General features: G+C 72.2%; 104 protein-coding genes and 5 pseudogenes (2 of these 109 only partly in view). 65 read left to right on the plus strand and 44 right to left on the minus strand.

Going from position 1 to position 112,682, the window contains the following annotated elements; all coding sequences use genetic code 11:
• The 8 genes from HNQ79_RS04760 to HNQ79_RS04795 form a co-directional block, all read left to right on the plus strand.
• A protein-coding gene (locus HNQ79_RS04760) for a helix-turn-helix domain-containing protein (protein WP_229923203.1) crosses the window boundary here: on the plus strand, positions 1-363 show its 3' portion. Its footprint begins 15 nt before the window's first position; only the last 363 of its 378 coding nucleotides appear in the window; the start codon falls outside the window, past its left edge; it ends in the stop codon at positions 361-363.
• Between the two features lie 178 nt (positions 364-541).
• On the plus strand, positions 542-1,069 hold the full coding sequence (gene uraD, locus HNQ79_RS04765; protein WP_185027200.1) for a 2-oxo-4-hydroxy-4-carboxy-5-ureidoimidazoline decarboxylase: 528 nt from the start codon (positions 542-544) through the stop codon (positions 1,067-1,069).
• On the plus strand, positions 1,069-1,482 hold the full coding sequence (gene uraH, locus HNQ79_RS04770) for a hydroxyisourate hydrolase (RefSeq protein ID WP_185027202.1): 414 nt from the start codon (positions 1,069-1,071) through the stop codon (positions 1,480-1,482). The genes uraD and uraH overlap by 1 nt, the downstream gene beginning before the upstream one ends.
• Positions 1,483-1,487: 5 nt before the next feature.
• Complete coding sequence (gene pucL, locus HNQ79_RS04775) at positions 1,488-2,411, plus strand: factor-independent urate hydroxylase (RefSeq protein ID WP_185027204.1); 924 nt, start codon at positions 1,488-1,490, stop codon at positions 2,409-2,411.
• A gap of 71 nt (positions 2,412-2,482) precedes the next feature.
• A complete protein-coding gene (locus tag HNQ79_RS04780) occupies positions 2,483-3,979 on the plus strand; it encodes a nucleobase:cation symporter-2 family protein (protein ID WP_260421497.1) in 1,497 nt (498 codons plus the stop codon).
• A gap of 45 nt (positions 3,980-4,024) precedes the next feature.
• Positions 4,025-5,434: an 8-oxoguanine deaminase gene (locus HNQ79_RS04785; protein ID WP_185027206.1), complete on the plus strand. Its 1,410-nt coding sequence runs from the start codon at positions 4,025-4,027 to the stop codon at positions 5,432-5,434.
• 400 nt (positions 5,435-5,834) lie between these two features.
• The gene (locus tag HNQ79_RS04790; RefSeq protein WP_185027667.1) at positions 5,835-7,199 is read left to right on the plus strand and encodes a nucleobase:cation symporter-2 family protein; all 1,365 of its coding nucleotides are present in this window, start codon (positions 5,835-5,837) and stop codon (positions 7,197-7,199) included.
• A 295-nt stretch (positions 7,200-7,494) separates the two neighbouring features.
• Entirely contained in the window at positions 7,495-8,175 is a 681-nt protein-coding gene (locus tag HNQ79_RS04795; RefSeq protein ID WP_185027209.1) for an alpha/beta fold hydrolase, read from the plus strand.
• On the opposite strand, the gene HNQ79_RS04800 is transcribed toward HNQ79_RS04795, so the two are convergent.
• Positions 8,165-8,998 carry a MerR family transcriptional regulator gene (locus HNQ79_RS04800; protein ID WP_229923202.1) on the minus strand — a complete coding sequence of 278 codons (834 nt, stop codon included), beginning with the start codon at positions 8,996-8,998 and terminating at the stop codon, positions 8,165-8,167. The two genes, HNQ79_RS04795 and HNQ79_RS04800, sit on opposite strands and share 11 nt — an antisense overlap.
• A gap of 40 nt (positions 8,999-9,038) precedes the next feature.
• Between HNQ79_RS04800 and HNQ79_RS04805 the strand changes: the two genes are divergently transcribed.
• The 3 genes from HNQ79_RS04805 to HNQ79_RS04815 all read left to right on the plus strand — a co-directional run bounded on the left by HNQ79_RS04805 (position 9,039) and on the right by HNQ79_RS04815 (position 11,264).
• Positions 9,039-9,521: a DUF6194 family protein gene (locus HNQ79_RS04805; protein ID WP_221507331.1), complete on the plus strand. Its 483-nt coding sequence runs from the start codon at positions 9,039-9,041 to the stop codon at positions 9,519-9,521.
• 182 nt (positions 9,522-9,703) lie between these two features.
• Positions 9,704-10,711 carry a fibronectin type III domain-containing protein gene (locus tag HNQ79_RS04810; RefSeq protein ID WP_185027213.1) on the plus strand — a complete coding sequence of 336 codons (1,008 nt, stop codon included), beginning with the start codon at positions 9,704-9,706 and terminating at the stop codon, positions 10,709-10,711.
• A 163-nt stretch (positions 10,712-10,874) separates the two neighbouring features.
• A complete protein-coding gene (locus tag HNQ79_RS04815) occupies positions 10,875-11,264 on the plus strand; it encodes a hypothetical protein (protein ID WP_185027215.1) in 390 nt (129 codons plus the stop codon).
• A gap of 148 nt (positions 11,265-11,412) precedes the next feature.
• Here the strand turns inward: HNQ79_RS04815 and HNQ79_RS04820 are convergent, their stop codons facing one another.
• The 9 genes from HNQ79_RS04820 to pgfA all read right to left on the minus strand — a co-directional run bounded on the left by HNQ79_RS04820 (position 11,413) and on the right by pgfA (position 23,010).
• Positions 11,413-11,964: a hypothetical protein gene (locus HNQ79_RS04820; RefSeq protein ID WP_185027217.1), complete on the minus strand. Its 552-nt coding sequence runs from the start codon at positions 11,962-11,964 to the stop codon at positions 11,413-11,415.
• Between the two features lie 81 nt (positions 11,965-12,045).
• Positions 12,046-12,249: a Trm112 family protein gene (locus tag HNQ79_RS04825; protein WP_185027219.1), complete on the minus strand. Its 204-nt coding sequence runs from the start codon at positions 12,247-12,249 to the stop codon at positions 12,046-12,048.
• Positions 12,246-13,274 carry a hypothetical protein gene (locus HNQ79_RS04830; RefSeq protein ID WP_229923201.1) on the minus strand — a complete coding sequence of 343 codons (1,029 nt, stop codon included), beginning with the start codon at positions 13,272-13,274 and terminating at the stop codon, positions 12,246-12,248. Before HNQ79_RS04830 ends, HNQ79_RS04825 begins: the two co-directional genes overlap by 4 nt.
• Complete coding sequence (locus tag HNQ79_RS04835) at positions 13,274-14,113, minus strand: class I SAM-dependent methyltransferase (protein ID WP_185027221.1); 840 nt, start codon at positions 14,111-14,113, stop codon at positions 13,274-13,276. Before HNQ79_RS04835 ends, HNQ79_RS04830 begins: the two co-directional genes overlap by 1 nt.
• On the minus strand, positions 14,110-15,405 hold the full coding sequence (locus tag HNQ79_RS04840; RefSeq protein WP_185027223.1) for a condensation protein: 1,296 nt from the start codon (positions 15,403-15,405) through the stop codon (positions 14,110-14,112). The genes HNQ79_RS04835 and HNQ79_RS04840 overlap by 4 nt, the downstream gene beginning before the upstream one ends.
• 312 nt (positions 15,406-15,717) lie before the next feature.
• Positions 15,718-19,878, minus strand: coding sequence for an alpha-(1->3)-arabinofuranosyltransferase domain-containing protein (locus HNQ79_RS04845; RefSeq protein ID WP_185027225.1), 4,161 nt, complete (start codon positions 19,876-19,878; stop codon positions 15,718-15,720).
• Positions 19,875-20,636 (minus strand): class I SAM-dependent methyltransferase, encoded by a 762-nt coding sequence (locus HNQ79_RS04850; RefSeq protein ID WP_185027228.1) that lies wholly within the window; start codon positions 20,634-20,636, stop codon positions 19,875-19,877. Before HNQ79_RS04850 ends, HNQ79_RS04845 begins: the two co-directional genes overlap by 4 nt.
• Complete coding sequence (locus HNQ79_RS04855; protein WP_185027230.1) at positions 20,633-21,868, minus strand: glycosyltransferase family 4 protein; 1,236 nt, start codon at positions 21,866-21,868, stop codon at positions 20,633-20,635. Before HNQ79_RS04855 ends, HNQ79_RS04850 begins: the two co-directional genes overlap by 4 nt.
• Before the next feature lie 188 nt (positions 21,869-22,056).
• Complete coding sequence (gene pgfA, locus HNQ79_RS04860) at positions 22,057-23,010, minus strand: cell envelope lipid trafficking protein PgfA (RefSeq protein ID WP_185027232.1); 954 nt, start codon at positions 23,008-23,010, stop codon at positions 22,057-22,059.
• Positions 23,011-23,194: 184 nt separating this feature from the next.
• Between pgfA and HNQ79_RS04865 the strand changes: the two genes are divergently transcribed.
• Together HNQ79_RS04865 and HNQ79_RS04870 are read left to right on the plus strand one after the other, a co-directional pair.
• On the plus strand, positions 23,195-23,335 hold the full coding sequence (locus tag HNQ79_RS04865) for a hypothetical protein (RefSeq protein ID WP_185027729.1): 141 nt from the start codon (positions 23,195-23,197) through the stop codon (positions 23,333-23,335).
• The gene (locus HNQ79_RS04870) at positions 23,332-24,612 is read left to right on the plus strand and encodes a PucR family transcriptional regulator (protein WP_185027234.1); all 1,281 of its coding nucleotides are present in this window, start codon (positions 23,332-23,334) and stop codon (positions 24,610-24,612) included. The genes HNQ79_RS04865 and HNQ79_RS04870 overlap by 4 nt, the downstream gene beginning before the upstream one ends.
• Before the next feature lie 346 nt (positions 24,613-24,958).
• Here HNQ79_RS04870 and aceB read toward each other — a convergent pair whose 3' ends face one another.
• The 3 genes from aceB to HNQ79_RS04885 form a co-directional block, all read right to left on the minus strand.
• Positions 24,959-26,584, minus strand: coding sequence for a malate synthase A (gene aceB / locus HNQ79_RS04875; RefSeq protein ID WP_185027236.1), 1,626 nt, complete (start codon positions 26,582-26,584; stop codon positions 24,959-24,961).
• Between the two features lie 233 nt (positions 26,585-26,817).
• Complete coding sequence (locus HNQ79_RS04880) at positions 26,818-27,498, minus strand: nucleotidyltransferase family protein (protein ID WP_185027238.1); 681 nt, start codon at positions 27,496-27,498, stop codon at positions 26,818-26,820.
• A 105-nt stretch (positions 27,499-27,603) separates the two neighbouring features.
• Complete coding sequence (locus HNQ79_RS04885; protein WP_185027240.1) at positions 27,604-27,789, minus strand: hypothetical protein; 186 nt, start codon at positions 27,787-27,789, stop codon at positions 27,604-27,606.
• A 279-nt stretch (positions 27,790-28,068) separates the two neighbouring features.
• On the opposite strand from HNQ79_RS04885, the gene HNQ79_RS04890 reads away from it, so the two are divergent.
• Positions 28,069-28,470 carry a DUF5955 family protein gene (locus tag HNQ79_RS04890; RefSeq protein WP_185027242.1) on the plus strand — a complete coding sequence of 134 codons (402 nt, stop codon included), beginning with the start codon at positions 28,069-28,071 and terminating at the stop codon, positions 28,468-28,470.
• Here HNQ79_RS04890 and HNQ79_RS04895 read toward each other — a convergent pair.
• Genes HNQ79_RS04895 through HNQ79_RS04905 form a run of 3 tightly spaced genes read right to left on the minus strand, consistent with a single transcriptional unit; the run spans position 28,467 to position 30,689 of the window.
• Positions 28,467-28,781, minus strand: coding sequence for a hypothetical protein (locus HNQ79_RS04895; protein WP_185027244.1), 315 nt, complete (start codon positions 28,779-28,781; stop codon positions 28,467-28,469). The two genes, HNQ79_RS04890 and HNQ79_RS04895, sit on opposite strands and share 4 nt — an antisense overlap.
• A 16-nt stretch (positions 28,782-28,797) precedes the next feature.
• Positions 28,798-29,436: a response regulator gene (locus HNQ79_RS04900; protein ID WP_185027245.1), complete on the minus strand. Its 639-nt coding sequence runs from the start codon at positions 29,434-29,436 to the stop codon at positions 28,798-28,800.
• Entirely contained in the window at positions 29,433-30,689 is a 1,257-nt protein-coding gene (locus HNQ79_RS04905) for a sensor histidine kinase (protein ID WP_185027247.1), read from the minus strand. The genes HNQ79_RS04900 and HNQ79_RS04905 overlap by 4 nt, the downstream gene beginning before the upstream one ends.
• A gap of 112 nt (positions 30,690-30,801) precedes the next feature.
• Between HNQ79_RS04905 and HNQ79_RS04910 the strand changes: the two genes are divergently transcribed.
• On the plus strand, positions 30,802-31,884 hold the full coding sequence (locus tag HNQ79_RS04910; protein ID WP_185027249.1) for an ABC transporter permease: 1,083 nt from the start codon (positions 30,802-30,804) through the stop codon (positions 31,882-31,884).
• Entirely contained in the window at positions 31,881-32,552 is a 672-nt protein-coding gene (locus tag HNQ79_RS04915) for an ABC transporter ATP-binding protein (protein WP_185027251.1), read from the plus strand. The genes HNQ79_RS04910 and HNQ79_RS04915 overlap by 4 nt, the downstream gene beginning before the upstream one ends.
• Before the next feature lie 276 nt (positions 32,553-32,828).
• Here HNQ79_RS04915 and HNQ79_RS04920 read toward each other — a convergent pair whose 3' ends face one another.
• Entirely contained in the window at positions 32,829-33,632 is an 804-nt protein-coding gene (locus HNQ79_RS04920; RefSeq protein ID WP_185027253.1) for an IclR family transcriptional regulator, read from the minus strand.
• Between the two features lie 216 nt (positions 33,633-33,848).
• Here HNQ79_RS04920 and allB point away from each other — a divergent pair, with 216 nt between their 5' ends.
• Positions 33,849-35,219: an allantoinase AllB gene (allB, locus tag HNQ79_RS04925; protein WP_185027670.1), complete on the plus strand. Its 1,371-nt coding sequence runs from the start codon at positions 33,849-33,851 to the stop codon at positions 35,217-35,219.
• A 5-nt stretch (positions 35,220-35,224) separates the two neighbouring features.
• Positions 35,225-36,340 (plus strand): allantoicase, encoded by a 1,116-nt coding sequence (gene alc, locus HNQ79_RS04930; RefSeq protein WP_185027255.1) that lies wholly within the window; start codon positions 35,225-35,227, stop codon positions 36,338-36,340.
• Positions 36,341-36,495: 155 nt separating this feature from the next.
• Here alc and HNQ79_RS04935 read toward each other — a convergent pair whose 3' ends face one another.
• Positions 36,496-37,671 carry a PP2C family protein-serine/threonine phosphatase gene (locus HNQ79_RS04935; protein WP_185027257.1) on the minus strand — a complete coding sequence of 392 codons (1,176 nt, stop codon included), beginning with the start codon at positions 37,669-37,671 and terminating at the stop codon, positions 36,496-36,498.
• Positions 37,672-37,718: 47 nt separating this feature from the next.
• Here HNQ79_RS04935 and HNQ79_RS04940 point away from each other — a divergent pair, with 47 nt between their 5' ends.
• Positions 37,719-38,321, plus strand: a complete 603-nt coding sequence (locus tag HNQ79_RS04940; RefSeq protein WP_373312462.1) for a MarR family winged helix-turn-helix transcriptional regulator — start codon at positions 37,719-37,721, stop codon at positions 38,319-38,321.
• A gap of 425 nt (positions 38,322-38,746) precedes the next feature.
• Complete coding sequence (locus HNQ79_RS04945; protein ID WP_229923200.1) at positions 38,747-40,375, plus strand: PP2C family protein-serine/threonine phosphatase; 1,629 nt, start codon at positions 38,747-38,749, stop codon at positions 40,373-40,375.
• 53 nt (positions 40,376-40,428) lie between these two features.
• Here the strand turns inward: HNQ79_RS04945 and HNQ79_RS04950 are convergent.
• A pseudogene (locus HNQ79_RS04950) lies at positions 40,429-40,776 on the minus strand (SDR family NAD(P)-dependent oxidoreductase); the annotation flags it as partial.
• Between the two features lie 89 nt (positions 40,777-40,865).
• Here HNQ79_RS04950 and HNQ79_RS04955 point away from each other — a divergent pair.
• A complete protein-coding gene (locus tag HNQ79_RS04955) occupies positions 40,866-41,807 on the plus strand; it encodes a DMT family transporter (RefSeq protein WP_185027259.1) in 942 nt (313 codons plus the stop codon).
• A 15-nt stretch (positions 41,808-41,822) separates the two neighbouring features.
• Here the strand turns inward: HNQ79_RS04955 and HNQ79_RS33460 are convergent, their stop codons facing one another.
• The gene (locus HNQ79_RS33460; protein WP_260421498.1) at positions 41,823-41,948 is read right to left on the minus strand and encodes a hypothetical protein; all 126 of its coding nucleotides are present in this window, start codon (positions 41,946-41,948) and stop codon (positions 41,823-41,825) included.
• 38 nt (positions 41,949-41,986) lie between these two features.
• On the opposite strand from HNQ79_RS33460, the pseudogene HNQ79_RS33465 reads away from it, so the two are divergent.
• The 3 genes and pseudogenes from HNQ79_RS33465 to HNQ79_RS04965 form a co-directional block, all read left to right on the plus strand.
• Positions 41,987-42,085, plus strand: a pseudogene (locus HNQ79_RS33465) (DNA-binding response regulator); the annotation flags it as partial.
• Between the two features lie 28 nt (positions 42,086-42,113).
• Positions 42,114-43,301, plus strand: a complete 1,188-nt coding sequence (locus HNQ79_RS04960; RefSeq protein WP_185027261.1) for a cytochrome P450 family protein — start codon at positions 42,114-42,116, stop codon at positions 43,299-43,301.
• A 4-nt stretch (positions 43,302-43,305) separates the two neighbouring features.
• Positions 43,306-43,725, plus strand: a complete 420-nt coding sequence (locus tag HNQ79_RS04965) for a PaaI family thioesterase (protein ID WP_185027262.1) — start codon at positions 43,306-43,308, stop codon at positions 43,723-43,725.
• Here the strand turns inward: HNQ79_RS04965 and HNQ79_RS04970 are convergent.
• Positions 43,709-44,638 carry a helix-turn-helix domain-containing protein gene (locus HNQ79_RS04970; RefSeq protein ID WP_373312473.1) on the minus strand — a complete coding sequence of 310 codons (930 nt, stop codon included), beginning with the start codon at positions 44,636-44,638 and terminating at the stop codon, positions 43,709-43,711. The genes HNQ79_RS04965 and HNQ79_RS04970 overlap by 17 nt on opposite strands.
• Positions 44,639-44,764: 126 nt before the next feature.
• Here HNQ79_RS04970 and HNQ79_RS04975 point away from each other — a divergent pair, with 126 nt between their 5' ends.
• Positions 44,765-45,418 (plus strand): NAD(P)-dependent oxidoreductase, encoded by a 654-nt coding sequence (locus HNQ79_RS04975; protein WP_185027266.1) that lies wholly within the window; start codon positions 44,765-44,767, stop codon positions 45,416-45,418.
• 107 nt (positions 45,419-45,525) lie between these two features.
• On the opposite strand, the gene HNQ79_RS04980 is transcribed toward HNQ79_RS04975, so the two are convergent.
• Positions 45,526-46,527 (minus strand): Gfo/Idh/MocA family protein, encoded by a 1,002-nt coding sequence (locus tag HNQ79_RS04980; protein ID WP_185027268.1) that lies wholly within the window; start codon positions 46,525-46,527, stop codon positions 45,526-45,528.
• A 202-nt stretch (positions 46,528-46,729) separates the two neighbouring features.
• Here HNQ79_RS04980 and HNQ79_RS04985 point away from each other — a divergent pair, with 202 nt between their 5' ends.
• The 7 genes and pseudogenes from HNQ79_RS04985 to HNQ79_RS05015 all read left to right on the plus strand — a co-directional run bounded on the left by HNQ79_RS04985 (position 46,730) and on the right by HNQ79_RS05015 (position 53,989).
• Positions 46,730-47,494 carry a GntR family transcriptional regulator gene (locus tag HNQ79_RS04985; RefSeq protein ID WP_229923199.1) on the plus strand — a complete coding sequence of 255 codons (765 nt, stop codon included), beginning with the start codon at positions 46,730-46,732 and terminating at the stop codon, positions 47,492-47,494.
• 130 nt (positions 47,495-47,624) lie between these two features.
• Positions 47,625-48,647 carry a sugar ABC transporter substrate-binding protein gene (locus HNQ79_RS04990; RefSeq protein ID WP_185027270.1) on the plus strand — a complete coding sequence of 341 codons (1,023 nt, stop codon included), beginning with the start codon at positions 47,625-47,627 and terminating at the stop codon, positions 48,645-48,647.
• 134 nt (positions 48,648-48,781) lie between these two features.
• Positions 48,782-49,795: a sugar ABC transporter substrate-binding protein gene (locus HNQ79_RS04995; protein ID WP_185027272.1), complete on the plus strand. Its 1,014-nt coding sequence runs from the start codon at positions 48,782-48,784 to the stop codon at positions 49,793-49,795.
• Positions 49,792-50,856 carry an ABC transporter permease gene (locus tag HNQ79_RS05000; RefSeq protein ID WP_185027274.1) on the plus strand — a complete coding sequence of 355 codons (1,065 nt, stop codon included), beginning with the start codon at positions 49,792-49,794 and terminating at the stop codon, positions 50,854-50,856. The genes HNQ79_RS04995 and HNQ79_RS05000 overlap by 4 nt, the downstream gene beginning before the upstream one ends.
• Positions 50,853-51,719, plus strand: coding sequence for an ATP-binding cassette domain-containing protein (locus HNQ79_RS05005; RefSeq protein WP_185027276.1), 867 nt, complete (start codon positions 50,853-50,855; stop codon positions 51,717-51,719). The genes HNQ79_RS05000 and HNQ79_RS05005 overlap by 4 nt, the downstream gene beginning before the upstream one ends.
• A 273-nt stretch (positions 51,720-51,992) precedes the next feature.
• Positions 51,993-53,126: pseudogene (locus HNQ79_RS05010) on the plus strand (ROK family glucokinase); the annotation flags it as partial.
• Between the two features lie 278 nt (positions 53,127-53,404).
• Positions 53,405-53,989, plus strand: coding sequence for a hypothetical protein (locus tag HNQ79_RS05015; protein WP_185027278.1), 585 nt, complete (start codon positions 53,405-53,407; stop codon positions 53,987-53,989).
• 16 nt (positions 53,990-54,005) lie between these two features.
• Here the strand turns inward: HNQ79_RS05015 and HNQ79_RS05020 are convergent, their stop codons facing one another.
• The 5 genes from HNQ79_RS05020 to HNQ79_RS05040 form a co-directional block, all read right to left on the minus strand.
• Positions 54,006-55,538: a UDP-N-acetylmuramoyl-L-alanyl-D-glutamate--2,6-diaminopimelate ligase gene (locus HNQ79_RS05020; protein ID WP_185027280.1), complete on the minus strand. Its 1,533-nt coding sequence runs from the start codon at positions 55,536-55,538 to the stop codon at positions 54,006-54,008.
• Between the two features lie 317 nt (positions 55,539-55,855).
• Complete coding sequence (locus HNQ79_RS05025; protein WP_185027282.1) at positions 55,856-56,785, minus strand: glycosyltransferase family 2 protein; 930 nt, start codon at positions 56,783-56,785, stop codon at positions 55,856-55,858.
• Positions 56,782-57,813, minus strand: coding sequence for a glycosyltransferase (locus HNQ79_RS05030; protein WP_185027284.1), 1,032 nt, complete (start codon positions 57,811-57,813; stop codon positions 56,782-56,784). Before HNQ79_RS05030 ends, HNQ79_RS05025 begins: the two co-directional genes overlap by 4 nt.
• On the minus strand, positions 57,810-58,895 hold the full coding sequence (locus HNQ79_RS05035) for a glycosyltransferase (RefSeq protein ID WP_185027286.1): 1,086 nt from the start codon (positions 58,893-58,895) through the stop codon (positions 57,810-57,812). The genes HNQ79_RS05030 and HNQ79_RS05035 overlap by 4 nt, the downstream gene beginning before the upstream one ends.
• The gene (locus tag HNQ79_RS05040; RefSeq protein ID WP_229923198.1) at positions 58,892-60,013 is read right to left on the minus strand and encodes a glycosyltransferase family protein; all 1,122 of its coding nucleotides are present in this window, start codon (positions 60,011-60,013) and stop codon (positions 58,892-58,894) included. The genes HNQ79_RS05035 and HNQ79_RS05040 overlap by 4 nt, the downstream gene beginning before the upstream one ends.
• Before the next feature lie 558 nt (positions 60,014-60,571).
• Between HNQ79_RS05040 and HNQ79_RS05045 the strand changes: the two genes are divergently transcribed.
• Complete coding sequence (locus tag HNQ79_RS05045) at positions 60,572-61,675, plus strand: carboxylate-amine ligase (protein ID WP_185027288.1); 1,104 nt, start codon at positions 60,572-60,574, stop codon at positions 61,673-61,675.
• 39 nt (positions 61,676-61,714) lie between these two features.
• On the opposite strand, the gene HNQ79_RS05050 is transcribed toward HNQ79_RS05045, so the two are convergent.
• The 4 genes from HNQ79_RS05050 to HNQ79_RS05065 form a co-directional block, all read right to left on the minus strand.
• Positions 61,715-63,322 carry a phytoene desaturase family protein gene (locus HNQ79_RS05050; protein WP_185027290.1) on the minus strand — a complete coding sequence of 536 codons (1,608 nt, stop codon included), beginning with the start codon at positions 63,320-63,322 and terminating at the stop codon, positions 61,715-61,717.
• Positions 63,315-63,782 carry an SRPBCC family protein gene (locus tag HNQ79_RS05055; protein ID WP_185027292.1) on the minus strand — a complete coding sequence of 156 codons (468 nt, stop codon included), beginning with the start codon at positions 63,780-63,782 and terminating at the stop codon, positions 63,315-63,317. Before HNQ79_RS05055 ends, HNQ79_RS05050 begins: the two co-directional genes overlap by 8 nt.
• A 194-nt stretch (positions 63,783-63,976) precedes the next feature.
• Entirely contained in the window at positions 63,977-64,303 is a 327-nt protein-coding gene (locus HNQ79_RS05060; protein WP_185027294.1) for a plasmid stabilization protein, read from the minus strand.
• Positions 64,304-64,567: 264 nt separating this feature from the next.
• Complete coding sequence (locus HNQ79_RS05065) at positions 64,568-65,764, minus strand: PP2C family protein-serine/threonine phosphatase (protein ID WP_185027296.1); 1,197 nt, start codon at positions 65,762-65,764, stop codon at positions 64,568-64,570.
• A gap of 280 nt (positions 65,765-66,044) precedes the next feature.
• On the opposite strand from HNQ79_RS05065, the gene HNQ79_RS05070 reads away from it, so the two are divergent.
• Positions 66,045-66,749, plus strand: a complete 705-nt coding sequence (locus tag HNQ79_RS05070) for a catalase family protein (RefSeq protein WP_185027298.1) — start codon at positions 66,045-66,047, stop codon at positions 66,747-66,749.
• Between the two features lie 55 nt (positions 66,750-66,804).
• Here HNQ79_RS05070 and HNQ79_RS05075 read toward each other — a convergent pair whose 3' ends face one another.
• The 3 genes from HNQ79_RS05075 to HNQ79_RS05085 all read right to left on the minus strand — a co-directional run bounded on the left by HNQ79_RS05075 (position 66,805) and on the right by HNQ79_RS05085 (position 68,606).
• Positions 66,805-67,350: a DUF1360 domain-containing protein gene (locus tag HNQ79_RS05075; protein ID WP_185027300.1), complete on the minus strand. Its 546-nt coding sequence runs from the start codon at positions 67,348-67,350 to the stop codon at positions 66,805-66,807.
• Positions 67,351-67,460: 110 nt separating this feature from the next.
• Entirely contained in the window at positions 67,461-67,700 is a 240-nt protein-coding gene (locus HNQ79_RS05080; protein ID WP_185027302.1) for a DUF5133 domain-containing protein, read from the minus strand.
• Positions 67,701-67,901: 201 nt separating this feature from the next.
• The gene (locus tag HNQ79_RS05085; protein ID WP_185027682.1) at positions 67,902-68,606 is read right to left on the minus strand and encodes a HemK2/MTQ2 family protein methyltransferase; all 705 of its coding nucleotides are present in this window, start codon (positions 68,604-68,606) and stop codon (positions 67,902-67,904) included.
• Between the two features lie 324 nt (positions 68,607-68,930).
• Between HNQ79_RS05085 and HNQ79_RS05090 the strand changes: the two genes are divergently transcribed.
• A complete protein-coding gene (locus tag HNQ79_RS05090) occupies positions 68,931-69,380 on the plus strand; it encodes an SRPBCC family protein (protein ID WP_185027684.1) in 450 nt (149 codons plus the stop codon).
• Between the two features lie 122 nt (positions 69,381-69,502).
• On the opposite strand, the gene HNQ79_RS05095 is transcribed toward HNQ79_RS05090, so the two are convergent.
• A complete protein-coding gene (locus HNQ79_RS05095; protein ID WP_185027304.1) occupies positions 69,503-70,102 on the minus strand; it encodes a flavodoxin family protein in 600 nt (199 codons plus the stop codon).
• A gap of 312 nt (positions 70,103-70,414) precedes the next feature.
• Here HNQ79_RS05095 and HNQ79_RS05100 point away from each other — a divergent pair, with 312 nt between their 5' ends.
• Positions 70,415-71,254 carry an EamA family transporter gene (locus HNQ79_RS05100; RefSeq protein WP_185027306.1) on the plus strand — a complete coding sequence of 280 codons (840 nt, stop codon included), beginning with the start codon at positions 70,415-70,417 and terminating at the stop codon, positions 71,252-71,254.
• 220 nt (positions 71,255-71,474) lie between these two features.
• Here HNQ79_RS05100 and HNQ79_RS05105 read toward each other — a convergent pair whose 3' ends face one another.
• Positions 71,475-72,770: a cytochrome P450 gene (locus HNQ79_RS05105; protein WP_185027308.1), complete on the minus strand. Its 1,296-nt coding sequence runs from the start codon at positions 72,768-72,770 to the stop codon at positions 71,475-71,477.
• 384 nt (positions 72,771-73,154) lie between these two features.
• Here HNQ79_RS05105 and HNQ79_RS05110 point away from each other — a divergent pair, with 384 nt between their 5' ends.
• Positions 73,155-74,159: an SDR family NAD(P)-dependent oxidoreductase gene (locus HNQ79_RS05110; RefSeq protein ID WP_185027310.1), complete on the plus strand. Its 1,005-nt coding sequence runs from the start codon at positions 73,155-73,157 to the stop codon at positions 74,157-74,159.
• A gap of 143 nt (positions 74,160-74,302) precedes the next feature.
• Here HNQ79_RS05110 and HNQ79_RS05115 read toward each other — a convergent pair whose 3' ends face one another.
• Positions 74,303-75,502 carry a YncE family protein gene (locus HNQ79_RS05115; protein WP_185027312.1) on the minus strand — a complete coding sequence of 400 codons (1,200 nt, stop codon included), beginning with the start codon at positions 75,500-75,502 and terminating at the stop codon, positions 74,303-74,305.
• Positions 75,503-75,588: 86 nt separating this feature from the next.
• On the opposite strand from HNQ79_RS05115, the gene HNQ79_RS05120 reads away from it, so the two are divergent.
• The 17 genes and pseudogenes from HNQ79_RS05120 to HNQ79_RS05195 form a co-directional block, all read left to right on the plus strand.
• Complete coding sequence (locus HNQ79_RS05120; protein ID WP_185027314.1) at positions 75,589-76,566, plus strand: ABC transporter substrate-binding protein; 978 nt, start codon at positions 75,589-75,591, stop codon at positions 76,564-76,566.
• 59 nt (positions 76,567-76,625) lie between these two features.
• Complete coding sequence (locus HNQ79_RS05125; RefSeq protein WP_373312472.1) at positions 76,626-77,693, plus strand: FecCD family ABC transporter permease; 1,068 nt, start codon at positions 76,626-76,628, stop codon at positions 77,691-77,693.
• Complete coding sequence (locus HNQ79_RS05130; RefSeq protein ID WP_185027316.1) at positions 77,690-78,697, plus strand: FecCD family ABC transporter permease; 1,008 nt, start codon at positions 77,690-77,692, stop codon at positions 78,695-78,697. Before HNQ79_RS05125 ends, HNQ79_RS05130 begins: the two co-directional genes overlap by 4 nt.
• Before the next feature lie 19 nt (positions 78,698-78,716).
• The gene (locus tag HNQ79_RS05135) at positions 78,717-79,544 is read left to right on the plus strand and encodes an ABC transporter ATP-binding protein (RefSeq protein WP_185027318.1); all 828 of its coding nucleotides are present in this window, start codon (positions 78,717-78,719) and stop codon (positions 79,542-79,544) included.
• A gap of 56 nt (positions 79,545-79,600) precedes the next feature.
• Positions 79,601-79,714: a streptamidine family RiPP gene (gene amiA, locus HNQ79_RS33470; RefSeq protein WP_260421499.1), complete on the plus strand. Its 114-nt coding sequence runs from the start codon at positions 79,601-79,603 to the stop codon at positions 79,712-79,714.
• 91 nt (positions 79,715-79,805) lie between these two features.
• Complete coding sequence (locus tag HNQ79_RS05140) at positions 79,806-80,675, plus strand: hypothetical protein (RefSeq protein WP_185027320.1); 870 nt, start codon at positions 79,806-79,808, stop codon at positions 80,673-80,675.
• Complete coding sequence (locus HNQ79_RS05145) at positions 80,672-82,156, plus strand: CocE/NonD family hydrolase (protein WP_185027322.1); 1,485 nt, start codon at positions 80,672-80,674, stop codon at positions 82,154-82,156. The genes HNQ79_RS05140 and HNQ79_RS05145 overlap by 4 nt, the downstream gene beginning before the upstream one ends.
• The gene (locus tag HNQ79_RS05150; RefSeq protein WP_185027324.1) at positions 82,153-83,532 is read left to right on the plus strand and encodes a YcaO-like family protein; all 1,380 of its coding nucleotides are present in this window, start codon (positions 82,153-82,155) and stop codon (positions 83,530-83,532) included. The genes HNQ79_RS05145 and HNQ79_RS05150 overlap by 4 nt, the downstream gene beginning before the upstream one ends.
• A gap of 8 nt (positions 83,533-83,540) precedes the next feature.
• A complete protein-coding gene (locus HNQ79_RS05155; protein WP_185027326.1) occupies positions 83,541-84,677 on the plus strand; it encodes a nitroreductase family protein in 1,137 nt (378 codons plus the stop codon).
• A complete protein-coding gene (locus HNQ79_RS05160; RefSeq protein WP_185027328.1) occupies positions 84,674-86,413 on the plus strand; it encodes an ABC transporter ATP-binding protein/permease in 1,740 nt (579 codons plus the stop codon). The genes HNQ79_RS05155 and HNQ79_RS05160 overlap by 4 nt, the downstream gene beginning before the upstream one ends.
• Positions 86,410-88,167 carry an ABC transporter ATP-binding protein gene (locus tag HNQ79_RS05165; RefSeq protein WP_185027330.1) on the plus strand — a complete coding sequence of 586 codons (1,758 nt, stop codon included), beginning with the start codon at positions 86,410-86,412 and terminating at the stop codon, positions 88,165-88,167. The genes HNQ79_RS05160 and HNQ79_RS05165 overlap by 4 nt, the downstream gene beginning before the upstream one ends.
• 106 nt (positions 88,168-88,273) lie before the next feature.
• Positions 88,274-89,560, plus strand: a complete 1,287-nt coding sequence (pcaDC, locus tag HNQ79_RS05170; RefSeq protein WP_185027332.1) for a bifunctional 3-oxoadipate enol-lactonase/4-carboxymuconolactone decarboxylase PcaDC — start codon at positions 88,274-88,276, stop codon at positions 89,558-89,560.
• 13 nt (positions 89,561-89,573) lie between these two features.
• Entirely contained in the window at positions 89,574-90,230 is a 657-nt protein-coding gene (locus tag HNQ79_RS05175) for an MBL fold metallo-hydrolase (protein ID WP_185027334.1), read from the plus strand.
• Between the two features lie 68 nt (positions 90,231-90,298).
• Positions 90,299-91,078, plus strand: a complete 780-nt coding sequence (locus HNQ79_RS05180) for an exodeoxyribonuclease III (RefSeq protein ID WP_185027336.1) — start codon at positions 90,299-90,301, stop codon at positions 91,076-91,078.
• Positions 91,079-91,180: 102 nt separating this feature from the next.
• Entirely contained in the window at positions 91,181-91,615 is a 435-nt protein-coding gene (locus HNQ79_RS05185) for a DUF6278 family protein (RefSeq protein WP_185027338.1), read from the plus strand.
• Between the two features lie 161 nt (positions 91,616-91,776).
• Positions 91,777-91,881: pseudogene (locus tag HNQ79_RS05190) on the plus strand (amino acid ABC transporter ATP-binding protein); the annotation flags it as partial.
• A 127-nt stretch (positions 91,882-92,008) separates the two neighbouring features.
• Positions 92,009-92,269 (plus strand): annotated as a pseudogene (locus HNQ79_RS05195) (amino acid ABC transporter permease); the annotation flags it as partial.
• Positions 92,270-92,327: 58 nt separating this feature from the next.
• On the opposite strand, the gene HNQ79_RS05200 reads toward HNQ79_RS05195, so the two are convergent.
• From HNQ79_RS05200 to HNQ79_RS05210, 3 genes are all read right to left on the minus strand, one after another.
• On the minus strand, positions 92,328-93,950 hold the full coding sequence (locus HNQ79_RS05200) for a CocE/NonD family hydrolase (protein WP_185027340.1): 1,623 nt from the start codon (positions 93,948-93,950) through the stop codon (positions 92,328-92,330).
• A 149-nt stretch (positions 93,951-94,099) separates the two neighbouring features.
• Positions 94,100-95,302 (minus strand): L,D-transpeptidase, encoded by a 1,203-nt coding sequence (locus HNQ79_RS05205; protein ID WP_185027342.1) that lies wholly within the window; start codon positions 95,300-95,302, stop codon positions 94,100-94,102.
• Between the two features lie 237 nt (positions 95,303-95,539).
• Complete coding sequence (locus tag HNQ79_RS05210; RefSeq protein ID WP_229923196.1) at positions 95,540-96,934, minus strand: hypothetical protein; 1,395 nt, start codon at positions 96,932-96,934, stop codon at positions 95,540-95,542.
• Positions 96,935-97,591: 657 nt separating this feature from the next.
• On the opposite strand from HNQ79_RS05210, the gene HNQ79_RS05215 reads away from it, so the two are divergent.
• The 3 genes from HNQ79_RS05215 (at position 97,592) to ggt (ending at position 101,790) form a co-directional block, all read left to right on the plus strand.
• Positions 97,592-98,368: an alpha/beta fold hydrolase gene (locus HNQ79_RS05215; RefSeq protein WP_185027344.1), complete on the plus strand. Its 777-nt coding sequence runs from the start codon at positions 97,592-97,594 to the stop codon at positions 98,366-98,368.
• 47 nt (positions 98,369-98,415) lie between these two features.
• The gene (locus HNQ79_RS05220) at positions 98,416-99,681 is read left to right on the plus strand and encodes a cytochrome P450 (RefSeq protein ID WP_185027690.1); all 1,266 of its coding nucleotides are present in this window, start codon (positions 98,416-98,418) and stop codon (positions 99,679-99,681) included.
• 270 nt (positions 99,682-99,951) lie between these two features.
• Positions 99,952-101,790 carry a gamma-glutamyltransferase gene (ggt, locus tag HNQ79_RS05225; RefSeq protein WP_185027346.1) on the plus strand — a complete coding sequence of 613 codons (1,839 nt, stop codon included), beginning with the start codon at positions 99,952-99,954 and terminating at the stop codon, positions 101,788-101,790.
• Positions 101,791-102,063: 273 nt separating this feature from the next.
• Here ggt and map read toward each other — a convergent pair whose 3' ends face one another.
• Complete coding sequence (gene map, locus HNQ79_RS05230) at positions 102,064-102,837, minus strand: type I methionyl aminopeptidase (RefSeq protein WP_185027348.1); 774 nt, start codon at positions 102,835-102,837, stop codon at positions 102,064-102,066.
• A 41-nt stretch (positions 102,838-102,878) separates the two neighbouring features.
• Between map and HNQ79_RS05235 the strand changes: the two genes are divergently transcribed.
• From HNQ79_RS05235 to HNQ79_RS05260, 6 genes are all read left to right on the plus strand, one after another.
• A complete protein-coding gene (locus HNQ79_RS05235) occupies positions 102,879-103,148 on the plus strand; it encodes a helix-turn-helix domain-containing protein (protein ID WP_185027350.1) in 270 nt (89 codons plus the stop codon).
• 9 nt (positions 103,149-103,157) lie between these two features.
• On the plus strand, positions 103,158-103,553 hold the full coding sequence (locus tag HNQ79_RS05240; RefSeq protein ID WP_185027352.1) for a PPOX class F420-dependent oxidoreductase: 396 nt from the start codon (positions 103,158-103,160) through the stop codon (positions 103,551-103,553).
• A gap of 250 nt (positions 103,554-103,803) precedes the next feature.
• Positions 103,804-104,646, plus strand: a complete 843-nt coding sequence (locus tag HNQ79_RS05245; protein WP_185027354.1) for a nitrilase-related carbon-nitrogen hydrolase — start codon at positions 103,804-103,806, stop codon at positions 104,644-104,646.
• Entirely contained in the window at positions 104,643-105,926 is a 1,284-nt protein-coding gene (locus tag HNQ79_RS05250) for an aspartate aminotransferase family protein (protein WP_185027355.1), read from the plus strand. The genes HNQ79_RS05245 and HNQ79_RS05250 overlap by 4 nt, the downstream gene beginning before the upstream one ends.
• Positions 105,927-106,013: 87 nt before the next feature.
• Complete coding sequence (hydA, locus tag HNQ79_RS05255; RefSeq protein WP_185027357.1) at positions 106,014-107,405, plus strand: dihydropyrimidinase; 1,392 nt, start codon at positions 106,014-106,016, stop codon at positions 107,403-107,405.
• 117 nt (positions 107,406-107,522) lie between these two features.
• Positions 107,523-108,524 carry a TIGR03842 family LLM class F420-dependent oxidoreductase gene (locus HNQ79_RS05260; RefSeq protein WP_185027692.1) on the plus strand — a complete coding sequence of 334 codons (1,002 nt, stop codon included), beginning with the start codon at positions 107,523-107,525 and terminating at the stop codon, positions 108,522-108,524.
• Positions 108,525-108,552: 28 nt separating this feature from the next.
• Here the strand turns inward: HNQ79_RS05260 and HNQ79_RS05265 are convergent, their stop codons facing one another.
• Positions 108,553-109,050, minus strand: coding sequence for an SRPBCC family protein (locus HNQ79_RS05265; protein ID WP_185027359.1), 498 nt, complete (start codon positions 109,048-109,050; stop codon positions 108,553-108,555).
• A 98-nt stretch (positions 109,051-109,148) separates the two neighbouring features.
• Positions 109,149-110,564 (minus strand): phytoene desaturase family protein, encoded by a 1,416-nt coding sequence (locus HNQ79_RS05270; protein ID WP_221507335.1) that lies wholly within the window; start codon positions 110,562-110,564, stop codon positions 109,149-109,151.
• 114 nt (positions 110,565-110,678) lie between these two features.
• Here HNQ79_RS05270 and HNQ79_RS05275 point away from each other — a divergent pair, with 114 nt between their 5' ends.
• Complete coding sequence (locus tag HNQ79_RS05275) at positions 110,679-111,461, plus strand: nucleotidyltransferase domain-containing protein (RefSeq protein ID WP_185027694.1); 783 nt, start codon at positions 110,679-110,681, stop codon at positions 111,459-111,461.
• Positions 111,462-111,471: 10 nt separating this feature from the next.
• Here HNQ79_RS05275 and HNQ79_RS05280 read toward each other — a convergent pair whose 3' ends face one another.
• On the minus strand, positions 111,472-112,290 hold the full coding sequence (locus tag HNQ79_RS05280) for an inositol monophosphatase family protein (protein ID WP_185027363.1): 819 nt from the start codon (positions 112,288-112,290) through the stop codon (positions 111,472-111,474).
• Between the two features lie 147 nt (positions 112,291-112,437).
• On the opposite strand from HNQ79_RS05280, the gene lplAB reads away from it, so the two are divergent.
• Positions 112,438-112,682: the beginning of a lipoate-protein ligase LplAB gene (gene lplAB, locus HNQ79_RS05285; RefSeq protein ID WP_185027365.1), read on the plus strand. Its footprint extends 832 nt past the window's final position; only the first 245 of its 1,077 coding nucleotides appear in the window; its start codon is at positions 112,438-112,440; its stop codon lies beyond the right edge, outside the window.

Raw genomic sequence — 112,682 nt, forward strand, 5'->3', positions numbered from 1 at the left:
GACCACCCGTTGGTCACGGCGGTCAAGCCGCTCGTCGACGCCATGGGCGCCGAGCTGATGGAGCCGGGCAGGGCCGGCCGCGACGACGTGGTGCTCGCCTGGGAGGGCGAGGACGTTGTCGCCGTACGGCTGCCGCAGCTCTCGGACTCCCTCGACCACATCCTGGCCGCGCTGGAACGCGGGCACGGAATGCCACTTTCCGAGCTGGACCGCAAGACCAAACAGTCGGTCGTCCGGACCCTGGAGGCACGCGGTGCCTTCTCCGTGCGGCACGGTGTGGAGACCGTGGCGGGCGCGTTGGGCGTGTCCCGCTTCACCGTCTACAACTACCTGAACAGGGAAAACACCGCCAAGGGGGACTAGTCGGCCCGCCGCGCGGGGGTGCGCCGCCCGTTTTTGATCGATCATTTTGCCCTGCCGTCGCCCGCACCCAGCGGGTGGCGGCTTTTGTCTTCGCGAACTTTCAACAAACTGTTGACGTCCAGTTGTTCAGGGCGTTAGCTATGCGCAGCCCGTCCAGCACAAGGCCACGGAGGTTCCCGTGACTTCGGTCCAGACACCGGGCCTTTCCCGGTTCAACACCCTCCCCGAGAGCGCGGCCCGCGCCGAGCTCCACGAGGTGTGTGCCAGTTCGGCGTGGGGGAGCAAGCTCGTCGCCCAGCGCCCGTACGCAGACGCGGAAGAACTGTTTCTCGCCAGTGACGCCGCCCTCGCGGAACTCACCGCCGAGGACCTTTCCGAAGCGATGGCGGGACACCCGCCCATCGGCCGCCCGAAGCCCGGAGACCCGACCTCCTCCCGCGAGCAGCGCGGAATGGCCGGCGCCTCCGAGGAACTCAAGGCCGAGATGCTCGAACTGAACCTGGCGTACCAGGAGCGGTTCGGACACGTCTTCCTGATCTGCGCCACCGGCGCCACCGGTGAGCAGATGCGCGACGCGGTGCGTACCCGGATCGAGAACTCGCCCGAGGCGGAGCGGGAGATCGTCCGCACCGAACTGGGCAAGATCAACCGTATCCGGCTGACCCGTCTCGTGGAGTCACCCGTGGAACAGGAAGAGAAGCACTGATGAGCACCGCAACCACCGCCTCGGTGTCCACCCACATCCTGGACACCAGCGTCGGCCGCCCCGCCGAGGGCGTCGCCATCACGCTCACCGCCCGCAGCGGCGGCGACGCCGAGTGGGTGACGCTCGGCGGTTCGAAGACCGACGCGGACGGGCGCTGCAAGGACCTCCCGGCCCTGTCGGAAGGGACGACCCACGTCCGGCTCGACTTCGAGACCGAGACCTACTTCTCGAACAAGCAGAGCGCACACACGAGCAAGACCGAAGCCGAGGCTCAGCAGGACGCCCCCCGCGTAAGGGACAGCGGCGCGTTCTTCCCGGAAGTGGCGATCACCTTCGCCGTCGTCCCGGGCGAACACTTCCACGTACCGCTGCTGCTCAACCCGTTCGGCTACTCCGTATACCGAGGGAGCTAGCACCGATGCCCACCATTCTCGGCCAGAACCAGTACGGCAAAGCCGAAAACCGCGTCGTCAAGATCACGCGGGACGGCGACACCCACCACATCAAGGACCTGAACGTCTCCGTCGCCCTCTCCGGCGACATGGAGGACGTCCACTACTCCGGCTCGAACGCCAACGTCCTGCCGACGGACACCACCAAGAACACGGTGTACGCGTTCGCCAAGGAGTACGGCATCGAGTCCGCCGAGCAGTTCGGCATCCACCTCGCCCGCCACTTCGTGACGTCGCAGGAGCCGATCAAGCGCGCCCGGATCCGGATCGAGGAGTTCGCCTGGGAGCGCATCGCGACCTCGGACAACAACTCCAAGTTCATCGGGTCCGACGAGGTCAACCACTCCTTCGCCCGCAAGGGCCAGGAACTGCGCATCACGCAGGTCACCTTCGACGGTGAGAAGTGGGAGATCATCTCGGGCCTGAAGGACCTCACGGTCATGAACTCCACCAACTCGGAGTTCTGGGGCTACGTCAAGGACAAGTACACGACGCTCAAGGAGGCGTACGACCGCATCCTGTGCACCGACGTCTCCGCGGCCTGGCGCTACAGCTGGACGAGCGACGACGAGCGGATGCCCAACTGGGAGAAGTCGTACGAGCAGGCCAGGAAGCACATCCTGCAGGCCTTCGCCGAGACGTACTCCCTCTCGCTCCAGCAGACGCTCTACCAAATGGGCGCCCGGGTAATCAACAGCCGGAGCGAGATCGACGAGATCCGCTTCTCGCTGCCCAACAATCACCACTTCCTGGTCGACCTCGAACCGTTCGGTCTGAAGAACGACAACGAGGTCTACTTCGCCGCCGACCGCCCGTACGGCCTCATCGAGGCCACCATCCTGCGGGACGGAGTCGAGCCGCAGATCCCGGTCGACATGACCAACCTCTGACGCGGTCGCGTCCGGGCCGTGCTTTACGGCGGTAAAGCACGGCCCGGACGGACCGGAGGGAACGAACACCCATGGCACAGCCTGCAAAGGGGCCGGCAACAGAAGGCCTGCGTTCCACCCAGAAGTCCCCCGCGGAGCCCTCCGCGAAGAAGTCCGGGAAGTCCTCCGGAGCGTCCCGTGCGAAGTCCTCGCCGCCGGCGCAGCCGGCCGACCTGCTCGACCCCGTGCACCCGGTGGACGAAAAGCTCCCCGCCAAGCGGCTCGTCCCCGCCGCGCTCCAGCACATCGCCGCCATGTACGCGGGCGTCGTCACCCCTCCGCTCATCATCGGCCAGGCCTGCGGTCTCGACGCCGCCGGCATGACCCGGCTGATCGCCGCGAGCCTGCTGATCGCCGGACTCGCCACGATCCTCCAGACCATCGGCCTCACGAAGTTCGCCGGAAACCGGCTCCCCTTCGTCAACGCCGCTTCCTCCGCGGGCATCGCCCCGATGCTCGCCATCGCGGAGACCAGCGCCCCCGGCCGTCAACTCCCCGCCATCTACGGCGCGGTGATGGTCGCCGGAGTGTTCTGCCTGGCTGTCGGTCCCTTCTTCGGCAGGCTGCTGCGCTTCTTCCCGCCGCTGGTCACCGGTGTGGTCATCACCCTGATCGGCGTCACCCTGATGCCGGTCCCGGTCGCCTGGGCGCAGGGCGGCGACAAGGAGGCCGCCGACTTCGGCGACATGAAGTACCTCGCGCTCGCCGCCTTCACGCTCCTCGTGATCCTGCTCATCCAGCGGTTCGGCAGGGGATTCGTCAAACAGGTCGCCCTGCTCTTCGGCATGCTGATCGGCACGCTCGCCGCGATCCCTTTCGGCCTGGCCGACTTCAGCGGGCTCAAGGACGCGCCGGTCGCCGCGCTGCCCACCCCCTTCGCCTTCGGTGCCCCCGAGTTCCAGCCCGCCGCGATCCTCTCGCTGTGCATCGTGATGCTCGTCCTGATGACCGAGTCCTCGGCCGGAATGCTCGCGCTCGGCAAAATCTGCGAACGCGACTGCGACGGAAGGACGATCACCAGGGGCCTGCGTACCGACGGCATCGCGACCCTCGTGGGCCCGGTCTTCGGCGGCTTCCCGACCAGCGCCTTCGCACAGAACGTCGGCGTCGTCACACTGACGCGCGTGCGCAGCCGGTACGTCGTCGCGGTCGCCGGCGGGGCCCTGCTCTTCCTCGGGGTGTTCCCGGTACTGGGGGCGGTCGTCTCCATGGTGCCGATGCCGGTCCTGGGCGGTGCGGGAATCGTCCTCTTCGGCTCGATCGCGGTGAGCGGCATCCGTACCCTCTCCGAGGCCGGACTCGACGACAGCTCGAACATCATCCTCGTCGCGGTGGCGCTCGGCGCGGGCATCATCCCGCTCGCCGCGCCCACCTTCTACGCGGACTTCCCCGCCTGGGCGCAGACCGTCCTCGGTTCCGGCATCAGCGCCGGCGCGCTGGTCGCGGTCCTGCTCAACCTGTTCTTCCACCATCTCGGCACCCGCGACAGGCGTATCCCTGCCACCGCCGCGGCACTCAAATCCTCCTAGGGTCCTGCCGTGCCCGATACGGACAGAGGTAAAGGAAGCAGCCCCATGGCAGCACCGGCAGCACAAGCTTCGCCAGACGTCTCACGCATCGTCATCGAGAACTGCGCGATCGCGACCGTCGACGCCCAGGACACGGAATACGCGTCCGGTCACGTCGTCGTCGCGGGCAACCGGATCGAGTCCATCGGCGCGGGCACGGCACCCGCAGGTCTGGAGAACGTGGTCCGCCGCATCGACGGCACGGGGCACCTCGTCACTCCCGGCCTGATCAACACGCACCACCACTTCTACCAGTGGATCACCCGGGGCCTGGCCACCGACCACAACCTCTTCGACTGGCTCGTCGCGCTGTACCCGACCTGGGCGCGGATCGACGAGCAGATGGTGACGGCGGCGGCCCAGGGGTCCCTGGCGATGATGGCCCGAGGCGGCGTCACCACCGCCATGGACCACCACTACGTCTTCCCCGAGGGCTCCGGCGACCTCTCCTCGGCGATCATCGGCGCGGCGAGGGACATGGGCGTACGGTTCACCCTCGCCCGCGGTTCCATGGACCGCGGCGAATCCGACGGGGGCCTCCCGCCGGACTTCGCGGTCGAGACCCTCGACGGCGCGCTCGCCGCCACCGAGGCGACCGTCGACGCGCACCACGACGCGTCCTTCGACTCCATGACCCAGATCGCCGTCGCACCGTGCTCGCCGTTCTCCGTCTCCACCGAACTCATGCGCCAGGGAGCGGAGTTGGCCCGCCGCAAGGGGGTCAGACTGCACACCCACGGCAGCGAGACGGTGGAGGAGGAGAAGTTCTGCCGCGAGCTGTTCGGCATGGGACCCACCGACTACTTCGAGTCGACGGGCTGGCTCGGCGCCGACGTGTGGATGGCCCACTGCGTCCACATGAACGACTCCGACATCGCCGCCTTCGCCCGCACCGGCACCGGCGTCGCCCACTGCCCCTCCTCCAACGCCCGCCTCGCCGCAGGCATCGCCCGCGTCCCCGACATGCTCAAGGCCGGCGTCCCGGTCGGCCTCGGCGTCGACGGCACCGCGTCCAACGAGTCCGGCGAACTCCACACCGAGCTGCGCAACGCGCTCCTCATCAACCGCCTCCACACCGAGCACCGCGAGCGGGCCCTCAACGCCCGCCAGGCGCTCCGCCTCGGTACCTTCGGAGGCGCCCAGGTCCTGGGCCGCGCAGACCAGATCGGCTCGCTCGAAGCCGGCAAACTCGCGGACCTGGTGATGTGGAAGGTCGACGGACTCGGCCACTCCACCATCGCCGACCCGGTCACCGCCATCGTCTTCGGCGCGGCGGCCCCGGTCACCCTGTCCCTCGTCAACGGCCTGCCCGTGGTCGAGGACAGCCACCTGACCACGGTGGACGAGGACGCCATCGCCCGCAGCGCGCGCAACGAGGCGCAGCGCCTCGCGCGGGTCGCCGCGCAGCCGCGCTGACGACGGCGGCATCTCCTCGTACCACTGACGCTCGGAAAGGTCCGAGCACACAGAATTCCGGCCGGGAGGGACGGCTCCCGGCCGGAACTGAGCAGCCGAGCGGGCTGCTCAGGAGCCGTTCCCGGGGGCGTGGCCCAACACTTCACGCCCCCGGGGCGGTCCGGCGTATCCGGGCGAACGGCACAGCAGCACAGCAGCAGTACGGGCACCTTGCATCACCTCTGCACCACCAGCTCCTTGCATCGCGCACCACCTCCCCGAAGCACGTGTCAATCCCGGCACTGGAAAACGACAGGAGGACGCTGTGGCCAAGTCGCCCAGGTTCACCGCGCAAGGCTCTTCGACGGACAGCACCGCCGAGGAGAAAACGTCCCTCACGAAGCACCCGGTCGATCAGGGAATGCCTCCCCTGAAGCTCGCCACGACCGGCCTCCAGCATGTCGCCGCCATGTACGCCGGCGTCGTCGCCCCACCCCTGATCGTCGGCGCGGCCGTCGGCCTGTCCGGCAAGGAACTCACCTTCCTCACCGGCGCCAGCCTCTTCATGGCCGGACTCGCCACCCTCCTCCAGACGCTCGGCGTCTGGAACATCGGCGCCCGCCTCCCCTTCGTCAACGGCGTGACCTTCGCCGGAGTCGCCCCGATGCTCGCGATCGCGGGCGGCCAGTCCAAGGAGGACGCGCTCCCGGTCATCTTCGGCGCGATCATCGTGGCGGGAGCGATCGGCTTCGTCGCCGCGCCGTTCTTCTCCAAGATGGTCCGCTTCTTCCCGCCGGTGGTCACCGGCACGGTCATCACCCTGATCGGCGTCTCGCTCCTGCCCGTCGCCTTCGGCTGGGCCCAGGGCCCCGACCCCAAGGCGGCGGACTACGGCTCGACGACCTTCCTCGGCCTGGCCGGCATCACCCTGGTGATCGTCCTGCTGCTGCGCCGCTTCACCCGGGGCTTCGTCAAGCAGATCGCCGTACTCCTCGGCCTCGTCATCGGCACGCTCATCGCCATCCCGTTCGGCGCCACCGACTTCTCGCCGGTCACCGAGGCGAGCATCGTCGGCTTCCCGACGCCGTTCCACTTCGGCGCACCGCAGTTCGTGGCCGCCGCGATCATCTCGATGTGCGTGGTCATGCTCGTCTCGATGACCGAGTCGACGGCCGACATGCTGGCCCTCGGTGAGATCGTCGACCGCCCCGCCGACGAGAAGACCATCGCGGCCGGCCTGCGCGCCGACGCCCTCGGCTCCGCCGTCAGCCCCCTGTTCAACGGCTTCATGTGCAGCGCCTTCGCCCAGAACATCGGCCTGGTCGCGATGACCAAGATCCGCAGCCGGTTCGTCGTCGCGGCGGGCGGCGGCTTCCTCATCCTGATGGGCCTGTGCCCGATAGCCGCCTCGCTGATCGCGGTCGTCCCGCGTCCGGTGCTCGGCGGAGCGGGCATCGTGCTCTTCGGCTCGGTCGCGGCCAGCGGCATCCAGACCCTCGTCAAGGCGGGCCTGGAGAAGGACAACAACGTGCTGATCGTCGCCGTCTCCCTCGCGGTCGGCATCATCCCGATCGCCGCGCCGACCTTCTACCACCACTTCCCGGAGACTGCGAAGATCATCCTGGACTCGGGAATCTCCACCGGCTGCCTCGCGGCCGTCGTCCTCAACCTCGTCTTCAACCACATCGGCAAGCGCGCCGACGACGACGAGGTGACGGCCCCGATGGAGCCCGGCGAGGAAATGACCCACCGGGGCGGCAAGACGGTGGGGGTGGTCACGCACTGACATCACGTCACCTCGGCTGTCACGTCACGGTGTCCGTGCGGCAATTCCGTACGGACACCGCGCGACGAGGGTGCGTCGGCCGATGCGGTGCGGACCGCCGTACACGTTCCGCGGGGGACGCGGCCGGGATCCGCTCACGTACGTACACCCGGCGGCGGACGTCGAGCGGACGCCGGTCGCCTCCGCATCCACCTCCGCGCTCGTGCGACCCGCCGGTGCCGCCTGCCCCACCCCACGTACACCGCACGTCACCCGACGACTCCGGCACCGCGGGCATCCCTGTACCGTCGGAGTCATGGAAGATCACTCCGTCGTCGACGTGGGCGACGTACGCATGGCGTACCGCTCCTGGGGCGACCAGCACGGCAACCCGGTAATCCTGCTGCACGGAATCGGCAGCTCCGCCGCGAGCTGGGAGAAGGTCGGGCAGGCGCTCGGCGAGGAGTGGCGGGTGCACGCACTGGACCTGCGCGGCCACGGCGAGAGCGACTGGCCGGACGAGTACGACCTCGAACTGATGCGGGACGACGTACTGGGCTTCATCGAAGAGGCCAAGATCGACCGGGCCGGCCTGGTCGGCCACGGTATGGGCGGCGTCGTCGCGTACCTGCTGGCCCAGGAGTACCCGGACCGGGTGGAGCGCCTGGTGCTGGAGGAGACACCGGCGCCCTTCGCGGGAGCGCAGGACATCCGTCCGGCGGACGGCCCGGTCGACTACGACGAGAACGCGCTCCCCGAGATCGGGGCCCAGCTCGCGGACCCGCCGGAGGAATGGCTGGAGCGCCTCGGTGAGATCGTCGCCCCGACCCTGATCATCACCGGTGGCCCGGACAGCGAGATGGACCAGTCCGACCTCCCGGAGATGGCGGACCGCATCCCGGACTGCGCCCAGATCACCCTTCCCGGCGGCCACCGCATCCACCAGCTCCACCCGCAGCAGTTCGCGGACAAGGTGAGCGACTTCTTCACCAGCTGAGAGGCACCGGGGCCTCCTTCGTTTCTGGGACGCCTCCAGCCCAGGAACGCGGGGCCGGCGTGGCGTCGTCCGCCGGAAGGACCGGGCTCTGCACCGTTCGGTGGACCGCATCGGCGCGGTGGGCCACCACCGCCGCGAGGTCCGAGCCCGCCCGGAGTAGAGCCACCGTGCGCTCCGCGATCCGGTCGAGGCGCTCCCGCAGGACACGGGAGGTCGCGTCGGGTCCGCCGCTCTGCCGGAGGGTGCTCAGGATCTCGCGCACGGCGGGGATCCCGTGACCGGCGCCCCGCAGGGCCACCACGATCCGGGCCGCTGCGATCGCGCCGGACCCGTACCGGCGGGCGCGCAGCGAGGTCACCCGCGCGGGAGTCAGGAGGCCCTCGTCCTCCCAGAAGCGCAAGGTCGAGGTCCGTACGCCGAGGGCCTCCGCGAGTTCCGTGATCGTCATGGCGTCGCCCCCGTGATCCGGCGGATCGTCGCCGGCCTCGTCGCCGATCGTCCGCAGGGCCTGCTGGGCGCGCAGCACCTCCTCGCGTTCCCGCGCGAGGCGGACATGGGCGGCGCCGACCGCGGCGGCCGCGTCCGCGAGCGTCCCCGTACCCAGCTCGACCAGCAGCCGACGGGCGTCGACGGGGCCCATGGCGCGCGCGAGCCCCCGGTAGGCGTGCAGCGCCCGCACGTGAACGGCCGCGTAGCCGCGGTACCCGTTGGCCGACCTGGCGGCGGGCGGCAGAACGCCCAGCCGTTCCAGATCGCGTACCTGCTGCACCGAGTACCCCGACGCGCGGGCCACGTCGGAGGTACGGAGGGAACGCTCGGACACGGTAAACCCCACAGAAGCACTTGAAGCCGAGACTTGAACCATGAGTATCGAACACCTCCTCGCCACCGTGCGCGCGCTCCCCGACGTTCTGGTGGTCACCCCGCAGCCCGGCAGCGACTTCCCCGAACCCACGTGGGGCGACTCGTACGTCTACTACGCGCCCGACGGCCGCATCCCCGGGCGCACCCAGCCCTACGCGACGATCGTCACCAGCGATCACCCGGGGGACAGTGCGTCCGCCCTCGGCGCGGCCGGCCGCCGACGGGTGAACGTGCAGGTCGACCGCGCGGCGTTCCATGCCCTCACCGGAGAGGACCCGCGCGGCCCCGGCCGCCCCCGCGACCACACCGCCCCCGACGTCGTTCTGCCGCACCCGGTGTACGGGGCGCAGAGCTGGATCTGCGTCGTCAACCCCGGGGAGCGGACATCGGACACGCTCGTACGGCTGCTGCGCGAGGCCCACGAGGCCGCGCGTGCACGGTACGAGCGGCGTCACGGGGCGGGGGAGCGGCGGCCCGGCTGAGCCGTCGGCCTGCGGGGCAGTCGACGGGCGGGCGGGGGGTGAGCCGGGCCGGTGGGGAGTGGCGCGGGTGCGCGGGCGCAACCTGGAGCGCCCCCTGCCCAGTCCGGCCGTGCGCACCCCCTTGCCCGCGACAGCCGACCATGGCATACAGGTCTGGACCATTGTCTCTGTCCTCCCCACGGATGAGAGGTCCTGCCGTGCAACGCCCCACCGTTCGCACCGTGTTGGCCTGTGCCCTGCTGCTGCCCCTGCTCGCGACGGCCGCATGCGGCGGTGGAAAGGAGGCCCAGCCGCCGCGCGACACCACGCGGCCCGCGGCCCCCGCCGGAGTCACCGCCCAGTCTGGCAGCGCCACCTCCGTCCACGTCATGTGGAGCCCGGCCACGGACGACCGAGGCGTGACGGGCTACGAGGTCTACGCGAAGGGCCGGAAGGTCAGGGCGGTCGCCGCGACCACGACCATGGTCGACGTCGACCGCCTCACCCCCTCCCACACGTACGACTTCACCGTCCGGGCCAAGGACGCCGCCGGCAACCTCTCCGCGCCGAGCGCCGTCGTCACGGCGAGGACCCGGGCTTCCGCCCCCGACGACCGCACACCGCCGACCGCCCCCACCGGACTGCGGGGCACCGTGACCGGCGGGACGGCGGTCACCCTGTCCTGGGGTGCCGCCACGGACACGGGCGGCGCCGTCACCGCCTACGACGTCTACCAGGAGGACTCGCGCATCCACAGCGCCCCCGGCACCGAGACCACCACCCGGGTCGACGGGCTGCGGCCCGGCACGGTCTACACCTTCACCGTGCGTGCCCGTGACGCCGCCGAGAACTCCTCCCCGGACAGCAACTCCCTCGACCTGACGACCCCTTCGGGCGCGGGACGCGGACCCTCCACCGCCCCCACCGGCCTGACGGTCACCGCCGGGACGGAAGGAGGTGCGCGCACCCTCGTACTGCGCTGGACCCCACCCCGCACCGGGGGCGAGGTGAAGGAGCACCAGCTCCATCTGAACGGCAGGTTCGCGACGACGATCGTGTGGGGAGCGCCCCCGCCGCCCGGCCCGGTGAGTTACACGCTCACCGTCGCCGAGCCGCCCGGCACCCGCTACCGCGTCGCGCTGCGCGCGAAGCTGCCGGACGGGAAGTGGGGGGACTTCTCGGCGGTGCGGACGGTCACCACGTCCCGCTGACGGCTGTGCGGTGTTGGCCGGCGGACGCGCGGGCCGCTCCCGGCGGACGTTTCCCGGTGTTGCCCCTGCACACGGGCAACGAGGAAACAGGGTGCGACGGCGGTGGGCCGGTGCAAGGTCTTCGGTACCGAGCATCCGTCGAAAGAGCCCAGGGAGAACCGTCATGACCCACCGCATCCGCATGGCCGCGGCCACCGTCGCCGCAGGACTCGTCCCCACCGCCACCGGCCTCGGCACGGCCGCCCAGGCCGACGCCCCGCACACGCCCGCCGCATCGAAGGGACAGGCCGCCGCCCCCTGCTGGCACAGCAGCGGCAAGTGGTGGTGCAACAACAAGCGCGGCGCGGCGGTCTGGGCCGCGGACAGCGTCACGATCGTCGGCTACATGCACTCCAACCCGTCCTGGTTCACCTGCCGCCTGGACGCCGATCCCACGGGCGGCGGCGGCCCGCACCCCAACCGCTGGCTGCTCACCAAGGCGGACAACGGGCGGGTGGGCTGGATGAAGGACAGCGACGTCTACAGCGAGACGGACCCCGTACGACCGTGCTGAGTCCCTGAGCCCCGGAGCACCTGAGTCCGAGGGGCTGAGCTGGGCGGGAGGCGGCGGAGCCGGGCGGGGGCAGCGCGCGGGCGATGCCGTCCCCGCCCGGTGCGGCGGGCAGTGCTCGCAGGGAACGCGTCCCCGCCCGGTGCGGGGGTCACGGGGCGGCGGTCGGCGGCACCCCCTCCAGCGTCGCCAGCACTTCCGTCGCCCGGTCGCCCAGTTCGCCGCCGGCCCGGCCCGCGCGGGACGTCAGGTAGCCGTCCCGGCGGGCCTTCTTGAGGTGGTCCTTCACGGTCTCGGAGCGGCGGTCGAGGTGCTCGGCGAGCCAGGGCACCGGGGCCTGCACCCCCTTGTTCGTGAGGTCGCGGTAGGTCAGGCACAGCACCGAGAGGTACCGGGGCGAGACGCCCTCGTCCGCCAGCAGGCGGGCCGCGAGACGGGCCAGGTCGAGGAGCCGGCCCCGTTCGGCCTGCCAGGGCGGCGTCGTCGGCGCCAGTTCCCTGGCCCGTTCCACCGCTCCCGCGAGGTCGAGCCGGCGCAGCACCGTGGTGGAGATGCCGCGCGCGACGTCGCCCGGCGGGGCGTCCTCCTCCGCCTCGATGACGATCTTCTGCGGGCCGCCCGACACGGCGCCCTCCGGCCACCACATGGTGATCCGCCACGGACCCCTGAACTGACCGATTTCAAGTCCCTCTTCGATTCCCATCCGGGCAGCGTAGACGCAACCACCCTCCGTGTCACCCCCTGAGTGGTCAGAAGTGGGTGGACCGGGTCGGCCCCGGAGACCTCAGAGGTGTGCGGTGAGGCGTTGGTGTTCGGATGCGTCGACCTGCTCACCGGAGGAGGGGAGGAGCTGGGGGACGCCGTCGACGATGGGGTAGCGGCGCTGCAGACGCGGGTTGTAGAGGACGTCCCCGGTGGGCAGCAGCGTCAGGGGGCCCTTGTCGAGCGGGCAGGCGAGGATCTTGAGGAGCGGGTCGGCGGGGTTCATGGCTCACGTCCTTCGAGGGGAGGGGAGTTGACGAAAGGGATCTTGACGGTCGGCGGCACTTCGGGGAGGGGCTCTCGCGGCGGGAGCCCCCGGGGGGCTGCGGGGGCCGCAGGCTCGGCGGACGGCAGGGAGAGGAGTACGGCGACGGCCAGGGCGGCGCCCGCGATGCGCAGCGCCAGCCGGAGCGGGTCGTCCGGCAGGGACTCGCCGAAGGCGAGCGAGCCGAGAGAGGCGGTGTAGAGGCATGACGTCGTGGTGCAGACGGGGACGACGAGGGAGGCGCGGCAGCGTTGCAGCGCCGTCTGGGAGAGAACCAGACCGGTCGCTCCGGTGACGAGCAGGAGGTAGGGGTACGGGGACGACAGCAGGGCCACGACGGTGCCCGCGAGGTCGCTCAGGTCCAGGTGGGCGGAGACGCCCTTGATCGCGAGGGAGCTGACGCCGTAGACCAGCCCCACCGCGACCCCGTACGCCACCCCGCTGGAAGGCTTCTTGGGAGCCCGGTGGGTGCCGTGCGCCTTGCGGGGCCTCGCGGGCGGCGTGCGGGAGCCGCGCCGGTCGGCAGCCGCGTACACCCAGATGCCCGCACCGATCGACACCCCGCTGAGCAGCAGGATCAGCGGGGCCGGTGAGCTGGTGCCGATCGCGTCGGTGTGCGCGTCGAGGGACAGGACGACCATCAGCAGCGCCACCACGATCGCCGCCATCGCCCACCGCTCGCGGCCCGAGGTGCGCTCGCCCAGTGCCCGGGAGGACAGCAGCAGCAGGAGCACCAGGCCGGAGATGAACAGCGCCTGCGCGACGGCCATCGGCAGGGTGCGGTAGACGACCAGCTGGGCCACGAACCCCGCCGAGAGGGCCAGTGAGCCCCCGATCCACAGCGGGCTGCCCAGCAGCAGGCGCACCGCGCGTGCGGGGCGGTGGATGTCGAGGCCCGGCAGGCTGTTCAGGGCCCGCTTCTCCAGGACGAAACCGCCGCTGAAGAAGACGTTCGCGAACAGCGCCGCCGTCACCCCCCACCACATCACCGGCCTCCGCCCCCGGGCCCGTCGCCGGGGTCTTCGCGCTTGCGGGCGTGCACCAGCAGGATCGACGCGACCGAGGGCGCCGCGCACGCGAACCGGTCCAGTCGGCGCAACGGACGCGGCACCCCGTGGAAGGGTGCGCCCGCGACCCGTACGACGTCGAAGCCGGACGCGGTCAGGAACTCGCGGAGGGCGCGCGCGGTGTAGAGGCGCAGGTGGCCCACGACCTCCCGGCCGGGGCGCCCGTGGATGCCGCGCAGGCTCACCTCGGAGAACACCGGCTGCACGCCGGCGAGCAGGAGCGCCCGGTTGTACCAGGCCGCCAGGTTCGGGGTGGAGAGCATGAGGTGGCCGCCGGGAGCGAGCACCCGGCGGATCTCGTCGAGGGCGCTGTCCGGGTCGACGAGGTGCTCGATCACCTCACTGAAGAGAACGGCGTCCGCGGTCCCGTCGGCGAACGGCAGCCCACCGTCGGTGAGTTCGCCCCGGACGGCGGTCAGCTCGGCGGACCCTCCGGTGCCGGCGACCGCCGCGAAGGAGGCGTGTGCGCGGCGCAGCGCGTCCTGGGACCAGTCGACGCCGACGATGCGGTGCCCGCCGAGGAGGGGGGCGGCCGTGACGGCCGCCGTGCCGTCGCCGCAGCCGATGTCCAGGACCGTGGCGTGCTCGGTGCGGGGCGTCCCGGGCCTGCCCGGTGCGGGAGGGGTGCCGCGCAGGGCCGCGGCCAGCATCGCGGCCTGGCGGAGGCTGCGGGCGTCGCCGGACGCGACCGGCACGGCGGGGTTCTCGTAGAAGTCCCGCAGGTGCGGAGCGGGCTTTCGCGCTGTGCCGGTCGTCATACCGAACCGCCTGTCTCAGCAGTGGAGTCGAGGTGCTTTTCGAAGAGGTCGCGGAGGTGCTCGCCGTCCTGCGCGCCGAGGAGCGCGGTCGACCAGCGCAGCGCGAGATGCAGCCGTCCGTTGGTGCTGGCCGTGGTCACGGTCAGCCCGCGCGGCATTCGTGCGGGTGCGGAGAACCAGACGGCCGTGGCCCGTCCCGCCCCGTCGCCGAAGTCCAGCGGGTAGGGAACGCGCCCGATGTTGCTGAGGAGCGTGGTGGATGTCCACGGGGCGGCGGCCCGCCGGAGCCCGCGGGTGAGGGCCGCCCGTACGGTGACCGGCACGACTGGCGCCGTGAGGAGGGCGGCCCCGTGTCCGAGCTGGGGCCGGGAGAGGGCCTTGAGGGCGCGGGTGCGGTCGGCGGTACGCAGCAGGAGGGTGTGGGTGCTCTCCTGCAACTCAGCGTCGTTGTAGGGGACTTCCACCAGCCGTGTGCCGTTGCCGATGGGCATGTCCATCCCGCGTGACCGGTCGTCCACCGGCATCGTGATGCGCAGCGGGCGGGGCGGTGCGCCGTGCTCGCGGTTCCAGTCGGCGATCATGCGGGCGGTCGCCACCAGAAGCTGGTCGTTGACGGTGTACGGGGCGCCGCGCGGCCGTCGCGGAACCGGGAGGTCCGCGACGAGGAGCCCGTTGCCGCGGCCGTGCGCGCTGCCCGCTGCGACCCGGGCCACCGGGGCCCACCCCGGGGTGGGCGTCGGGTTCTGCGGATGCGCGTCGGGGCGGGGCGGGGCGGCGGCCGTCGCGGGCGAGTTGTCCCGGCCGCCGTACAGTTCGGCGGCGGTGGCCAGGATGCGCAGACACGCGGGGCCGTCCAGGGCGGTGTGGTTGACGACCAGGACGAGCACGTTGCCGATCGCCTCCAGCCGGATCGGCGGGGCCAGCGACAGCGCCGGCGCCTCGGCGAGCGCGCGCGCCCTGGCCCGGGGGAGGGCGTCGGGGCCGGGCGCGGGGAAGGTCACCACGTCGGCGGTGTCCGGGTGCGGGGTGAGCTCCCACTCGTACCGGCGGCGGTACCAGGGGCCGGACGCCTCGCGCATCAGGATGCGGGGGTGGCGGCGCAGCGCCTCCACGAACGCGGTGCGGAGCCGGTCGGGATCGGGCGCCCCGGGGAGGTGCACTTCTATGTGCACGGTCTCGGGCTCGTGCGGATCGAGACAGTGCCGGGTGATCTCGTCGACCACGGAGAAAGGGGTGCGGGGGGTGTCGGCGGGGTCGCGGCGCGGGCGGGTCGGGGGCTGCACTGTGGTCATGGTCCGATCTCCTTGGGACGGGGCAGTGGGGTGCTGGGGCGCGGGCGGGCCGGGTGGCCGGCCGGACACGGGGCCCGGCGGCCCCGCGTCCGCGCACCACGGACGGACCGGGAACACCGGCGGGCCCCCACGGGCCGCGGGACCGCACGCCGCAGCCCCCGGGGGCGCGGGACCACCCCCGGGGGCACGGGGCAGGCCCCCGTTCGAGCGGAGCCGGGAGTCCGGCGGGGGAGGCCGGGCAGCGGGCGCCGCCCCGTGGAGCGCCGCGCCCCTGCCCGTACGTCCCGCCCCCGGACCCCGGCCCGGCCCACTTCAGGCACCCTCGCCGGCCCCCTTCCGCCGTCGCCACACGTCGCCCGTCGTGACGACCGCCGCCACCACCGCCACCAGCGCCAGCACCTGCGCCGTCGGCCCGAAGGCGCCTGTTTCCGCCGCCACCGGCGACCCCGCGCCCCATGCCGCCGCGATCCCCGCGCCCGCCATGGCGAGCAGCGCGATCGGTGGCAGCAGAGTGTGCCGGAAGTGGGCCACCGCCGCCAGGGCGGGAACCAGCAGGGCCAGCGGTCCTGCGATCAGGACCATGACGACGGTGAGCGCGGCCAGGCCCAGTACCGGCCCCGGTGCGGGAGGCGCGGACACGGCGGGGGCGAGCGGTTCCGGCTCGCGGTCCCTGCGGGTCCACACCACCAGTCCGATCAGCGCGAGCAGGGCCACCCCGCCGCCGATCAGCCCGCCGACGTACCACGCGGCCGGCTCGAACTCCAGCTTCACGGTGCCGCCCTCGCCCTCCGGAACCAGCCAGCCCTGCTGCCAGCCGTCCAGGCGCACGGGGCTGAGCTCCTTGCCGTTGAGCGTCGCCGACCAGCCCGGGTTCTGGTTCTCGTACATCTGGAAGTACGAGGCCTGCCCGGCCCCGACCCGCACCGTACGGGAGTCCCCGGACCAGTCGTTGACGGTCAGCTCCCGGGTGGCCGCCGACGGCTGCGGGGCCTCCGCGCCACGCCTCAGCGTGATGTCCGTGATCGCCAGCGGGCCGACGTCGCCCGCCTCCACCCGGTGCGTGCCCGGCGACAACTGGGCCGTGCCGTTCGCCTGTTCGCCGGCGCACAGCGACACGTCGATCGGGCGGCGTTCCGTCAGGTCACGGAGCTGGCCGCGCGCGCTCGTCGCGTGCAGAGTTCCGTCGATGGACAGGATCGGGCCCTGACCACACGGCAGCGAGAACGTGCGGTCCGGTTTCGGCTGCGGCACGCGGTAGTCGTCCAGGGCCGGGACGTACACCTCGCTCAGACCGACCGGAAGCTGCAACTCGCCCTCGGCGACCGGGTTGTGGATGGTCAGCGGTGCCACCTGGGTGATGGTGATGTCGAGCCGGTCGGTGTTGATCGGCTCGAACCGGGCCAGACCGTTCTGGTCCACCGAAGCCGTGGCGGCCCCGTCCGGGGAGCTGATCTCGACCTGTTCGGGACGGGTGGACAGGCCGCCCGCCGCCGCGAACACGATCTCGCCCACCGGCCGCTTCTCCGGCCACCGCAGATGCAGGACGGACTTGCTGCCGGAGATCCACGAGGTCGTGAGATCGCCGTCGACGAGGTTGCGGGGCGACAGCGAGGTGCCCAGCTTCGCCGTCGAATCCGCCGTAGCGGTCAACATCCGCCGCTGGTCCGGTGCCTGACGGTAGAGCAGCTGGTCCAGAGCGTCGCCCGGGACCGGCAGCGCCGTCGCCTTCAGCGAGTACGCGCCCTCCTCCCGGATGGTGAACTGCCGGTGCAGACCCACCTCGGCCGACACCGGGGACAGACCGCCCGGGTCGCTGCCGCGGTGCAGCGACACCACGTCCGCGTCCTTGCCGATGTCCTCGGGAAGGGCGAGCAGCTTCGTCACCTGCACCCCGGGGATGTCGACGGCGGAGAAGCCCGCGCCCATCAGACCGGGCCGGCCCTGCTGCGCCTCGTCGATCGTGATGCGCAGCCAACTCGCTTGGCCCTCGGGCGCCTTGACGGACTGCGGCTGACCGTTCGGCTGCAGGGGGCTCGTCTCGCTCCCCCGGTCGGTCTCCACCCGCACCCGCGTCGGCGCGGCCCGCATCCCGTCCGACGGAAGCGGCGACACCCGGATCGTGGACGGCACCGGGGTGCGGGCGGCGAAGTCGATCCGCAGCCACTGGCCCACCGGCTCGGCCGCACTGCCCTCGGTCCACGCGGTGTCCGGATTGCCGTCGAAGGCGTTCACCGGGTCGTACTGCGGCAGGTGGAAGAGCCAGTTGCCGCTGCTGGACGCGGTCACCGACTTGGCACCCCGCAGCACGGCCTTCGTCTGGTGCTTGGCCCCCTGCGTCGGCAGGATCTGCCGAGGCTCGCGGCCGGGGTCCTGCACACTGCCGGACGGATTGCGGTCCGTCGCGCTGTAGGTGTACGAGGTGTTGGTGTTGACCAGGCCGAACCGGGTGTCGGCACGGCGCATCCCGTCACTGGACGCGAGCACCGCGGGGGAGTCCAGCCCGGGGGAGTTGTCCCCCGCGAGGACCGCGGGCCGGTTGCGCATCGACGGGTCCTGCGACAGCTGCAGCAGCGACTCCGGGCCGCCGCTCACCACCGCGGTGTCCGACACCGGCTTCAGCGCCGCCCGCCCCGGCTCCGGGGTGCCGGACGGCGGCTCGTACACCTCCACCGCCTGCTGCCTGGGGTACAGGCCCTCGATCTGCACCGGGGTGTCGTCGGGGATGCGGCCGCCGGTCATCACCGGGCCGAAGGCGGTGATCCTGCGGTAGCCGGAGGACTCCAGGGTGCGCTTGACGGTCTGCGGCGGCACGTACCCGATCTGGTCGGGGTCCAGGTCGTTGCGTACGACGACGTAGTGGATCCCGGACCGGTTCAGGTAGTCCGAAAGCCCCGGCACCTCGCTCCCGGAGAGCAGCGCCTGCTCCACGGCGTCCAGCGCGCGCCGGTTGCCCGGCGTGCCGAACGGGACGAAGTCCCGCTGTGCCCACGGCGATTCGGCGAGCACGTCGAGGGGCTGGTCGATGGTCGAGCCCCAGGTGTGGATGCCGTGCGCGGTCGCCGGAACGACCAGGGCGCGAGTGGCCGGGGAGTTGTCCTTGAGCCAGGCGGCCGTCCTCTCCCAGTGGTTGGGCAGCTTGCTGAAGGCACCGGGCTGGAGGATGCTGCCGTTCACGTACGGCAGCAGCAGCCCCGGCAGGACGAACAGAGCCGCGACGGCCGGCACGTACCGGCGGCCCGGAATCCTGCGGGCCCCGCGCCGCTCGGCCGCCACCGCGACCGCGTGGATCAGGCCGAGGACCAGGACGAGCGCCAGACCCGACTGGAACTTGTAGATGTTGCGGAACGGGACCAGCCAGCCGTTCAGCCAGTCCTGCACGGTGCCCGGGAACAGCGCGCCGAGCGAACCCCCGTACCCCGCGAGGGTGACGAGGACGACGGACACCACGACCAGCAGCATCCAGCGCCGCTCCGGCACGTCCCGTCGGGCGATGCCCGCCAGCCCGATCGCCGCCGCGCACGCCGAGCCGAGGATCGCCAGGACCGACGCGGCGACCGTCCAGCCGGCGGGCAGCCAGGCCTCACCGAAGTTCAGGTACGCCGTCCAGTTGCCCGCACCGCGCAGCAGCTCGGTCGCGGACATCGTGGCGGTGGTGGTCTCGGCCTGCTCCACGTACGGCATGAAGTTCTCGCCGTGGATGCCCAGCAGGAGCAGCGGGACCACCCACCACACGGTGGCGAGCAGCACGCCGGGCACCCACCACACGATCTGCGTGCGGCGGCGCGGACCGGCCGGCCGGCTCAGCAGGTACAGGGCCACCGGCAGCAGCGCGGCCAGCGTGGAGGCGGCGTTCACCCCGCCCATGCAGGGAATGAGGAGCGCCGAACGCAGCGCCGAACTCCGGGCGCTCAGCCGGGGGGTGGCCAACGGCAGCAGCACCCACGGCAGCAGGGCACCCGGCAGGGCCGCCGCCGACGTCGAGCCGATGACGATGGTGTACGTCGGCCACAGCGCGTACACCGCGGCGCCCAGCAGCCGGGTCGGCGACGTGCCGATGCCCAGCCGCTCCGCGAGCCGCAGCGCACCCCAGAACGCGACGGTCACCACGAGCGACAGCCAGAGCCGCTCGGCGAGCCACACCGGGATCTGGACGAGATCGGTGAGGGCGTAGTACGGCAGCATCGGGAAGGCGTAGCCCACGTACTGGTCGAAGATGCCGCCGAAACCGGCCCGCGAGTGCCACAACTCGCCCAGGTCCGCCATGAACTTGAACGGGTCGGCCGCCACCCCGAGCTTCGTCTCGAAGGTCATCTTCCCCGGCGACACCGCCAGGAACGCGACCAGCACCGCCGCCCAGAATCCGAACAGCCACTTCCGCGACCTGGGCCCGTCGTCACCACCGGGCCGGCGGCCGTCGGGGGGCGGGGCGGCGTGCGACGGTGGACGGGGTGGGGCGGGGAGTGTACTGGTCATGGGCACCGCCGGAGGATGAGGAGGAGATTCCAGGTGGTGAACTCGCGCAGCACCGGGATCTTGGGGGCGAGGGTCGGCAGCAGCGGCCAGTAGCGGGCCCGTGCCGACACCACGGACACGTCGGTGCGTGACCTGACCTGCCGCAGTGTCGTACCGATGTGGATCGGGAAGAGGTTCTCGCCGACGGTGTGTTTCGCCGGCCTGCCGGTGCGCCGCTCGTAGCGGCGGCGGGCCCGCTCGGCACCCAGATAGTGCCAGGGCGCCCACTCGTGGCCGCCCCACGGCGAGTACCAGTTGGTGAACGAGACGTAGATCAGCCCGCCGGGACGGGTCACCCGCACCATCTCGCTCAGGAAGGTCTGCGGATCGGCCACGTGCTCCAGGACGTTGGAGGAGAAGCAGACGTCGGCGACGCCGTCGGTGAGCGGCAGCAGATAGCCGTCCGCGACCACCGCGCCGGCGGTCGGCCTGCGCCCTCCGGCGGTCAGCTCCCGCGGGTCCGGCTCGAAGAGGTAGCTGTCCGCGCCGCGCCGCCGGAACTCCTCGGCGAAGTGTCCGCTGCCGCCACCGACGTCCACGACGACCCGGTCGCGGAGCGGGACGTAGCGCTCGACCTGGTCGGCGGCGTCCCTGGCGAGCAGCGAGTAGCAGTGGTCGGGGTCGTGCTGTTCACGCAGGAACGCGCGGAAGAGCGCGGCACTGCGGCGGAACGAGGGGTCCCTGAGAGGCCCGAGGGTGGTGGTGCGGTCGTTCTTCATCTCAGGACTGCCGCCTCTGCGGTGCTCGTCGCGCGAACCGTGCCCGAGACGGCTTCGGCCGCGACCGTACGGAACTGGCTCACCGTGCTCGACCAGCGGTAGCGCTCCGCCCGGACCGCCGCCGCCCTGCCCATCGCCTCGCGGCGCTCCGCGTTCAGCGTGAGCGCGCACCAGGCCGCGGCGAAGGAGCTCTCGCCGCGCGCCAGCACGCCCGTCACCCCGTCTTCGATCGAGTCCCGCAGTCCGGGTACGTCGAAACCGAGGGAGGGGGTGGCGCGGGTGGCCGCTTCGGTGACCACGAGACCCCACCCCTCGACAGCGGAAGGGTGCAGCAACAGCCATGCTTCGCTGAGGAGTTGGTGCTTCTCGGCCTCGGAGACGTATCCCTTGAAGATGACGTCGGGGCCCGCCATGGCCTCCAGCCGTGCGCGCTCGGGCCCGTCACCGACGATGACCAGCTTTCCGCCGGTCACCGGCCGCACCCGCTCCCACAGCCGCAGCAGCAGATCGATGCGCTTGTATTCGACGAGCCGGCCCATCGCCAGGAACACCGGCTCCGCCGAACGCGGCAGCCGTACGCCGGGGTCCTCGACCCCGTTGTGCACGACGCGGATGCGGCTGCGATCGACACCGAGGTCGCCGAGCGCGCTCGCCGTCGAGTCGGACACGGCGACCAGGAGGTTGTTGCGCTGGGCGGCGGACAGCGCCCAGTGTTCGAGGCGGCGGCCGATACCGGCGGCGGGGCCGGGAAAGCGCATGCCCCAGAGTTCGGTGTGCACGTGGTTGACCAGGCACAGCGTCGGACCCCGGTGCCAGAGCGGGGTCAGATAGGGCAGCCCGTTGCAGACCTCGACCATCAGGTCGCAGTCGCCGACCTGACGGGTGAAGGTGCTCCGGGCCTTCAGGAAGTGCCCGAGGTCGCTGCCCGCCGACACGACGCGGTAGTCGCGGTAGGCCGCGGGGCCCCCGCACAGGAGCGTCACCTGGTGGCCGAGCGCGGTGAGCCCCTGGGCGAGGCGGTCGACGAGGAGCTCCGATCCGCCGGCGGCCGGGTTGCCGAGGTCGCGGCGGGACAGAAAAACGATCCTGCGGGGTGGTACGAGAGGCTGCTCGTGGGCCTCGGGGCGGGTGGGCGACTGAACTTCCGGACCGGCCTGCTGGTGGGTCTCCTGGAGCCGCAGCGCCTGGAGGGGTTTCACAGCGTGCACGGTGGGGGGTACGTGCTGGGGCATCCGAGCTCCAACTCGTTTCGGGGTGCGGTACCTGGAGGAACGTACGAGTGCGAAAGGGTGCATGCGGTGGGGTGGATAGGTAGTTTTCGGCACGCTGTTCGACGCGGCTACTCACGTGGATGACAATTTCGGCACCGATATCCCCTGATGCCTCATCACAACGTGCAGTCGGTAAGCGAGCCGAGCGCCTACGGTGCTGTCCGCTCGCTGCGCCGCCCCCGTACGACGAACACCAGACCCGTCGCGGCGAGCACCAGACCGGCCGCCCCGCCGCCCATCGGCAGCGTCTCGCCGACCAGCCGCAGCTTGTCGCTGTCCGCCCCGGCCTGCCTCACCTGCGCACGCTGCGTGGCCTCGGTGAACTCCATCCGCTCGCTGTCCAGCAGCACCATGGAGTCCTTCTTCGATCCGGGCGCGCGGACGGTCTTGCGCGGGCCTATCGCGGCGTTCACGATGCGCCCGGACCGCTTGTCGACGACCAGCTCGATGCCGTGGTTGGCGTACCACTCCTCGGCGAGGACCTGCCCCCGCTTCGGCAGTCCGACCATGCGCCCGGGCACCATCCGGGTGCCCGTCCTGGTCGGCGGCACGCTGCCGGTGAAGCGGTAGCCCTCGTAGCCGTGGATCTTCTTCGTGCCGTCGAAGCGGAGGACGACGGTGGAACCGAGTGTGCCGTCCCACCAGCGGTACGAACGCTTCTCCACGTCGAAGGGGAACTTCAGGTACGCCTCGCCGTCAAAGACCGGCTGCTCCTTGCAGCAGTGCACCGGCTCGTTGGTGCGGCGGTCGGTGACCCAGCGCTCCAGCGTCCACTGCAGGGAGTCCGTGGTGTCGGCGGCCGGCAGCGTGCCCTCGTGGTCCACCGAGGTCGACACGTCCCAGACGGCCCGGCCGCTCTTCAGGCTGTCGGCCACGTCACCGCGCACCTGGCGCGTGATGGTGAGCGGTGCGCCCGTGACGGTCTTGAGGTCCTTGGTGTCGAAGTAGCTGCCGGTGCCCTCGAACACGGTCGTGGTGTCGATGTCGATCGGGTTGCTCTTTGCCCGTGGGCTTACGTACCAGGTCAGCAGGGGTGCCAGCACGAGCAGGAACACGCCGGTGCCCAGCAGGACGAGCGACAGAGGAGAAGCGGTGCGACGCATACGGGTGCTCCAGGAGGGCCGGGAGGGAGGGAAACGCGGAGTGGGTTTTCGTACACAGTGCGTATGGGCCGGGAACCGTAAGCGTGCTCTTGACGACTGTCAATCAGGTGATGACACTGTGGGCTAGCTGTCAGGCCGCCGGTGGGGACCAGCGTCAGAGAGGCCACCCGCCATGCCCAGACTCGTGTCAGCCCTACTGACTTCCCTCGTTGCCGCCGCGCTGGCGGTGGGGGCGGCGTTCGGCATCGTGGCACTGCTCAACGCCACCCCGGAACAGCCCAACGTGCCCCTGATCAGTTACGAGACGGGGACCCCGCGCAGATGACCGGAGTGGACACCGTTCCCGACCCGCCGCAGGTCCGCGAACCGCCCGAGACGTCCGCCTGGGCGGACGTACCCCGGCTCCAGGTAAGGCAGTTCGCCGACCTGGCGCTGGCCGAGGTGCCCGCGCTGGCCCGGCAGATCCTGGACGAGATCTGCCGCGAACACCCCCGGATGCCGCTGATCGTCGACGAACAGGGCGACCTCATGGCGCTCGTCGGCATCCGCCGGGCGCTGGAGGACTTCGTGCAGCACCTGGTGCGCCAGGACGGTCGCCGGCCCCACTTCCACCTGGAGGTCTTCCAGGAGTTCGGCCGGGGCGAGGGGCTGCACGGGCGGTCCCTGGACTCGCTCCAGGCGGTCTACCGGCTGGGCGTACGTCTGGCCTGGCGGCGGCTCGCGGAGATCGGCCAGCAGGTGAGCATCCCGCCGCCGGCCATGTACGAACTGGCCGAAGCGGGCTTCGCGTTTCTCGACGGGCTCGTGGACGAGTCGGTACGGGGCTATGCGGAGGCCGCGGCCCGGCAGGCCGGTGAACGTCTGCGACTGCAAAGAAAGCTGGCCCAGGCGATTCTGCGCGAGCGGGTCGCGGGTGCGGGAAGCGACCCGGCGGACCATCTCGCCGAGTTCGCCGCCCACGCGGCCCGGATCGGGTGGGCGCTGCCGGAGTGGGTCGGGGTGGGCGTACTGCTGAGGCCCTCCCGGGACAGCGTCGCCCCCGCGGTCGGGGACGACGTCCTGCTCGACATGGAGAGTGAACAGCCCCTGATGGTGGTGCCCGATCCGCTGCGGCCCGGCCGGCCCGAACAGCTGCGGCGGGCGACGACCGGATGGACCGGGGCGATGGGCCCCGCCGTCCCGCTCGCCGAGGCGGCCAAGTCGCTGCGATGGGCGACGGCCGCGGTCGGGCTCATGGAACGCGGACTGCTGCCCTCGGACGGGCTGCTGCACTGCACCGAGCACACCGAGGCGCTGGTGCTGCTGCCCCCGGAGGAATTGATCGGGGACCTGACGGCGAGGTGCCTGGCACCGCTGGCCGGCTGCGGGCGGACCCAGGGGAGACGACTGGCGGAGACCCTGCTCGCGTGGCTGGAGACGCGCGGCGGAGCGCCGGAGGTGGCTGCCCGGCTGGGAGTGCACCCGCAAACCGTGCGATACCGGATGCGGCAGATCCGGGAGCTGTGGGGCGAAGAGGTCGACGACCCGGACCGTCGCTTCGAACTGGAACTGGTCCTGCGGGCCCAGCGCCTACGCGGCGAACTGGCCGAACCGATCCGCTAGCCCCAGCACCGGCCCGCCGCCCCCCGTAGCCCCCCGGGCGGCGGGTCCGCACGCCCTCGCCCCCCGTAGCCCCCTTGGGCGGCGCCCGTAGTCCCCTTGGGTGGCGGGAACGCCCCCACCCCCGGTAGCCCCCTTGGGCGGCGGGGCCGCCCCCCGGGGGGCGGAACGGGCGGGCAAGGGGGCGGCCCCCGCCGGAGGTGCACCCCCCCGCCGTACGCCCCGCGACCACGGCGTACACACACGTCCCCCGGACGGCGCACCCCGCAGGCGCCGGCGCGACGACCGCTTCGTACGGGCCCCCGGGGCGGCCCCGCAACAACCCGTACGCCCCCCGGCAGCTCGCCCGCTACCCCACCAACCGCTCATACGCCGGCAGCGTCAAGAAGTCCGCGTAGTCCGAGTCCAGCGACACCGTCAGCAGCAGGTCGTGCGCCTCCTGCCACTTCCCGCTCGCAAACGCCTCCTCGCCCAACTCGGAGCGGATCGCCGCGAGTTCCTCGCCCGCGATCTTCCGGGCCAGTTCCGCCGTCGCCTTCTCGCCGTCCTCGAAGACGACGCCCGCGTTGATCCACTGCCAGATCTGGGAGCGGGAGATCTCGGCGGTGGCCGCGTCCTCCATCAGGTTGAAGATGGCGACCGCACCCAGCCCCCGCAGCCACGCCTCGATGTACCGGATGCCGACCTGGACGGCGGAGACCAGACCCCCGTACGTCGGCTTCGCGTCGAGCGAGTCGATGGCGATGAGGTCACCGGCGGCGACGGACACGTCCTCGCGCAGCCGCTCCTTCTGGTTGGGCTTCTCGCCGAGGACCGCGTCGAAGGAGGTCATGGCGATCGGGACCAGGTCCGGGTGGGCGACCCACGAGCCGTCGAAGCCGTCGGCGGCCTCGCGGTCCTTGTCCGCCTTGACCTTCTCGAAGGCCACCTTGTTGACCTCGGCGTCGCGCCGCGAGGGGATGAACGCGGCCATGCCGCCGATCGCGTGCGCGCCGCGCTTGTGGCAGGTGCGGACGAGGAGTTCGGTGTACGCCCGCATGAAGGGCGCCGTCATCGTCACCGCGTTGCGGTCCGGCAGGACGAACTTCGCGCCGCCGTCGCGGAAGTTCTTCACGATCGAGAAGAGGTAGTCCCACCGCCCGGCGTTCAGGCCCGCCGCGTGGTCACGGAGTTCGTAGAGGATCTCCTCCATCTCGTACGCCGCCGTGATCGTCTCGATCAGGACGGTGGCGCGGACGGTGCCCTGCGGGATGCCGACGTAGTCCTGGGCGAAGACGAAGATCTCGTTCCAGAGACGGGCTTCGAGGTGGGACTCGGTCTTCGGCAGGTAGAAGTACGGTCCCTTGCCGAGCTCGATGAGCCGCTTGGCGTTGTGGAAGAAGTAGAGGCCGAAGTCGACCAGCGCGCCGGGAACGCAGCCGCCGTCGGCGTCACGGAGGTGGCGCTCCTCCAGGTGCCAGCCGCGCGGCCGCATGACGACCGTCGCCAGCTCGGAGTCGTCCTTCAGTGCGTAGGACTTGCCGGACTTCGGGTCCGTGAAGTCGATGTTGCGGGTGTAGGCGTCGATCAGGTTGCGCTGGCCGAGGATCACGTTCTCCCAGGTGGGGGCGGACGCGTCCTCGAAGTCGGCGAGCCAGACCTTCGCGCCCGAGTTCAGGGCGTTGATGGTCATCTTCCGGTCGGTCGGACCGGTGATCTCCACGCGGCGGTCGTTCAGCGCGGCCGGGGCCGGGGCGACCTTCCAGGAGTCGTCCGCGCGGATCGCGGCCGTCTCGGGCAGGAAGTCCAGCGAGGAGGTACGGGCGATCTCGGCGCGGCGCTCACCGCGTCGGGCCAGCAGTTCGTTGCGGCGGGGGGTGAACCGCCGGTGCAGCTCGGCCACGAACGCGAGGGCCGCGTCGGTCAGAACCTCGTCCTGCCGGGGCAGGGGCTCGGCGTCGACGATGGCCAGCGGGGACGGCGCTGGTGCGGACATGAGCGGTCACTCCTTCGCGGGGCGGTGCCTTCGCGGCCGCCGGGCGGACGACACACGGCACGGAGTGCCGAGGGGGCCGAGGTACGGGCGCGGGCGCCGTTCAGTGTGGTTCGTACGATCAAGCGCTTCTGATCAGTGGATATTAGTTTCCTCATGGTGGAAGTTCAATGGTTTGTTGATGTCGAGATTCTTCGGGGCGACAGAAAGTGTCCCTGAGTGCCGCGCCGATCACGTCAGGTGGCCGCACGTGCTGCCGGCCCGCCCGCTCCGTCGAGTCGCGACAGGTCCTCGGGGAGATCGATGTCGTACGCCTCCGCCACATCGCCGCACTCGACGAGCGTGAGCGCGTCGGCGTGCTCCGTCAGATAGGCGCGTGCCCCGCGGTCGCCCACCGCACTCCTCGCGACGTCCGGCCACCGGTCCGAACCGAAGAGGACCGGGTGTCCGCGCTCGCCGTCGTACGCGGCGGCCGCCAGCCCCGTGCCGCTCGCGGCCAGTACCCGTGCCACCGCCGCCGCCCCGATCCCCGGCTGGTCCACGAGTGACACCAGCACCGCTCCGTATCGCCCGTCCCGGGGAAGCGCGGCGAGGCCCGCGCGCAGGGAGCTGCCCATTCCGTCCGCCCAGTGCGGGCTGTCCACCAGTACGCAGCCGTCCAGGTCGGCGTGGGCCCGTACCTCGTCCGAGGCCGCGCCCAGGACGACGTACACCCGCGAGCAGCCGCCCGCCCACAGCGCTCGTACCGCATGCTCCACCAGCGGCCGGCCGCGGTGCGTGAGCAGCGCCTTCGGCCGGCCCCCGAGACGGCGCCCGGCGCCGGCCGCGAGGAGGAGCCCCGCGGTGGACGCGGCGGGCGCTGTGCTCGGCGGGCGGGCCGGGTCGGGCGGGGGCGAGGTGTTCCGGGCGCGTGGCATGGTCCCTGGATACCTCGGATACGGCCGGTCGCACGTGACCGAGTGCTCCGGCGCGCTGGCCCGAGGCAGGGCTTCCGTGTCACCGCGGGGCACGGCCCGCGGCTGTCAGTCCTGGAACGAGCCGTCACCCCGACGTTGGTGACGCCGCAGCACATGACCGCACTGCGGGCAGTTCCGCAGGAACACCGGCTTGACGAGCCAGGACAGCGACACCGTGTAGAGCACGTTCCGCCCCGTGCGCCCCAGCAGGCTCTTCGTGCACGTACGGCAGTCACGGCAGCCGCTCGCCATGAGAACTCTCCTCCCCGTCGACACCGCACACCGTTGTGCGCGCTTCCTCTCCACCGTAGAAGCGCCGTGCCCGCAGGGGGCGCGGGAGCGGTGGGCCGTACCCGTACCGGACCAGGACCGCACCAGGGATGTGACGGGCCTGCGGTCAACCCCCGGGGCCGAATCACGGTCCGTTCGGTAGCGCACACGCGGCGAGAGCGTTAGCGTGCCCGTCGCCCCGGAACGTTCGACAGGGAGCGCACCGCGGCAGGGGCACGAAGACGTGCGAAGGGGAGAGCTTTGTTGCGAAGCGCTGAGGAGCGGTGCGTTCCGTGGAGCGGCGGCGAGCCGCGAGTCGCCGAGCTCCATACGGTCGTCGCACGTCTCCGCCGCGAACTGGCGGCATTACCGGCCGAGTTGCCGGACCGGGCGATAGCCGAGGACGAACTCGCCGGACTCGCCGCCATGCTCCTGGGCGGATTCCCAGAGGTGCCGCGGCTGCGCCGCTCGCTGCTGCTGATCGCGGGGGCCATCGGGTCGGTGAGCGCGCTGGCACCCGCGGTGGGGCGGGTGCGCGCCGCGGTCGACCGCTTCGACGACGACAACCGCCGCTACGACGGCCCGCCGGGTGACGGCCGAGTCCCCCGGGACCCGCGCGACGGCAGCAGCGACGGCCCGCCCACCCTGCCGGACCTCCCTTAGGCGGCCCGCTGCCAGTCCAGCTCCGCCACCTTCTCGACCTCGCCCCCGGAGAGCAGCGCGAACAGGCGCAGCACCTCCTCCTCGGCCACCTTGTCCAGGGAACCGGCCGCCGCCGTCTCGTCCTCGACGTTCTCCCACAGCAGCAGTCCGCCCGCGAACGCGCTCAGCGACCAGCCGCTCTCATGGGTCAGCGAGACGTCCGGGTTGTCCGTGTCGGTGGCGGCCAGTCCCTCCTGGACGAGCCTGCGGACCGTGTCGGCGTCCGGCTCGTCGACCGCGTTGCCGTGGACGTCGTACATGAAGTAGGTCATGGGGTTCTTCGGTTCCTTACCTTCGGATCAGCCTGCGGGCCGTCGCCGCCGCTACGGCGGACGTACGGGAGTCCACACCGAGTTTCGCGTAGATGTGCACCAGGTGTGACTTCACGGTGGCCTGGCTGAGGAACAGCGCCTTGCTGACCTGCTGGTTCGACAGGCCTTCGCCGACGAGCTGAAGCACCTCCAGCTCACGTTTGGTGAGGTTCCCGGCAGGGGTGCGCATCCGGTCCATCAGCCGGTGCGCGACGGCCGGCGCCAGCGCGGACTGCCCTGCCGCCGCCGTGCGCACCGCAGCCGCCAGCTCCTCCGGCGGGGCGTCCTTGAGCAGGTAGCCCGCGGCCCCCGACTCGACGGCCGCCAGGATGTCCGCGTCCGTGTCGTACGTGGTGAGAACCAGCACGTGTGGCGCGCCGGGGCGCCCCGTGATGGCGGCGGTCGCCTCCGAACCGTGCATCCGGCCGGGGCCGAACTGGAGGTCCATCAGGACGACGTCGATACCGCCGGCCGCCGCCAGCTCCACCGCGTGCTCCGCCGTCGCCGCCTCCGCCGCGACGACGAAGCCCGGCTCGGTGTCGAGCACGGCGCGCAGTCCCGCCCGTACCACCGGGTGGTCGTCGGCGAGCAGCAGCCGGATGGGGGCACTCGTCACGGGCGTGACTCCCGTCGTGGGGTGGCGTGGGCGGGCCGGGCCTCGGGCAGCGGCAACGGCAACGGCAGGGTGATCGCGACGGCGGTGCCCTGGCCCGGCGCGGACTCGACGCTCAGGGTGCCGCCGAGGGACCGTGCCCGGGAGCGCATGGCGGGAAGCCCGAAGCCGCCGTCCGAACCCGGCCGCCGTGGCGTGCGCCGCGGATCGAAGCCGATGCCGTCGTCGACGACGTCGAGCGAGACCGACGTCCCCATGAAGCTGAGCGTGATCTCCACCCGCCCGGCGCGCGCGTGCCGCACCGTGTTCGCCAGCGCCGACTGGGCGATACGCAACAGGGCCACCTCGTACGGGGTGGGCAGCTCGACCGGCGTCCCGCTCACCCCGAACTGGACGGCGGGGGCGCCGCTCGAGGGTGTGCACAGCCGCTCCAGGGCGGCGGCCAGCGAACCGTGCTCCAGACCGGGCGGGCTCAGCGCGCGGACGAAGCGTCGTGCCTCGGCCAGGTTGTCCTGCGCCGCCTCGCGCGCCTGCCGGATGTGCGCCAGCGCGGGGTCCGACTCCGGCAGCGCCCGTTCGGCGGCCCGCAGCAGGAGCTGGATGCTGGAGAGGCCCTGGGCGAGGGTGTCGTGGATCTCCCGGGCCAGCCGCTCCCGCTCGGCGAGGGTGCCGGCCGCCCGCTCGGCCCCCGCCAACTCGGCTCGGGTGGAGAGGAGTTCGTCGATCAGCTCGCGCCGTCTCTCGCTCTCCCGGTGCAGCGACTGATAGCCCAGCACGGTCGCCACGGCAACGGCGGCGCCGAGCAGCGGCCCTATGAACGTGCCGGGCGTGACCGCCTGTCCGTGAGCGACGAAGCCGGCGATCGCGGCGGCCGCGGTCACGGCGACGGCGGACAGCCCCCACCGCGTCGGCAGCAGATGCAACTGCAGGAAGTACAGCGGGAACGCCGTCCACAGCCCGTCCGGCGACACGGCGAGCAGTGCGAGCCAGGACGCCCCGAGCGCCGCCAGCCAGAGCGCGGCGGCGCGCCGCGACCGGCCGACCGCGGGACTCAGCACGCCGGCGGCGTACACCCCTCCCATCACGAGGGCCACCGCGACGACCGCGTACGCGTGCGTGCCTCCCGCGGCGACCGCCTTCACGGACGCGAGGGCGAGCAGCCCGGCGAGCAGCGCGTGCAGGCAGAGCCGGAGCACCCGCAGGACGGGGGTCAGCACGAGCGGGGCCGGGGTGGGTGCCGGTGGCAGCGGTTCCATGGTTCGTACCAGCCTAAAGGGGACGTCCTCGCAGCAGATCAACCAAAGGATTGATGCCGGAGCGAACCCCCGCCCGATGTTTCTCCCTCCCGCCCCGCACAAGGTGGGGACCATGTTCGTCGCCTGGAGAGACCTCCGCTTCGCCAAGGGCCGCTTCGCCCTCATGGGGGCCGTCGTGGTCCTGATCACGCTGCTCGTCGGCCTGCTGTCCGGGCTGACCGCGGGTCTCGCCCGCGACAACACCGTCGCCATCACCTCGCTGCCCGCCGACCGGCTCGCCTTCGCACCGCCGCCGGACGGCCAGGACGTGTCGTTCACGAACTCCACGGTGGGGGAGAGCGCGTGGCGGGACTGGGCGAAGCAGCCCGGTGTCCGGAGCGCCGAGCCGATCGGCATCCGTACGGTCAACGGCTCGGCGGGGGACCGTACGGTCGCCGTCGCGGCCTTCGGCGTCGGACCGGCGGCGAAGATCGCTCCGGAGTCCGGGAAGCTCGGGCCGGGCCGGGTGGTGCTGTCGGCGAAGGCCGCCGACGAGCTGAACACCGGGGTGGGCGACACCGTGCGCCTCGGCCCGCTCGACGAGAAGGTCGCCGCCGTCGAGGGCGACGCCATGTACAGCCACCAGCCTGTCGTGTGGACCTCGCTCGACGACTGGCAGAAGCTCGGCCACAGCGGGACGTCCAAGGCGGAACAGGCCACCGTCATCGCCCTGACGGGGCATGCCGGAGCGGACTACGCGGCGGGGGACAGGGTGGCCGGAACCCGGTCGGTCCCACTGGCCGACTCGCTGTCCGCGCTCGCCTCGTACCAGGCGGAGAACGGCTCGCTCCAGCTGATGCGCGGTTTCCTCTTCGCCATCTCCGCGCTGGTCGTCGGGGCCTTCTTCACCGTCTGGACGATTCAGCGCAGCGGCGACATCGCCGTGCTGAAGGCGCTGGGCGCCTCGACCCCCTACCTGTTGAAGGACGCGCTCGGGCAGGCCGTGGCCATGCTGAGCGTCGGCACCCTGCTCGGCACCGGGATCGCGACGCTGGCCGGGGCGCTGATCGGCAGAACCGTTCCCTTCGTCCTCGAATCCGCGACGCTGCTCGTGCCCGCCCTCGTGATGATCACGCTCGGCATCACCGGCGCGGCGCTGTCCATCCGGCGCATCACCGCCGTCGACCCCCTCACCGCGCTCGGGAGCGCCCGATGACCCTCGCCATGACCGACGTCACCCTCACCTACCCGGACGGCGACCAACCCCGCCTCACCGCGCTGGACACCGTCTCGCTGGAGGTGGCGGCGGGCCGGCTCGTCGCGGTCGTCGGGCCCTCGGGGTCCGGGAAGTCCAGCCTGCTGGCCGTGGCGGCGACCCTGGTCACCCCCGACGCGGGGAAGGTGGTGGTCGACGGCACCGAGACGGCAGGGCTCAGCCCCGCGGAGAAGGCGGAGCTGCGCAGGGAGCGGATCGGCATCGTCTTCCAGCAGCCGAACCTGCTGCCGTCGCTGACCGCCGCGGAACAACTCCAGGTGATGGCGCACCTGTCCGGGCGCAGGCCGCGCGAAACGCGGTCACGGGCCCTGGACCTCCTGGACGCGGTGGGACTCGCCGGCAAGGCGGACCGCCGGCCGCACCAGTTGTCCGGGGGACAGCGGCAGCGGATCAACATCGCGCGGGCCCTGATGAACGAACCGGCCGTGATGCTCGTCGACGAACCGACGAGTGCGCTCGATCACGAGCGGGGAGCGGCGGTGCTGGACCTGCTGGGCGGTCTGGCCCGCGAGCGGGGGGTCGCCACCGTACTCGTCACCCACGACCGCTCCCACCTGAAGGCGGCCCACGCCATCCTCACCATGACCGACGGCATCCTCACCCCATAACCACCGCCATAGCCCCTTGTGCGGCGGGGCCGCACACCGCACCCCCCTCGCCGTAGCCCCCTTGGGCGGCGGGGCCGCACACCGCACCCCCCTCGCCGTAGCCCGCTTGGGCGGCGGGGCCGCCCCCGGGAGCGGAACGGGCGGGCAAGGGGGCGGCCCCCACCGGAGGTGCACCCCTCGCCGTACGCGCGCCCCGCAAGACCTACGCCCCGCCCACACGGGCCCCGCAAGACCTACGCCCCGCCCACACGGAGCGCGAGCCCGTACACCCCACAGCTACCCCTGCGCCGCCGTGTTCGCCAACGCCCCCGAGAGATCCTGCGCCACCTCCTGCAGAATCGGCACGATCCGCTCGGTGGCCGCCTCCGTCACCCGCCCGGCCGGCCCGGAGATCGAGACCGCCGCCGCGGTGGGCGAGTTGGGCACGGACACCGCCAGGCACCGCACACCTATCTCCTGCTCGTTGTCGTCCACCGCGTACCCCGCCCGCCGCACCTGCTCCAGTGCTTCCAGGAACCCCTCGGGGGTGGTGATGGTCTTCTCGGTGGCCGCCGGCATGCCGGTCCGGGCGAGCAGCGCCCGTACCTCCTCCGCCGGGGTGTGCGCGAGCAGCGCCTTGCCGACGCCCGTGGAGTGCGGCAGCACCCGCCGTCCCACCTCGGTGAACATCCGCATCGAGTGCTTGGACGGCACCTGTGCCACGTACACGATCTCGTCGCCGTCCAGCAGGGCCATGTTCGCGGTCTCGCCGGTCTCCTCGACGAGCCGCGCGAGGTAGGGCCGCGCCCACGTGCCGAGCAGCCGCGACGCGCTTTCGCCGAGCCGGATCAGGCGGGGGCCGAGCGAGTACCGTCGGTTCGGCTGCTGCCGTACATAACCGCAGGCCACGAGGGTGCGCATCAGGCGGTGGATGGTCGGCAGCGGCAGCCCGCTGCTGGCGGAGAGTTCGCTCAGTCCGACCTCACCGCCCGCGTCGGCCATACGCTCGAGGAGGTCGAAGGCGCGCTCCAGGGACTGCACGCCGCCGCTTGCGGCGGCTGGCTTGGAAGCGTCGGTGGCGCTGGCGCTGGACGTCGGCACGGAGCGGTCCTTTCGGGGCGGACAGGCAAGGCAGCAGACTACCTGGGGTGGTCCAGGATGCTCCTCATGGCGGGAGCTACGTTCTGTAGAGCGGAATGGTGATTCCATTCTGTGGAATCATCCAAGGCGGGTGTCGGTGATCACACGGCCCTTGACGGCGCCGGGGTCCGGATGAAGACTCCGCTTCAACAGTTCGTTGAATAGGAGACGCGAGTGATCGAGTCGGCGGAAGCGGAAAACGTAGAACTGGTGCTGCGCGCCACGCGCGTCGTCACCCCCGACGGCACCCGCCCCGCCACGGTCTCCGTCGCCGGCGGGAAGATCGTCGCGGTCCTCCCGTACGACGCGTACGGGCCCCGGGGTGAGCGAGTGCCCGCCGGTGCCCGCTTCGAGGACCTCGGCGAGCACGCGCTGCTGCCCGGCCTCGTCGACACCCACGTGCACGTCAACGACCCCGGGCGCACCGCGTGGGAGGGCTTCTGGACGGCCACCCGCGCCGCCGCGGCCGGTGGCATCACCACTCTCCTCGACATGCCGCTCAACTCGCTGCCGCCGACCACCACGGCCGACAACCTGCGCGTCAAGCAGGACGTCGCCCGTCCCAAGGCGCACGTCGACACCGGCTTCTGGGGCGGGGCCATCCCCTCCAACGTGGCCGACCTCAAGCCGCTGTACGAGGCCGGGGTCTTCGGCTTCAAGTGCTTCCTCTCGCCCTCCGGCGTCGAGGAGTTCCCGGAACTGGACCAGGACCAGCTGGCCCGGTCCATGGCCGAGATCGCGGGCCTCGGCGGCCTGCTCATCGTGCACGCCGAGGACCCGCACCACCTGGCCGAGGCCCCGCAGAGGTCCGGGGAGAAGTACGCCGACTTCCTCGCCTCCCGTCCGCGCGACGCCGAGAACACCGCCATCGAGGGCCTCATCGCCCTCGCCAGGCGCCTCGACGCCCGGGTGCACGTCCTGCACCTGTCGTCCTGCGACGCGCTGCCCCTGATCGCCGCCGCCAAGCGCGACGGCGTCAAGGTGTCCGTCGAGTCGTGCCCGCACTTCCTCACCCTCACCGCGGAGGAAGTCCCCGACGGGGCAACCGAGTTCAAGTGCTGCCCGCCGATCCGCGAGGCCGAGAACCAGGACGTGCTCTGGGCGGGTCTCGCCGACGGGACGATCGACTGCATCGTCTCCGACCACTCCCCGTGCACCACCGACCTCAAGACGCCGGACTTCGCGTCGGCCTGGGGCGGCATCTCCTCCCTCCAGCTCGGACTGCCCGCGATCTGGACCGAGGCCCGCAAGCGCGGCCACTCCCTCGACGACGTCGTCCGCTGGATGGCGGCGGCCCCGGCGGACCTCGCCGGACTCACGCAGAAGGGCGCCATCGAGGCCGGCCGCGACGCGGACTTCGCCGTCCTCGCTCCCGACGAGACCTTCACCGTCGATCCCGCCGAACTCCACCACCGCAACCAGGTCACGGCGTACGCGGGCAAGACCCTGCACGGCGTCGTCAAGCAGACGTGGCTGCGCGGCACCCGCATCGCCCACGAAGGCACCCTCGCCGAGCCCGCCGGCCGCCTGCTCGAAAGGAACAACTGATCCTCATGACGGAGATCCCCTCCTTCACCGGTGACGCCGCCCCCTTCGGCGGCGGCGACCCGTACGCGGACTACCGCACCGCCGACTTCCCGTTCACCCACCTCGCCGACCTGGCCGACCGCCGTCTGGGCGCGGGCGTGATCGCCGCCAACGACGAGTTCTTCGCCGAGCGCGAGAACATGCTTCTGCCCGAGCCCGCCCATTTCGACCCCGAGCGCTTCGGCCACAAGGGCAAGATCATGGACGGCTGGGAGACCCGCCGCCGCCGCGGCGTCTCGGCCGAGCAGCCGCACCCCACCGCCGACGACCACGACTGGGCACTGGTCCGCCTCGGCGCTCCCGGCGTCGTGCGCGGCATCGTCATCGACACCGCCCACTTCCGCGGCAACTACCCGCAGGCCGTGTCCGTCGAAGGCACCTCCGTCCCCGGCTCCCCCTCGCCCGAGGACCTCCTGTCCGACGACGTGAAGTGGACCTCCCTCGTACCGCGCACAGCGGTCGGCGGGCACGCCGCCAACGGGTTCGCCGTCTCCGTGGAGCAGCACTTCACGCACCTGCGCGTCAACCAGCACCCCGACGGCGGCATCGCGCGCCTGCGCGTGTACGGGGAAGTGGTCCCCGATCCCGCTTGGCTGACCGCCCTCGGCACCTTCGACCTCCTCGCCCTGGAGAACGGCGGACGCGTCGAGGACGCCTCCGACCGCTTCTACTCGCCCGCCGCCCACACCATCCACCCGGGCCGCTCCCGCAAGATGGACGACGGCTGGGAGACCCGGCGCCGCCGCGACAAGGGCAACGACTGGGTCAGCTATCACCTGGTCGGCCAGGCCGAGATCCGCGCCGTCGAGATCGACACCGCCTATCTCAAGGGCAACTCGGCGGGCTGGGCGGCCCTTTCGGTGCGGGACGGCGATGCGGGGCAGTGGACCGAGATCCTGCCGCGCACCCGCCTGCAGCCCGACACCAACCACCGCTTCGTGCTCGCCTCCGCTCCGGCGGCCGACCAGGTGCGCATCGACATCTACCCGGACGGCGGCATCTCCCGGCTGCGTCTCTTCGGCTCGCTGACCGAGCCGGGCGCGGCCGCGCTGGCCGCCCGCCACCACGAACTCGGCGGCTGAAAAGGCTGGTTGGACAGGCGTACGGGGCCCGCCGACGGCACAGGTCGGCGGGCCCCGCACGCGTACGGTCCGGAACTCCCGTACCCGGCCCCCGCAGAGGGCCGGCCCGTGCGGCCCGAAACTCCGCGTGCGGCTCCCGCCGGGCTTCCTACGGCCTAGGACTCCGGCGTGCGGCCGTGCCAGTCCATGCACACGATCATCGCGTCGTCCTCCGCCAGCACCTCCCCGCGGTGCCCCGCCAACTCGTGCAGCACCGCGCGCGGCACCTGTGCGGGCGGCAGCAGCCGGGTCGACTGGATGGCGCGGGCCAGAGCCTTCTCGCTGTAGCGCTCCCCGGCCGGCGAGGCCACGTCGTACACCCCGTCGCTGACGAACAGAAGCCGGTCACCGGGCCGCACCTGCCACTGCTGCGACGTGTAGACGGTGTCCTCGAACATGCCGAGCGGCAGCTGCCCCTCCAGGTCGACCGGTTCGACCAGGCCGTCCCGCAGTCGCCACACCCGCGGCGAGCCCGCGTCGACGACCTCCACGTTCCCGGTCGGCAGGTGGAAGCGCAGCAGCAGGACCGACACGTGCTGGTCCCCCCGGTGCCGACCGTAGATCGCCTGGTCGGCCAGGCACGCCTGATCGGTGAGGTCGAGCCCGGCACGGCGTGCGTTGCGCAGGGCGTTGATGGCCAGACTGGTGAGCAGCGCCGCCTCGATGCCCTCGCCCATGCCGTTGGTGAGGGTGAGGGTGAGGTGGTCGGCCGAGGTGGACCAGTCGAAGTTGTCGCCGTGGATCGCGTACGCGGGCTCCAGCTGCGCGCCCAGCTGGTACTCGGCGCGGGCGCAGGAACGGCCGGGCAGCAACTGCCACTGGATCTCCGCGGCCAGCGTCAGCCGTTCCGCCCTGCGGGCCTGGAGGTACAGGTCGGTGTCGCGTTCGGCGACCACGATCTGATGCCCCAACGCCTCGGCGAAGTCGGCGAGTTCGGCCAACACTTCGGCGTCGAACGACTTCTCGGGAACCGTGACGGACAGCACCCCGAGCCGGTCGCCGCGCACCGTCACCGGCAGGTGTGCGGTCACGGAATCCGGGAAGGAGCCCGCACACGAGTACGGCTCCTGCGCACCGAAGGCCCGTCCGAGGGCTCCTGTATGAGCCGAAACGGGCGGGGCGGTACGGGGGAGCGCTCCGACCGGTTGCAGTATCGTCATGGCGTAGTCGGCCATGTACAGGTCGACTCCGAGGGAGCCGTAGAGATCCGTAAGGACCGTGCGCGCCGTGTCGAGCAGCGCGTGGGGGTCGGCGGCGCGCAGGGTGCGCTCCACGGACGCGAGTCTGTCCAACGTCGGAGAATCACTTTCTCGAGGGATGTATTACGGGGAGGGCAAGCGTGAACCTCCAGGACTCACGCCGTCGTGGTGAAGAAGCTTCCGGTGCCGGCGCCGCGGGTGGTCCGGCGGAGGCGGAGGGCGCCGGGAGCGCCGCCGCCGCGGGGGTCGCGTGCGACGTGATCGCACTGCTCGAAGTGCTGTGGGAGCGAGGCAGGGACGCCGTGTCCGCAGCACCGGTGTCGACCTCGCAACTGCGGGTCATGCACATCCTGGAGCGTGACGAGGGAATCAACCTGCGCACGCTCGGCAAGGTGCTCGGGGCCGCCCCGCCGTCGGTCAGCAGACTCTGCGACCGGCTGGAGGCTCTCGGGTACGTGAAGCGGACGGCCAGTGCGGTGAGCCGGCGCGAGGTCGAACTGCGACTGACCGTACCGGGCCGTGCCTACCTGCGGGACCTGCGGGCCCGGCGCGAAGAGGCACTGGTGGCCGCGGTCGCGACGATGTCCCCGGGTGCCCGCGAGGCGCTGGTGCACGGGCTCGGCGAGTTCTGCTCCGCGGTGGACGCGGGCCTCGCCGGCCGCGCCTGGCCGCCCCAGGAGGAAGCCCCGGCAGAGCCCGCCGGACGGCGGGAGCAGGCGGCGAGGGCTGCTCGGTCCGCGTAGCAGGCCATCGGCGCCGCCCCTGCGGACCGCACGTCCAGGAGTACCGCGTCGACGGGCGCCACCCAGGGGAACGCCGGGTCGGCGGGCAGCGCCCTGGCCGGCGACCCCTCGCGGGAGACCGCTCACTCCGTGCACGGCTCCCGCCTCTCCCGGCTGCTGCGGGCTCCTGCCCGGTGACGAACCGGCGAGGCGGTCCGCGCGCATCGTATCCGGTGTGTGGGAGTCGTGACCACCGAGGGGTGAATTGTCCCTGTATTGGGGTGTGGGATGGAATTGGCTGTGAAGGTCTTGTGTGCTCCGCTTGCCAGGCCGGGCCGGGACGCGAGACGGTTGCCGTGCGGCAACAGTTGTCGTCGCGTGCAGCCAGTTCCGAGAGGGGGGCAGGAGCCCAACGGCTCAGGACCGTACTGGCTTCGTCTGCCGCTGTGACTTCCTCCCCCCGTTCCACCGACCGTCCCGCCGAAGACGCGCGCCGCCGGGCCGCCGTGCCCAGCGACGCACTGGCCCACGCCCTGGTGGAGAGCGGACTCGGCGCCGTCGTGCTGCTGGACGGCACCGGACTCGTCCGACTGCTCAACGAGTCGGCACGGGACCTGTTCCCGCTGCTCCGCGAGGACGAGGCCATGCGCGAACCGTTCGTACCGGACTGGCTCGCGCTGGCCCAGTACGGACAGCCGGCGCGCACTCACGGGATTTTCGGCGCGAGGGATCTGACGGCACGGCGGATCTCGCTGCCCGACGGGTACGCGGCCTGGCTGCTGGACGACGTCACCCGGGAGGTCTCCTGGCAGCGCCGCTGGCAGGAGGAACGGGACCGGGCCGATTTCCTGGCCCGTGCCTCCGCCCGGCTGCTCGCCCCGCTCGGCTGGCACCAGTCCGTGCAGGCGGTGGCCGAACTCGCGGGTGGGCGGATGGCCGACGCGGCCGTGGTGGTCGCCCGGACCGAAGCCCGTCCGACCTGGATCACCTCGGCCGTCGACGGCAGGCTCGCGGGAGAGAGGATCCTGTCCGAGGACGTCGGTGACGTGCCGGGCCTGGCCGACGCACTGGCCGGACTCGCACCCGTACCGTCCCGGTGGTCGGCGCCCGACCGCGTCCCCCGGTGGCTGACCCCGGAGGGGCTGGGGCCGCCCGGTCCCGTGCTCGTCACCCCGATGCCGGGGCGCGGCGTGCCGGCCGGGGCGATCGTCCTGCTGCGCCGGGCCGGCGCGCCCGCCTTCACCGAGGACCAGGAACTCTTCGCCCGGGTCTTCGCCGCCCGCGCGGGTGCCGCCGTCTCGGCCGCCGCCCTGCACGCGGACACGGCGGAGACCACCGCCGTGCTCCAGCGTCCCCTGCTGCCTCCCGTCCTGCGCCGCTCCAGCGGGCTCGACCTGGCCGCCGCCTACCGGGCCTCCCGGGCCACCGACCTGATCGGCGGCGACTTCTACGACGTCCACCCCGGGGCCTGCCCCGGCGACGAAACCTTCCTCGTGCTGGGCGACGTCTGCGGAAAGGGCGCCAAGGCCGCCGTCCTGACCGGCAAGATCCGCAACACCCTGGCCGCGCTGCGGCACCTGGAGAGCGACCACGGCCGTCTCCTCGCACATCTCAACGCCACGCTCATGGAGGACGGCGACGGCCGCTTCGCCACCATGGTGCTCGCGGGGGCCACCCCGCTGAGCCACGGCGAGGTCGCCCTGCGGCTGACGGCTGCCGGACACCCGCCGCCGCTCGTCGTCCGGGCCGACGGAACGGTCGAAGAGGTTCCGACGAGGGGCACTCTCATCGGTGCTCTGCCCTCCGTCACCACCCGCACGTGCCGCACCGTGCTGCGGGCGGGGGACGTCTGCCTCCTCTACTCCGACGGCGTCACCGAAGCACGGGGCGGTCCCGCCGGAAGGGAGATGTTCGGCGAGGAACGGCTCCGTTCCGCTCTCGCCGGCTGCGCCCACCTGCCGGTCGAAGCGGTGATCTCCAAGGTGGAGGACGTCACGGCCCAGTGGCTCGGCGCCCGGGAGCACGACGACATCGCCCTGCTGGGCATCGCCGCGCCCCGGCCCGCCGTCCCGTAACCGCATTCCGGCACCGGCCGGCGGACGCCACCGGGCCGAACACTTCCGACGCGTCAGGCGGCGTGCCCGCCGTCCATGACCAGTTCCGCCCCGGTCACATACGCGCCCTCGTCATCCGCCAGGCAGGCCACCAGCGACGCGACCTCCTCCGCCCGCCCGAACCGGCCGGGCGCCGTGGCCGCCCGCTGCGGTCCCGCGAGCGGCCCGTCCGCCGGGTTCATGTCCGTGTCGACCGCACCCGGGTGGACCAGGTTGACGGTGATGCCCCGGTCACCGACCTCGCGTGCGAGGGACTTGGTCAGTCCGGTCAGGGCCGACTTGCTCATCGTGTACAGACTGCTGCCGGGTCCACCGACGTACCGGGTCAGGGCCGAGCCGGTCGAGATGATGCGTCCGCCGTTCCCGGAATGATCGACATCCCGGTACGGTGAGCGCTCCGCGTGCGAGCCACCGAAGTCTCCACACCTCCCCCGTCAATTGGAGACACGACGTGGCTGCCACCTCGCCCGCCCTGCGCCCGCCCGCGCCCGCCGGTGCGGCCCGGTTCGCCGATCTTCCCCTGCTGGGCGTCGCGGTCGTCTGGGGAGCCAGCTATCTCGCCGCCAAGGGGATCACCACCACGCAGACGGTGGTGGCCGTGCTGGTGCTCCGGTTCGCGATCGTCCTGCCGGTGCTGGTCGTCGTCGGGTGGCGGAAGCTGCGGGCGCTCAGCACCGCGCAGTGGCGGGGCGCGGGGCTGCTGGGGCTCGTGCTCAGCGGGATCTTCCTGCTGGAGACGTACGGAGTCGTGCACACCTCGGCCACCAACGCGGGCCTGATCATCAGCCTCACGATGATCTTCACACCGCTCGCCGAGGCCGTCGTCACCAGGACCGCGCCGCCCCGCGCCTTCCTGGCCGCCGCCGGAGTCTCGGTGCTGGGCGTGGTGCTGCTGACCCAGGGCGCCGGCTTCACCGAGCCCTCCGTAGGGGACCTGCTGATGCTGCTGGCCGCGCTCGCCCGTACCGTGCACGTGCTGTTCATGGCGCGGCTCAAGTCTGTCGACGGAGCCGACGCGCTGTCCTTGACCACCGTGCAACTCGGCTCCGCCGTCGCCGTGTTCGCGGTGCTGGCCGCCGCACCCGGTACCGGGCCCACGCCGTGGAGCGTGGCCGCCGGGTTCGGGGCGGGGGAGTGGGCGGGGCTGCTGTTCCTGTCCGTGTTCTGCACGCTGCTCGCGTTCGGCGTGCAGATGTGGGCGGTGCGCCGCACCTCGCCGTCCCGGGTGAGTCTGCTGCTCGGTACGGAACCCCTCTGGGCGGCGGCCGTCGGCATCGCGATCGGCGGCGAACGGCTTGGCGCGCTCGGCCTGGTGGGCGGCATGCTGGTGCTGGCGGGCACGGCGTGGGGACGACGCGCCTCGGCGGTCCGCCCGCCGACGGCCACCGAGTGACGCCGTGACACACGCTCAGCCCTGCGTGCCACCGGCCCTGCCCACCCGCTCCGAGGCCACGACCAGGGCGAGTCCGGTCACCGCCAGCACGATGTTCGCGTAGACCTCGTGCCCCTCGAACCAGCCCAGCTTCTCCACCACCCCCCACAGCCGGAACCAGTCGAACCGCTCGTGGACGAGCCCGCATACTCGCCAAGCTCACCCTCAACAACCGCGTCCAGATCGCCCTGCTCGCCCACGACGCCGGACTGCTCGCCGACGGCCGCGACGTAGGGTGAAGGGGAGGAGCCAACGGGAGGGAAGGGCATGGCACTTGTCGACCTGAGGGAGCACGCCGAGGACTTCGCGGCGGATCCGTACACGTACTACGCCCGTATGCGCGAAAGCGGGCCCGTGCATCGTGTCCGGACCGCCGAGGTCGACGAGATGTGGCTCGTCGTCGGCTACGAGGAGGCGCGCCGCGTCCTCGCCGACCCCCGGCTGAGCAAGAGCTGGCGGGTCTCCGAGCTGTGGGCCGACGAGCCGGGGCACGCGATCAACACGAACATGCTGGAGGCCGACCCGCCGCACCACACCCGGCTGCGCAAGCTCGTCGCCCGCGAGTTCACCACCCGCCGGGTGGAGGCGATGCGCCCGCGCGTCCAGGCGACAGCCGACCGCCTCCTCGATTCCATGACGGAGAAGGGGCGTTCGTCCGCGGACCTGGTCGACGCACTGGCCTTCCCGCTGCCGATGACCGTCATCTGTGAGCTCCTCGGCGTCCCCGACCTGGACCGGGACCGCTTCCGTGCCTGGTCCAACGAGGTCGTCGCGCCGACCGGCGAGGAGGCGAGCGCGGCGGCGGTCGACCACATGGGCCGCTACCTCGCCGAGCTGATCGAGCAGAAGCGCCGCGAGCCGGGCGACGACCTGCTCAGCGCCCTGATCAGGACCCAGGACGAGGACGGCGACCAGCTGGCCCCCGACGAACTGGTGGGCATGGCCTTCCTGCTGCTCGTCGCCGGCCACGAGACCACCGTCAACCTCATCTCCAACGGTGTGCGCGCCCTCCTTGCCCACCCGGAACAACTCGCGGCGCTTCGCGCGGACTTCGACGGACTCATCGACGGCGCCGTGGAGGAGATGCTCCGCTACGACGGCCCCGTGAAGACCGCCACCTTCCGCTTCACCCGTGAAGCCGTCGAGATCGGCGGCCTCACCGTTCCTGCGGGCAAGCCGGTGCTCGTCGCCATCGGCGCCGCCGACCGCGACTGCGCCCGCTACCCGGACCCGGACCGCTTCGACATCCGGCGTTCCCCACAGGGGCACCTCGCCTTCGGCCACGGCATCCACTTCTGCCTGGGCGCCCCGCTGGCCCGGATGGAGGGCCGCATCGCGATCCGTGCGCTGCTGGAGCGCTGCCCGGACCTGGCGCTCGACACGCGGGGCGAACCGTGGCAGTGGCTGCCCGGACTGCTGATCAGGGGCGTACGCAAGCTGCCGGTACGGTGGTGAGTCCGTGGCACCCCCATTCGGGCTGACACAGGCTCAGGAGACGCTTGCGGCCCAGCCGTTCAGTATTCTGCTCGGCGCCCGTATCACCGTGTTCGGCGACGGCGACGCGGTGGTGGAACTGGACGCCCGCGACGACCTCCGCCAGCAGAACGGCTTCCTGCACGGCGGCGTCCTGGCCTACGCCGCCGACAACGCGCTCACCTTCGCGGCGGGCTCCGTTCTGGGGCCCGCCGTCCTGACCGGCGGATTCTCGCTCCAGTACCTTCGGCCCGCCACCGGCCCGACCCTGATCGCCCGCGCCTCGGTCCTGCACAGCGGCCGTCGGCAGGCGGCGTGCCGCTGCGAGCTGTACGTGGCGGACGGCGCGGGCGCCGAGACGCTGTGCGCGGTGGCGCAGGGCACCGTGCTCACCGCGCAGCCGTAGCGTCCGGGGCCGTCTCGCCGCGCGCCGTCGCGCGGAACGCCAACGGGCTGGCGTGCACCCGCTGCTGGAAGAACTTGCCGAAGTTCGCGGCGTCCCGGAAGCCGAGCAGGGAGGCGACCCCGGCCGCGCTGTGGTCGCTGTGCGTCAGCAGTCGCTTGGCCTCCAGGACGACCCGCCGGTCGATGAACTCCTTCGCCCCGACCCCTGCCGCGGCCCGAGTCGCCCGCGACAGGGTGCGAGGGGCGTAGCCCAGCTCGCGGGCGTAGTCGTCGACGCGGCGGGTGCGCGCGAAGTCCCTTTCCACGGCGGCCCGGAAGCGAAGGAACGCGTCCGGGCTGTCGCGGGCCGCGTCCTCCTCCTCGCCGGTGTGTGCGAGTCGAAGGGCCAGGGCGGCGAGGAGGTGGCGGAGGACGACGAGGTGGGCCTCCAAGGGGAGCGCCGCCTCGTCCCGCAGCGACCGGAACTCGTGGTCCAGGTGGTCGAGCGCCCGCCGCAGCGCGACTGCCTCCCCGGACGCCGGGCGCCGGACCGTCGGCCCGAACGGATCGTCCAGCCGGGCCGCCGCACTGGTCGCGGCATCGAGGAAGCCCGCTTCGAACAGGACGAGGACGCCCTCCGCCCCGGACAGCTCCTCCCAGCGGTGCACCTGGCCGGGCCGTACACACAGCCACTCGCCCGGCAGCAGCCGGTACGACGCGAAGTCGACCGTGAGGGGAAGCGTCCCGCCGTCGAGGACGAGGAGGTGGTGGAAGTCGGGGCGGTGCGTGACGGAGATCGACGCGGCGCAGGCATTGCGGCGCAGTCGCGCGAGCGTCAGCACCTCGACACCGGCCGGGGCCGTATGAGGTGGGTGGAAACCGACCTCCGGGATGGGCGGCGTTCCCAGCTCACCCGGTTGTCGCTTTTTCACCACCATGTGTCCGGAGCGTACCCGGCATTCATGCGCTTCACCTCCTATGTTGGAGGGAACGGGGAGCGGCCACCGTTCTCCGTATCCGCAGAATTACCACCCCCCACACCGTTCGGAAGGAATCCTCCCATGGCAAAGATCTCCCTCTTCGGCGCCAACGGCACCGTCGGAAGCCGCATCCTGCGCGAGGCACTCGACCGCGGCCACCACGTGACGGCCGTGGTCCGGGACCCGGCGAAGTTCACCGCGCCCCAGCACCAGAACCTCACCGTCGTCACCGGTGACGTCCTCGACCCGACGTCGGTCACCGAGGTCGCCAAGGGGCAGGACGTCCTGGTCAGCGCGGTCGGCGGCGGCGACGGCCCCGGTCACCTCGCGACGATCGAACCCTCGGCGAAGGCACTGGTCGGCGGGGTGCGCGCGCTGGGCGACGACGCGCCCCGGCTGATCTCCGTGGGCGGCGCGGGCTCGCTGCGCACCCCGGACGGAAAGCTGGTGTGGGACGCGGAGGGCCTGCCGGAGTTCCTGCTCCAGATCATGCACGCGCACGGCGACGCACTGGACTTCTACCGGACGGTCACCGACGTCCAGTGGACCAACCTCAGCCCCGCCGGGACGATCGAGCCGGGCGAGCGCACCGGCGTCTACCGTACGGACACCGACAACCTGGTCCTCGACGCCGAGGGCAACAGCCGCATCAGCACGGAGGACTACGCGGTGGCCCTGGTCGACGAGATCGAGCGCCCGCGGCATGTGGGCGAGCGGTTCACCGTCGGCTACTGAGTCCGAGGGGGGCCGGGCGCACCGGGTGGCGCGGAAGTTCCCCACCGGACCGGACGCACGGGTGGCGCGGGAACGCCGGGACCGGACGCACCGGGCGGCGCCGACGCTCAGCCTCCAAGCATCTCCGCCACCCGGACCGGCCGGCCCTCCCGCCGGGACACCTCGCACGCCTCCGCCACCCGCAGCGCCGCCAGCGCCTCGCGCCCGTCGCAGGGGTTCGCGCGCTCCCCGCGTACGACGGCGAGGAACGCGTCCAGTTCCGCCTCGTACGCCGGGGCGAACCGCTCCAGGAAGCCGGACCAGGGCTTCGCGGGCACGGGCGGACCGGAGGCTTCCGTCGAGGTCAGCGGGGTGCGTTCGTCCAGGCCGACCGCGAGCTGGTCCAGCTCCCCGGCCAGCTCCATGCGTACGTCGTACCCGGCCCCGTTGCAGCGCGTCGACGTCGCCGTGACGAGCGTCCCGTCGTCCAGGGTCAGGACGGCGGCGGCCGTGGCCACGTCGCCCGCCTGCGCGAACATCTCCGGTCCCGCCACCGAGCCCGTCGCGTAGACCTCCACCACCTCGCGGCCGGTGACCCAGCGCACGATGTCGAAGTCGTGGACCAGACAGTCCCGGTAGAGCCCGCCGGAGAGCGGGAGGTACGCGGCGGGCGGCGGAGCCGCGTCCGAGGAGACCGTGCGCACGGTGTGCAGTCTCCCCAGCCCACCCGCCCGCACCCGCGCGCGGGCGACCGTGTACCCGGCGTCGAAACGCCGCATGAAGCCGATCTGCAGGACGGTACCCGCCGTCTCGACCTCCCGCAGCGCCTCCAGCGTGCCCGGCAGGTCGAAGGCGATCGGCTTCTCGCAGAAGGCGGGCAGCCCGGCCCGGGAGGCCCGGCCGATCAGCTCCGCGTGCGAGGACGTCGCCGACGCGATGACCACCGCGTCGAGATCCGACGTCAACAGGTCCTCCGCAGGGGTGAACTCGCCCCCCACCCGCTGCGCGACCTCCGCGGCCCGCCCCGCGTCCGCGTCGGCCACCAGCAGCGAGTCCACCGCCCGGTGCCGGGCGAGAACCTCGGCGTGGAAGGAGCCGATGCGGCCCGTGCCCAAGAGTCCGATGCGCATGCCCTCCACTCGACAACAGGCCCGGGGGACTGTCAAGGATGTGTCCTGACATCAGGACAACGGCTCCGTCGACCTGTCCGGACAAACGGACGACAGGAAGACCGTGCGTCCTGGCGGGCGAGCGCCGCCATGTCCTGACAACAGCGCTTGCTGACAAAGGGACTTGGTGACGGGCCGCCGCCGCAGGGCTACGCTCACTGCCGTGCCGAAACAAGCGACCGACCCCGCCGTCGCCCTCCAGCTCGGGGTGGACCGCGCCAGCCCGGTCCCTCTGTACTTCCAGCTCTCCCAGCAGCTCGAAGCCGCCATCGAGAAGGGCAGGCTCCCGCCCGGCAGCCTCCTCGGCAACGAGATCGAGCTGGCCGCCCGCCTCGGCCTCTCCCGGCCGACCGTCCGGCAGGCCATCCAGTCCCTCGTCGACAAGGGCCTCCTCGTGCGCCGCAGGGGCGTCGGCACCCAGGTCGTGCACAGCCAGGTGCGCCGCCCCCTCGAACTCAGCAGCCTGTACGACGACCTGGCGACGGCCGGGCAGAGCCCCACCACACGTGTGCTGCACAACGCCGTCGAACCCGCCGGCGCCGCGGTCGCCGCCGCGCTGGGCGTCGCCGAGGGCACCGAGGTGCACCGCGTCGACCGGTTGCGCTGCGCCCACGGGGAGCCCGTGGCGTACCTCCGCAACCATCTCCCCGCCGGGCTCCTGCCGCTCGACACGACGGCACTGGAGGCCACCGGCCTCTACCGGGTGATGCGCGCCGCCGGGGTCGTCCTGCACAGCGCCCACCAGACGGTCGGGGCGCGGGCCGCGGGCGCGGCGGAGGGGGCTCTCCTGCGGGAGCACGAAGGGGCGCCGCTGCTCACCATGGAGCGCCGCACCTACGACGGCACCGGCCGGGCCGTGGAGTTCGGCTCGCACCTCTACCGGGCGTCGCGGTACGCCTTCGACTTCCAACTTCTCGCGCGTCCGTGAGGAAGCCTCCGTGAGGATCTCGTACGGCCTCGGGCGATGTCCGGACAAAGCATTGACGGGATCCCGCGACCGCCGCTAGAACTCCCCCAGCCGTCAACGGGGCGGCGGGGGAGACGAGGCGGACCCGAGCATGCGTACCACCCGTACGGCACGCACCACCCGTACCGCGGCATTCCTGGCCACCACCTGCGCTCTCACCGCGCTCGCACTCACCGGGTGCAGTGGTTCCGGAGGCAAGGGGGCGGAGGAGAAACCGGCGCGGGGCGAGAGCGGCGGCCAGGCGGCCGGCACGCCCCGTATGAAAGTCGCGATGATCACGCATTCCGGTGAGGGCGACACCTTCTGGGACATCGTGCAGAACGGCGCCAAGGCGGCCGCGGCCAAGGACAACGTCGAGTTCCTCTACTCCGCCCACAAGGAGGGCAGGGAACAGGCACAGCTCATCGAGGCGGCGATCGACCAGAAGGTGCACGGCATCGTCGTCACCCTCGCCAAGCCCGAGGCCGTCGGCGCGGCCGTGCGGAAGGCGGTCGCGGCCGGCATCCCCGTCGTCACCGTCAACTCGGGCGGCCGGTACTCCCAGGGCCTGGGAGCGCTCGCCCACATCGGCCAGGACGAGACGGTGGCCGGGGAGGGCGTGGGGGAGGAACTCAACACCCGCGGCAGGAGGAAGGCCCTGTGCGTCATCCACGAACAGGGCAACGTCTCCCTGGAAGAGCGCTGTGCCGGAGTGAAGAAGGCCTTCGAGGGCGTCGTCGAGAACCTCGGCGTGGAGGGGACCAACATGCCCGCCACCACCTCCTCCATCGAGGCCAAGCTGCAGACCGCCAAGGACATCGTCGTCGTCGTCACGCTCGGTGCGCCCTTCGCGGATGCGACGGTCAAGGCCAAGTCGGGCTCCGGAAGTACCGCCGAGGTCGTCACCTTCGACCTCAACGCGGCCGTCGTGAAGAGCCTGAAGTCGAAGGAGATCGGCTTCGCGGTCGACCAGCAGCCCTACCTCCAGGGCTACCTCGCCGTCGACGGTCTCTGGCTGAACCGCACCAACGGGAACGTCCTGGGCGGTGGCCGCCCCGTCCTCACGGGCCCCGCCGTCGTCACCGCGCAGGACGTGCCCGCACTGGAGAAATACACCGCCCGCGGCACCCGGTGACACAGCCGGTGATCCGCCCGATGACACACCCGCCCACCGCACGACGGACCCCCATGCCCGATACTTGGGCGGCCGGGGTCTGGCACATCACCGCCCGGCCGCACCCAGGAGTACAGCGAGAAGGGCACGACGTCGTGGCAAGGGTTCGGACAGGGGTACGCGCGCTGAGCGCCGTGCTGGCGGCGGTGCTCGGGATTTCCCTCACCGGTTGCAGCAGCACAGGTGGGAAGCGGGCCGAGGAGCGCGCGGCCGCGGCCGCCGCCCAGGGCAGGGCCGCGGTGGACACCCCCAAGTGGACCTTCGCCATGGTCACCCACTCGGGTGCGGGCGACACGTTCTGGGACATCGTCCAGAAGGGCGCCAAGCAGGCCGCGGTCAAGGACAACATCGACTTCCTCTACGCCAACAGCGCGGAGGCCCAGCAGCAGGCCCAGCTCGTCGACACGTACATCGACAAGAAGGTGGACGGCCTGATCGTGACCCTCGCCAAGCCCGACGCCATGAAGGCGGTCGTCGCCAAGGCCGTCAAGGCCGGCATCCCGGTGATCACCATCAACTCGGGCACCACCGAGTCCAAGGCCTTCGGCGCGCTCAGCCACATCGGCCAGGACGAGACCATCGCGGGCGAGGCGGTCGGCGAGGAACTGGGCAGGCGTGCGAAGAAGAAGGCGCTGTGCGTCCTGCACGAGCGCGGCAACGTCGGCCACGAACAGCGCTGCGAAGGCCTCAAGAAGACCTTCGGGGGCAGCGTGGAGAACCTCTACGTCGACGGCACCAACATGCCCGACGTGCAGGCCTCCATCGAAGCCAAGCTCCAGACGACCAAGGACATCGACTCCGTCGTCACCCTCGGCGCGCCGTTCGCGGACGCCGCAGTACAGGCCAAGCAGCAGGCGGGCAGCGACGCCGAGATCGACACCTTCGACCTGAACGCGAAGGTCGCCGACTCCCTGGCCGCCGGCACTCTCGGCTTCGCCGTCGACCAGCAGCCCTACCTCCAGGGGTACGAGGCGGTCGACCTGCTCTGGCTGTACCGCTACAACGCGGACGTGCTCGGCGGCGGCAGGCCCGTCCTCACCGGCCCGCAGATCATCACCAAGGACAGCGCGGCCGAGCTGAAGGCGTACACGAAGCGGGGGACCCGATGACAGCGACCGCACCGGCACCACGAACGCCCGTCCCACAGGGCGGGCCCGACGAACGGCTGGTCCACACCTCGCCGCTGCGCAAGCTGATGGGCCGCCCCGAGCTCGGGTCCGTCGTCGGCGCCGTCGCCGTGTTCCTGTTCTTCTCGATCGCCGCCGACAGCTTCCTGCGGGCCTCCAGCTTCGGCACCGTCCTCTACGCGGCCTCCACGATCGGCATCATGGCGGTGCCCGTCGCCCTGCTGATGATCGGCGGCGAGTTCGACCTCTCCGCCGGTGTCATGGTGACCAGCTCCGCGCTGATCTCCTCGATGTTCAGCTACCAGATGACCGCCAACGTCTGGGTCGGCGTCCTCGTCTCGCTGCTCGTGACGCTGCTGCTGGGCGTCTTCAACGGCTTCGTGCTGACCCGCACCAAGCTGCCGAGCTTCATCATCACGCTCGGCACCTTCCTGATGCTGACCGGGCTCAACCTCGGCCTCACCAAGCTCATCAGCGGCACCGTCTCCACCAAGTCCATCGGCGACATGGAGGGCTTCGAGTCCGCCAAGGCCGTCTTCGCCTCCCAGCTCACCCTCGGCCCGGTCAGCCTCAAGATCACCATCCTCTGGTGGTTCGTGCTGATCGCCCTGGCCACCTGGATCCTGCTGCGCACCCGCGCGGGCAACTGGATCTTCGCGGTCGGCGGGGAGAAGGACGCCGCCCGCGCCACCGGCGTACCCGTCAACAAGACCCGCATCGGCCTCTACATGGGCGTCGCGTTCGCCGCCTGGGTGTCGGGCCAGCACCTGCTGTTCAGCTACGACGTCGTGCAGTCCGGCGAGGGCGTCGGCAACGAGCTGACGTACATCATCGCGGCCGTCATCGGCGGCTGCCTGATCACCGGAGGCTACGGATCCGCGGTCGGTTCGGCGGTCGGCGCGTTCATCTTCGGCATGACGAGCAAGGGCATCGTGTACGCCGAGTGGAACCCGGACTGGTTCAAGTTCTTCCTCGGAGCGATGCTCCTTCTGGCCACCCTGCTCAACGCATGGGTACGCAAGCGAGCGGAGGCGCGGTCATGAGCACAGCCGTCGGACCCGGAACGACCCCTTCGGCGCCCGGGACACCGCTCGTCGAACTCGACCGCGTGTCGAAGTTCTACGGGAACATCAAGGCCCTCGAAGGCGTCTCCCTCGAAGTGCACGCGGGCGAGATCACCTGCGTCCTCGGCGACAACGGCGCGGGCAAGTCCACTCTCATCAAGATCATCGCGGGACTGCACCAGCACGACGAGGGCACCTTCCGCATCGAGGGCGCGGACACCACCCTGGTCAACCCGCGCGACGCCCTGGACCGGGGCATCGCCACCGTCTACCAGGACCTCGCCGTCGTCCCGCTGATGCCCGTCTGGCGCAACTTCTTCCTCGGCTCCGAGCCCACGAAGGGACGCGGCCCGCTGCGACGCCTCGACGTGCGGCTGATGCGTGAAACGACCCGCTCCGAACTGCTGCGCATGGGCATCGACCTGCGCGACGTCGACCAGCCGATCGGTACCCTCTCCGGCGGAGAACGGCAGTGCGTGGCCATCGCCCGCGCCGTGTACTTCGGCGCGAAGGTCCTCGTACTCGACGAGCCGACGGCCGCGCTGGGCGTCAAGCAGTCCGGCGTCGTCCTCAAGTACGTCGCCGCCGCGCGCGACGCGGGCCTGGGCGTCGTCCTGATCACGCACAACCCGCACCACGCCCACCTCGTGGGCGACCGCTTCGTGCTCCTCAAGCGGGGGGCGATGTCCGGCAGCAGCACCAAGGACGGGACCACCCTCGACGAATTGACCCGGCAGATGGCGGGCGGCAGCGAACTCGACGAGCTCAGCCACGAACTGGAACGCGCCCCGGCCCCCTCCCACCTGGGCGGTCACCCGGCGGACGCCGAGCCCCGGAAGTAGGCACCGCACAGCGACCGGGAGCAGCGGGCGTGCCGTGGCGCGGTGAGGAACGCCACGGCCCGTTTCCCCTGCCCGCCGGACCCAGCCGCCCGGCCGGACGAGTTCCTTACCCGTACGGATGGCAGAATCGGCGACGGCGGGCGCCGTCCGCCGCCGGGCCCCCGGGCACGTTCCGAGGCGCGGCTCCCCCACACCGCAGGGACGATCCACCGTGCGTTCCCCCCGCCCCTCCCGGCCCCACGGGACAGCGCCCCACGCGGAAGGCCCCGGCCGATGAGCAACACCTATCGTGACTTCGCCACCCGTGGCACCGCCCGCGCCACCGTGCTGCGTACCGTGGGCCCGCGCGAGCGCCGCTCCCACCTGACCGCGCCGCGCGTACCCACCGTCGGCATCGACATCGGCGGCACGAAGGTGATGGCGGGCGTCGTCGACGCCGACGGCAACATCCTGGAGACGCTCCGCACGGAGACCCCGGACAAGTCCAAGAGCCCCAAGGTCGTCGAGGACACCATCGTCGAGCTGGTCCTGGACCTCTCCGACCGGCACGACGTGCACGCCGTCGGCATCGGCGCGGCGGGCTGGGTCGACGCGGACCGCAACAAGGTGCTCTTCGCCCCGCACCTCGCCTGGCGCAACGAACCGCTGCGCGACGCCATCTCGGCCCGTCTGGCGGTTCCCGTCCTCGTCGACAACGACGCCAACACCGCCGCCTGGGCGGAGTGGCGCTTCGGCGCGGGACGCGGTGAGGACCACCTCGTCATGATCACCCTGGGTACCGGCATCGGCGGGGCCATCCTGGAGGACGGGCAGGTCAAGCGGGGCAAGTTCGGTGTGGCCGGCGAATTCGGGCACATGCAGGTCGTGCCGGGCGGACACCGCTGCCCGTGCGGCAACCGCGGCTGCTGGGAGCAGTACAGCTCCGGCAACGCCCTCGTCCGGGAGGCCCGCGAACTCGCCGCCGCCGACTCCCCGGTCGCGTACCACCTCATCGAGCGCGTCGGCGGCAACATCCACGAGATCACCGGGCCGCTCATCACCGAGCTGGCCCGCGGCGGCGACGCCATGTGCGTCGAGCTCCTGCAGGACATCGGCCAGTGGCTCGGCGTCGGCATCGCGAATCTGGCCGCCGCGCTCGACCCGTCCTGCTTCGTCATCGGCGGCGGCGTCAGCGCCGCCGACGACCTGCTCATCGGTCCGGCCAGGGACGCCTTCCGCCGTCACCTCACCGGGCGCGGCTACCGGCCCGAGGCCCGTATCGCCAAGGCGCAGCTGGGTCCGGAGGCCGGCATGGTCGGCGCCGCCGATCTCGCCCGCCTCGTCGCCCGCCGTTTCCGCCGCGCCAACCGCCGCCGGGTGGAGCGCCACGAGCGGTACGAGCGCTACGCCCAGGCCCTGCGCACCGCCACCACCCCGGGCGCCGCCCTGTCCGACCTCGCCACGACCATCGGCGCGGGCGGCACCGGCCCGGCGAACGGCCATAGCAAGGAGAACGGCCGGAGCAGTCAGGGCAAGGAGAACGGCCAGGGCGGTACCAGCGACCCGGCCGCCCCACGCGGCACGGGAAACCTGCCCGGCGGGACCACCGCGCCCGACTCGCCCGACGCCGTCGACGCACCGGCCACCGGCCGCTCGACCAGTACCGACCGTACGACCCGCGCCGACGGCGCCGAGGGAACCACCCGATGACGTCCGCCATCCCCCGCCAGAGCCCTTCTCCCGACGGCCGCGAGGACCGCCCGCCGGAGTCCCGTCGGCGCGTGATCGTGCGCCGCACCCTCACCGCGCTCATCATCGTCCTGCTCATCGGCATCCCCGCCGGTTACCTGGTGATCTCCGCGGAGCAGAGCCGCGACAGCGGCCGCAACAAGGAGCGCGAGGCCTCTGCCGGAGGACTGACCGTCGGCTGGCCCTCCCAGGTGCAGCGGCGGATCTACCAGCTGCCGATCCCGCTGATGGCGCAGAACCTCGCCTACTACGAGACCAACAACTGGAAGACCAGCCGGATGCACGTCCGGTTCGCCACCACGCCCGCCGACCTCGACACGTTCCTCAAGGAGGTCGGCACCTCCACCTCGGCCCTCAAGGAGGGCGAGGTGACCATTCGCGAGAACGACCGGGAGACCGTCGGCTGGGTCTTCATGCCGCACCGCAAGTGGGCGGGTCTGGTTCACCGGCAGAAGGAGCCGCTGCCCACCCTGGACATCACCGTGGACCGCACGATTCCCGAGCGTCCCTGGGTGTACGCGGTCTCCACCGCCAGCCCGTAGGATGCGCCCCGCCGCCTCATGAACCCGCGGAGGTGTCCGGCCGGGTCACGGGGACGCGGCCGGCCGACCGCTGCAGGGCGAGTTCGCGCACGGTGGCCATGTCGCTGAACGGAATGAGTTCCCCCCGTACGGTCTGGTGCGGCTCGCTGCCCTTGCCGGCGACGAGGACGGTGTCCTCGGGACCGGCCGCCGCCAGCGCGTGGGCGATGGCTTCGCGCCGGTCGGCGAGCCGCTCGAACGGCGTGCCCGTCGACGCGAGGCCGGGGGCGATCTGGTCCAGGATGGCCTCCGGGTCCTCGTCGCGGGGGTTGTCCGAGGTCAGGACACACAGGTCCGAGTGCATCCCGGCGATCCGTCCCATCTCGGCCCGCTTCGTGGTGTCCCGGTCGCCGCCGCAGCCGAAGACGGTGATCACCCGGCCGCGTGCGTACCCGCGGATGCTGGTGAGGACCTTGTCCAGGGAGTCGGGGGAGTGCGCGTAGTCCACCACCACGGACGTGCCCTCGGCGGTCTCGAAGCGTTCGAACCGGCCGGGGACGGGCGGCATCTGTCCGAGCGCCGCCACCAGGGCCCCGAGGTCGTGGCCCAGCACGTGGCAGGAGACCAGCGCGGCGAGGGCGTTGGCCACCGAGTACCGGCCGGGGAACGGGATCGAGGCGGGGTACGCGCGCCCGCCGTGCCGCAGCGTGAAACGGGTGCCCGTGGCGCTGACCTCCAGGTCGGTCGCCCGGTAGTCGGCCGGCACGTCCAGCGCGTACGTGGTCACCGCGCCCGGCATCAGCGCCACGATCCCGGCGCCCACCGGGTCGTCGGCGTTGACCACCGCGTGCCGGCACAGCCCCTGGAACAGGCGCAGCTTGGCGTCCCGGTAGTCGGCCATGGTCCCGTGGTCGTCCAGGTGGTCCTGGGTCAGGTTGGTGAACACCCCGACGTCGACGAACGTACGGTCCATCCGGTACGTCAGCAGCGCCATCGACGTCGCCTCCAGCACCACGCTGCCCGTCGCACGGTCCCGCATGTACCCGAGCAGGTACTGGAGGTCGGGTGACTCCGGGGTGGTGAGCACCGACGGCGGCATGGGGACGAGCTCGTCGCCGATCCGGCTGCCGGCCGTCCCTATGACCCCCACCTTCGCCCCCGTGGAGATCCGCAGGACCGACTCGACCATGTACGAGACCGAGGTCTTCCCGTTGGTGCCGGTGATCGCCACCATGTCCATCCCGCGTCCCGGTTCGCCGAAGTAGCGCGAGGCGACCACCGCGCCCGCCCGCCGGGCGTCCGGCACCCGCACGGTGCACCTGTCGGCGGGCCACAGCGTCTCCGGGAGCGCCGGGTCCGCTTCTTCGACGAGGACCGCGACGGCTCCGCGGGCGAACGCCGCCGCCACGCACGCGGGCCCGCCCTCACGGTGGCCGGGCACGGCGACGAAGACGGATCCGGGCGTCACGCGGTCGACGTCGAAGGTGGCGCCCGCGCTGATGTCGGTGGTGCTCGGGTCGCCCTGGAGGACGTGGTGTTCCTGGCCGGCCAGCAGATCGCTCAACTTCAAAGTGAACCCTTCGGAGTGGCTCGGCCCAGTGGGTGCGGTCGCAGCCGTGCGGCAGTACCGGCGGTGGCCGGCGGCTGCGGTGGAGACGTGGAGCGGACGCGGGGAACCCGGCCCTGCGGGCGCCGGCCGGGGCGGCTCTCGGCCCCGGGGGAGGGGCCCGGTGCACGGCAGGGTCGCGAGGCAGGCCGGTGCGAGAGCGAATGGGTGCTGCGCGGAGGGCAGCCGCGGTCGATGCCGCTGCCGGAGAGGGCGTGCGAGACGGTGGGACCGCGCACGCCGTGCTGCCGAAGCTACAGTCAGATCGCCGCCGGGGCCAACTACCCCTCGGCGAGGGACCCCGAGTCCGCCGTCTTCCGCCAGGTGTCGCGGGCTCCGTCGTAGGTGACCAGGCCCAGGCCGGCGAAGTCGCGCAGCCACCCCTCCATCGGCCACGTACCCCAACGGCTTCTGAAGAGGGCGCCGTTGCGGAGGATGTCGTCGAGGTGCTCGACCGGCGGCCGGCTCACCGGGTGGTGCTGGTGGTACGCCGGCGCGCCGCCGACCCACCACAGGCCGATGCCCAGGGCGGCCGCGGTGGAGGCGAAGTCGGTGTCCTCGCCGCCGTACCCGCTGTACTCCTCGCAGAAGCCGCCGATGTCGTGCCAGGTGCGGGGGGTCAGGGCGAAGGACAGCGACCAGAAGAGGCGGTGGTCGCCGTCGCGCAGCACCTCCGAGTCGCCGGGTACCGGCCGGCCGGGGTGCGGCGGCGCGAGGCGCGGCAGCGAGGCGAGCCGGTAGCCCCCGGGCGGAGGCGGTGGGAGGTAGGCGACCGTGCCGCAGAGCAGGGCGCCGTCCACGGCTGTCTCGGCGTAGCGGGCGAGCAGGGCCGGTCCGGGAACGCAGTCCACGTCGAGGAAGACCAGCAGGTCGGCGCCGGCTGCCACGGCGCGGCGGGCGCCGGCGTTGCGGGCCGCCGCGAGCGGCAGCCGCCCGGCGGCGTCGAGGGGGACGGGCAGCGTGTCCATCGCCGGGCAGCCCCCGGCCACGGCGTCCGGAACCGTGTGGTCGCCCATGGTGACGACCACGTAGTGGTCCGGTGGGCGCGTCCCGGCAGCCAGTCCCGCCTGCTGGAGCCGCAGGTGCCGGTGCCGGCCCGCGACCAGGGTGATCACCGCGATCCGCCTGCCGTCCGCCGTGCCGCCGCGCGGTGACGGTTGTGCTCCGTGCGCGCGGTGGGCCTCCCTCCCGGGCCTCTCGGGGGTCCTCATGCCGCCTGCCGGTCCAAGGAGGTGGCCGACACATGGTCGAGTGCCTCGGCCGCCCGCCGGGCGCCGTCCCCCGGGGCCCACCGGGCCCACCGGTCGGCGGGCCGCTCCCGCGTGCGGTTCAGCAGGTCGGCCCACTCCCCGGGCTCGGGCCAGGTCGCCCGTACGGTGGCCAGGTCGCCGGCCCGCAGGGCCTCGGCGGTCGCGTGCTGCTCGCCGTGCGGGCGGTCCTGCGGGACGACGACGGTGGGGACGCGGGCCGCGGCGCACTCGGCGACGGCGTTCTGGCCGGCGTGTGTGACGACCACGTCCGCCCGGCACAGCACCGGCCACGGGTCGTCGACCCAGGCTTCGCCCGGGGCGCCCAGGAACGTCCACGTCCACCCGGGCGTGCTCGCCGCGGCCCGCCGGAAGTCGTCGCCGTCGACGCCCGAGCCCCCGGCGCCCAGCATGACGACGACCTCCCGGGGGCCGCCTGCGGGGCGTACGTGTGCGCGGGGGCGGCCGTCGTACCGGGAGAACGCCCCGGTGTGCACCGTCTTGTCCAGCCAGGCCCGAGGCCAGTCGGGCTCCGGCAGCTCCGCGGGCCAGGGTGCGAGCAGGGCGTCGGCGACGGTGTAGCCGAGCCGGTGCGCCGGGTCGAAGCGGTCGCCGCGCATCGCCGCCGCGACGACGGGGACGCCCATGAGCCTGGCCAGCAGAGCCACTTCCACGGAGACGTCACTGACGAACAGGGTGGGCGCGGCCCGCGTGATCCAGTCCGCGACGGCGCCCATCCGTTCCCTGAGGCCGGGGTGGTGGCGGGGGACCCAGTGCAGCGCGCCACCGGCCGTCGGATCCGCAGCCCCGGCCGCCTCCGCGCCCGGCACGGCAGCGTCGGCGTCCATCGGCAGGCGGACCCAGTCCCCCTCCCAGCCGTCGGGCCGCGGGAGGGAGGAGAAGCCGGTCACCGGTGTGCACAGGTGCCGGGAGACGCACACGGCGCGGTGCAGATGGCCGCGGCCCTGGTGGTGCACGTAGTAGCCGATCATGCCGCGAGTTCGTGGTAGAGGGCGGTGTAGCCGTCCGCCATGGCGTCCAGCGTGCAGAACCGCTCGGCGCGTTCGCGTGCCGCGCGGCGGTCGAGGCGGGTGACGTCGTCGATGAGTGCGGCCAGGGCGCCGACGTCGTCGGGCGGGGCCAGCAGCCCGCACTCAGGGGTGAGGATCTCGGCGAGCGCGCCCCGGTCGAAACCGCACACCGGGGTGCCGCAGGACAACGCCTCCGCGACGACCAGCCCGTACGGCTCGTCCCAGCACGGTGTCACCAGGGCCGCCGCCGACGAGCCCACGAGCGCGGCCAGTGCGCGGCGGTCGAGGTGGCCGACGTAACGGATGTCCTCGTCCAGCAGGGGCGCCACCCGCCTCTCGAAGTACTCCCGGTCCCCGACGGGCCCCGCCAGACGCAGCGAACGACCGGCCCTGCGGGCGGCCTCGGCGGCCAGATGGGGGCCCTTTTCCGGTACGACGCGCCCGAACCAGACCAGGTGCGGGCCGCCGGGGCCGCTGGGCCACTTGGCGGTGTCGACGCCGTTGCGGATCACCCGGGCGTCGGTCACCAGTGGCTGCCAGGCGGCGGCCGTGTGCGCGCTGACGGCGGTGAACGTGAGCGCGCGGCTGCCGTACCGCTCGACGGCCGACGCCTGGATGGCGGATTCCAGCCACGGCGTGGGCGGGGTGTGCAGAGTGGTCACCACCGGCGCCCGCACGGCCGGGGCCATCGCGAGCGGCAGGTAGTGGAGGCTGTTGTTGTGCACCACGTCGAAGCGCCGCCCGGCGTCCGACGCGAGGTCCAGCATCAGCCGCAGGTACGCGTGGTGCTCCTCCATCCACACGCGGCCCGGCATGCTGACGTCCGACCGGGCCGCCGCGCTCAGCGTCGGCCGTTGCACCGGTAGCTCCGTGGCGCCGAGACCGGGGTCGGAACCGGGGGCCGCGAAGAGCTCGACCCGGTGGCCCCGCGTGCCCAGGGCGCGGGCGAGCGCCCAGGTGTGCGCTTCCAGCCCCCCGGCGAACGGCTCCCTGATGGGGAAGCGGGCGGACGCGACCATGGCGATCCGCAGGGACGCGCTCATCCCAGCAGTCCCGCGTAGATCCTGCGGTGCGCGGCGGCGACGGCGGCCCGCTCGGCCTCCCGTTCCGCCGGGGAGGCCCGCCATGCGGGGCGGGCCCGGTGGGCCTCCAGCACCGCGGCGCGCAGGGACGCCTCGTCCAGGCCGTCGCGCTGGGTGCTGCCGTAGGACAGGCACGGCCGCTGCTGGGCGTAGTAGCCGCAGGACGGGGCGGCCACGGCGGTGCCGAGGTCGTGGCACGCCTCCAGCCACCCGGAGTGGGTGCCGAACGCGTAGGGCAGTACGGAGAGGTCGAGCGACGAGAGGTAGTCCCACAGCTCGTCGTCGTCGAAGTAGTCGTGCTCCTCCAGACGCAGCCGTCCGGCGTCGGCCAGGGTGCGCAGCTCCGCCATCACCTCGGGCGCGTGGGCGTGCGCGGCCGGGTCGCCCACCTCGTGGTGGATGTTCACCTGCAACTGGGCGTCCGGCAGGTCGGCCACGGCTTCCGCGAGGACCCGTACGACCGGCAGGAGGACCATGTTCGGGCGCAGGCTCTTGGCGTGCACGCCCACCCGGAAGCCGTCGTGGTGCGGACGAGGCCGGGTCAGCCGGGGCTCCGCCACGACGTGCGGGTGGGGCAGGACGGTCGCTTCGCGCTGCCAGCGTCGCGCGATCTCGGCGGCGGCGCCGGGCGTCAGCGTGATGAGGTGGTCGGCGGCCGGTACCAGGACGTCGAGAGCGGCTTCGTGCGGCGCGGGGTCGGGCTGGTGCGGGTTGCGCAGGTCGTGCACGGTGTAGAGCAGCGGCTTGCCGTGCCGTCGCAACGCCCCGACGAGGGAGCCCAGTTGTGCGGGCGACTGCGCGTCGAAACCGAAGTGCAGGTGGAACACGTCGAATTCCTCGTGGTGCGCGTTCACCCAGGCGGGGTCGAGCATGACGGGCGGCCACCAGCGCTGCGAGGTGCTGGGCGCCCCGTTGGGCCGCGGGTCGCGCAGCCGGACGACCCCGTCCGGCTGCCGCGGATCGGAGCAGTGTCGTACGTACACGTGTCCGGCCGGTACGGAGGCCACCCGGATCGTGTCGAAGAGCGCGGTGCCGCCGCTCGTGTGCCCGTACATGTCGGCCGAGACGTGCTGTTCCATGTGCGTGCCGCTCCTGCTCACGAGGTGGTACGAGAGTGCCGCTGCCGATGTCACGGGGCGCCGACAGCCCTTGACTGCCCGGTGGGGCACGGGTGTGCCGCCGCCGGGCGGAGCAGGCAGCCCCGGACCTCGCCCATTCCGCCACAGCCCCACAGGCACCGCAAACCGGGGCACAACGGATGAGTGGGCTGTGGTGCGCGGGCCGGTCGCCGAGGTACCGGGCACCCCTTCCCCGCGGTTCTGGAGGTGCGGGTCGGCGCGGCGCACCGCAGGATGACAGGGCAAGTGCATGTCGTGCTTCGGACCGCAGGCACGTCGCGGAAGCGGGGGCGGTGGCTGCCCCGGGCCGAAGGGCCTCCGGCGCCACCGCTTCCCGCAGCCGTCCGCTCACCACCCGCACGCCGGGCGAGGGCGCCGTTTCCGTCGCCCGCGAGTGGGCCGCGGGCCCACGGGTACACCCGACAACGAACGCACCTCCTCAGGTGAGCAACGCCGCGATGCGAGCCGACCAGTCGCATCGCGGCCGGACACGGCAGCGAGCGGAGCGGAGGGCGATCGATGACGACGATCGGCGTCGAAGAGGAATACCTGCTGTTCGACCCCGTGACCGGCCTCCCGGTGGCCCAGGCGGAGAAGGTGCGCCGGGCGACGGATCTGGAGGGCGGCGCGTCCGACAGGGGCGGGGAGGTCCAGCCGGAGCTGCTCCAGGCCCAGGTCGAGGTGGCCACCCCGGTGTGCGGCACGCTGGCGGAGGTGGACACGCACCTGCGCCGGCTGCGGCAGGCCGTCGGCGTGGCAGCCGAGGCGCACGGATGCCGCCTCATGGCCTGCGCCACGCCCCCGCTGCGGGAGGACACCCCCATGCCGGTCACCGACCGGACCCGCTATCTGGCCATGCGCGCCCAGGCGCCGCAGCTCGTCGCCGAGCAGCTCATCAACGGCATGCACGTACACGTCGCCGTGCCCGACAGGGAAGCGGGCGTGCAGGTACTGAACCGCATCCGGGTCTGGCTGCCGACGCTGACGGCGATGGGGGTGAACTCCCCGCTCTGGGACGGCCGCGACACCGGCTTCGCCAGCTGGCGCACGGTGATCTTCGGCCGCTGGCCGGTCACCGGCGTACCTCCGCACTTCCAGGACGCGGCGGACTACGACCGGCGGATGGGGCAACTGCTGAACGCCGGCCTGATCGCCGACACCGGACAGCTGTACTGGCAGGCCCGCCTCTCGGAGCGGTATCCCACCGTCGAGGTGCGGTGCCTGGACGTCCAACTGCGAGTGGACGACGCGGTCGCGCTCGCCGGGGTCACCCGGGCCCTGGTGGAGACCGCCCTGGCCGAGACGGCCGCCGGCGCCCCCGCCCCGCGCCCCGCCCCGGAACTGTTGCAGGCCGCCATCTGGCACGCCGCCCGGCACGGCCTGAGCGACGCGCTGATCGACCCGGGCGGCACGCGGCGGCCCGCAGGAGACGTCCTGCACCACTGCCTCCTGCGGCACCTCGCCCCGGCGCTCGACGCGTCCGGCGACGCCCCCCTCGTGACGGGCTGGGTGCACCGCCTCCTGCGGGAGGGCACCGGAGCCGACCGGCAACGCACCGCCTTCACCGGCGGTGGCCCGGCGGCGGCCCTCGACCTGATCACCACCGAGAGCAACACGCACTGACGACACGTCCGGGACGCCCGCGGCCGTGCAGCGGCAGGCTCACCGCCGGCGGGTCAGCACCCGCTGGGCGGCCACGGCGGCACCGTGCACCGGCCCGCGGGTCCGCAGCGCGGCACGGGCCGCGTTGGCGCCCGGAGCGCCGTGCACCCCGCCGCCGGGGTGGGCGGACGCCGACGCGAGGTAGAGGCCCCTGACCGGGGTCTCGGGACGGCCCGTGCCCGGCACGGGACGGAAGACCAGCTGCTGGTGCAGCGAAGCCGTACCGCCGTTGATCGCCCCGTGGTGCAAATTGGCGTTCGCCGCCTGGAGGGTGGGCGGCGCGAGGATGCGCCGCGCCCGGATCCGGTCGCGGAAGCCCGGTGCGTACCGTTCGACCTGCTCCTCCATGCGGTCGGCCATGACCTCCTGCTCGCCCTTGTCCCAGCGGCCGGTCAGCCGGGCCTCCCCGGCGTCGCCGCGCACCTCCTGCGGCACGTGCGTGTAGGCCCACGCGGACTCCGTGCCGGCGGGGGAGCGCGAGGGATCCGCCGTGGTCATCTGGCCGAAGAGCAGGAACGGGCGGTCCGGGATCCGCCCGGTGGCCAGCTGGGCGGCGAACCGGGTGAGGTCGTCGACGCCGTCGGCCAGGTGGACGGTCCCGGCCCCGGCCGCTTCGGACGCGGTCCACGGGACCTGTCCGTCGAGCGCCCAGTCGACCTTGAAGGTCGCGAAGTCCCACTGGAAGCGCCGCAGGTCGTCGTGGACGCGTGAGGGCAGGTGGCGCTCGGCGACCAGCTCGCCGTACAGCTGCGGTGCGCTGACGTCGGCCAGTACGGCGTGCCGGGCCCGGTGCGCCTGCCCATCGGCGGTGCGGACGCCCAGCGCCCTGCCGCCGCGCACCACCACCTCCGTGACCTGCTGCCCGCAGTGCACGCTGCCGCCGCGCTCCCGCAGCCGCGCCACCAGGGCATCGGTCAACGCCCCCGCGCCTCCGACGGGAACCGGGAAGCCGTGGCTCTGCCCCAGCATGGACATCATCCAGCCGAAGCCGCCGCTGCCCGCCGCCTCCGGGGCGAGGTCCGCGTGCAGCGCGTTCCCGGCGAGCAACAGCCGACCGCCCGCCCCGGCGAATTTCTCCTCACCCAGCCGTCGCACCGGCAGCAGCAGTTCGCGTACGAACCGCAGCCCGCCCGCGGCGCGGACCCGGGCGGCGAGCACGGCGGCCGACCGCACCGGGGGGAACGGCGTGAACAGGGCGTCCAGTACGGGACCGCCCACCCGGTCCCAACCCCCGCACAGGTCCAGCCACGACTGCCCGTCGCCGGGGGCGAAGCGCTCCAGACTCCGGGCCGTCACCGCACGGTCGCGGTCCAGCACCGCGCAGCGCCCGTCCAGCAGGGGATGCGCGAGGACGTGCGGCGCGTGGCTCCAGCGCAGCCCGTACTCCTCCAGGCCGAGGGCGCCGATGACGGGGGAAGCGACGGCCAGCGGATAGAACGCGCTGAACACATCGCTGACGAAGTCCGGGTCGACGGCGCGGTCGCTGCGTACCGCGCCCCCCGGCTCGTCCTGCGCCTCCAGTACCGTCACCTGCCACCCGGCGTCGGCCAGCAGATTGGCGGCGACAAGACCGTTGGGGCCGCTGCCGACCACGACCGCGTCAGACATCGGCGCTCTGCTCGCTCCGCTGGGGCGCGGATTCCTCGACGACGCGGGCGAGCCTCCCGAGCATCAGGCGATGGCGTTGTTGCATGAGGAGGTCGACCACGCTGTTGTGCAGTGCGCCGCCCACTCCGCGCAGCGGATGCTCGTCCAGGATGACCAGCGTGTCTTCGCCCCAGGGGCGGATGTCGAAGGCGATGCGCGCACTGCCGAGCGGGCCGCTGTGCGCCTCCAGTTCCAGCGCGTGCGGAGGATCGTGGCGACGGACGACGGTGGTGCCCTCGAACTCCTTGGGGCCCAGCCGGACGGTGTAGTGCAGGGTGGCTCCGGGCCGGGGCCAGACCTCCTGCCCGCTCGGACAGGTGGAGTGGGTGCCGACCACCCAGTCGGAGTAGCGGGACTCGTCCCGAAGCACCTCCCACAGGGCGTGCGGGGGGCGACGGATGAGCTGGTGCCGTACGACCACGGTTCCTCCAGGCGACGGGGACGGTCAACTGCTTGCTCGATCACTGCTGATCGTCGCGCAGATGTCGTATGACCGCATGCGCCCGGTTCACACCCCACCCGGCATCCGCCCGCGGTGCCCGGTGCGGGGCGGGGACGGCAGCGCCCCCGCCCCGCACCGCCCGCGGCCCCGCGTGCTGCGCGCCCGGCGCCAGGTCAGCGGCCCAGGGCCTTGGCCAGCTCCTGCTTGTTCATCGACGAGCGGCCCTCGACGCCACGCTTCTTCGCCTCCTCGTACAACTGGTCCTTCGTCGGACCCTGGGAGCCACTGTGGGAGCGCTCGCCGCCGCGCTGCGAGGCGGACTTCTTGTCCCGGGTGGACGTCCTGCTCGCCGTCTTCGACTCGCCGGCGCGGGCCCGCTCCTTGTTCACGGTGCGCGCGGCGATCTCCTCCGCGCGCTCCGTGGAGGTGCCGCGCTTCTCGGCGCCCTCCTTGATGTGCTCGTACTGGCGTTCACGCTTCGGGCTCGAACCTCGTGGCATGACGGACTCCTTACGGTCACGACGGACCGGACGGTTTCGACGCACGGGACGCGGACGACCCGGTCGCCGCGTTCCCCTGACTGTGCGCGTGCCCCGCCTCGCAGGCCGGAACACGGATCTCCCATCCGACGCGGCTGCCGGCCGCTGCGCGAGCGGACAGCGGCCGGACGGGGTACCGCGCACCGTGCGGCCGTCGCCCCGGCGGAGGTGGCACGGATCCGGTGCGACCACGGCCCCCGCAAACGGGGCTCTGCCAGGTGCGGTTCAGGGACGCCACGAGCGCGGCGGGGGCGTGGTTCGGGGGCCGTGCCAGTCCAGGCACAGGACGGTGGCGTCGTCCCTGGGCGGGCCGTTGTAGGCGTCGGCGACGGCGGCGACCAGGGTGCGCACCACCTCGCGCGGGTGCTCGGCGGCGGTCTTGCGGAGGAGGGCGGGCAGGTCGACCGCTTCCGCCTCGCGTTCCTGCATGCCGTCGGTGTGGAGCACGAGGCGGTCGCCGGGTCTCAGGTCGAGGTCCTGCACTTGATACCGGCCCTGGCCCAGGACGCCGAAGGGCAGGTTCACCGCCAGTTGGAGTGCGGTCACCTCGCCCTCGCGCAGCCGCAGTGGCCAGGGGTGGCCGGCGTTGACGAGCTGGGCCCCGGTGCCGTCGAGGGAAACGCGCAGCAGTTGGCCGGTGGCGAAGGTGCGCCGGCCGTGGTCGAGCAGGGCCTGGTGGGTCTGGCGGGCCTGCTCGGCGAGGTCGGCACCGGCACGGCGGGCGCCGCGGGAGGCGTTGACCAGAAGGGTCGCCATGAGGGAGGCGTTGACGTCGTGGCCCATGGCGTCGGTGACGGAGAGGTGCAGGGTGTCGTTGTCGAGGCTGTAGTCGTAGGTGTCGCCCGCGATGTCGGAGGCGGGGACCAGCGCTGCGGCGAGGGAGAACTGATCCGCCTCGCAGGACGGGGCGGACGGCAGGAGCTGGCGCTGGATCTCCGCGGCCAGGCTGACCGTGGTGGTGCGGTTGCCCCAGTGGTAGAGGTCGGTGAAGCGGCGGTCGGTGACGAGGATGTACGCGAGCGCGTGCGCGGCCTCCTGGACCTGTTCCAGCACGCCCGGTGCGACCTGTGTGAGGAACAGCTCCAGGACACCGATGGTGTCACCGCGGTTGGTGACGGGCGCGAGCACCCGCTGTCCCTGGCCGTTCACCGGCGCCCGCACCGGTTTCTGTGCCCGCAGGACCTCGTCGTAGTCGCCGCTGCCGATCAGCGGGACCTGCTCGGCGCGGTGTTCCTGCACGGCGCCGGACGTCTCGTTGACCCGCAGCAGGCGCCGGCCGACGACATCGAGGAACAGGAACGACACGTATCGCGCACCGAACCGGTCGCGCAGATTGCGCGCCACGACATCCAAGGAGTCCACCGGCGCGGCATCCTCCGCCGCCGCCAGCACCTCGGCCAGTCCCATCCGATCACGTGCCACGTCAGTCTCCTTAGGTTGGAGACTCTTGTTCCCGCTCGTGGCGGCGAAAACAACCCGCACACGCACCCGGGGTGCGGACCCCCGGGTACCGCCCGTCCACGGAGCACGGGTGTGACCTGCACGGTCAGCGGTCACCGGCCAGGCCGGGCCCGTCGACCGCAGCGCTTGCCGTCACTCCTCACCGGATGGCCGAGAGATGGGCCGGTACGACCGGGGTAGGCGATGCCATGACGCTCGCGACACCGCCCCCGACGCCCTCCGCCACAGAACGGACAGCTCGATGAACAAGCTCGACCGCCTTGCCTTCCGAGCGGCGCGGTCCGCCGCCCGAAGCCGTGGTGCCCGGCGGGCCCTGCACCCCGCGGGGGTGATCGTCACGGGGCGTCTCGTCGTGCCCGGTCGCGGGACGTCGTGGCAGGTGCCGTGGCCGGGCGCACCGGGTTCCTACCCGGTGACGGCCCGGTGGTCGCTGGCTGCCGGGCTGCCGCGTCCGGTGCCGGACGCCCTGGGCCTCGCGCTGCGGGTGGAGGACGCCGACGGGCCCGGCCGCTGCCTGGAGCTGCTCCTCACGAGCAGCGGCCGTGGCCGGTGGACCCGCCATCTGCCGTTCCCGCGTATGTCCGCCACGCGCGGCCCGTACACCACTCTCCTGCCCTACGAGGTGGGCGGAGACCGAGGAGTGGTGGCGGCGTTCCCGCTCCCCGGAACGCCGCGGATCCCCGCGGACCCCGCAGCGGTGGGAGCGGCCCTGGTGCTGAGCCCGGTGGAGTTCGTGCTCTGTGTCGGGAAGGCCGGGGCCTGGCTGCCCTGGGGGCGTCTCGTTCTGCAGGGTGCCGAGCCCTTGCGGTCCGGGCCGGACGAGTTGGCGTTCGACCCGTACGACAACTCCCTGCCGGGCTTTCGTCCCGTCACGTGCCTGCGGTCGCTGCGCGTCGCGGCGTACGCGGGCTCACGCGAAGGCAGACTCGCAGCGCCCCCCTCCTGACCGGCCAGGACATGGGAGGGGGCGGCACGATCGCTCGGCCGGAGCGGTGTACGCCTCACTCGGTGTTCTTCTGCTGCAGGCAGTCGTAGCCCAATTGCATGGTGTCGGCCACCGCCAAGGTGGTAAGAGCGCCGGTCACGGTTCGTGTGGCACGGGGCCACAGCAGCTGAGCGCCGGCGAAGGTCGTCGTCAGCCAGACACTCAGACAGAACGGGCAGGTGGCCAGCTCTCCCACGGTCGACCTGATACCGCCCCCGCGCGGGCTCTCGCTGACCTCGGCAGGTCCCGTCGCCGACTCGTAGCGTGTGAACGGCGCGCGCAGCGGACTGGTGACGGACCCCTTGCTGAGCAGCCGTCCCAGCCGGAACACGGCGGTCGCCGTCAGCAGGAGGTCCTGCGGGTGCGGGCGTTTCGGGAGCTTCGTCCTCCGTACGGCGACCGCCGCGCCCCAGGCGGCCGTGTACGCGCCGAACGCGACGACGGCTCCGAGGTGTCCGCCGAGATGACGGTCCTCCCGGGGCGAGTAGGCCACGCTCGTACGCCGGAAGGCGTTGCGGGCCTTGTGCAGAGGGGTGTTCTTCTCGTGTGTCCGATGATCCATGGCAGCCTCCGTTTGAATGACGTTCTCGATCTGCGCCCGTGTCCGGTCCGGGCGGCACGCGACTCGTTGCAGCAGTCGGGGGCTGGGCTCCGAGGGCGGGCCCGGCCACGTCATCTCGCGAGTGCTTCCGGATCCTGGCGTCCGTGCGACGGTTCCGTTCGCGCCAGCAGTGCGTCTGCCGTGATGAGGGCCTGCCGGACGGTTGTCGCGGCTGTGGTGACGCACAGCGTGTAGGAGATGTTCTCCAGGGCGAGCCGGGTGTGCGTGCCGGGGTGTTCCGCGTACGCGAGCCGGGCTGTCGCATAGCGGGACAGGAGGTCTCGCAGGACGTCCGGGCGGGGGATCAGCATGGCGCTCGGCCTTTCGTCGGTCGACCCGCGGCGGCGGGAGAGGGGAAGGAGAAGGGCCGTGGCGCCGTGACGGCGGCTGTCGCCCGTCGGAAACGTGGAGCAGAAGCGAGCGGACGGGGCGCCGGTAGGGCTCGCCCAGTCCCGGCGGGCCCTTCGAACGGCATCGGCCCGTTGCCGCCGACCGCGGTGCGGCGGCGCCGGTCAGTGCTTGACAGCACGAACGATCACCAGTTCCTCCGTGTCCTGGCCGGGGGCGAGCAGCCCCCGCTCGCGCAGCCAGTCCAGTCGCTCCCGCATGACGGGACCGAGCGGGATGCGCACGCGGTCACTCACACCGGCCCGCATGCCGGCCTCCGTCAGGCGCCGCACGGTCGTCTCGGCCCCGCTCGTCGCCGAGTGGACCAGCAGGAGTGCCCCGCCGGGGCGCAGGGCCCGGGGCGCGAGGCGGCAGATGCGGTCAAGGAGGGCCCGGCCGTCCACGCCGGCGTCCCACGCACGGGCCCGCCCGCGGCCGGGCAGCGCCGCATGGGGGGCGGGAACGTAGGGCGGATTGCTGACGATGAGGTCGAACGTCCGGCCGGGCAGGGCGCTCATCAGGTCACCGCGGTGAACGGAGACCCGCTGCCGGGCAAGCAGGGCGTTGAGCCGGACGGTCAGCACCGCACGACGGGAGATGTCGACCGCGCTCACCCGGGCGCCGAGCCGGGCGGCGTGGGCGGCCAGCACACCACTGCCCGAGCACAGATCCAGGACGTCCCGGCCGGTGACATCCTCGCGGCCGAGGGCTCCGGCCAGGAAACGGCTGTCGGCCTGCGGGGCGTACACCCCCGGCAGCCGGACGACTCTGCCGAAGTCCGGCCAGGAGTGCGGGGCGTAGACGGTCGTCACAGGTCCTCCGTAGTGCATGTGGTGCGCGCTCATGCGGCCCCCGTGCCGGCGATTCACCTCACCAGACTCCGCCCCCACCAGGCGGGCCACCACTCAGGAAAGCCGTCCAGCTACTCCAGCCTCGGGTTGTCCCCCTTCGGTTGCCCTGTCCCTGCTCTCGCACACGCCGCACTTTTCCCTACTTGGCGAGCCGATTTCGCCGGTTGTGGACTTTATGCACCTGTGGGTTCATGAACGAGAAGCAAGCGGGCAACAGCACCGCAGCGGCGGAGGAGCAGGACCCTCCGCATCCGGTCCCGGCGCTCCTGCCGGGCCGGGGACGACGAAGAAGGGTGAATGACTGTGTCGAAGGTCGAGGAGTCCGTCGAGGTCGACGTGCCGGTACGTACCGTCTACGACCAGTGGACGCAGTTCGAATCGTTCCCTCAGTTCATGGACGGCGTGGAGCGGATCGAGCAGCGCACCGACACGTTGACGCACTGGGTCACCAAGATCGGGGGCGTGAGCCGGGAGTTCGACGCCGAGATCACCGAGCAGATCCCCGACGAGCGCGTCGCGTGGAAGGCGCTCGGCGGTGAGGTGAAGCAGGCCGGCGTCGTCACCTTCCACCGACTGGACGAGAAGCGGACCAAGGTGATGCTGCAGCTCGACTACGACCCCGAGGGACTGGCGGAGAACGTCGGCGACAAGCTCGGCGTCGTCAAGCGGCAGATCACGGGTGACCTGAAGCGGTTCAAGACGTTCATCGAGGAGCGCGGCCACGAGACCGGAGCCTGGCGCGGCCAGGTCTGACCTCCCCACCTCCGCCGTCGGTAACGCCGGGAGAGCCACCCGCGCCCGCCCCGCGGAAAACCCGGCAGCCCCCGCACGCTCCGTGCGGGGGCTGCGCGCTGCCCCGGGTCGGCAGCGCGGCGTCAGGAACCCGGGTAGGGGGCGCGGCGGAGTTGTTCGGCCAAGTGGTGGGCGTTCACGGCAAGGGTGTGCGTGGTGGAGGCCACGCTTTCGGGCGTTTCACCGAGGTCCTGGTAGTCGGTGCCCTGCTGGGCTTCGCCCACCCAGTAGGTCACCGCACCGGGTGCCAGGGAGAAGCCGACGTCGTTGAGGCCCTGGAAGAGGTCGGCGCTGACCTTGTGCGCGCCGTCCTCGTTGCCGACCACGGCCACGGCGGCGACCTTGCCGTACGTCAGCAGACGGCCCGCCGCATCGGTCTCGGAGAGCTCGGCGTCCAGGCGCTCCAGCACCCGTTGGCACACGCTGGAAGGGTGGCCGAGCCAGATGGGGGTGGCGAGCAGCAGAATGTCGGCGGCCATCACCTTCTCCCGCAGGGCGGGCCAGGCGTCGCCGTCGCCCATGTCGAGTCCGACACCGGGCCGGACGTCGTGGTCGACGACGCGTACGGTCTCCACCTCGGCCCCCAGTTTCTCGAACTCCGCGCCCACCTGTTCGGCCAGGAGCTGGCTGCTGGAGGGCTTGGGGGAGGGACTCAACGTGCAGACGAGGGACAGCACTCGCATGTCGTGCTCCTTCTGGCCCCTGAGGGCTCGGGTCGGTGGTGACGGGCAGCCCGTCAGCGGCGGCCGGATGCGTTCCCCGGGTCTCCGCCGGTGGAGTGCGCATCCCGTGTCCTCCACCCTGCCCCCTCCGTGCGCACGTCGCTCTTTCGGCCACCGGTGGCCGCACCTGGACACGGCAGGCGGGGGTGGATGAGGACGGTCCCCGCCGCTTGGCCGATCGCACGGTGGCGGCCGGGCTCCGGGGATTGCGGGCCGTTTCCGCACAGCGGCTTCCGGGGGTACGGGTGGGGCCACCGGGGTACGCGCCGCGTCATGGGTGCTCTTCTCGCACTGGCCTCGGCGGTCTGCTACGGCTTGGTCGACTTCGCCGGCGGCCTGCTGTCCCGGCGGATCCACTTCGCCGTGGTCACCTACTGGGGACAGCTCGGCGGCCTGTTCCTCGCCGTCGTCGCCTCCTGCGTGATGCCCGCCGTTTCGGTGCGGGCCACGGACCTGTTCTGGGGTGCCCTCTCCGGGGTCGGAAGCGCAGCGGCCATGCACTTCCTCAACCGGGGCCTGAGCCGTGGAGCCATGAGCGTCGTGATCCCGGTGAGCGCCGTCACCGGGGTCGCGCTGTCCGTCGTGTGCGGAGTGGGCTTCCTCGGCGACCGGCCCACGGTGTTGGCCTGGCTGGGCATCGGCGTCACCGTGCCCGCGCTCTGGCTCGTGGCCGGGGGCAGCGTCCGTAACGGGCGCCGGATGGGCGGGCCGGCCACCGTGGACGGGCTGATCGCGAGTCTCGGAGTCGCCGTGCAGTACGTCGGGCTCGCACAGGCCGCCCCGGCCAGCGGGCTGTGGCCGGTGGCCGCAGGGCGTCTCGCGGCCATCGTCGTCCTGTCGCCGAGCGCCGTCCGGTACGCCGGCCACTTCCGGCAACCTCTCGCCCGCCAGGCACAGGCCTTCGGGATCGGCGCGGGCGCGGCCATCGGACTCGGTCTCTACCTGCTCGCCGCCCAGCAGCAGATGCTGGCCATCGCCGTCGTCCTGGCTTCGCTGTACCCGGCCATCCCGACGGTCCTCGGTCTCACCGTGCTGCACGAAAAGGTAACCCGGGCGCAGGCGGTGGGGCTGGCGGGCGCGGCGGGGGCGGTCGTACTGCTGACCCTGGGGTGATCAGATTGCTCCTCGTGCGCGCCGAGCACGCCAGCAGGCGACCGTCCACCCGGTCGGCGCTTTCGGGGATCACGTCAGGGCGCTCGGCGCTCCTGGCCGCGTACGGGCACGGGCGTCCGTCGATGGCGGGTTCGCGTCCTCGCTCGGGAGGCAGCGCGCCCACCGCGACCGACAAAGGGACGGACTCCCCCATCGACAGAGGCCCTTGCACACGTCGGACTCAACGAGTGCGCACGGCCCCCAACGGCCGTCCTGCTTGTGCACCTTGCGTGTTCCTGAGCACGACCTTGCTGCGCGGTCGAGCCGGGATGCGGCTCAGTGCGATGCCGAGGTCCTGGTCGGGGACGTCGTACGACAGCCGCGCCAGGCGCGGCGCGAGGGTCGCCAGCAGGGCCACCGTCACGTCCTCGCCGGGACAGCGATGCCCGGTGGCCGGGTCCCCGCCGCCCTGCGGAACGAGCGTGTCGCGGTCGGGCGAGCGTCCCAGGAACCGGTCCGGGTCGAAGACATACGGGTCCGGCCACAGCTTCTCGTCGTGGTTCAGGCCGTACAGATCGAGCAGCACCATCGTGCCGGCCGGTACCTTCTCGCCCTGCCAGTGGGCCTCGTCGGTGGCCAGGCCCGCGACGAAGGGCGCGAACGGGTAGAAGCGGCGTACCTCCTGGGCGAAGGCCAGCGCCTCCTCGGCCCCACCCGCCACGAGACGCGTGCGCTGCGCCGGCCACCGGTGCTGGGCGTGCGCGGCGAAGGCGAGGAACCAAGTGACCGCCACGGTCGGCCGGACGACGTTGAGGACCTCGACAGCGGCCGTGTGCGGGTCGAGCAGGGAGCCGTCGGAGTCCCGGTGGCGGGCCACGGCGGCGAGCACGCCGGAGTCCGCGCCGGACACGTCTGCACCGGTGTGCGAGCCGGCTTCCGCCGCCCGCGTCCGCTCGGCCGTCACCAGGTCGGCGATCCGGGCCTCCTGACGCTTGCGCGCGCGGCGCGCCCGGAAGTGGCGGGGGCCCGCGGTGGCGAAGCCGTCGACCATCGCCACCAGATCCTCGGCCGTGCGCCGCGCGCCGTCCCGGCCTTCGGGCAGCGCGACTCCCGCCCAGGCGCAGACCGCCCGAGTGAGCACTTCAGCGGTCTCGTCGAAGAGGACGATCTCCTCCCGGTCCGCCCACCGCTCCGCGGCCCGGTCCCATTCCACCGCCGCCAGGTCGGCCAGCTCTCCCACAGCGCGCGGTTCCCTGAGCGCGGTCAGGAACATCGCCTTGCGGGTGCGGTGGGCCTCCCCGTCCAAGGTGTGCACGGCCCCGCGTCCGAAGAGCGTGTCCAGCAGCGGGCCCGGCAGTGCGTCCTGCCGCCGGACGTTGCGCTCGTCGTAGAACCAGTGCACCGCGTCCGTGCCGTGCAGAGCCACGGCGCGGCGCCCTGCCAGCCGGGTCCACAGCGGTCCTTCACCGTTGCGGCGACGGGCGTCCGGCAGCCAGGCGTACCCCTTCATGAGGAGGGGAAGGGTGTCGTCGATCATGGGGAGGGTCCTTTCGAGGGAAACCGTGGAACGCAGCGACGGCTGTGTGTGGCGTCACCGTCGTCGGGTCGGCGCGTGCTGCGCCGTGACGGCGGCGGTGTGCCGGAGGCCCCGGGTGCGCGGGGCGGCCCCGGCGGTGTTCGCTCCCGGCGCGCCGTGCACGCCGCTGCCCGAGTGGGCGTGCCTGCAGGAAGACGTGTCCTGCTCCTGATCGTCGCGCAGTTTCCGGGTGACCGCTTGCACTCGTTTCACACCCTCCTCTCCCGTTTCGTCCTCGACGCCACGGCGCGGGTGTGCCACAGCGCCGTACGGGGTACCCATCCACGCCGACCTGTCCGAAGGTCGGCCGATGAAGCACTGCCCGTCAACGGAGGACCCGCGCACATGGCTGCCGAGCTGGACAAAGTCGTCGTGATCACCGGTGCGTCGAGCGGCGTCGGCCGCGCCTGCGCGCAGGAATTCGCCGCCCGCGGATACGCCCTGGTGCTTGCCGCCCGCCGCGCGCACGCGCTGGAGGACCTCGCAGAGGAGTGCCGCGCGCGCTACGGCATCCGGGTACGCGTGGCCCCCACCGACGTGACGGACGTCGACGCGGTGGAGCAGCTCGCGCAGGGGTGCGTCGCCGAGTTCGGCCGGATCGACGTCTGGCTCAACAGCGCCGCGGTGGCCGCCTTCGGCGCACTGGACGAGGTGCCTCGGGACATCTTCCGGCAGGTCATGGACGTGAACGTGCTGGGGTGCGTGAACGGCGCCCGCGCAGCTCTGCGAGTGATGCGGGAGCAGCGCACGGGCACGGTCGTCAACGTCTCGTCGGTCGTGGGCGCCGCCGTGGTCCCGTACAACACCCCCTACGTCCTGTCCAAGGCGGCGGTACGGGCGCTGGGCGGCAGCCTGCGTCAGGAACTGCGCCTCGCCGGGCTGGACGACGTCCACGTCTGCACGCTGCTCCCGGCGACCATGGACACCCCGTTCTTCCGGCACGCGGCCAACTACAGCGGCCGGGCGGTGACCCCGATGGCGCCCGTGTACACCGCGCGCCGTGCCGCCAGGACGGTGGTGCGGCTCGCGGAGCGACCGCGCAGGGAAGCGTACGTGGGGCCGGCCGGACGCGTGCTGGGCATCCAGTCGAAGCTGACGCCCGCCTTCGCGGAGCGGGTGCTGGCACACCAGATGGACCGCTCCCATCTTTCCCGTACGCGCTCGGCCGCCCCCACCGACGGCAACGTGGTACGGCCCTTGGACGACGTGGCCTCGTCGGACGGCGGCTGGCACGGCCGCAGGCGCACCGCCGTGCGGAGGGCCGGTGCGGTCACGCTGGCGGCCGGCCTGACCGCGGTGGGCCTGTCCGCGCGGCGGGCGGCCCGCGGACGGGGACGGTGCCGCGGCTGAATCCGGGGGCGTTCCGCCCCGCGCCGGTGAGGGTCCCCGCGGTCGCTCCCGCACGAGACAGGCCGCGGCGGCCTCCGGCTCGGCGGACGCGGTGCCCGCGGTCGCACTCGGTGGGGCGTGCGCCAGTTGCCGGCCCGAGCCCGTCAACGGCCCACCGTATCGCCCTCGGCACCGTCGTTCCGGCTGAGCAGCATCACGTGGCCGCCATGGTGCAGGGGCGTCTCCAGCCGCGGACGGGACACCTCGCCGCCCGTCTCCGCATCGAGGAGGTGTACTTCGCCGTGGCCGCCGCGTGTGACGGCTACCCAGTCGGCGCCCCGTGAGGCCGCTACAGCGCGGCGCTGGACGCCCTCCCAGGGAGTGCCGCCGCGCCTCGGCGCGCCGTCCATGGCGGGCAGGGGGACACGGCGGAGGGAGTCGTCGGCTCCCAGGAGGACCAGTTCGTCGCCGTCGGGGTGTACGCGGGAGAAGGCCGTGTGGTTCCGGGAGAGGGCCAGCCGGAAGACGAGGCCGGGGCCGAGTTCGGTGCGGAGCGTGTGGCCCGTGCCCAGGTCGTGGCGCCACGCCTGGTTGGTCCACTCCGGCCACCGCAGCGGGTCGGCAGGACCTCCGCGCAGTGTGGTCCACAGCGCCCGGCCACGAGTGTCCAGACGGAGGTACCAGCCACGGGCGGGCGATTCCCACGGGATCACCGGCCCGGCCACCAGCGCGTCCCCCTCTCTGCGGGCCGTGTGCACTCCCGTGCCTGTTGCCGCGAACACCCGCCCCGCGCCCGGGTCCTGGGCGTCGCCGTGTCCGTCGTCAGGCAGCGGCAGCAGCGCGTGCGGGGTGGCCACGGGGCAGCCGGGCGGGGCCGCGAGGAGATCCGCGAACCGGTGGACGGCCAGCGCGCCGGGCTCCCGGTGCCGCAGCACGACGAGTGGATCGCCGCCGCCCAGCACCGTCACGCCCGGTTCGCCGATGCGTGTGCGCACCCGAGCGGCCTCTCCGGTGGCCAGGTCGACGACCGTCAGGAGGTCCGACCAGGGCTCGGTGTTGTCGCCCAGACCGGTGGTGACGGCCAGTCGGCGACCTGCCGGATCACAGGCCAGATGTTCGCCCGGCACGGCGACCGGGACCGTGAGTGCCACGAGGTCGTCGCCGAACGGATCGAGCACCAGGAGTTCGCCCCGGCGGTCGTCGACACAGGCCACCCGTCCTCCCGGCAGCGCCAAGAACCCTGCGTGCTCGGAGAGATGACGCCCGGTGAGGCGGCCGATGAGGGTGCCGTCCGGCACGGACAGCACATGGACGGCCCCCTCCACGTGGTCGGAGACGAGCAGTACGGAAGCGGCAGCGGTCACGGGATCCTCCAGAGGGCTTACTAGTGAAAATGATTATCATGTATGTTCAGTGCGTTCCAGGTTCCTGAGAAGAAGTGAGGGCATCGATGCTCCGCGCACCATCGAGATTCGTCCGTAGGTGGCTCGCCGCAACGCTGGTGGGGTCCGTCCTGGTCGGCTGCGGCTCGTCCTCGGATGGGGCCACGAGCGGCAAGGCCGGGCCCGGCGCGAGGACCGAGGTCACCGTTGAACCCATCAAGGCGGCAACGGAGTTGACCGACGTCAACGGCGTCAAGGTCTCCCTGCCGAAGCCTCCGGAGCGGATCGTCTGCCTGTTCGCGCTCTGCGACGACATCCTGACCGAGCTCGGCATCGTCCCGGTGGCCACCAACAGTTCGCTGCTCGCCCACGCCGAGTTCCTGGGCAAGGACCGGGCGGGCAAGGTCGACGTGATCCCCGGCGGGTTCATCGCCCCGGAGGTGGAGGCGATCCTCGCCCACAAGCCGGACCTCGTGATCGGGCTGGGCGACACCCACGGCAAGCTCGCCCCCGCACTGAAGGGCGCCACCACCTTCTGGGCCGTACAGCCCGAGTCGTGGCAGGACAGTGTCGGCTACCTGCGCGACACCGCTGCCCTCACCGGGCGCACTGCCGAGGGGGAGAAGGCTGAACGGACCTTCCGGACCAAGCTCGCCAAGGCCGAGAAGGCTCCGAGCGACAGGACCGCGCTGATCATCTACGGCAGTGACGAGAACTTCGGTGTCGCCACCCCGGAGAGCGACGTGACCGCCAGCCTGTTTCCCAAGATTTCCCAGTATCCGTGGAAGTCCCGTGGTGTGCAGGGGAGTTACAGCCTGGAAGAAATTCTCGCCAAGGACGTCGACGTGCTGTTCGTCGAGACGATGAGCTTCGGCGGGGCGGACGGCAAGCTGTCGGAGAAGCTGGCGAAGAACCCTCTCTGGAGCAAGATCCCAGCCGTGAAGAACGGCGATGTCCACGAGGTGAACCCCGAGGTGTGGGCCAAGGGGCGCGGCACCCGTTCGCTGGGCATCGTCCTCGACGAGGCCACGGCCGCGCTGCGGTGAGGGCGCCCTCCGCCACGCCCGCCGCCGCAGACCCTGCGGCGGACAGGGCCCGCCGCAGGGTGCCGCGCCCGCGGGTGCGGCAGCCTCTGCTGGTGGTGGCCGCACTGACCGTGGCGTCGCTCTGCGCGCTGTGCCTGGGCACCCCCTACGTGCCACCGCACCGGCTCGCCGGTGCGCTCCTTGACGGGGACGCCACGCTCGCCGGGATCGTCGTCGGCGAACTCCGGGTGCCGCGGCTGGTGTTGGCGCTGATCGCCGGGGCCTGCCTGGGTGCGGCGGGGCTCGTGCTCCAGGAGGCCCTGCGCAACCCGCTGGCCGTGCCGGAGATGCTGGGCGTCTCGTCGGGGGCGGCGCTGGGGGTGGCCGCACCGTTGGTGCTGGCCCTGTCGCTGCCCGCCGCCGTCCAGCCGCTGCTCGCGCTGGCCGGGGCAGCGCTCGGCGGCGGGCTGACACTGCTCGCCGCCGGTCTCGGGCGCAGTCCGGCGGCGGTGCTGCTGACCGGCGCCGCCGTCGCTGCGGCGCTGCAGGCCGCGTTGCTTGTCCTGATGGTCATGGCGGACCAACTCGACCTTCAGCTCATCTACCGCTATCTGCTCGGCTCCCTCTCCGCCCGGACCTGGGACGACGTATCGGGATTGTGGCCGTGGCTGCTCGTCGCGGTCCCCGCCCTCGTTCTGTGCGCGCCGATCCTTTCGGTGCTGCGGCTGGGGGACGAGGACGCCGAGGCGCTGGGGGTGCGCGCCCAGCGGGCGCGGCTGGCCGCGCTGGCCATCGCCGTCCTGCTGATCGCGCCCGTCACGGCGGTGTGCGGGCCCGTCGCGTGGGTGGGCTTCCTCGCCCCGCATCTGGCCCGTTGGTTCAACCCTGCTGCGGGGGCGGTGCGTTGGCTTCCGTGGTCGGCTGCCTGGGGTGCCGTCGTCGTCATGGTCGCCGATGTCCCCGCCAGGCTGGCACTGGCCCCCGTGGAGACACCGGCGGGCGCCTGGACGGCCTTGCTGGGAGTGCCGGCCGGGGTCGCCCTGATGCGGTCCGGGCGCCGTCGCCGGGCAGCCGGGCCGGCCCTTTCCGCCGCTGTGCCGGCGCAGCCGGACGCACATCGCACGACCGGAACGGAGAACGTACGGTGAACCGGCGTTTCGTGGGGCTCGCGGCGCTGGCCGTCGTATGCGCCGGGGTGGAACTGGTTGCCGGCCGCGGGATGTCCCCGAGTGCGGTCTGGGACGTGCTGGGCGGTGGCGGGGAGGTGACGGAACGGCACATTCTCCTCCAGCTGCGGCTGCCCAGGATGCTGGTGGCCCTCGGTGCGGGCGCGAGCCTGGCCGTGGCCGGACTGGTCCTGCAGTCCGCGCTGCGCAACCCCCTCGCCGGGCCCGAGGTGACGGGCGTGACACCGGGCGCGGTTCTCGGTGCCGTCACTGCGACGGCCCTGGGGCTCGCCGGGTGGGACTCGCCGCTGGCCGTGGTGCTCGCTGCGTGCACGGGCGGGTGCGTCGGTGCGTTGCTGCTCTGGCTGCTCGCCGGCCGCACAGGTGCGGACCCCGCCCAGACCGCTGTGCACGGAGTGCTGGTGTCGGCGGTGCTCGGCGGACTCACCGCCATGGTGCTGCTCGTGGAGCCGGGAGAACTCGGCAGCGTCGTGCAGTGGTTGGTCGGCACCACGGAGGGCCGCGTCTGGGAGCACTGGCACCTGCTGTGGCCCTGGGCCCTGCTGTGGGGGACCGCGGTCTGGCTGCTGGCCGGCCCGCTGACCCTGCTGCGCTGCGGTGACGACATCGCCCTGGCCGCCGGCCTCTCGGCCGGGCGGGCCCGTACTCTCGCGCTGCTGTGCGCGGTGGCACTGACGGCCGGTGCGGTGGCCGCCGTCGGGGCGCTGGGTTTCGTGGGGCTGCTGGTCCCGCATCTGGCCCTCGCCGTCTTCGGCGCGGACCTGCGCACGAGCCTTCCCGGGGCGGCCCTGCTGGGCGCGGTCGTGGTGTGCGGGGCGGACGCCGTGGCCCAGCTGTCCTCGCGAATACTCGCCGAGACGCTGGACGCCGGCCGGCTCACGGTTCCGGTCGGCGCGCTCACCGCCTGCCTCGGAGCCGCGTTGCTGCTGGTCGTCGTGCGGCGATCGCCGAGCCATACATTCTGAAGTCCACGGAGGACAAGGCATGAGCCTTACCCAGTCCATCGGAATACACGTCGAGGGGGTCCATTTCGGCTACCCCGCGCGGCCCGTGCTGCGGGGGGTGGACCTGACCGTACGGCCGGGCGAGCTGACCGCTCTCATCGGCCTCAACGGCTGCGGGAAGTCGACCCTGCTGCGACTGGCCGCCGGCCTGCTCCGACCGAACCGGGGGCGCGTACTGCTCGGCGGGGAGGATCTCGCCCGGCTCTCCCGGCGGGCCACGGCGGCCAGGGTGGCGCTGTTGCACCAGTCCGCGCCCGCCGTACCGGGGATGACGGTACGGCACCTGGTGCGGCAGGGGCGGTACGCGGCGCGGGGCCCACTGGGGATGTTGCGCGAGGGCGACGACCCCGTCGTGCACCGGGCTTTGCGCGACGTCGGTGTGGAGCACTGGGCCGACCGGGACGTCGACGCGCTGTCGGGGGGCGAGCGCCAGCGGGTACGGCTCGCGATGGCGCTCGCCCAGGACACCCGCGTTCTGCTGCTCGACGAGCCGACCACCTACCTGGACCTGCATCACCAGCTCGACGTGCTGCGCACGGTGGTCCGCCTGCGCGAGGAGCGGGGGCTGACCGTGGTGATGGTGCTGCACGATCTGGCCCATGCCGCCCGGTTCGCCGAACGCATCGTCGCGCTCCGCGAAGGCCTCGTGGTGGCCGACGGAGCGCCGAAGGAGGTCGTCACGCCGGGACTCCTCGCGGACGTGCTCAAGGTGGCGGGCCGCGTCGGCACGGACCCCGAGGGCGGCTGGCCGGTGTGTTACCCAGATCACCCCCTCCACGCACTAGAAAATGAAAATCAGTTCCATTAGTGTCGTTGACGGCGCTCAACCGAACGCCTCATCTCCCTTACGCATTAGGAGAGTTCATGGACAACGAGCAGATCTTCGCCCCGATCGCCGACCCGGGTCAGCTGGCCCACGCCTCGGCCTCCCACTCCAACGCCCTCGTCGAGAACCCCTTCGAGGACAACGAGGAGTAATCGAGGGCCTCAACACCCTCACCGTGGGCCCACCCGTTTCCTTTCGGGCGGGCCCACGCCCATCCCAAGCCCTTTCGCCAGGAGGATCGCCGTGTCCCGCACCCGGCTCGCACCCGGTGTCGAAGTCGTCGCCGTGCCAGGGCGAGGTCTCGCAGTCCGCACCACCGCAGGAGAGTTCCTCACCGTCAGAACCCGGGAGGCGGGTGAGAGTGCTCTGCTCTCCCGGCTGTCCGAAGACGGCCCGGTCCCGACGGACGAGGACCTCGACCGTGTCGTCAAGGCCTTCGAGCAGGCCGGCTATCTGACGGACGAACCCCAGCTCCCGCGCTGGCCCGCTGCCCGCCGGGACATCCGGCTTCTCGGCGATCCGATACTGACGCGACCGCTGGCCGCGAACCTGGCGGCCATGGGTGCCGAGCCCCGAACGACACCTGCCGGGGCCGCCGCGGACGTGTCACCGGTGCAGATCGCGGACCTGCTCGCCGGAGGGCCCGCCGCCGTCGTGTGGTGCCTCGACGGACCCGTACCCGCCGGATGGTGGAACGCCGCCGACCGGCTGCCCGAGCACGGGGTCGCCTGGCTGCGCTGCCACCGCGAGGGCTGGCAGGCGTACGTCGAACCCCTTGCCGCTGGTCCCGGCGACGTCACCTCGGCCCACGTCCGGGCCCGCCGGCTCGCCGCCACCCCGGCCCACCGCGAGCTGGCCGCCTACTGGAGCGGGCCCCGTACGTCCGGCGCACCGGTCCGGCTCGGCGTCCCCGCCGCCGCCCTGCTCGCGGCCCTGCTCGCCGACGACCTCGGCCGATGGGCCACCGGAGCCGCCGACACGGCCGGGTTCCCGGCACGACGTCGACTCCGGCGCATTGACCTGCGCACGCTGAGCGTCACCGAGCACCCGGTCCTGCCGGTGCCCGCCGTCGCACCGACGCCGGTCGCACCGATACCGAAGAGAGACGAATGAGGTCCTTCCGTACGGCTGTCGGAAACCTCGCCACGGACGTCTGCCTTCCCGACGGCCGCGGCCCTTTCCCCGCCGTCCTCATCCGCACCCCGTACGACCGCGCCCGGCATCTTGCCGAGGCGCGCGGCTGGGCCCGGCGGCGCTTCGCCGTCGTCGTCCAGGACGTGCGGGGCCGCTTCGCCTCACCGGGGGAGTGGCAGCCCTACGAGAACGAGGCTGCCGACGGGGCGGTGACCGCCCGATGGATCCGGCAGCAGCCGTGGAGCGACGGACGGTACGTCGCTGTCGGCTCGTCCTATGCCGCCCACTGCGCCCTCGTTCTTGCCCTCGAAGCGCACGGGGAGCCGGCGGCAGAGCCGGACGCCGTCATCGCTGCCGTGCCCGCACTCGGCGCCGCCGAGACCGCCCGCGAACCCTCCGGTGTCGAGCGGCTGCTGGCCCGCGCCGGGTGGTGGGCCGCGCACGGGGACCGGCGTGACTCCGACGAGAGCGCGCTGGACAAGGCGATCGCCGCGGACCCCGACCTGCTCACCCATCTGCCCGTCACCGGCCTTCCCGGTCGGATGGGGCGCGACCTCCCCTCCTGGGCAGGGTTGTGGGCGCGCGGTGGGCGCGGCCGGCTCGTCGCCCTGGCCACCCGGGCCGAGATCCCCCTGCTCGCGGTCGGCGGCCACCACGACCACTTCACCGAGGAAACCATCGCGCTGTGGCGCACCTGGGGCGGGCCCTCGGCCCGCCTGCTCCTCGGCCCCTGGGGGCACGGCCTCGTCACCGCACCAGGACCCGACGCCGGCCCTTCCCACCGGGTCGTCCTCGGCGACCTGTACGCGAACTGGGCACGCCGCGCTCTGGACGGCGCGCTCGCGCCCGGCCGCCACGGTGCGCTGGCACTGGGGGGCGGTGACCTGTGGCTGCCCGCGGACACCGACGGCGAACCGCGCGTCCAGCGGCTGCGGCTGCTGCACGGCGCCGACTTCACCGCCGACCCCGGCCGCCCCGTCCGCTCCGACGACCTCACGGTGCCCACCGGGGAACCCGCCGACCGCTGCCTCCTGGTCACCTCGCCACTGGCGCGCCCCCTCGACGCAGTCGGGTCCGTACGCATACGGCTGCGGGCCACCGCCGACACTCCGTCCGCCGACTGGGCCGCCCGCCTCGTGGCCCTCACCCCGGAAGGGACTGCCGAGCGGCTTGCCGTGGGTGTACTGCGACGCGAAGGCCCCTACCAGGAAGAAGAGTTCACGGTCGAACTCGGTCGGCTCGCCCGCCGCCTGCGGGCCGGCACCCGACTGCGCGTCGAGATCGCCGCACACCATTTCCCGGCCCACGCCCGCAACCCGCACACCGGGGGCGACCCCATGACGGCCGGCCGGCTGCTCGCCTCCCGGCGGGAAGTCGACGCCACGAGCGTGACGCTGACGCTGCCCGTCCTCCCTTCCCGCCCCACCCCCACCGACCCCGCCAAGGAGATCCTGCGATGACGGCCCTGCCGCTGGAAGCACTCGTCGACCCGGTCTGCGGCATCGTCCGCAACGTCCAGCCCGTCGAGCACCCCGCAGGTGCACCACCGCGCTACACCGCGCTCACCGCCGAGATATCGGACGCACGCAGACTCGGTCTGTGGCCGGCCGACCGGGTCTCGCTCGGCACCACCTTCGGCGACCCCGAACAGGCCCGAATCGCCGCGATAGCCGAGGGCATCGAGCGGTACTGCGGCAACCGGGTGCCGCCGACCGGCCACCCCGACGCCCCCCTGCGCGCCACCGCCGCCGAGCTGCTGGCACAGGGCCTGCGGCTCTACGGCCCCGAGGACCTGCCCACCTATGCGCCGTGGCAGTACGCCAGGGAGAAGTTCCCCTACCGCCGCCTCACCGCCGACACGCCGTCGCTGTGGACGCGCGGCACCGAACTGTTGCCCGGCGGGCGCACGACGGAGGTGTGGGCCCCCGTCGCGCTCACCCATCTCAACTGGCGCCAGGGCGACCTGCGCGAGCTGCCCCGTACCCACCACCTCAACTACGCGGGCATAGCCACCGGGCAGGGACTCGACGACGCCGTCGAACGCGGCCTGCTGGAGATCGTGGAACGCGACGCGCTGGAACTGTGGTGGCACCTCGACGGGCCCACCCGCGGCATCGACCCCGCCAGCGTGCCCGGGCTCATGGACGACCTGGCCGGATGCGCGCTCGACGTCCACCTCGTCGAGATGCCGTCCGAGTTCGCCCCCTGCATGGCCGCGCTCGTCCACGACCCCGTTCTCGGCCTGTACGCGGCCGGATTCGCCTGCAAGTACGACCCGGCCGAGGCCGCCCGCAAGGCCGTTCTCGAAGCCGTTCACACCTGGGTCTTCGCGCAGGGCCTGACCGGCCCCGAAGGCTGGGTCTTCCAGGCCGTCGCAGCCGGACTGCTCGCGCGTGGGCTCTACCTTGAGCACCGCGCCGACGGCCGCTATCTCGACGCGTGCGGCGAACAGTTCGAGCACGTACGTGACCTGGGCGCGCACGTGCAGGTATGGCTGGACGAACGGATGGCGGCCAAAGCCCGCCGGTTCACCGGCCCCGCCCACGGGACCGTGTCCGTCGACGCGATCGAGCCCGGCAGCCGCGAGCGACTGGAGAAGGCGCTGCACGCGGGCGGCCACCGCCTCATGACATTCGACCTGACCACCGAGGACGTGGCCGAGACCTCTCTGCGGGTGGCCCGGGTCCTTGTGTCCGGGCTCCTCCCGAACGCCCCGGCGGCGTTCGGATACTTCGGCTGCCCACGGCTCGCCGAAGCAGCCGTACGAAGGGGCTGGCGGACGAACGCGCCGGGCGCGCCGGACGACTACACGCTCGCGCCTCCGCCCCACATGTGAGGAACTCCGTGCGACTTCCCGATCGGACCCCCGCGGAGGGCCTCGCCGCCGCTCTCGCCAACGCCCGCTCCCCGCGGCGTCCTTGCCCCGACACCCCCGCGGGGACCGCTGTCCCGGCCTGGCCGGGACAGCCGCACGCGATCCCGGAGACAGCAGGCCCTGCCGAACTCGACCTGCGGGCCCTGCTGGAGCTCTCCCTGCGTGCTGGCGACGCCTCCGGCCGGTTGCGGCCGGCCCCCTCCGCAGGCGCACTGCACCCGGTGGACACCGAACTGGTCGTGGGAACGGGATGCCCTCTGCCACCCGGGCGCTACGGCTACGACCCACTGCACGACCGTGTCCACCGTCTCGGCCGGCGACTCGCTACCCCGCCGTCGGGCGTCATTGCGGAACTCTCCGTCACTGCGCGTCGGACGCTCTCGCACTACGGCCATCGCGCCTGGCCGCTGCTGCTCCTCGACACCGGGCACGCCGCCGGCGCGCTGTTCCTGGCGGCCCGCGCCCTGGGCACGGGCGTGCCCGAGCTCCGTCTGGACGGCCACACGCACACCCCCCTCGCGTCCGTTCACCTCCCCCCGCCCCTCCCGCTCCACGGCCCGCCGTGTCCCCGGCCGCCGGTGCGGGTACCCACGCCGGAGGAACTGGTGGCCCGTCGCAGCGCGCCGCCGCCGCTGCCGGGCAGGCCGGATCCGGACGCGCTGCGAGCGGTCCTCACCACCGCCACCCGCGCCGGCGGCAGCGACCTGCGGTGGTGCGTGGCCACCGGCCCCCCGCGGCCCGGACTGATGGAGCTGAGTGCCGACGGCGACGCACTGCGACGGTTCGCTGCGGGGGAAGCCCGCCCGACGCTCGCCGTCTGGGCCGCGGGCCAGGCTTGGATCGCCGAGGCGGGAGCCGTCCTGCTCGCCCGCGGTTGTCCGCAGGACGCCGACGAGCCGCACATCCGCCGCACCCACCTGCACGCCGGCTTCGCCGTCCAGCTGGCCCACGTCACCGCCCGGCGCCACGGTCTGGCTGCCCGGCCCGTGGGCTCCTGGCAGCAGGCGGACCTCGGTGCCGCGCTCGGTGCCGCGCCGGGCCGGGACAGGATCGTCCACGGACTGGCTCTCGGCACCCTTCACGCAGACGAGGAGAACACCGCATGATCGTCCATCCCGAACTGCGCCGTACCGCCCGCCGGGTGCGGCGCCCTCTGCTCACCGCCAGTCTTCTGCAGGGCGCTGTCACTCTGACCCACCTGGTACAGGCCATCCTGCTGGCATGTGCGTTGGCCGGCCTCGCCCGGGGCCACACAGGACAGCTTCCGTGGCTGCTCACCACCGTGCTGGTCGTGGTGGCGGCCCGAGCCGGGCTCGGCACGTGGCAACGACGCACCGCCACCCGTGCCGGAGCGGAGGCGAGGGTGGCTCTGCGGGACGAGCTTCTTGCCCACCTGGGGCGGCTGGGGCCCGCGCATCTGACCACCGCGCGCGCCGGAGCCGTCCGCACCACCCTCGTCGACGGAGTGGAGGGCGTCGACGCCTACGTCTCCCGCTACCTGCCCCAACTTCTGATCACCCTGACCGTGCCGCCCCTGGTGCTCGCCGTGCTGGCCGTGGTGGAACCGTTGGCGCTGCTCGGTCTCGTACCGGCCCTGCTGCTGGCACTGTTCGGCCCGCGCGCCTGGGACCGGCTCCTGGCCGCCCGCGGCAAGGACCACTGGGACACGTACGAAGGCCTGGGCGCCGACTATCTGGAAGCCTTGCAGGGAATGCCCGCGCTCCGTGCCGCCGGCGCGGTCGGCCGCACCCGCGAACGCCTGGAGAAGCGCTCGGCGGCGCTGCACAGGGCGACCGTCGCCAAACTGCGCGTCTCCCTGGCCGACACCGGCATCACCGACCTCGCCATTCAGGGCGGCACCGCCGCCGCAGCCCTTCTCGCCTGCTGGTCGGCCGTCAGCGGGTCCACCACGGCGACCGGCACCTACCTGGTGCTGCTCCTGGCCTCCGAGTGCTTCCGGCCGGTCCGCGACCTCGCTCGCGAATGGCACGCCGGATACCTGGGCGCCTCGGCCGCGGACGGGATCGCGGCGCTGCGTACCGCCGAGCCGGCGGTCCCCGACACCGGAACCGCATCCGCGCACTGGCCGACGCCCCCGGAGATCCGCTTCGAGGACGTCCGGTTCACCTACGACGGCGTACCGGAGGCCGCCCTCCACGGTGTCTCCTTCACCGCACCTGCCGGACGCACCACCGCGATCGTGGGCCCGTCCGGCGCGGGCAAGTCCACACTGCTCGCCCTGCTCCTGCGTCACCACGACCCCGGCGAAGGGCGGATCACCGCTGACGGGCGCGATACCACCCAGTACTCCCTCGGAGCACTCCGACGGGGCATCGCCGTGGTGTCGCAGGAGACGTACCTCTTCCACGCCACTGTCGCCGACAACCTGCGCCTGGCCCGGCCGGACGCCACGGACGACGAGGTGACGGCGGCGGCACGAACCGCGGGCATCCACGACGAGATCACCGCTCTCCCCGAGGGCTACGCCACTGTCCTCGGCGAACGCGGCGCCACCCTCTCCGGCGGACAGCGACAGCGGCTCGCACTCGCCCGTGCGCTGCTCACGGACGCCCGGGTACTCGTCCTCGACGAGGCGACGAGCTCGGTCGACGAACGCCGCGAGGCGGACATCGTCCGCGAACTGACGAACGCCGCCAACGACCGGACCGTCCTCGTGATCGCCCACCGGCTGGCCGCCGTCCAGCACGCCGACCACATCGTCGTCCTCGACGCGGGGCGTGTCGAAGCCGTCGGCGAACACTCCGGGCTTGCCGGCACCGGGGGCGTCTACGCGCGACTCGTCGCGGCCGGCCGTACCCACCCCGAGGAACTCACCGTATGAACAACACCACGGACACCCCGGCCACCAGCACCTTCGTGCCCGCGCGAGGTTCGCTTCGCGCACTGCTTCCCGCCCTGGCCGGGCACCGGGCCATGACGGTCCGCACGTGCGCCGCCGCGCTCCTCGAACAGGGCTCCCTCGTCGCGCTGCTGACGTTGTCGGCGCACACCGTGGGGACGGCCGTGATCGAAGACCGAGCCCCGGCCTCCGGCACCGTCGCCGTCATCGTGGCCCTGGTGCTCCTACGGACCCTGATGACCTGGCGCGAGATGGACCTCTCGCACGACCTGGCCTACCGGGTCCTCGCCGCACTGCGCGTACGCGTCTTCGACGGGCTCGCCCGCAGCGCGCCCGCCCGGGTCGCAGGCCGGCGCAGCGGCGATCTCGCCGCCACCGCCATGGCCGACGTGGAGGCACTGGAGTTCTTCTACGCCCACACCACCGCCCAACTCCTCGCTTCGGGCACAGTTCTCACCGTCGGCACCGTGGTCCTGGCCACGGTCGAGCCCTGGCTGCTGGCCGCCGTGCTGCCGATCGCAGTGCTGCTCATCACTGCTCCGTTCGCCGAGGCGGGCGGACGCGCGAGGCGTGGTGCCCGCACGCGGCAGGCCGGCGCCGAGCTGTCGGCCGATGCCGTCGAGACCGTGGACGGACTGCGTGAGCTGCTCGCCTTCGGTGCCTTCGACGGCCGACGACGCCGACTGGCGGAACGCGGGCGGCGGGTGGGCGATGCCCAACGCGCCGAAGCCACCTGGGAGGCCCTGGCCGCCGCGGTCCGTGACCTTCTCATCGTGGTGGCCGTCCTCGGCGTGGTGGCCGCGATGGCGCGGTCCGTGACCTCGGGGCGGCTGGACGGGGCATGGGCGCCGGCGTCCATGGCACTCGCCCTCGCTCTCCTCGGCCCTGTCGCGGAGTCGGCCCGGTCCCTGAGCCAGGCCGTGTCCCTGCGCGCCGCCGCCTCCCGCGTGGGCGCCGCGGTCAAGGCTCCGGCCCTGGCCCCGCCGCCGGCCTCGCCCCGCTCGCTTCCCACCGGCCCCCTGGGCGTGCGGCTGCACGGGGTGAAGTTCGACTACGGCGGCAGCCCCGTGCTGGACGGCGTCGACCTGACCGTTCCGGCCGGGCAGACGCTTGCCCTGGTCGGCGCCTCGGGCGCCGGAAAGTCGACGTGTGCCCATATCCTGGCGCGCTTCTGGGACCCCGCCGCCGGAGCGGTACAGCTGCTGCCCGCCGAGGGGGACCCCATCGACGTACGCGAGGTGGACGACGCCGAACTCCGCCGGTCCGTCGCGCTGGTGGGGCAGGAGACGCCACTCTTCCACGGAACCCTCGCCGACAACCTTCGCCTCTCCGCTCCCGAGGCCGACGACGTCCTCCTCACCGAAACGGCCCGTCGGTGCGGTGTCGACCGGATCGCCCCGATGGACACGTTGGTCGGTGAGCGCGGCGTCACCCTCTCCGGCGGCCAGCGGGCCCGCATCGCCCTTGCCCGCGCCCTCCTGACGCAGCCGAGAGTCCTGATACTGGACGAGTCCACCGCCCATCTGGACAACGCCAGTGACGCCGAACTCGCCACGGCACTGCGCCAGGAGGGACGGACGACCGTGGTCATCGCTCATCGTCGCGCCACCATCCGCCGGTGCGACCGCATAGCGGTCCTCGACGCGGGACGCGTCACCGAGGAAGGCACGTGGGAGGAACTGGCCGGACGCCCCGACAGCGCGCTCAACCGCAGCCTCGTGCACCTGCCGGCCTGACTGCCGGCCGGGCGGCAGTCAGGCCGGGAGGCACAGATCCTGCGGAGGAACTGCCGAGCCCCGACCCCCTCCTGTGAGAGATTGTGAGAGATGGCAGCCTGGACGGGTGACTCAGACGACGGCAGAAACCCTCCAATACCGCTTTGACGGGCCAGAACATGCTCCGGTCCTCGTCCTGGGCCCCTCCCTCGGCACCACATGGCACATGTGGGACCGGCAGGTTCCCGAACTGTCCCGGACCTGGCGGGTCTTCCGGTACGACCTGCCCGGGCACGGCGGGGCGCCCGCCGAGCCCGCCGCTTCGGTCGGGGAGCTGACCGGCCGGCTGCTCGGTGTCCTCGACGAGCTGGGCGTCCAGCGCTTCGGGTACGCGGGCTGCTCCCTCGGCGGGGCGATAGGCGCCGAGCTGGCTCTGCGCCATCCGCACCGGGTGGCCGCGCTGGCGCTCATCGCGTCCTCGCCCCGGTTCGGCACCGCCGACGAGTTCCGCCAGCGCGGCGTCATCGTCCGTACGAACGGCATGGACCCCATGGCCGCCTCCGCTCCGGGACGCTGGTTCACCCAGACGTTCGCCGCCGCGCAGCCCGCGATAGTGGAGTGGGCGGTGCAGATGGTACGGACCACCGACCCGGGCTGCTACATCGCCGCCTGCGAGGCACTGGCGGCCTTCGACGTGCGCCCCGAACTCGGGCGGATCGCCGCCGAGACCCTCGTCGTGGTCGGCGCGGAGGACCAGGTCACCGGGCCCGCCGACGCCCGCACTCTGGTGGCCGGCATCCCCGACGCCCGTCTCGCGCTCGTGCCCGGAGCCTCCCACCTGGCGCCGGTCGAGCAGCCGGCCGCGGTCACCGACCTGCTGGTACGGCACTTCACCGGCGCATGGCAGGACACCAGCACCACCCTGCTGGCACCCGTCCCGCCACTCGCCCAGCCCCTCGCGCCCGTCCCCGAGGCCGCGGTTCCGGTGCCGCAGCCCGAGGCGGTGGCGCCCGCGCCCGCCGACGGCGCGCGCCTGGACCCGTACGACCCGGGGCTCAAGGTGCGGCGCGAGGTCATGGGCGAGGCCTACGTCGACGAGGCGCTGGCCGATGCCGACGAGCTGACCGGGGACTTCCAGGAACTCCTCACCCGCTACGCCTGGGGCGAGGTCTGGACGCGGGAGGGGCTCGACCGCCGCATGCGCAGTGCCATCACCCTCACCGCCCTCGTCGCCCAGGGCCGCCAGGAGTCCCTCGCCGCGCACCTGCGCGCGGCCCTGCGCAACGGGCTCACCCCCGCCGAGATCCGCGAGGTGCTGCTCCAGACCGCCGTGTACTGCGGCGTGCCGGCGGCCCACGCGGCCTTCGAGACCGCCCGCGAAGTGGTCCGACAGGAGACCACCCCACAGCCGTAGCAGGATGGAAGCCATGAGCAGCGACAACCCGCACCGCCTCGTCCTCACCAAGAAGTCCCACGCCTGCGTGCGCCTGCAACGGGACGGGCGCACCCTCGTCGTCGACCCCGGCGGCTTCAGCGAGGCCGACGCCGCAGTGGGCGCGGACGCGATCCTGGTCACGCACGAGCACCCCGACCACTTCAGCGAGAAGCATCTGCGCACCGCGCTGGAGGCCAACGCGGCGGCCGAGATCTGGACGCTGCGCAGCGTCGCCGAGAAGCTCTCCGCCGCGTTCCCGGGCCGTGTCCACACCGTCGGCCACGGGGACACCTTCCGTGCCGCCGGTTTCGACGTCCAGGTGCACGGCGAACTGCACGCCGTCATCCACCCGGACATCCCCCGGATCACCAACGTCGGCTTCCTGGTGGACGGCTCCGTCTTCCACCCGGGCGACGCGCTCACCGTCCCCGACCGCCCCGTCGAGACGCTGCTGCTGCCCGTGATGGCTCCCTGGAGCAAGATCTCCGAGGTCATCGACTACGTCCGCGAGGTCGGGCCGCGGCGCGCCTACGACATCCACGACGCCCTGCTCACCGACCTCGCCCGGCCGATCTACGACGGGCAGATCGGCGCCCTGGGCGGCGCGGAGCACAACCGGCTGGCACCGGGGGAGTCCGCACGGCTCTGACCGGTTCGGAAGCCGGGCGGAAGCCGCCACGCACCCCCACTGTCAGACCCGGAGAGTAGGTTGAGGACATGCGCATCGCCACCTGGAACGTCAACTCGATCACCGCCCGACTGCCACGGCTGCTCGCCTGGCTGGAGAGCACCGGCACGGACGTGCTGTGCATCCAGGAGACCAAGTCGACCGCGGAACAGTTCCCCGCCGCCCAGCTGCGCGAGCTCGGCTACGAGTCCGCGGTCAACGCCGACGGCCGGTGGAACGGCGTGGCGCTGCTCTCCAGGGTCGGCCTGGAGGACGTCGTCGTCGGACTGCCCGGCGGCCCGGATTTCGGCGGGGTGCAGGAGCCGCGCGCCGTCTCCGCCACCTGCGGGCCGCTGCGCCTGTGGTCGGTGTACGTGCCCAACGGCCGCGAGGTCGCACACGACCACTACACGTACAAGCTGGCCTGGTTCGAGGCACTGAAGGACGCCGTCGCCGAAGATGCGGCGGGAGCACGGCCGTTCGCCGTTCTGGGTGATTTCAACGTCGCCCCGACCGACGACGACGTCTGGGACCCGGCACTGTTCGAGGGCGCCACGCACGTCACTCCCGCCGAGCGCGCGGCCCTGGCAGCCCTGCGCGAGACGGGCCTGAGCGACGTCATGCCGCGCCCCCTCAAGTACGACCACCCGTTCACGTTCTGGGACTACCGGGAGCTGGGTTTCCCCAAGAACAAGGGGATGCGGATCGACCTCGTCTACGGGAACAAGCCGTTCACCGGAGCCGTGAGCGACGCCTACGTGGACCGTGACGCGCGCAAGGGCAAGGGCGCGTCCGACCACGCCCCGGTCGTGGTGGACCTCGACCTCTGAGGCACGTGCTGCTCCCCGGGGGCCTCCGCGCGGGGCCCCGGGGGACGTCAACATCCGCGCGCCTGTGGTCCGCGCACCCATCCGGGTGCGAACCTGAGCGGTATGAATTTCTTGGACACCTGGCGCAAGCGCCTCGGTCCGGCGCACGCCACGGCGTTGGACACCTCCGACGGCGCCGATCAGGAAGGCATCGCCGAACTCCTCGCCGAATGCGAGCTGCTGCGTGTCCGAGCCGCCCACCACGGCCTCGATCTGGACGACACCCCCGCCTCCCTGGAGGCCCTCGACCAGCTCCCGCCGCGCTGGCGCGACGACCCGGAAGAACTGCCCTGGTTCGGCAACGACGCCGGGCTCTATCTCGGCACCGTCATCGTGCGCACCGTACCCGGCGCGTCCTGGCACCTGTGGCCGAGCGGACAGCCCGTCGTGATGCTGGCCTCCGGCCGGGACATCGACGTGGTCGGGGCGGGTCTCGACTGGGCGGCCACCGGCGCCCCCGAACTCTCCCAGGTGTACGCGGAAGCGTCCGAGGTCTGACACGCCGCGTCGGGCGCCGGGTTCACCGACACCCAGTGTCAACCGCGTAAATAGGGCTTATGCCTGTCTTACCTCCCTTGTGCGTGTCGGGTATGAAGTCCCTTTTCGGGATGGATAGTTTGCGCTGACCTCGACACAGCTGAGAGTGAGTGGGGCAGCGTATGGCCGTCGATCCGTTGATCGAGCTGCGGGACGTCAGCAAGTACTTCGGTGAGCTGCACGTCCTCCAGGACATCGGCCTCACCGTGGGACGCGGGGAGGTGGTGGAGTTCTTCACGCATCCGGAGAGCGACCGCGCAAGGGACTTCCTCTCCGAAATCCTGAAGCACTGAGCGGGGCCCAACCATGCGGCCTGCCGGAACGGCCCTCGTCACCGCGGTTCTCGTGGACCCTGCGCGGAAGGACATCGCACTCGGATATCCGATCACCCATGAGGAGTTTCTCCACGCCGGAAAGCCCATCGCGTCCGATCTCGACTACGATTTGCCGTTCATCCCCGTGGTGCCGGTGCTCTCGCCGATCCACATCGGGATGTGCACGCTGCTCTCCTGGTACGCCGACCGGGTGGCCAGGTGCCAGCGCCGCACTCCCGGGACGGAGGCCGTGGACATCGGTCCGGCCGAGGCGGGGACGCTGCTGCCGGGCAGGCGGTAGCTCAACAGAAGAAGGCCCACCGGAGAGAGCACGACGCCTGTCCGGCAGCAGCCGGGGATCACTTGTTCCGAAGCGGTACCGACACGTAACTCGGGTCGGACGCGGGGGACGAGAAGGTCAGCTGCGCGCCGGACGGGTTGTGCTCGATGTAGAGCGGGTCGACGGTGTCGACCACCAGCGCGAGCCGGTGGCCGGCCGGGACGTCGTAGGCCGTGGAGTGCAGCTCCAGGTCCACGGGGAACGGCTTGCCGGCCGGCTGCCCGTGAAAGGTGAACGGCGCGTTGCTGACCAGCTTGCCGACGCCGAGGGGCCCCACGTCGTACAGGTACGCGACGAGGGTGCCGCTCTCCTTGTTGCTGGTGAGCGTGGTGCGGAACTTCGCGGTGCCGCGCACTTCCTGGGTGCTCGTGTACCTCGGTGACTGCCAGACCGACGCGTACGACCGGGGGAGCAGCGGGACCGACGCCATCGGCGGCAGCTTCACGAACTGGTCGAGCAGGTTGGAGAGCAGGACCAGACCGCCATTGGCACCGGAGTCGACGTTGGCGCGGATCGTCCGGGTGCCGTCGAGGGCGAACTTCCGCTGGTTCGCGCCGACCGACTTCCAGTCCGGGTAGCCCTCGTAACCGCCGCGGGTACGGGACTTGAGCTGGACGGGCTGTTCGCGGTCGATGCCGTTGTCGACCCCCTTGAGATGGTGGTCGAACCAGCGATGGGTGCTGGTCCACGTGTCGTTGGGCAGGCCGAGCAGTCCGGTCGCCTCCGCGGTGGCGTGGTCGCCCGGCCGGAATTCGAGGCGCTTGGGCCCGGTCAGCTTCTCGTAGAACCGTGCGTACTGGTTGGGGGAGAAGAGGGTGTCGCCCCAGGCGTTGCCGAGCATGATGGCGGCGCCGTTGCTGTTGATCTGCGGCAGGTACGTCTCCGGGGAGCGCTTCCTGCCCCAGGCGATCATGTCCTCTTCCTTGGCCAGGTTGGAGCCGAGGAAGTCCTTGAGGGTCTGCTGGAGCTCCGCGCTGGGGCGGCCGGTGAGCGCCCCGGCGGTGCCGAGCAGCACGCCCGCCTGGGAGTGCTGGGTGCGACCGCCGTAGATCGAGTCGATGAGGTTCGCCCAGCCGCTGAGGGCGGCCACGGCCTTGATGCGCTTGTCGTGCCCGGCGGCCAGGAGGCTGATGCCCGCGCCGTAACTGACGCCCGCCATACCGACCTTTTCTCTGTCGGCGGGGGTGTGGGCGAGGGCCCAGTCGATGACGGCGGACGCGTCGGCGATGTCCTCGGGGCCCGCGACCTCGATCTGTCCACCGGAGAGCCAGAAGCCGCGCGAGGTGTAACTCACCACCACGTAGCCGGAGTCGGCGAGCTTCTTCGCCTGGGCGACGTACTCGATCTGGGGCATCGCCCAACTGGTGGGCAGGACGATCACCGGGTACGTACGGGAGCCGTCGGCGCCGGCGGGGGTGAAGACGTTGCCCTTGAGGGTGATGCCGCCGGAGCCGGGGATGTCGTGGAAGCGCACCCCGCTCGCCGCGGCGGGCCCGGCGTCCGTGGCGGCCCGCTGGGCGTCGGGAAGGGCCTGGGCGGGGGCGGCGACGCCGACGGCTCCGGCGAGCAGGGCGGCGGAGAGTGTGCCGATGGCGGTGGTGCGCAGGGTCCTTGCGGTGGGGGTCGTGCGCGGGTGTCCCATGTGTCGCTCCTCGGTACGCCAGGTGCAAAGTGACCTGACGGTAACCGGAGAGGCTTACCTGGGGTAACCAGCCAGTAAGTTACGCGAGGGTAACGATTGGTGGGCGGGCGTCCCGGGGGAGGCCGGGGCGCGCCCGCCCACCGGGGCGATCAGCCCTTGAGTGCGCTCCTGGTCTGCCAGTCGGCCCACGAGACGTTCCAGTTTCCGTAGCCGTTGTTCAGCGCCTGAGTGCCCTTGGCGGCCGACCCCGTCACCTCGAACGGGTCGCCGACCTGGACCTGGTCGTACACGGACCTGGCGTCGGGGGTGCTCATGCCGATGCAGCCGGAGCTGCGGTTGGTGCTGCCGAAGTAGGCCTTGTTCCACGGAGCGGCGTGGGCGTACATGCCCGACCAGGTCAGGCGCATCGAGTAGTCGACCATCTTGTCGTAGCTGTCGCTGCCGGTCAGGCCCACCGTCTCGGAGCGCATGTTGATGGTGCCCTCCTTCGACATGAGGACGGTCTTCCCGCGCCAGGACGCCTTCTTCCCGCCGGGGGTGCCCGCCGACATCGGCACGTCCGCGACCTGCTGCCCGTCGCGGATCAGTTTGAGCCGGTGGCCGTCCAGGTCGATCTTGACGACCTGGTTCTTCCCGATGGTGAAGTTCGTCCGGTAGTCGCGGACGAACCAGCCGCCGCCCTTCCCGGAGTCCACACCGTTCAGGTCGGCCGCCAGGGAGACCTTGGTGCCCGACTTCCAGTACTCCTTCGGCCGCCAGTCGACGCGGTCCTTGCCGGAGTAGTCCATCATCCAGCCCCACGAGCCCTCGGTGTCGTTCGAGGTGGTGACCTTGAGGTGCTTCTCGACCTCGGCCCGGTTCTTCACCGGGTTGTCGAAGACGATCGACAGGGGATGGGCGATGCCGATGGTGGTGTTCCTGCCGGGCGCCATGGTCACCCTGTTGACGTTGTCCGCCACCGCCGTGCCGAACTCCGCCCTCGTGGCGGCGGCGCCCGCCGCCTTGGCCTCGACGGTGTAGCGGGTTCCGGGCGACGTCGTGCGGGCCGAGGTCCAGGACTTGCCGTCGGCGGATATGTGGCCGGTCAGCGTGCCGCCCTTGGCATCCGTGACGGTGACGCTGTCCAGCTTCTCGCCCCCGGTCAAGGAGACCTTGACCGGCTCACCCGCCTTGGCCTGCCCGCCGGAGAGGTTCACGGCGACCTCGGTCCGCGGTGCCTCCGCGGCCCTCGCGGCACCGGAGCCCGCTCCCGAGCCGCCGCCGCAGGCGGTCAGAGCGGCTGCGGCGAGCACCGCCGTGCTCGTGAGGGCGGCCGAGCGGAGCCGGGTGTGCGGACGGCGGGTGTCAGTCAACGGGAAAACCTCCGGAGGGGCGCGTGGCGTCTGTCCTGTCTGTGTCTCTGTGGAGGAGGTGATCCGGTACGGGACGGTTGCGCCGAACACCCGAGGCGCATTGTGAGAAGCGACGCAACGGGTACGGACCAAGGTCCCTGGACGACGGTCCTGACGGGCCCTCGCGGCCGACCGGGCGGCGCGGCTCGCCGTCGCGCCGGTCGCTTCTCACGCTTCGCCGCGACACGCCCGCCGGCCTCAGCCGTCGACCCAGTCCCCTCCCATGGCCGTCGGGGCGAAGCGCTGCGCGGCCCAGAAGAAGTGCGGGTGCGCGCAGCCGAACATGTAGTTGAGCAGGACGGTGTTCTCCTGCCACCCGGGCGTACCGACGTTCAGGACGTGGAACAGTGACGTGCCGAGCGGGGCGGAGTCCGCCTGGATGTCGCGCGCACCGGCCCGGTGCGCTTCCGCGGACACCACGGCCGCCACGTACGTGCGCCGCAGGATCTCCCAGCACGGGTCCACGTCGCCGTGCCATTCGCCGTGCAGCGCCTCGAAGACGGAGAGTTCCTGGTGGAAGAGCCGCCACGCCTGGGGGTGCGTGGTGCGGCAGCGCTCCGAGAGCGTGGCGGCCGCCGGCCCGAGCGTGTCCACCCGCGGTCGGCAGCCCATGCGCAGGGTGACGCCCGAAGTCAGCAGCCCCGCACACGAGTTGGGCTCAAGGTCGCACAGCAGGCAGTCATCGGTCGGGGCCAGGCCCGAGGGTATGCCGTCGAACCACACGGCGTGCCGGCCGGCCAGGCCCATCCAGGCGGCCGTATTGGCCACCAGGGTGCTGTTGTAGAGGACACCCCGGGACTCCGGCATGCAGATGTACTTGATCTGGGCGAGGACGCAGGCGGCCAGTACCGCCTTGTCATGGGTGGGCATGGAAGCCAGCCAGAAGTTGTTGATCTCTCCGGTGACGGCGTCGGCCCTGGCGTCCACCATGTCGTCCACCACGCGGGACAGGGCGAGGACGGCGAGGTTCTCCTCCAGCCACTGTTCCTCGTCCGGCCCCACGTGCCACCACTCGCAGTCCAGCATCTGGAGCATGGAATACGTGGCGAAGTCCAGCGGGGTGGACTGCGGGAGCGTGACCGTGCCCTGACGGTGCCGGCCTATCCAGTACTCGTCCACGGAGCGCTTGTGTGCGATGAACAGGCCGCTGATCAGAGCGCGGGCACCGTTGAAGCTGAAGTTCTCGGCGAGGCTCTTCTCGATGCGCAGGGCGGTGCCCGCAATGTCCACCGCGCGCGCGGAACGCTTGTACTCAAGGAAGGAGGGGAAGTCGTCCTCGTACCGGAACCTGAAGTCACGGCCCGTATCGGCGTCCTGGAGCGACCTGTTCCAGACCCAGCCGCCCATCAGGACGCTGTCGAGTTCCTGCCGGAAGGGCCAGGTCTTCACGGCGAGCGGAAGGCCGTTGCTCCTGCGCCAGGAATAGTCGGAGAGGTGACGCTGCGGCGGTGAGGGAAGCTGCCCGCACAGGGCGCAGTCGCACGCATCGCCCGGCGAGGTGGCCGGAGTCCCGGGGTGGGCCCGTGCGCGCTCCAGCCAGGCGCCTTCGAGCATCCCGGCCAGCAGCCGGCACAGCCGGACATCGGTCTCCATAATGGGGAAAGCTTTCTGCACGAGAGTCAGCGACTGCTCCAGTGCTTCTAGACGTGCCGCTCCCGGGCCGTCGGGCGCGGGAAACTCCCGCGGACTCGCAGCCAGTGCCGCCCGCCCCGATATCTCGACGGCCCCGGGTTGTGAACCTCCGTCAAACGCGCCCAAACGTGCGATACCGGCCTGCTCCCGCATTGCGAAACGTTCGGTTCGAGGCTTGATGTTCGCCCGGATCAAGCTCGCGAGCTGCGAACTTGTCGCCGCTGTAGTCATCCTGCCGCCTCCTGGTATTGACCGACTTGCGCCTTGACACGCGGCGACGCACCCCCGCGCCACTAGCCCCCTTTCCCGCCGGGGGCGGTGGGTGAACCTTGAAGTGCTACTCGTTGTGACAACGAAAGGCCCCACTGCGAGGTTCGCGCCCTCTGCGCGCACTGCCGGCCGGTGCCGGTCCTCGGGTCCGTACCAGGGGCCCTCCGACGCTTCCTTGTGCGGCCTCTTCGGCCCGTGAGCCGGGGCCGGCCAGGAAGCCCGGTGCGGCCCTCCGATGTTCCCCGGGGCTCTTGCGCAGGCGGTCTTGTACGGGACCGCAACGGCGTCCACCGTAAGGGACGGCGTCACACACCGCTGGCGCGCAGAGCACGTGGAATCGGAGACTCCGTGGACGCATTCGTGCTGCCTCACTCCCTCGTCGGCGACGGCCCCCACCCGGTGATCGCCGTACACGGCTGGCTGGCCGACCGTGCGGCCTACAACGCCGTCCTCCCGGACCTGGACCTGGTGAACTTCCGGTACGCCTTCGTCGATCTGCGCGGATACGGCGAGGCCAAGGAGGTTTTGGGCACGTACACGACCGCCGAGGGCGCCGCCGACGTCCTCGCCCTCGCCGACCGCCACGGCTGGGACCGCTTCTCGCTGGTCGGGCATTCCATGGGCGGGTCGGTCGTCCAGCGCGTACTCGCCGCCGCGCCGCAGCGCGTACGTCGGCTGGTGGGCGTGTCACCCGTACCGGCGAGCGGGATGCCCCTGCCCGCCGACGCGTGGGAGCTGTTCGCCGGAGCGGCGGAGTACCCGCAGAACCGGCGCACCATCATCGACAACACCACCGGCGGTGTGCGTCCGCGTGCCTGGCTCGACCGGATGGTGCAGCAGTCCGTGGACCGCAGCGACCCCAAGGCGTTCCGCGCCTGGCTGGATTCCTGGGCGGGTGAGGACTTCCATGCCGAGGTCGAGGGCTGCGACCGCCCCGCCCTCGCCGTCGCCGGCGCGCTCGCCCCGGCGCTGAGCGCCGACGTGATGCGCCAGACCTGGATGCGCTGGTACCCGCGTGCCGAACTGGTGGAGCTTCCCGGCGCGGGCCACTACGCCATGGACGAGACCCCGCTCCAACTCCTGCGCACAGTGGAGGACTTCCTGCGCGCGGACGGCTCGGAGTGACGCGGAAAGCGCAAGGGGTACGGGACGGGGAGGGCGCCGTGCCGGACATGGCGCCGTCCTCCGTCCCGGACGTCTTCGATCCGCGCCCGTACGCCCGGGGCATCCCGCACGCGGCCTACCGGCAGCTCCGCGACACGCGGCCCGTCGCCTGGCAGGACGAGTACGAGGTGCTCGGCTGGCCCGCCGGTCCCGGCTTCTGGGCCGTCACCCGGCACGCCGACGTCGTACGGGTCCTCAAGGACGCCCGCACCTTCTCGTCCCGGCTCGGTGCCACCCAGATCCGCGACCCTGACCCGGCCGACCTGCCGTTCATCCGGCGCATGATGCTCAATCAGGACCCTCCGGAACACGGGAGGTTACGGAAACTGGTCGGCCGGGCCTTCACACCCGGCCGCACCGGCCGCTTTGAGGAACGGGTCCGCAGCCGCGCCCGCGGCCTCCTCGAATCAGCGCTCCAGGACGCGCGACGCAACAGCGACGGCGTCCTCGACCTGGTGACCTCCGTCACCGACGACTACGCCCTTCTCAACCTGGCCGACCTGCTCGGCGTGCCGAAGAGCGACCGTGGCCTCCTCCTTGAGTGGACGGAGCGTGTCATCGCGTATCAGGACCCGGACGAGCAGGTCATGGTGGTACGCGGTCCCGACGGGCGGCCCGTCAACCCCCGGTCACCCGCCATGCTGGGTGAGATGTTCGCCTACGCAAGGGAGTTGGCGGCGTACAAGCGCAGGCATCCGAGCGACGACATCATGACGGTGCTCGCCCACGCAGCCGACGACGACACCCGGCTCACCGGACCCGAACTGGAGATGTTCTTCTTCCTGCTGACCGTCGCCGGGAACGACACGGTACGAAGCGCGGCACCCGGCGGATTCCTGGAGCTGGCACGCAACCCCGAGGCCCAACAGCATCTTCCCCAGCTGGACCTGCGGACGGCGGTCGAGGAACTGCTGCGTCGGCACCCGCCCGTCCTCAGCTTCCGCCGTACCGTGACCACGGACACCGAACTTGCCGGGCAGCGGCTGCGCGCGGGAGAGAAGATCGTGGTCTTCCACGCCTCCGCCAACCACGACGAGCGCGTCTTCACCGAGCCCCACCACCTCGACCTGGTGCGGGATCCCAACCCGCACGTGTCCTTCGGGGACGGCCCGCACGTCTGTCTCGGCGCGCACTTCGCCCGCCTGCAACTGCGGGTTCTGCACGAGGAGGCGCTACGGGCGATGCCCCGCCCCTACCGGCTTGCGGCGCCACCGCGCCGGCTCGTCTCCCACTTCATCAACGGCCTGAAGTCCCTCGAACTGGAGGTGGCTTGACCAGCTCCGGAAGGGGACACCGGACCAAGGGTGCTGCGCGGCGGCGGAGGAGGATGCCGCCGAACCGCCGAACCGCCGACCGCCGAGGCCGCCGCATACGGGCACGCCGGCCGGTGTCGGCGGTCATGCACGGGTCCGCCGGGCCCCTGGGTGCCGGGGCGCGCCGGTCGTGCGGCGTGGAGGCCGGGGCGCGAGACGCGCCCCGGGGTCCCTGGCGGGGTGCGGGCGGTGCGGCTACGCTGCCCGGACGCCTTTCGCCAGGAGGTACGCATGCGTCGACCCACCCGGCCCGCCGTACGGGCACTGTCCCTGCTGGCCGCGACAGCGGCAGTCGTCACCGTGGGAGCAGCGGCCCCGCCGGGCAGTGCGAGCCCTTCGAGCACCGGCTCCGCCGGCACCCCGCCGGTCAAGGTCCCGGTCGCGGTCGGCTACGGGGGCGCAGTCGCCAGCGTCGACGCCGACGCCTCGGCGGCAGGCATCGCCGTCCTGCGGGCCGGCGGCAACGCGGTCGACGCGGCGGTGGCCACGGCCGCCGCCCTCGGCGTCACGGAGCCCTACTCGGCGGGCATCGGCGGGGGCGGCTACTTCGTCCACTACGACGCCAAGTCCCGCAAGGTGCACACCATCGACGGCCGCGAGACCGCCCCGCGCAGCGCGACCAAGCACCTCTTCGTCGAGAACGGTGCGCCGATCCCGTTCGCCGAGGCCATGACCAGCGGCCGCGGCGTCGGCACCCCCGGCACGCCCGCCACGTGGGAAGCGGCGCTGGACGCCTGGGGCACGAAGCCGCTCCGCACCCTCCTGAAGCCGGCCGAACACCTCGCCCGCGACGGGTTCGCCGTCGACGCCACCTTCCGTGCGCAGACCGAGGGCAACGAGGCCCGCTTCCGGGATTTCCCCGACTCCTCGAAACTCTTCCTGCCGGGTGGGCAACTCCCCGTGGTGGGCTCCACGTTCAAGAACCCCGACCTGGCCCGCACGTACGAGAAGCTGGGCCGGTACGGCGTCGGCGCGCTGTACAAGGGCGACCTCGCCCGCGACATCGTCCGTACCGTGCGCAAGCCTCCCGTCGACCCGAAGGCGGCGCGGGTGGTGCGCTCGGGCGACCTGACGGAGCGGGACCTGCGAGCGTACGGGACCGAGCGGCGGAAGCCGACCAAGGTGTCCTACCGGGGACTCGACGTGTACGGCATGAGCCCCTCCTCGTCGGGCGGCACGAGCGTGGGCGAAGCGCTGAACATCCTCGAACGGACGAACCTCTCCCAGGCGTCGCAGGCCAAGTACCTGCACCGTTTCATCGAGGCGAGCCGGATCGCGTTCGCGGACCGCGGGCGCTGGGTCGGGGACCCGGCCTTCGAGGACGTCCCGGCGAAGGGCCTGCTGTCGCAGCGGTTCGCGGACTCCCGCGAGTGCCTGATCAAGGACGACGCGGTACTGGTGAGTCCGCTGCCGCCGGGGGACCCGCGTAACCCGTCGCGCACGTGCCGGAGTTCGGGCGAGGCCACCCCGACGACGTACGAGGGCGAGAACACGACGCACCTGACGGCTTCCGACAAGTGGGGCAACGTCGTCGCCTACACGCTGACGATCGAGTCGACGGGCGGCAGCGGCATCACCGTCCCGGGCCGTGGCTTCCTGCTCAACAACGAGCTGACCGACTTCTCCTTCACCCCGGCGAACCCCGTGGTGCACGACCCGAACCTGCCGGGCCCGGGCAAGCGGCCGCGGTCCTCGATCTCCCCGACGATCGTGCTCGACCGGCACGACCGGCCGGTGCTGGCGCTCGGTTCACCGGGCGGCGCGACGATCATCACGACAGTGCTGCAGTCGCTGATCGGGCACCTGGACCGGGGCCTGCCGCTCGTCGAGGCGATCGCTGCGCCCAGGGCGAGCCAGCGCAACTCCGCCACGACGGACCTGGAGCCGGGCCTGTGGAACAGTCCGGTACGGGGCGAACTGGAAGCGCTCGGACACGTCTTCAAGCCGAACCCGGAGATCGGGGCGGCGACGGGCGTACAGCGGCTGCCGGACGGCCGGTGGCTCGCGGCGGCGGAAAAGGTCCGCCGCGGCGGAGGCTCAGCCATGGTCACCCACCCGTCCCCCCACTAGCCCCGCACGCCGGTATCACCCGGAGCCCCTCGGAGCGGCAGTCCCCGAGGCGGCGGAGCCGCCCCCGCCCCGCCCCCTTGGGCGGCAGGACGTTATATGCCCACTTCAGCCCCCTTGGGCGGCGGGGCCGCCCCCGGGGGCGGAACGGGCGGGCAAGGGGGCGGCCCCCACCGGACGGTGCCCTCCCGCCCGACGCCCCGCCCACCCCACGTACGCCCCGCCCACCACCCCACGCCGTACCCACCACGCCCGCACGCGCCCCCCGCCCCCCACCTAAAGCGCCGTCAACACCCGTCCCGCTCCACCCCCCTCCACAATCGCCACCGTGTGCTCCGCGTGCGCCGCACGACTGCCGTCGGTCGTCCGCAGGGTCCAGCCGTCCGGCGAGTGGCGGTACTCGTCCCCGCCGCCCCCGATCAGCATTGGCTCGATCGCGATCACCATCCCGTGCCGCAGCTTCATGCCCCGCCCGGGGCGTCCCTCGTTCGGGACGTCCGGCCCCTCGTGCATCGTGCGTCCCACGCCGTGGCCGCCGAAGTCCTGCGGGATGCCGTAACCCGCACGCCGGCACACCGTGCCGATCGCGTGCGCGATGTCGCCGATGCGGTTGCCGACCACGGCCGCCGCGATACCCGCGTCCAGCGCCTCGCGCGCCGTCTCGATGAGGCGTACGTCCTCCGGCCGCGCCCGCCCCGCCGTGAAGCTGACCGCCGAGTCGCCCACCCAGCCCCCGAGGCTCGCGCCGCAGTCGATGCTCACCAGGTCGCCGTCGCGCAACCGGTAGCCGTCCGGCACGCCGTGCACGATCGCGTCGTTGACCGAGGCGCAGATGACCCCGGGGAAGGGCACCGGCGCCCAGTCCGGGTGGTAGTCCAGGAACGGGGAGCCGGCCCCCGCGCCACGCAGTACCTCCCTCGCCACCTCGTCCAGTTCGCGCAGCGTCACCCCGACCGACGCCGCATCCTGTACCGCCCTCAGCGCCTGGGCCACCACGCGGCCGGCCTCACGCATCGCATCCACGGACGCATCCGTCTTGATCTCCACCATGCCAATTACTATACCGGTCGAGCAGGTATTAGAATAACGCCATGGTCCGTACCCCTCTCACTCCCGAAGAGCGCGAGCGCGGCGAACGCCTCGGCCGGCTGCTCCGCGAAGCCCGCGCCTCCACCGGCCGCTCGATGCTCGACGTGGCCACCTGCTCCGGCCTCTCCGCCGAGACGCTCCGCAAGATCGAGACGGGTCGCGCGCCGACCCCCGCGTTCTTCACGGTCGCCGCCCTCGCGGCCACCCTCGGCCTCTCCCTCGACGATCTCCTCCAGCGCTGCGCACTGCTGCCGGTCGAGGAGGCCGCGTAGGGTCCGGGCATGGACAATCTGACGTCGGCCCTGGCCCGTACCCGTTACATCAGCCTCACCACCTTCCGGAAGGACGGCACGCCCGTCGCCACCCCTGTATGGGTCGCCGGCGAGAGCGGCGTGCTCTACGTGTGGACCAATGCGGAGTCCTGGAAGGTCAAGCGGATCCGCCGCGACGGCCGCGTCACCGTCACGCCCTGCGACGCCCGGGGTGGCCCCAGGAAGGGTGCGCCGACCATAGAGGGCCGGGCCACCGTGCTCGACGAGGACGGGCTGCGGTTCGTCAGGAAGCTGCTCGCCCGGAAGTACACCTGGCAGTTCTGGCTCACCGACCTGCCCGCCACCCTGGTGCGCCGCGGCCGGCGACCGCACGTCGGTATCAAGATCGAAATTTCGAGCACCTGAACGAGCCCGGCGGTGGGTGGGCGGGTCGCTCGTGATCGGGTGCGCGATCGAGGTGTAAACCCCGCCCTTCACTCCTGCGGGTGTGAAAGGTGATCCACTCGGCGGGTTGGCGGCGACGGTCTTGCCCCGCTCCCCGCCGAGGCTTACGTTCGTTCGATCAGCGTCCCGAAGCGTCCAACTCTACGGGTGTAGAAGGTCTCTGACGTCCCGTCGGAAGGGCGGGACGTCCGGTTCGATACGGAGACGAGTCATGGCCAACGTCGTACGCGCCGCCCTCGTCCAGGCCACCTGGACGGGCGACACCGAATCCATGATCGCCAAGCACGAGGAACACGCCCGTGAGGCCGCCCGCCAGGGCGCGAAGATCATCGGTTTCCAGGAGGTCTTCAACGCCCCCTACTTCTGCCAGGTGCAGGAGGCCGAGCACTACCGCTGGGCCGAGCCGGTGCCGGACGGACCCACCACCCGCCGCATGCAGGACCTCGCGCGCGAGACCGGCATGGTGATCGTGGTCCCGGTCTTCGAGCGCGAGCAGTCCGGTTTCTACTACAACACCGCTGCCGTCATCGACGCCGACGGCAGCTACCTCGGCATGTACCGCAAGCACCACATCCCACAGGTCAGGGGCTTCTGGGAGAAGTACTACTTCAAACCGGGCAACGCGGGCTGGCCGGTCTTCGACACGGCCGTCGGCAAGGTCGGCGTCTACATCTGCTACGACCGCCACTTCCCCGAAGGGTGGCGGCAGTTGGGTCTGGGCGGAGCACAGATCGTCTACAACCCCTCCGCCACCTCGCGCAGCCTCTCCTCCCACCTGTGGCAGCTGGAGCAACCCGCCGCCGCCGTCGCCAACGAGTACTTCGTCGCCGCGATCAACCGCGTCGGACAGGAGGAATACGGCGACAACGACTTCTACGGCACCAGCTACTTCGTCGACCCGCGCGGCAAGTTCGTGGGCGACACCGCGAGCGACACCAAGGAAGAACTCGTCGTACGCGACCTCGACTTCGACCTCATCGAGGAAGTGCGCCAGCAGTGGGCGTTCTACCGCGACCGCCGCCCCGACGCGTACGAAGGACTGGTTCAGCCGTGACCGACCTGCACTCCCGCCACCAGGCCGTCCTGCCCGAGTGGCTCGCGCTCTACTACCAGCAGCCCCTCGAACTCACCCACGGAGAGGGCCGCCACGTCTTCGACGCCGAGGGCCGCAGGTACCTCGACTTCTTCGGCGGCATCCTCACCACGATGACCGCGCACGCCCTCCCGGAGGTCAGCAAGGCCGTCGCCGAGCAGGCCGGCCGCCTCATCCACTCCTCGACCCTGTACCTCAACCGCCCCATGATCGACCTGGCCGAACGGGTCGCCCACCTCTCCGGCATCCCGGACGCCCGCGTCTTCTTCACCACCTCGGGCACCGAGGCCAACGACACGGCGCTGCTGCTGGCATCGGCGTACCGCCGCTCCAACCAGATCCTCGCGATGCGCAACAGCTACCACGGCCGTTCCTTCGCCACCGTCTCGCTCACCGGCAACCGCGACTGGTCCCCGACCAGCCTCTCGCCGCTCCAGACCCTCTACGTGCACGGAGGGGTCCGCCACCGCGGCCCCTTCGCCCACCTCACCAACGCCGAATTCGTGGCAGCGTGCGTCGCCGACCTCGAAGACCTCCTCGGTCAGACCCGGGGCCAGGTGGCAGCCCTCATCGCCGAACCCGTCCAGGGCGTGGGCGGCTTCACCTCCCCGCCGGACGGCCTCTACGCCGCCTTCCGCGAAGTCCTCTCCCGGAACGGCATTCTCTGGATCGCCGACGAGGTGCAGACCGGCTGGGGCCGCACCGGCGACCACTTCTGGGGCTGGCAGGCCCACGCCGAGAACGGCCCGCCCGACATCCTCACCTTCGCCAAGGGCATCGGCAACGGCATGTCCGTCGGTGGCGTCGTCGCCCGCTCCGAGGTCATGAACTGCCTGGACTCCAGCTCCATCTCCACCTTCGGCGGCTCCCCGGTCACCATGGCCGCGGGCCTCGCCAACCTCTCCTACCTCCTCGAACACGACCTCCAGGGCAACGCGCGCCGCGTCGGCGGCCTCCTCCTGGAACGCCTGCGCGCCATCGGCGCCACCACCCCCTGCGTACGGGAGGTACGCGGCCGGGGCCTGATGCTGGGCATCGAGATCACCCACCCGGGCACCGACGAGGCCTGGCCGGAAGCCGCGACCGCCGTTCAGGAAGCAGCCCGTGGCGGCGGTCTCCTCCTCGGCAAGGGCGGCGGCCACAACACGAGCGTGCTGCGCATCGCGCCGCCCATGTCGCTGACGGTGGCAGAAGCGGAGGAGGGCGCCACGATCCTCGAAACCGCCCTGCACAGCGTGTAGTCCCGCCCCCTGTCCGTCGTCCCCCCGGTCCCGTCTGCCTGACCGTCCCCCCTTCCCGCTCTGCCCGTTCCCGAGGAGGTGCGAAGCATGACCCGCACTCTGATCACCGGCGGCCTCGTCATCACGGCCGCCGAAGAAGTCCACGCCGACGTACTGATCGAAGGCAGCCGCATCGCAGCGCTGGCCACCCCGGGAACCCAGAACTGGACCGCGGACCGTGTCGTCGACGCCACCGGGAAGTACGTGATCCCCGGCGGCGTCGACGCGCACACCCACATGGAGATGCCCTTCGGGGGTACCTTCGCCGCCGACTCCTTCGAATCCGGCACGCGCGCCGCCGCCTGGGGCGGCACGACGACGATCATCGACTTCGCGATCCAGTCCCCGGGCCAGAGCCTGCGCACCGGCCTGGACGCCTGGCACGCGAAGGCCGACGGCAAGTGCGCGATCGACTACGGCTTCCACATGATCCTCTCCGACGTCAACGAGTCGTCGTTGAAGGAGATGGACGGTCTGGTCGCCGAAGGAATCTCCTCCTTCAAGCTCTTCACGGCCTACCCCGGAGTCTTCTACAGCGACGACGGGAAGATCCTGCGCGCGATGCAGCGGGCCGCCGGCAACGGCGGTCTGATCATGATGCACGCGGAGAACGGCCTCGCCATCGACGTGCTCGTCGAACAGGCGCTGGCCCGCGGCGAGACCGACCCCCGCTACCACGGCGAGGTGCGCAAGGCGCTGCTGGAGGCCGAGGCCACGCACCGCGTCATCAAGCTGGCGCAGGTGGCCGGCGCGCCGGTGTACGTCGTGCACGTGTCGGCGCGGGAAGCGCTCGCCGAGATCGCCCGCGCCCGTACGGAAGGGCTCCCGGTCTTCGGCGAGACCTGCCCCCAGTACCTCTTCCTCTCCACCGACAACCTCGCCGAGCCGGACTTCGAGGGCGCGAAGTACGTGTGCTCCACCCCCTTGCGCCCCAGGGAACACCAGGCCGCCCTCTGGCGGGGCCTGCGCACCAACGACCTCCAAGTGGTCTCCACCGACCACTGTCCGTTCTGCTTCACCGGGCAGAAGGAACTGGGCCGCGGCGACTTCTCCAAGATCCCCAACGGCCTCCCCGGGGTGGAGAACCGCATGGACCTCCTCCACCAGGCCGTCGTCGACGGCCACATCTCCCGCCGCCGGTGGATCGAGATCGCGTGCGCGACCCCGGCGAGGATGTTCGGCCTGTACGGGCGGAAGGGAACAATCGCCCCGGGCGCGGACGCGGACGTGGTCATCTACGACCCGGCGGCCGAGCAGACGATCTCCGCGGCGACGCACCACATGGCTGTCGACTACTCCGCCTACGAGGGGCGACGGATCGCGGGGCGGGTGAAGACAGTCCTGTCACGGGGTGAAGTGGTCATCGATCGGGGAGAGTTCAAGGGGCGCCCCGGACACGGGGTGTATCTCGCCCGGTCCACCTCGCAGTATGTGCGCTGAGGGGTCCGGCCCGCACGAGGCCGGCCGCCGCGGCCCCGGAAAGAGCCACCGGACCACCACCCGTTCGCACCCGAAGTACCTGAACCAGGAGGTACACCTCTCATGCCCAGTGCGCCGATGGACTTCGGACTCGTGCTGCAGACCGATCCGCCCGCCTCCGAGGTCGTCGGCCTGATGCGCCGGGCCGAACGCAACGGGTTCCGTTACGGATGGACCTTCGACTCCGCCGTGCTGTGGCAGGAGCCGTTCGTCATCTACAGCCGCATCCTGGAGCACACCGACCGGATGATCGTCGGCCCCATGGTGACCAACCCGGGCACCAGGACCTGGGAGGTCACCGCCTCCACCTTCGCGACCCTCAACGACATGTACGGCAACCGCACCGTCTGCGGCATCGGCCGCGGGGACTCGGCGATGCGCGTCGCGGGCCGCAGGCCGAACACGCTGGCCCGGCTCGGCGAAGCCATGGACGTCATTCGCGACCTCGCCGAGGGACGCGAGGCGAAGGTGGACGGGCAGACGGTGCGGATCCCGTGGGTGCGGGACGGCCGGCTCCCGGTGTGGATGGCCGCGTACGGGCCCAGGGCGCTCGCCCTCGCGGGCGCGAAGGCGGACGGGTTCATCCTCCAGCTTGCCGACCCCTTCCTCACGGAATGGATGATCCGGGCGGTGCGCGACGCCGCGTCCGACGCCGGGCGGGACCCCGCCGAGGTGAAGATCTGCGTCGCCGCTCCCGCCTACGTGAGCGACGACCTGGCGCACGCCCGCGACCAGTGCCGGTGGTTCGGCGGGATGGTCGGCAACCACGTGGCCGACCTGGTGACCAAGTACGGGGCGGACAGCGGGTTCGTGCCGGCGGAGCTGACCTCGTACATCGAACAGCGTCAGGGGTACGACTACGCGCACCACGGGCGGGCCGGGAACCCGGACACCGCCTTCGTGCCGGACGACATCGTGGACCGCTTCTGCCTGTTGGGGCCCGTGGAGGCGCACATCGGGAAGCTGCGGGCGCTGCGGGCGCTGGGCGTCGACCAGTTCGCCCTCTACGACATGCACGACGCGCGCGAGGCGACCATCGACGCCTACGGGGAGTCGGTCATCCCGGCGCTGAGCTCCTGAGGCCGGGCGCACCGCAGGACGCGGGAGGCTACTGCGGGTCGGGGAGGGGGTCGCCCGTCTCCAGGTAGGTCTTGAGGCTGGAGAGCAGGGCGGGCCAGCCGTCGCGGATCATCGACAGGACGGTGCTGCCCTCGTCGAAGCCGTCGTGGACGGTGACCAGACGGGTCAGCGTCGGCCCGGCCGGTTCGATGTCGAACGTCACCTTCGAGCGGGACTCCGCCGCCAGCTCGGCGTGGAGCTCTGGCGGCATGCCCGTGGCCTCGGCGAACTCGGTGGTGAAGGTGTGCCAGGTGTAGGAGAGTTTGCGGCCCGGTTCGGCGGCGAGAACCACCTGCTCCGGGTCGCTCTCGCCCAGCCCCATCCCCTGCCAGACCATCGGGGACCCGGCCCGCCAGTCCGACACGAACGTCATGCCCCAGTAGCGGGCCGTGGACGCCGGGTCGGTCAGCGCCTCCCAGATCCGGTCGGGGGTGGCCCTGAGGTAGGTGACGTAGTCGAAGGCGGTGGCGCGGTCCAGGTCGTCCATGTGCACATTGTGGGGCGGGGCCGGGGGATCGGCACGGCGAAACGGGTCCGGGCGTCCCGCGGGGGAAATGGGGCCGTGCGCCCTGTGAGGGAGGGGGCTCAGCCGTCCGTGGCGCGCAGCCTGCGCCAGACCGCCTTCGCCGCGTTGTGCCCCGACATCCCGTGCACCCCGGGGCCCGGCGGAGTGGCCGACGAGCACAGGAAGACCGCGGGGTGCGAGGTGCCGTACGGGAAGAGCGACAGCTTCGGGCGGAAGAGGACCTGGAGGCCGGTGAACGCGCCGCAGGCGATGTCGCCGCCCACGTAGTTGGCGTTGCGGGCGACGAGCTCGCGCGGGCCCGCCGTGGCGCGGGCGAGGACGCGGTCGCGGAAACCGGGCGCGAACCGTTCGAGCTGTCGTTCGATGGCGTCCGTGAGGTCGCCCTCCCAGTGGTGCGGGACGTGCCCGTACGCCCAGAAGACATGCTTGCCCTCGGGTGCCCGGGACGGGTCGGCCAGGCTCGGCTGGGCGGTGATCAGGAACGGCGCCTCGGGGGCCCTGCCCTGCCGCGACGCCCGGCGCAGGGCCGTGTCGATCTCGCCCTTCGTCGCGCCGACCTGCACCGTTCCCGCCCGGCGGGCCTCCTCGGCGGTCCACGGCACCGGTCCGTCCAACGCATAGTCGATCTTGAAGACGCTCGCGCCGTACCGGTAGTTCTCGTACACGTTGCCGAGGTCCGCGATCCGGGCGAGGGCGGTCGGCGAGGTGTCGAAGACGTAGGCGCGGGCCGGCGGCAGATCGTCGAGGCGCCGCACCTCGAAACCGGTGTGGACGACTCCGCCCAGGTCACGCAGGTACGCGGTGAGCGCGTCGGGGATCGCCTGGGAGCCGCCGCGCGGCGCCGGCCAGCCGTTCGCGTGCGCGGCGAGCGCGAACATCAGGCCGATCGCGCCCGTGGCGAGTCCGTTCAGCGGCGCGATCACGTGCGCGACGAGGCCCGCGATCATCGCCTTGGCCTTCTCGTCGCGGAACCGCCGCATCAGCCACGTCGACGGCGGCAGCCCGGCCAGCCCGAACCGGCCCAACGTCACCGGGTGGCGCGGCAGGGCGGTCAGCGGCAACGACATGAAGTCCTGGGAAAGAGTGTCCCACCTGCCGAGATACGGGGCGACGAGCCGCCGGTACGCACCGGCGTCCCGTACCCCGAGGGAGGCGGCGGTCTCCGCCACGGAACGGGACAGCACCGCCGCGGTGCCGTCGTCCCAGGGGTGCGCCATCGGCAGCTCGGGGTGCAGCCACTCCAGCCCGTACCGCTCCAGCGGCAGGTTCCGGAACGCAGGGGAGCCGATGCCCAGCGGGTGCACCGCCGCACACGGGTCGTGCCTGAAGCCCGGCAGCGTCAGCTCCTCGGTGCGGGCGCCGCCGCCCACGGTGTCCTTCGCCTCGAAGACCTCCACGGAGAAACCGCGACGGGCCAGCTCGACGGCGGCAGTCAGGCCGTTGGGCCCCGCCCCCACGACCACTGCATCCAGCATCGGCGACACCTCGGGCTCCTCACACGCTTTCCAGTCGGAGGGCCAGGGTATTCCTGTGCGCCGAGAGGGCGGGCGGCGGTAGGGTCGCGCATCGTGCATCCCGTGATCCGCACCATGGCCGAACGTCTGTCGACCGTCGCCGGCGTACGCGCCGTCGTCCTCGGCGGCAGCCGCGCACGCGGCACGCACCGTCCCGACTCGGACTGGGACCTGGGCCTGTACTACCGAGACGCGGACGCACTCGACGTCCACGCTCTCGCCTCCCTGGCCGCGGAGTTCACCGGCCGAGCGGTGGACATCGCCGCCCCCGGCGGCTGGGGGCCCTGGGTGAACGGCGGCGCGTGGCTCTCCGTCGACGGAACGGCGGTCGACTGGATCCTGCGCGATCTCGACCGGGTGGAACGGGTCTGGGCGGACTGCCGGGCGGGCCGCTTCGAGGTCGGTACGCAGGCCGGGCACCCGCTCGGCTTCTGGTCGCCGGCGTACGCGGGCGAGGTCGCCCACTGTCGCGTACTGGCCGACCCGGCGGGCGAGTTGACCGCCCTGCGGGCCCGGACCCGGCACTACCCGGACGCGCTGCGCGAAGCGCTGGCAGAGGCCGCGTGGGAGGCGGAGTTCTCGGTCGCGGCCGCCCGCAAGTCGGTGGGCGCCGGTGACGCCCTCCATGTGTCGTTGTGCCTGTCGAAGGCCTTCGGCGTCCTCGCGCAGGCCATGCTGGCGCACGAGCGGACCTGGTGCCTCAACGAGAAGGGCGCCCTGGCGGCAGCCGCCCGACTCGCCTGTGCCCCGCCCGACTTCGCGCAGCGGGTGGCACGGGCGCTGCACGGGCTCGACGAGGAGGCTGTACGGGCGGCGGAGTCACTGGTGCGAGAGGTGCGGGGGAGTCTGACGCGGTAGCCCCGGCCGCTCAGTCCTCCTCCGCCAGCAGCCCCCGCACCCGATTCGCCGTCGCCTCGTCCCGGGCCGCAGTGAACGGCAGCGTGTTGCCGCCCGCGATCCGGTAGCGCTCGCCCGTACGGGTACGGTCCGTGCCGCCGGCCTCCTCCACCAGGAGCAGGCCCGCCGCGTGGTCCCACGCCAGCTCCCAGGAGAAGGCGACCGCTTCCAGCTCGCCCCGGGCCACGGCCAGGTACTCCAGGCCCGCCGACCCGCACGGCCGGGGCAGCACGCCCTCCGTCTCCAGCGCCCGCAACGCCTTCTTCTGGTCCTCGGTCGTGTAGTCCGGGTGCGACGTGGCCACGCGCAGCGCACTGCCGGGTGCGGGGGAGCCCGACCTGAGGGGCACGCCGTTCAGAGTGGCGCCCCGTCCCCGTACCGCCACCGCCATCTCGTCCAGCGCGGGCGCGTACGTCCACGAGGCCTGCACCTCGCCGTCGACGGCCAGCGCCACCAGGGTGCAGAACCCCGGTTCCCCGTGCACGAACTGACGGGTCCCGTCCACCGGATCGACGATCCACACGGGAGCAGCGCCGCGTATCGCCGCGTAGGCCGTCGGGTCCGCGTGCACGGCCTCCTCCCCGACCACCACCGAGCCCGGCAGCAGCCGGGTGAGCGAAGCCGTCAGATGCTCCTCCGCACCCCGGTCCGCGACCGTCACCAGGTCGTACGGGCCGTTCTTCTCCACCACCTCGTGTGCCGCGAGCTGCTGGTACCGGGGCATGACCTCGTCGGCGACCGCGCGGCGGACGGCTCCTTCGACGGCGGCGACAAGCGTGTTCTCGATCATGCGTCCCAGCAAAGCACGCCGCACTGACAGCAGGCCCCGGAGGGCCGCCGTGCGCAAGCCGTCCGGAAGAGGAGGAATGTCCCGACCCGGGATAGCGTTGTCGCTGGTCACGACCACCCCTGCGGGTGCTGATGGAGGCGGAACACAGTGCACGGTGAATACAAGGTCCCCGGCGGCAAGCTCGTCGTCGTGGACCTCGACACGGCGGACGGTGACGGTGCGGTGGGCGGCGTCCTGCGCAACGTGCGGGTGGCCGGGGACTTCTTTCTGGAGCCGGACGAGGCGATCGTCGCCATCAACCGGGCCCTGGAGGGTGCTCCCGCCGACACCGACGCCGCCGGACTGGCCGCGCGGATCGAGACGGCACTGCCCGAGGGGACGGTGATGTTCGG

This window comes from Streptomyces candidus, from assembly GCF_014207445.1.
Taxonomy (GTDB): Bacteria; Actinomycetota; Actinomycetes; order Streptomycetales; family Streptomycetaceae; genus Streptomyces; species Streptomyces candidus.

Bases quoted from the DNA above. Each gene is read 5' to 3' on its own strand.
- HNQ79_RS05110 (WP_185027310.1), top strand. From the start codon at position 73,155: ATGGCTGCCGAGCTGGACAAAGTCGTCGTGATCACCGGTGCGTCGAGC.
- HNQ79_RS04845 (WP_185027225.1), bottom strand. From the start codon at position 19,878: ATGACCAGTACACTCCCCGCCCCACCCCGTCCACCGTCGCACGCCGCC.
- aceB (WP_185027236.1), bottom strand. From the start codon at position 26,584: ATGTCCGCACCAGCGCCGTCCCCGCTGGCCATCGTCGACGCCGAGCCC.
- hydA (WP_185027357.1), top strand. From the start codon at position 106,014: ATGACCCGCACTCTGATCACCGGCGGCCTCGTCATCACGGCCGCCGAA.
- HNQ79_RS05030 (WP_185027284.1), bottom strand. From the start codon at position 57,813: ATGATCGGCTACTACGTGCACCACCAGGGCCGCGGCCATCTGCACCGC.
- HNQ79_RS05080 (WP_185027302.1), bottom strand. From the start codon at position 67,700: ATGCTGATCCCCCGCCCGGACGTCCTGCGAGACCTCCTGTCCCGCTAT.
- HNQ79_RS05175 (WP_185027334.1), top strand. From the start codon at position 89,574: ATGAGCAGCGACAACCCGCACCGCCTCGTCCTCACCAAGAAGTCCCAC.
- HNQ79_RS04840 (WP_185027223.1), bottom strand. From the start codon at position 15,405: ATGACCACAGTGCAGCCCCCGACCCGCCCGCGCCGCGACCCCGCCGAC.
- HNQ79_RS04825 (WP_185027219.1), bottom strand. From the start codon at position 12,249: ATGAACCCCGCCGACCCGCTCCTCAAGATCCTCGCCTGCCCGCTCGAC.
- HNQ79_RS05005 (WP_185027276.1), top strand. From the start codon at position 50,853: ATGAGCACAGCCGTCGGACCCGGAACGACCCCTTCGGCGCCCGGGACA.
- pgfA (WP_185027232.1), bottom strand. From the start codon at position 23,010: ATGCGTCGCACCGCTTCTCCTCTGTCGCTCGTCCTGCTGGGCACCGGC.
- HNQ79_RS04960 (WP_185027261.1), top strand. From the start codon at position 42,114: ATGGCACTTGTCGACCTGAGGGAGCACGCCGAGGACTTCGCGGCGGAT.
- HNQ79_RS05165 (WP_185027330.1), top strand. From the start codon at position 86,410: ATGAACAACACCACGGACACCCCGGCCACCAGCACCTTCGTGCCCGCG.
- HNQ79_RS04910 (WP_185027249.1), top strand. From the start codon at position 30,802: ATGTTCGTCGCCTGGAGAGACCTCCGCTTCGCCAAGGGCCGCTTCGCC.
- HNQ79_RS04880 (WP_185027238.1), bottom strand. From the start codon at position 27,498: ATGCCACGCGCCCGGAACACCTCGCCCCCGCCCGACCCGGCCCGCCCG.
- HNQ79_RS05145 (WP_185027322.1), top strand. From the start codon at position 80,672: ATGAGGTCCTTCCGTACGGCTGTCGGAAACCTCGCCACGGACGTCTGC.
- HNQ79_RS04830 (WP_229923201.1), bottom strand. From the start codon at position 13,274: ATGTGGTGGGGGGTGACGGCGGCGCTGTTCGCGAACGTCTTCTTCAGC.
- HNQ79_RS04810 (WP_185027213.1), top strand. From the start codon at position 9,704: ATGAGAGGTCCTGCCGTGCAACGCCCCACCGTTCGCACCGTGTTGGCC.
- HNQ79_RS05075 (WP_185027300.1), bottom strand. From the start codon at position 67,350: ATGGATCATCGGACACACGAGAAGAACACCCCTCTGCACAAGGCCCGC.
- HNQ79_RS05120 (WP_185027314.1), top strand. From the start codon at position 75,589: ATGCTCCGCGCACCATCGAGATTCGTCCGTAGGTGGCTCGCCGCAACG.
- HNQ79_RS04850 (WP_185027228.1), bottom strand. From the start codon at position 20,636: ATGAAGAACGACCGCACCACCACCCTCGGGCCTCTCAGGGACCCCTCG.
- amiA (WP_260421499.1), top strand. From the start codon at position 79,601: ATGGACAACGAGCAGATCTTCGCCCCGATCGCCGACCCGGGTCAGCTG.
- HNQ79_RS05275 (WP_185027694.1), top strand. From the start codon at position 110,679: ATGGCCGAACGTCTGTCGACCGTCGCCGGCGTACGCGCCGTCGTCCTC.
- HNQ79_RS05245 (WP_185027354.1), top strand. From the start codon at position 103,804: ATGGCCAACGTCGTACGCGCCGCCCTCGTCCAGGCCACCTGGACGGGC.
- HNQ79_RS04885 (WP_185027240.1), bottom strand. From the start codon at position 27,789: ATGGCGAGCGGCTGCCGTGACTGCCGTACGTGCACGAAGAGCCTGCTG.
- HNQ79_RS05260 (WP_185027692.1), top strand. From the start codon at position 107,523: ATGGACTTCGGACTCGTGCTGCAGACCGATCCGCCCGCCTCCGAGGTC.
- HNQ79_RS05105 (WP_185027308.1), bottom strand. From the start codon at position 72,770: ATGATCGACGACACCCTTCCCCTCCTCATGAAGGGGTACGCCTGGCTG.
- HNQ79_RS05070 (WP_185027298.1), top strand. From the start codon at position 66,045: ATGAACAAGCTCGACCGCCTTGCCTTCCGAGCGGCGCGGTCCGCCGCC.
- HNQ79_RS04790 (WP_185027667.1), top strand. From the start codon at position 5,835: ATGCCTCCCCTGAAGCTCGCCACGACCGGCCTCCAGCATGTCGCCGCC.
- HNQ79_RS04975 (WP_185027266.1), top strand. From the start codon at position 44,765: ATGGCAAAGATCTCCCTCTTCGGCGCCAACGGCACCGTCGGAAGCCGC.
- HNQ79_RS05015 (WP_185027278.1), top strand. From the start codon at position 53,405: ATGACGTCCGCCATCCCCCGCCAGAGCCCTTCTCCCGACGGCCGCGAG.
- HNQ79_RS05000 (WP_185027274.1), top strand. From the start codon at position 49,792: ATGACAGCGACCGCACCGGCACCACGAACGCCCGTCCCACAGGGCGGG.
- HNQ79_RS05180 (WP_185027336.1), top strand. From the start codon at position 90,299: ATGCGCATCGCCACCTGGAACGTCAACTCGATCACCGCCCGACTGCCA.
- pucL (WP_185027204.1), top strand. From the start codon at position 1,488: ATGCCCACCATTCTCGGCCAGAACCAGTACGGCAAAGCCGAAAACCGC.
- HNQ79_RS04990 (WP_185027270.1), top strand. From the start codon at position 47,625: ATGCGTACCACCCGTACGGCACGCACCACCCGTACCGCGGCATTCCTG.
- HNQ79_RS05085 (WP_185027682.1), bottom strand. From the start codon at position 68,606: ATGCACTACGGAGGACCTGTGACGACCGTCTACGCCCCGCACTCCTGG.
- map (WP_185027348.1), bottom strand. From the start codon at position 102,837: ATGGTGGAGATCAAGACGGATGCGTCCGTGGATGCGATGCGTGAGGCC.
- HNQ79_RS05240 (WP_185027352.1), top strand. From the start codon at position 103,158: ATGGACAATCTGACGTCGGCCCTGGCCCGTACCCGTTACATCAGCCTC.
- alc (WP_185027255.1), top strand. From the start codon at position 35,225: ATGACGGAGATCCCCTCCTTCACCGGTGACGCCGCCCCCTTCGGCGGC.
- HNQ79_RS04915 (WP_185027251.1), top strand. From the start codon at position 31,881: ATGACCCTCGCCATGACCGACGTCACCCTCACCTACCCGGACGGCGAC.
- HNQ79_RS04805 (WP_221507331.1), top strand. From the start codon at position 9,039: ATGAGTATCGAACACCTCCTCGCCACCGTGCGCGCGCTCCCCGACGTT.
- HNQ79_RS05025 (WP_185027282.1), bottom strand. From the start codon at position 56,785: ATGAGGACCCCCGAGAGGCCCGGGAGGGAGGCCCACCGCGCGCACGGA.
- HNQ79_RS05100 (WP_185027306.1), top strand. From the start codon at position 70,415: ATGGGTGCTCTTCTCGCACTGGCCTCGGCGGTCTGCTACGGCTTGGTC.
- HNQ79_RS05265 (WP_185027359.1), bottom strand. From the start codon at position 109,050: ATGGACGACCTGGACCGCGCCACCGCCTTCGACTACGTCACCTACCTC.
- HNQ79_RS05200 (WP_185027340.1), bottom strand. From the start codon at position 93,950: ATGGGACACCCGCGCACGACCCCCACCGCAAGGACCCTGCGCACCACC.
- HNQ79_RS05040 (WP_229923198.1), bottom strand. From the start codon at position 60,013: ATGGAACAGCACGTCTCGGCCGACATGTACGGGCACACGAGCGGCGGC.
- HNQ79_RS04835 (WP_185027221.1), bottom strand. From the start codon at position 14,113: ATGACGACCGGCACAGCGCGAAAGCCCGCTCCGCACCTGCGGGACTTC.
- HNQ79_RS04820 (WP_185027217.1), bottom strand. From the start codon at position 11,964: ATGGGAATCGAAGAGGGACTTGAAATCGGTCAGTTCAGGGGTCCGTGG.
- HNQ79_RS05185 (WP_185027338.1), top strand. From the start codon at position 91,181: ATGAATTTCTTGGACACCTGGCGCAAGCGCCTCGGTCCGGCGCACGCC.
- HNQ79_RS04815 (WP_185027215.1), top strand. From the start codon at position 10,875: ATGACCCACCGCATCCGCATGGCCGCGGCCACCGTCGCCGCAGGACTC.
- HNQ79_RS04785 (WP_185027206.1), top strand. From the start codon at position 4,025: ATGGCAGCACCGGCAGCACAAGCTTCGCCAGACGTCTCACGCATCGTC.
- HNQ79_RS04780 (WP_260421497.1), top strand. From the start codon at position 2,483: ATGGCACAGCCTGCAAAGGGGCCGGCAACAGAAGGCCTGCGTTCCACC.
- ggt (WP_185027346.1), top strand. From the start codon at position 99,952: ATGCGTCGACCCACCCGGCCCGCCGTACGGGCACTGTCCCTGCTGGCC.
- HNQ79_RS05235 (WP_185027350.1), top strand. From the start codon at position 102,879: ATGGTCCGTACCCCTCTCACTCCCGAAGAGCGCGAGCGCGGCGAACGC.
- HNQ79_RS05095 (WP_185027304.1), bottom strand. From the start codon at position 70,102: ATGCGAGTGCTGTCCCTCGTCTGCACGTTGAGTCCCTCCCCCAAGCCC.
- HNQ79_RS05280 (WP_185027363.1), bottom strand. From the start codon at position 112,290: ATGATCGAGAACACGCTTGTCGCCGCCGTCGAAGGAGCCGTCCGCCGC.
- HNQ79_RS04870 (WP_185027234.1), top strand. From the start codon at position 23,332: ATGACCGGAGTGGACACCGTTCCCGACCCGCCGCAGGTCCGCGAACCG.
- HNQ79_RS05135 (WP_185027318.1), top strand. From the start codon at position 78,717: ATGAGCCTTACCCAGTCCATCGGAATACACGTCGAGGGGGTCCATTTC.
- HNQ79_RS04855 (WP_185027230.1), bottom strand. From the start codon at position 21,868: ATGCCCCAGCACGTACCCCCCACCGTGCACGCTGTGAAACCCCTCCAG.
- HNQ79_RS05045 (WP_185027288.1), top strand. From the start codon at position 60,572: ATGACGACGATCGGCGTCGAAGAGGAATACCTGCTGTTCGACCCCGTG.
- HNQ79_RS04795 (WP_185027209.1), top strand. From the start codon at position 7,495: ATGGAAGATCACTCCGTCGTCGACGTGGGCGACGTACGCATGGCGTAC.
- HNQ79_RS05035 (WP_185027286.1), bottom strand. From the start codon at position 58,895: ATGAGCGCGTCCCTGCGGATCGCCATGGTCGCGTCCGCCCGCTTCCCC.
- HNQ79_RS04905 (WP_185027247.1), bottom strand. From the start codon at position 30,689: ATGGAACCGCTGCCACCGGCACCCACCCCGGCCCCGCTCGTGCTGACC.
- HNQ79_RS05210 (WP_229923196.1), bottom strand. From the start codon at position 96,934: ATGGAGACCGATGTCCGGCTGTGCCGGCTGCTGGCCGGGATGCTCGAA.
- HNQ79_RS05160 (WP_185027328.1), top strand. From the start codon at position 84,674: ATGATCGTCCATCCCGAACTGCGCCGTACCGCCCGCCGGGTGCGGCGC.
- HNQ79_RS04980 (WP_185027268.1), bottom strand. From the start codon at position 46,527: ATGCGCATCGGACTCTTGGGCACGGGCCGCATCGGCTCCTTCCACGCC.
- HNQ79_RS05220 (WP_185027690.1), top strand. From the start codon at position 98,416: ATGGCGCCGTCCTCCGTCCCGGACGTCTTCGATCCGCGCCCGTACGCC.
- HNQ79_RS05050 (WP_185027290.1), bottom strand. From the start codon at position 63,322: ATGTCTGACGCGGTCGTGGTCGGCAGCGGCCCCAACGGTCTTGTCGCC.
- HNQ79_RS04895 (WP_185027244.1), bottom strand. From the start codon at position 28,781: ATGACCTACTTCATGTACGACGTCCACGGCAACGCGGTCGACGAGCCG.
- HNQ79_RS05060 (WP_185027294.1), bottom strand. From the start codon at position 64,303: ATGCCACGAGGTTCGAGCCCGAAGCGTGAACGCCAGTACGAGCACATC.
- uraH (WP_185027202.1), top strand. From the start codon at position 1,069: ATGAGCACCGCAACCACCGCCTCGGTGTCCACCCACATCCTGGACACC.
- HNQ79_RS05270 (WP_221507335.1), bottom strand. From the start codon at position 110,564: ATGCTGGATGCAGTGGTCGTGGGGGCGGGGCCCAACGGCCTGACTGCC.
- HNQ79_RS05150 (WP_185027324.1), top strand. From the start codon at position 82,153: ATGACGGCCCTGCCGCTGGAAGCACTCGTCGACCCGGTCTGCGGCATC.